This window comes from Flavobacterium sp., from assembly GCF_965277525.1.
Taxonomy (GTDB): Bacteria; Bacteroidota; Bacteroidia; order Flavobacteriales; family Flavobacteriaceae; genus Flavobacterium.
Map to the genome: position 1 here is coordinate 519045 of NZ_CBDIDC010000002.1, position 115343 is coordinate 634387.

Consider the following 115343-nt stretch of genomic DNA (forward strand, 5'->3'; position numbering starts at 1 on the left):
AAAAATTCTCTGGTTATTCTCCAGAACTTAATGGGAATGGTGACCCTTACGGAACACAAGGAATTGAGCTTGATGCTTATCCTACTTTAAGATCTTTCGTTATTGGTGCTAATTTAAAATTTTAATATTATGAAAAAGATATATATATCAATGTTTGCATTGTCAGCATTGTTTTTTACAGCTTGCCAGGACGACTTTTTAGATGTTAATCCAACACAGGCGATACCAACAACAGACGTTGAATTGTATAATAGTGACAATGGAGCAAAAACGTTTGTAACTGCAATTTATACTAAGTTTCTTGATTGGGATATGAGTTCATTTGGCTGGATAGGATTGGCCAGTATTACTTCGGATGATGCTGATAAAGGATCTTCACCGGGAGATGCAGGAACAGATAAAGATGTGTTGGATGCTTTAAGCTATAACTCATCAAACCCATCTGCAGAAAGTACTTTTATCGCACAGTACGACGGTATCAACAGATGTAATCAAGCCTTAATGATTATCCCAAAATTAGATAAAGCTGATCCTGCTTTAAGAGAAAGATTAATGGGAGAAGCTAAATTTTTAAGAGCTTTTATGTATTTCACTTTGGTAAAATGTTACGGTGGTGTACCAATTGTCGACCGTTTGCAAAACCCAACTTCTGAAGAAGATAAAGCAATGCTGCTTACCCGTAAACCAGTTGCTGAGGTATATGCTTTTATTGAGAAAGATTTGGCAGATGCAATCGCTGTATTACCACTAAAAGCGACTTATTCAGCAGATGAAAAAGAAAGAGCTTCAAAAGGTGCTGCTTATGCTTTATTGGCTAAAGTTAGTTTGTACCAAAAGAAATGGCAGCAAGTAGTTGACAATTGTAATTTGATCACCGGATATGCATTAAACCCAAGCTATGCTAAAATGTTTAGATTAGAAGGTGAAAATGACATTGAATCTATGTTCGAAATTAACGGGCATGGAGCAGTACCAACCAAAGGAATTATTGGATATTCTAACGTTCAGGGCGCTCGTGGAGCCGGTGGATGGGGATGGGGATTCAACACTCCGTCACAAAGTTTGCTAGATGCTTATGAAGCAGGTGATGTTAGAAAAGACGCTACTATTATTTTCAGAAACTCAACATTGTACGATGGAAGAGTGGTTCCGGCGACAGTAGAAAACGCAATGTACAACTTCAAAGCTTATTCTTCATCGTTTACTGATGCATGGGAAACAGATGCTAATATAAAATATTTAAGATATGGTGAAGTATTGTTGATGAAAGCGGAAGCTTTAAACGAATTAAACCAAACTTCTGCAGCAATTCCTTTATTAAACGAAATCAGACACAGGGCTGGTTTAGGAGATACTCCTGCAACTTCTCAGGCAGCAGTCAGAACTGCAATCTGGAAAGAAAGAAGAGTAGAGTTAGCTTTTGAATTTGACAGATTCTTTGATCTTGTTAGAACTGGACAAGCTAAAGCAGCTTTCGCAGCCGATAAAAATGAATTTTTCCCTAACGGAAGAACATTTACAGAAGGTAAAAATGAATTGTTCCCAATTCCGGCAACATTTATCATACAATCTAATGGTATGTCAACACAAAATCCTGGTTACTAATTTATAATTCCAAAATCACTCCTTTCGAAAGAGAGGAGTGATTTTTATTCATTGTTTTTAAATTTTTTATAATGGTTAGAATTTCAGTTTTATTATTAGCATTTAGTTTTTTTGGTTGTGGTTCAATTGGTGAAAAATCGAAAGAGAAAGTTGCCGAAAAAGCTGCTACGGTTAAATTAACAGATGATGAACTTTTAGCTACTGTTCAAAAACAAACTTTCAAATATTTCTGGGATTACGCAGAACCAAATTCGGGATTAGCAAGAGAACGTTATCATCCGGATGGATTTTATCCTGACAATGATCCTAACATTGTAACAACCGGAGGTTCAGGTTTTGGACTTATGGCGATTGTTTCAGGAATGTCTCAGGGATATATTACTAAAAAACAAGGAGTTGAAAGACTAAACAAAATTGCAGATTTTTTAGGTAAAGCAGATCGTTTTCACGGAGCATGGTCGCATTGGATAGACGGAAATACAGGAAAAGTAAAACCTTTTGGAACCAAGGATAATGGTGGAGACTTAGTCGAAACGTCATTTTTGGTTGCGGGAATGATTACGGTTCGCGAATATCTAAAAGACGGTTCTGAAAAAGACAAAGCTGTAGCTCAAAAATATGATGCACTTTGGAAAAGTGTTGACTGGCAATGGTACACAAACAATAAAAATGTATTGTACTGGCACTGGTCGCCAACATACGACTGGCAAATGAATTTTCCGCTTGAGGGGTATAATGAGTGTCTGATAACATATGTTATGGCAGCGTCTTCGCCAACACATTCAATTGATGCAAAGACATATCATGAAGGCTGGGCCAGAAGTGGTGGAATCGTTACTTCTAAAACAAAATATAATATTCCATTAATTTTAAAACATAATGGAGCTGAAGAATTTGGCGGACCATTGTTTTGGGCACATTATTCTTATGTAGGGCTTGATCCAAATCAATTAACAGATAAATATGCCAACTATTGGGATCTTAATGTAAATCAGGTTAAAATAGATTATGAGTATTGTGTTGAAAATCCAAAGAAATTTGAAGGTTACGGACCTGATTATTGGGGATTAACAGCATCCTATTCAAGGAATCCTGATGGATCAATTGGGTATAATGCACATTTTCCAACAAATGATGTTGGCGTTATATCACCAACAGGAGCCATAAGTTCAATTGTATACACTCCAAAAGAATCAATGGCCGTGATACGAAATCTTTATGAAAATCATAAAGACCAAACCTGGGGAGATGCTGGTTTCTATGATGCTCTTAGTTTACAAAATGATAATTGGGTAGCGAAACGTTACTTAGCAATCGATCAGGGACCTGAAGTGGTTATGATTGAAAATTACCGTACAGGTTTATTATGGAAATTATTCATGAATGCTCCGGAAGTGAAACAAGGATTAGTAAAACTGGGATTTAAATCCGGGAAATACGGTTTTTAATAACGTATAAAATGAAAAACAGTTTAACATTATTGATACTTCTTTTTTATGTAATGGGGTTTGCACAGAGTGAAACTACAGGAACAATTAAAACTGTAGTGATGGTGAAACATGAACTAGGTTATGCATTACACAAACCGGCCAATACAAAAGAAAAAAAGCCTTTAATAGTTTTTATTTCAGGGGACGGAGAAAAAGGTACAGACATTGAAAAAGTAAAAATTAATGGACCATTAAAATATCTTAAAACAAATCAATTAGATGCTTATGTTTTAGCACCACAATGTAAAGAAGATGAAAATTGGGACATAGAATCTATTAATGAATTGATTTTAAAAATTCAAAAAGAGAACAAAATAGATCCTAACAGAATATATGTTACAGGATTAAGTTCCGGAGGTTGGGCAGCATGGAATCTGGCACTTTCCTACCCGGATAAATTTGCGGCAATAGTGCCTATTTCAGGTTTTGTTGATTTGATTGCCCTGGAAAGTGCTTGTAAGATTGCCAATATTCCAACCAGAATTTTTCACGGATTATTAGATGATGTGGTAAAGGTAGATTACGCCATAACCATTTACAAAGAACTAAAAAAATGCAATGCACCAGATGTGCAACTAACCATTTTTGATGACGCTGGCCACGATAGCTGGACAAGAGTTTATGATAATCCTGAAATTTATGACTGGATGTTTAAACAGATAAAAACGAATACAAACAAATAAATACAATAGAATGAAATCGCTTTGATTCCAAATTATAAATCAAATGAAGAAAAACGATTCCATGCTCCGTTAAAAAACAAATATTAAATACACATGAAAAACAAATTAGTCTTACTATTTTTAGGATGTGCTGTTTTGGGTTACGCTCAAAAAAAGAATACTAAAAGTGCAGTAAAAATTAAACCAAGGTCAGAGTTTGTAGCTGAGTTACTGTCAAAAATGACATTAGATGAAAAATTAGGTCAGCTTAATTTACCAACTTCTGGAGATATTACTACAGGACAAGCAAACAGTTCTGATGTGGCTACAAAAATTGCTGAAGGTAAAGTAGGAGGTTTATTCAATATAAAATCTGTTCAAAAAATTAGAGAAGTACAAAAAATTGCTGTTGAAAAAAGCCGCTTGAAAATTCCATTGATTTTCGGAATGGATGTTATTCATGGTTACGAAACAACATTTCCAATTCCGTTAGGATTATCTTGTACCTGGGACATGGGGCTAATCGAAAGAAGTGCTCAAATTGCAGCTCAGGAAGCAAGTGCTGATGGTATCAACTGGACATTCTCTCCAATGGTTGATGTTTCTCGTGATCCACGTTGGGGAAGAGTTTCTGAAGGTTCGGGAGAAGATCCATACTTGGGAAGCCAAATTGCAAAAGCAATGGTAAACGGATACCAACAACACGATCTTTCAAAAAACAATTCGATCATGGCATGTGTAAAACATTTCGCTTTATATGGTGCTCCGGAAGGTGGTCGTGACTACAATACAGTTGATATGAGTCATATCAGAATGTTCAACGATTATTTCCCTCCTTACAAAGCAGCTGTAGATGCCGGAGTAGGATCTGTTATGGCTTCTTTTAATGAAGTTGACGGAATTCCTGCAACAGGAAACAAATGGTTAATGACAGATATTTTAAGAAAACAATGGGGCTTTAAAGGCTTCGTAGTAACTGATTTCACCGGAATTCCTGAAATGATCGAACACGGAATGGGAGATTTACAAGCGGTATCTGCTCAGTCTCTAAATGCAGGTGTTGAAATGGATATGGTGGGAGAAGGTTTCTTAACTACTTTGAAGAAGTCTTTAGACGAGAAAAAAGTAACTATCGAAACAATTGATAATGCTGTTAAACTTATTTTAGAGGCTAAATATGACTTGGGATTGTTCCAGGATCCATATAAATATTGTGATGCTAACAGAGCAAAAACTGAAATCTTTACGGCAGGCAGCAGAAAAGAAGCAAGATCAATTTCAGCTCAGTCATTGGTTTTATTAAAAAACCAAGGTCAGGTATTGCCTCTTAAAAAATCAGGAACTATTGCTTTAATCGGGCCACTGGCTGATGCTAAAGAAAATATGCCGGGAACCTGGAGTGTGGCTACAAAAATGGAAAATGCTATTTCGCTTTTAGCAGGAATCAAAGAAGTGGCAGGAAAATCTACGAAAGTATTATATGCTAAAGGAAGTAATTTAGATTACGATGAAACTTTTGAGACAAACGCAACAATGTTTGGTAAAACGTTACATCGTGATGCTCGTTCAAAAGAAGAATTATTAGCCGAAGCTTTAAAAGTAGCCAATCAATCAGATGTGATTGTTGCTGCTCTTGGAGAATCTGCAGAATTAAGCGGAGAATCTAGCAGCCGTACGAATTTAGAAATTCCACAAGCACAAAAAGATTTATTAAATGCATTGTTAAAAACAGGAAAACCGGTTGTTTTGGTTTTATTTGACGGACGTCCGTTAGTTATTAAAGAAGAAAACGAAACTGTTCCTGCAATTTTGAATGTGTGGTTTGCAGGTAGTGAAGCGGGTTATGCTATTGCTGATGTTTTATTTGGAGATGTAAATCCTTCAGGAAAATTAACATCAACTTTCCCAAGAAGTGTTGGTCAATTGCCAATTTATTACGCGCATAAAAATACAGGAAGACCACTTTCTAACACTGAAGGTAAATTCGAAAAATTCAGATCTAATTATATTGACGAAAGAAACGAACCATTATTCCCATTTGGTTTCGGTTTGAGTTATACTTCTTTTGAATATTCAAATGTCAAAATTTCATCTGATAAAATGAATGCTGACGGAAAATTAAAAGTTACTGTTGATGTTGCCAATACAGGAAACTATGACGGAAAAGAAACAGTTCAGTTATACATTAGAGATTTAGTTGGTTCAGTAACAAGACCCGTTAGAGAATTGAAAAATTTCCAAAAAATTACACTTAAAAAAGGGGAGAAAGAAACTGTGACTTTTGAGATCACAGTTGAAGACTTAAAATTTTATAATTCTGATTTACAATTTGTAGCAGAACCAGGGCAGTTTGATGTTTTTGTTGGAGGAAATTCAAATGCCGATAAGAAAGTTAGTTTCGAGTTAACTAAATAGTTGGTTTATTTATTATTGATCGGCCCTTCGTAGTTAGTTAACGAAGGGCTTTTTTTTAGCTTTTCAGTGTAGATTTTGTAAGTAAAATCTACAGTTGTTAACCTTTGAAATCTAAATTTTAATTCCTGAAAAAATGAATACAATAAAAGTACGTCCTGCATTTCTTTTGATGCTGACACTAATAATTTTGATTTCTTGCAATGCAACAAAAAACGGTATTGTCGCACATCGCGGAGCATGGAAAAAAAATAATTTGCCGGAAAATTCGATAGCTTCCCTCAGACACGCTATTGATTTGAAGCTTGCCGGTTCAGAATTTGACGTTTGGAGAACAGCAGATGATTCACTTATAATCAATCACGACGCGCATTATAATAAATTGCTTATTGAAGAAACAAATTATAGCGATTTAATAAAATTTAAGCTTTCAAACGGAGAAAAACTGCCCACTTTACACGAGTACATTACAGAAGGTAAAAGAAATAATAAACATACGCTTTTGGTATGCGAAATAAAACCTTCGGAAATAAGCAAAGAAAGAGGAAAGACAACTGCATTAAAAACAGTTGAAACAATCAAAAAGCTTAGAGCGGAAAAAATTACCGGCTATATTAGTTTTGATTACGAAATTTTAAAACAAATTCGACAAGTAGATCCAAAAACTTCTTTGCAATATCTGGAAGGGAATAAATCTCCAAAAGAAGTAAAATCAGATCATATTTCGGGTGTCGATTATCATTATTCCTTTTTTCAAAAACACCCTGAATGGATCAAAGAAGCAAAGGAAAATAAAATTACCCTCAATGTCTGGACCGTTAATGACGCTGATGTGATGGATTGGATTGTGGGAAATAATTTTGATTATATCACGACCAACGAACCTGAATTGTTGAATGAAAGATTAAAGAATAAGGAAGAAAGAGTAAGGAATAAAGAAGAAAGAATAAAGAAGAAAGAATAAAGAAGAAAGAATAAAGAAGAAAGAACAAAGAGTAAAGAACAAAGAGTAAAGATTCGCTTTTAAACGATGAAATCTAATTTTAAAAACAAAAAATAAAAGAAATGTATAAACTATCGTCTCTATCGCTTTTGTTGCTTTTGATAGGATTTAATACTAATATCTCGGCACAAAAATCCAGTATTCCGGGTAAAACAGAATGGTTTGATCCTAATAAACCAGCCACAACTTATTGTAATCCGATCAATATTGGGTACAATTATACTACCCATAATCATAATGGAATTCCGGAATCACGTCGTTCAAGTGCAGATCCTGTAATCATTACTTACAAAGGCGAGTATTATTTATTTGCTACGAATCAGGCAGGTTTCTTTTGGAGTAAGGATATGTCTGACTGGAATTTTGTGTACGGAAGTTTTCAAAGACAACCCGGGGACGATGATCAGTGTGCACCTGCAGCATGGGTTGTCAATGACACCTTATTTTATGTAGGTTCAACATGGAAAAGAGATCACCCGATTTGGAAAACAGCTGATCCAAAATCAGGAAAATGGACAAGACATGTAGACAAAGCAATGCTTCCAACCTGGGATCCTGCTATTTTTCAGGATGATGATAAAAAAGTATATATGTACTACGGTTCAAGTGGTAAATTACCTCTTGTTGGAGTAGAAGTGGATTATAAAACCTGGCTTCCAAAAGGGAACCAGGCAGATTATGCACAACTTTATAAAGCAACCGAAGTTGAAGACATTCAGCGTCCGTACGGAGAGATCAAAGAAGTAGTGGGGTTAGATCCTGCCTCACATGGTTGGGAACGTTTTGGTCCTAATAATGACATGGAGCCTGCACCTTGGGGTAATTTTATTGAAGGAGCCTGGATGACCAAACACAATGGTAAATATTATATGCAATACGGAGCACCTGCAACAGAGTTTAAAGGCTATGCAAATGGTGTTCATGTGGGTAATAGTCCGTTAGGACCTTTCGAATATCAAAAACACAATCCAATGTCATATAAACCAGGCGGATTTGTAATTGGAGCAGGGCACGGAAATACTTTTGCTGATAATTATGGCAATTACTGGAATACCGGAACTTGCAAAATTTCGATTAAAGATCGTTTTGAACGTCGTATCGATATGTTTCCGGCAGGTTTTGACAAAGATGATGTAATGTACTCGATAACTTCTTACGGTGATTTTCCAATTGTATTGCCAACACAACAACGTGATCAGACAAAAGGTGCTTCATCAGGATGGATGTTACTTTCTTATAAAAAACCCGTAACAGTATCTTCTTCTGAAGACTGCATGGAAGTCGAAACGCACAGAATGGATAATGGCGGTAAAAAAGTGTACGAAAAATTTTGTTACGGTGCAGAAAATTTAACCGATGAAAATATTCAAACCTATTGGTCTGCTAAAACAGGTGATCCGGGAGAATGGCTTCAAATGGATTTAGGCCGACAAATGGAAATTAACGCTTTGCAGATTAATTATGCAGATCATAAAGCAACTCAGTTTAATAAAGCAATGGATATTTATTATCAATATAAAATCTTCATGTCAGATGATGCTCAAAACTGGACTTTAGTAATAGATAAATCTAAAAATGACAAAGATGTTCCTCATGATTATGTAGCATTAACAAAAGCGATTAAAGCGCGTTATATTAAAATGGAAAATATTCACAATGCATCAGGATTGTTTGCGATCTCGGATTTCAGAGTATTTGGAAATGGATTGTCAGAAAAACCAAAAGCTGTTCATTCGTTTAAAGTAGATCGAAATAAAAAAGACTCCAGAAACGCTATGATTTCATGGAAAAAACAAGCTGATGCCATTGGTTATAATATTTATTACGGAATTACGCCTGATAAATTATATAATAGTATAATGGTGTATGGCGATAATTCGTATGATTTTAGAGGTTTAGACAAAGGAACAAAGTATTATTTTACTATTGAAGCTTTTAATGAAAACGGAATTGGAGCAAAGAATAAGAGTATTGAAGTAAAATAGTTTTATTTTATTAAAATGATAAAAACTCTAATTATAAACTAACAGGTTTGTAATTAGAGTTTTTTTTATGTGAATAGTTGATGAGAAACTCTGGCAGTTCTAAAGAATTTTGTTCCTTTGTAAAACAACCAAAAAAAACGCGATACAACCTATGAAAAAAACGATACTTTTAACTGCTTTAGTTTTAAGCGGATTTATATCTTTTGCACAATCAAATGATGAAAAGAATATTAAATTATTCTACAAAAAAGCTTTAACAGAAGCTAAATGTTATACCTGGTTAGAATATTTGTCTAATGATATAGGAAGCCGTTTATCAGGTTCTGCAACTGCTGAGGAAGCCGTGCAGTATACTAAAAGACAGTTGGAAACATTAGGCCTTGATAAAGTATATTTACAAGAAGTTATGGTTCCGCATTGGGTTCGTGGCGAAAAAGAAACTGCTTATATCTTAGACGGAAAAGTAAAAACAATTGTGCCAATTTGCGCTTTAGGCGGATCGATTGCAACTGCAAAAACAGGACTTACAGCAGAAATTATTGAGGTACAGGGTATTGATGAATTAAAAGCTTTAGGAGATAAAGTAAAAGGTAAAATTGTATTTTTCAACAGACCAATGAATCCCGAAAACATTGAAACCTTTGTTTCTTATGGAGCTTGTGTAGATCAAAGATTTGCAGGAGCAAAAGAAGCAGCTAAATTAGGTGCTGTCGGATCCATTGTGCGTTCGATGAATTTACGTTTAGATGATTTTCCGCATGCAGGAGCTCAAAGTTATGGTGATTTACCAAAAGAGCAATACATTCCAACGGCTGCCATTAGTACAAACGGAGCTGAATTATTGAGCAAATCGTTGAAAGTAAATCCAACATTAAAATTTTATTTCAAACAATCCTGTGAGACTTTGCCGGATGTTTTATCTTATAACGTAATTGGAGAATTGACAGGAACAGTTAACCCATCAAACATTATGGTTGTCGGAGGGCACTTAGATTCCTGGGATTTAGCCGATGGTTCTCACGATGACGGAGCAGGAGTAGTGCAAAGTATGGAAGTAATCAGAATTCTTAAAAACTTAAACTACAAACCTAAAAATACAATTCGTGTAGTATTGTTTATGAACGAAGAAAACGGAGGAAAAGGTGGTGCTAAGTATGAAGAAGTTTCGAAACAAAAGAACGAAAATCATATTTTTGCCCTGGAGAGCGATTCAGGAGGATTTAGTCCAAGAGGATTTTCTATAGAAGCCGATGATACGAATTATAAAAAAATAAAAGAGTACGCGCCTCTTTTTGAGCCTTATTTAGTACACAGTTTTACAATTGGTCATGCAGGTTCAGATATTGGACATTTAACGTCTAAGGCAATCGTTAAAGCAGGTTTAAAACCGGATTCCCAACGTTACTTTGATTATCATCATGCAGCAAACGATAAATTTGATGCTATAAACAAAAGAGAATTAGAGCTTGGGGCTGCGACAATGACCTCATTAATCTATTTAATGGATCAAAACGGAATTGTTCTGCCAACAGCAAACTAATTTTTTAAACAAATAGATTTACAAAAAAAGTGATGAGGATAAACTCATCGCTTTTTTGTTTATAAAGATCCGTGTCAAATCTGTTTTATCCGTAATATCAGTGGGCAATCATTTTAATACGTATCGATTACCGTTTTCAGTAAATCAGAATCTACCAAATCTGACGGTGCAACCACTTTTTCTTCAAGCGGAATGTCGTTTCCATATCTTTCTTTTAATACCTTTTTTACCCGTGCATCAGTCAAATTAAAGTCTTTTAATTGTTTTAATTTAGATAATTCGATACCAGCACCGTTTTTATAGATTTTCCAGATCAATTCAGAACAATAAATCCTGGTATCAGACCAATCAAAATACGCATCATATTCTTTGCCCATAAAACGCTGGCTGTAATCTTTCATTTTTTGTAGCGTGGCAGGATTTAGTACAATATCAGCATTTTTAAGCCTTTTAATTAGATATTTATGATCTTTTCCATGGTTGATCCATTCTTCCAGGCGAGTTAGTTTTACAGGCTGTACGGCTTCAAAAACAAACCAGTTCCCGTTTATTTTATAAATGATTCCGCAATGCGAAAATTTAGAATTGGTTGCAATTCGTACCGCTTCGCATTGACTTGATTCAGAAGTCTGAAAAATTAGATCACCATCCTGAATTTTATTCGTCAATGTAGTTTCTCCCTGAGTTTTTGTCTGAGAAAAAGGATTGTTCGGAAAAACCTTCATGGCAACAAATAAAGCACAACCAAAACTGAGTAAAAACGTAATGCCGACAAATAGATATTTTGATTTTTTCATCTTCTGATTTTAAGGTGTTTTAGTAGTAAGAGTTTTTAAGCTGTATCATGTGAACGTAAAGTTTTATTTCAGGCGGATCTTAAAGAAATTTAAACAGATGATGATGCATAACACATTCTTAAATTAAATCTGCAATAATTTGCTGAATCTGCGTGAACCAAAAAAAATTTGCGACTCCCTGACCTGCAACATTTTTGTATTTTATTAACCTTAGCAAATAAAAGGCAAAAAAAAATAGTTACCAAAATGATAACTATTTTTAAATATATTTTAAGAAATATTAGATTCTGAAGATTCCACCTACAGCGATAATTCTTTGCAAAAAGAAAAAGTCCTGCGAAGCTTTATCATCGTTACTTTGTGTAGTTCTAATATCCTGCATGTTGATGTAACCACCTTTTAGCTCACCCTGAATGTAGAAATATTTGAAGAAAGTAAAGTTAATTCCTGCTTTTGCAGATAAACCATAACCGGAAACATGAAAATCATCATGACGTTCTTTTCCTAAAACTGTTGCATTGGTTTTAGGATATAAAAGTCCGGCACCTAAACCTTCTGTTAAATTAATCTGAACTTTATCAGTATTATTGATACCAAATAATTTAGAGATATCATCATGTCTTGAAACCTCAGTATTAATATAGTTCAAACCATCTGTATGTTCGTACATTAAAAAAGCAGGGCCATTTGGGTTAGTAACACCTTTATCATAACCACCTTCAATAGCACCACCTTGAGACATATCTACTGGTGTATTATTATAAAGTCCGTTGTAAATAGATCCAGATTGATCAGCAGGTAAATTAATAGTACCGGTAACATTAGCCATTTGATTTTGGGTCATTACATATTTCATGTGGTCCCAACCAATAGAAACACTGTAATGATCGCTAAAGAAATATCCCATTCTAAAATTAGTCTGAGGAATTGTCATGTTTGCAGGATTTACATAGTCAAGATGCCACCCTTTTGGTTTATCATGAGCTTTCATGTCATTAACTGTAAAGTTGTAATCCTTACCTCTAAAGTTAACATCAGATTTAGTATAGCTATCTCTGTTACCTCCCCACGAAACGAAGAATTTTCCTTTATTATGAGCTGTATATCTTTGTACTGTGATTTCTTCCTGAGCAAAAGTGTTTAAAGAAACACACATCAGAAAGAAAAATAAAATTTTTGTTTTCAATGAAAATGGTATTAAAAAATTAAAATGAGTTAACTGTTTTTCTAATAGCAACTAACTTGGTCATTAAGCCTTCAAAATAATCTAAATGTAACATGTTGGCACCATCGCTTTTTGCGTTAGCAGGGTCAAAATGAGTTTCGATAAAAATACCGTCAACTCCAACAGCAATACCCGCTTTGGCAACAGTTTCAATCATATCAGGTCTTCCGCCCGTAACACCGGCAGTTTGGTTAGGTTGTTGCAACGAATGTGTTACATCAAGAACAGTAGATGCGTATTGTTGCATAGTAGGAATTCCTCTAAAATCAACAATCATGTCCTGGTAGCCAAACATAGTACCACGATCTGTAACCATTACATTTTCGTTATGGCAATCCAGTACTTTTTGTACCGCGTGTTTCATGCTTTCCGGACTCATAAATTGCCCTTTTTTCAGGTTCACCACTTTTCCGGTATTAGCTGCCGCAACAACAAGGTCAGTCTGACGAACTAAGAAGGCAGGAATTTGTAAAACATCTACATATTGCGCCGCCATTTCAGCATCTTCATTCGTATGAATATCTGTTACAGTTGGAACGTGAAAGGTTTCAGAAACTTTTCGTAAAATTTTTAATGCTTTTTCATCACCAATTCCGGAAAAACTATCAATTCTGGAACGGTTGGCTTTTTTAAATGATCCCTTAAATACATAAGGAATCTGGAGTTTGTCGGTAATACCAACTAATTTTTCGGCAATTCTAAGTGCCATTTCTTCTCCTTCGATAGCGCAAGGCCCCGCCAGTAAAAAGAAATTGCCACTTTCAGTATGCTTAATTTGTGGAATATGTTGTATGTTCATAGTATGATTTTTTGACAGTGCAAAGGTAGTTATGATTTATGAATACGAGATGAAGATTTAAGATTATTTTAAGAAGCTCGTCCTGCTCTCCGCTTCAATATTTTTCTCCAAACCCTTTTTTTCTTGGTCTGTGCAGGAGCTTCCTCCGGTCGCTCTGCAAAAACCAGAAAAAACAGGCTTTCTCAAAAAATGATTTTCGCTGCTATCAGGGCTAAGGGGCATTAGTAGAATTATAAGATTTAATAGGCAACTTAAACGGAATCATAATTTTGGCTTATAAAAAAAAACAATATTAAAGCATTGCAATAAACTGCTAAATGATAATTATCATGTTGCAAAACTCATGTTTTTCTACAAAGCTTGCGGATAAGAGCCAGAGATGATATTGTATAAAAAAAGACTTCAATATAATTATTGAAGTCTTTATAGTTTTTTTATGTTTTTTAGCGGAAAGTTACTACTCCTTCTTCAGGCTCAATCCCATCGGAACCATCAAAATCCCTTTTTCATAAATGTTTAAATAGAGTTTTATAGGTTTTTTTTGTCCATCCCATCTTAACTCATAAACATTCAAAAATCCTGCACCCATATCACTTCGCTTAGTAGGGAAAGGACAACAGGTTTCTAAGCGTGTATAAGTGATTTTTTCTCCGTTTGGGCCTGCTAAAGCGTTCAAAAAACGACTTTCGTTTAAGGCTTCATCTTTTGTATTTCTGAAAAAAATATTAACCGGATAATCTGGATCGTAACCGTATTTTTTATCGCTGCTAAAAAGAGTAATGACAAACGTATTATCTTTCTTCAAAACTAGATCAGGAGCATTATCATCCACATTTTTCAAAGTCGATCTTGTACTCACACAAGAAGTTACAGTGATTAACAAAATGATAAAAAGCGCTATTTTTTTCATGGTTCAAGGTATTGGTCATACAAATGTAAAAGTGTTTTTTCTTTTTGCCGCGAATTTCACGAATTTTTAATTTTTTTTGCCAAAGATTAAAAAATATAAAGATCTGTGCATTAAATCCGTGGGCTAATCGACTTTCTTTGTATTCAGTTTCAGAATACCCATTACGATCAGATATTGTGCCACAAGATAAGTCAGCATAATAAAAAACGAACTTTTTTCTATTGGTGTATGAAATTTGTTGATCGCCAGAGTACTATCTGAAACAACAAACGCAATTGCCCCTAAAAAGATGTATAATGCCCCGGGTTTCTTCCAAATCAGATAACCATTAAAAGCAAATAAAAGCATTGTCGAAATTACGGCGGCGTAAATAATTACAGGTATTTTTAGATCGCCCAGATTGGGCATCAAAACCAGAACAATCCCGATTAAGTAAAAAGCAATAGTAAGGCTTCCAATTCCAAAAAGAAATTTATTGATCTGTATTTCACCTGTGATTTGTTTATTAAAAAGCACACAATAAGCAAGATGGGCAATTAAGAAAGCAACTAATCCTAAAATAAAATAAATTTCTGCCATATCTGCAAAGAGCAATAAAACATCTCCAATCCAGGAAAAAATTATAGCAGTTAAAAGAATATTTCTGGAAGGAAATTTTCGATAAAAATAAACCCCAAATCCCAATAACGGAACCAAAACAGGTTTTAAGAATAGATCTAAATTTTCGTATCCTGAAAGTAAAATGAGCAGGTATAGAATGCTAAGCAGAATATAGATTTTGAAAAAAATGGCGTTTTTCATAAGCATTTTTTATGAATTTATGAATTGGTTGTGGTGGGTTTTAAAATCAATTGTCACAAAGTAAATTGTAATTAAAAAAGAGGTACACAAATAACTTAAAATAATAGAATTGCCCATAGAAAAAGTATGACTTAAGCCGAACCAATCTCCATAATACGTTATAATCCCTATGGCAAGAATAAAGCGCAGGCCTTCCCATAATATAGCATATTTGTTCTTGTCCATTAATTCAGAATAGCTGTAAATCGTGATCAGAATAAATAAACCGTAAATGAAGATATTAGGTAAACCAATTTTAGAAATGTTATCGAATAGGTAGGTCACAAACAAAAGAGTAACCAGGACTTGTGCCACTGACCAGTAGATTAACTTTTGCGAGTTTTGTGTACCATATTTCTCAAAGTCAAATACGTTATCAATTTTATCTACAGGATATTTCTCATCAAAATTTTCAGGCCTCCAACCAGTTGGTTTGAACCAAATGGAGAGCTTGTCTTTCCAGTTTTCAGCTCTCCAGGCATCTTTAATCAATAAACTCAAATGTTGAAAATTAATTCGGATTGGGTTCCAGGTATGTGCTGGCCTTGTAATACCAAAAACAGGTGGAACATCTTCTAATTCGGCTTGAAAAGTACCAAATAGTTTGTCCCAAAAAATAAAGATCTGCGAATGGTTCTTGTCTAAATATTCCGGATTGATCGCATGATGAACCCTATGGTGCGAGGGTGTTACCAAAACATATTCAAGAAATCCCATTTTTTTGATGTGCTTGGTATGGTACCAAAATTGTAAAAAAAGATGCAACGGTAAAGTAATTGCAATTACAGTTGCAGGAACGCCCAATAATGCGGCGGGAATCAATAAAAAAGTAAATAAATTAACCAAACTAGCGATAGGTTGACGCAAAGCGCAAGCAAGATTAAATTCTTCACTACTATGATGAATGGCATGTTTATTCCAAAGAAAGTTGATTTGATGGGCCCATCGATGGCTCCAATAGCCATAAAAATCGATAACAAAAAAGGCAATACAATAAGAAAGGATGTTGGCTTCTAGATGATAGATCGCAATTTTAGAGACCATCCATTCATAAGAGATGAAGGTAAGGCTCAATCCCAGAACATCTTTTACAGAATTGGTAATTCCGGAACTTATACTTGATACGCTGTCTATCAAAGGAGCGGTGTCGTCGTTTTTGTAAATGCCGTATATTTTTTCGATTATAATTAATACTAAAAAAATAGGCGTAGCGATAATCAATATCTTTCCGTATTCTTCCATAAAAAAAACATTCTATTTTATTCAAATATAGAATAAAATAGAATGTTTTTTCAATTATTTGCAATTAAACAATTTCGGCGCTTAATCCTGCTTCCAAAAGTTGTGTACATTGAGGTTTCAATTTGTCCATTGGCCCTGTCTTTACAGTGCATTTTCCGTTGTAATGCACAATTAAGGAACATTGCTCTGCTTGTTCGGGCGTGTGACTGCAAACACGCATTAAAGTGTCAATTACATGATCAAAAGTGTTTACATCGTCGTTATAAACAATGATCTCGTTATTAAAACCTGTCGCTTCCTTTTCGCGAACTCTTTCTCTTACTTTTTCTTTAGTACTCATTTTTTTACGTTTTTGTACTGTTGTAATTACTAATTTTCTTTGTCAAAGATTTACCATTAAAGTCGCTTTTAAAAAGCTAAGTCAGTGCAAATCTGTTTGCTCAGTTTAATTTGTGGGTTACTTAAATTTCAGATAATGAACTATCTAATTTACGTATTTTAATGAAACCCAGTTGTTTCTTTGAAATTTTTTAACATACGTTAACCCTTTTTCGGTGCAGGAAGCATCAATAAACGGAATGTCTTCTTCATAGAAACCGCTAAATAATATTATGCCATCTTTATTTAAACAATCCACATAACTTTGCATATCGTTCAACAAAATATTTCTATTGATGTTAGCAATAATCAAATCGTATTTTTTACCTGCTAATAAAGCCGCATCGCCCTCATAAACGGTAATATGTTGGCAATTATTGCGTTCTGCATTTTCGATAGAATTCAAATAGCACCAGTTGTCAATATCAATGGCGTCAATTGGCTGAGCACCTTTCATTTCAGCCAAAATAGCTAAAATTGCAGTTCCGCAACCCATATCAAGAGTTTTAAGACCTTTGACATCAATTTCTAGTAAATGCTGAATCATCATGTGTGTTGTTTCGTGATGACCCGTTCCAAAACTCATTTTTGGCTCTATTACAATATCAAATTCGGCATCAGTTTTTGGATGAAAAGGAGCACGAACATGGCATTTTCCGTCTACATCAATCGCTTCAAAATTCTTTTCCCATTCTTCGTTCCAGTTTACCTGATCGATTTCTTCAACTGTGTATTCAATTTTAAATTCTTCTGATTCTAAAATATAAATGTCATTCAGGATATTCTCATCCCATAAATCTTTCTTTACAAAAGCTGAAATACCGTTTTCAGTTTCTGTAAAAGTCTCAAACGCTTTTTCTCCCAATTCAGCAATTAAAATTTCTGAACCCGGTTCTTTTGGTTCAATCGTAAAATGGTATCCTAAATATATATTTGACATAAAAAAAATTTTTGCAAAGGTAAGAATCCAAAGCAGAAGTTGTTCATAAATAAATCATATTCTAATAATTATTAGTGTTAATTTTGAACGAAATTTGTAAGGATTTTTTGAATATGAAGAATATGATTTTTATTTTGCTCTTTGTGGTATTTAATGGAGCAACTTGTGAGAAGGAGAATGAGGTAGTGAGATCGTTTTGTTACTGGAAAACGAACCTGTATTTTGAAAACGAAGATGATTCTTTGATAAAGGATATGAATGTGCAACACATGTATGTTCGCTTTTTTGATGTCGATTGGAACCCCTATGCAAAAGAACCTTTGCCGGTAGCTACAATTTATGGCATTAGGTTTAATAAAAGCAATCCTGAAATTACCCCCAGTATTTTTATTACCAATGAAGTGGTTTTGCAAGCCAATGAAAAACAATTAGATAGCCTGGCTGTTAGAATTGCGCAACGTGTTCAACAAATTGGGGTAAAAATAAATGAAACAAAAGCGGATGATATTGCCAATTCAATTGTATACCCAAAAGATTACTACAAACAGGAAAACTATAAACGCATCAATTATGACTCTGTAAAATCGATTGAATTAGCAAAGCTAAAAGTTGATTTTAAAGAGATTCTAATCGACTGTGACTGGACAGAAAAATCGAAGGACAATTATTTTTACTTATTGAAACAGATCAAAAAAGGATTCCCAACAGCGCAAGTTTCGGCTACCATCCGGCTATGGCAATACAAATATGCGTCAAAAGCCGGAATTCCACCAGTTGATAAAGGTTTGCTCATGTGCTATAACCTGACAAAACCGGAGGATTTTACTAGCAAAAATTCGATAGGAACCAGTCAAGAATTGGCACAATATATTACACATGACAAGTATAAATTGAAACTTGATATTGCATTGCCGCTGTACAGTTGGGCTGTTGTTTTTAGGGGAAATCAGTTTAAAGGAATTTTATCAGATTATGATCAATTAAGAAATGATACGATTAAACTGAAGAAAGTATCAGACAGTAAATATATTTTGAAAGATGATGTTTTGGTAGGAGAAACGTATTTGCGAAATGGAGATGAAATCAGGATCGAGAAGATTTCAGACGAGGAGCTTGAAAAAATGATTTCGATTGTAAAAAGTAAAATCAAAATAGATAATCAAACGAAAGTGACGTTTTTTTCTTTTGATAAGAAATATATCAACGATTATGGAACCCAAAATATATCGAGCTATTATGAGAGTTTTTAGTAGTTTACTTTTAGTTTTATGCTTTCAGGTTTCTTTTGCCTGTGGTTGGAGCGTTTCGCCCGAAACCAGTCGGCTGGCTTTGTTTAAAGCGCAACGTGAAGGCTTTTTCAGACTCACTCCGTTTTATTATTCAGCAGATTATTACTATTCGACCAATACTATTTCTGCAGTAGATCAGGAGCTGAACTGTCTGGAATGGAAGAAAAAATTAGGCAATGCAATTGATACTAAAGATGTGCATACTATTTTGTATGAAACAGACGGAGAATTATTTGAAACTGCCTTTGAAAACAAAACTTTAAAAACAACATTCGAAAAAAATACTTTTATAGAGGCTTTGTTATTATCAAAAAACAAAGCATTTTTAAACTATATTTTATTTGCTAAAAGGTTGGAATACAATAGCAATACCGATGTAAAATGGGAATCCTGGAATCAGATAGGGTATAATAGCAAAGATCATCAACTAGCTGATATAGGCGATTTCGAAAAGAAAATAAAAACAGCCAAAGATGCTTTTTTAAAACAGCGATACGCTTTTTTAATCTTAAGGTATAGTTTTTATGCACAGAATAAAAATGAAGTCATTCGTTTATACGATACTTATTTTACCGAAAATAAAAATACGATTTTAGAGCCCTGGGCTTTGTATTATAAAGCTTTATGTATTGAAAACTTTTCTTTACAAAATTATTTACTGAGTAAAGTTTTTGCCACTTGCGAAGAAAAGTCATTCGCAGTTTTACAGCATTATAACTGGAAATTAACACAGGAAACTTTGGCTCTGGCTCAAAACGACGAAGAGCGAAGTGTAATTCTTGCTATTGAAAGTTTTCGTAACCCTGCTCCGGATTTAAAAACGATTGAAGAAGTTTATAAACTAAGTCCCAATAGTATTAATTTGAGTTTTTTAATAGGAAGGGAAGTCAACAAACTCGAAGACTGGATTTTTACTCCACAATACACCAACAGCGGAAGCCCATCAGTTGTATTTGATGGTGTAGACTGGTATGAAAATTATGCTAAAGCAAAAGAAGAAAATTTCAATAAAGATATTTTACATTTAAGAGCATTAGAATATTTTTTAATTTCGATAAGAGAACAAACTTCAGGCGAGCAAAAAGAGTACATCACGGCGGCAATTGCACAACTTTGTTTTATGGATGATGATATTGATTTGGGTAAAAAATATACCAATATGATCAGTGATAAAGCTAATGCATTCATACAAATGCAGAAAAATATTCAGTTGGCATTGGTTTCCTTAAAACAAGATGATTTAAAAAGCGGAAAAGTTCAAAACCAACTTTTTAAATACTTTGATTCAGTTGAAAATTTAGTCGAAACGGATTATGGATTGTTTAAAAACTTATACAGTTTATACCGAATTGCCAGCGATGACTTTGCAAAACAGGGCGATCGTGTTACAGCAGGCTTGTTAGCGATGAAATCCGATCTTAAAAACGAAGGAGAATATTCAGTATACAACAATCCTTATTTCTATAGTTATATTGGTTATTTTGACAGAACTGCAACAGTAGAAGATGTAGACCGTTTAATGGCATTACAGCAGAAAAAAGATAAAACATCCTTTGAAAAATACATTTGTTCCGGAACAATAGCGCCAAACATAAATTACTATAAAGACCTGAAAGGTACAATTGCTTTTAGAACCAATAATTTAGAATTAGCTTATGAAACCTTTTCGAGTATGCCAAAAGATTTCTGGGAGAAGAATTATGCCTTTAAAGATTATCTGAATGAAAATCCGTTTACACCGAAAATTCTGCAGAAGGATAAGGAACGAAAATTTGATTATCATTTCAATAAAGCAGATTTTATTGCTAAATTGATTGAGTTAAAGAAACAAAACACGGCAACAAGTAATTTGCAATTGGCACATGCGTATTTTAATGTTTCGTATTTAGGAAATTCCTGGATGATGGTGGCTTATGACTGGACATCAGGAGAATCGTATGTTGATTATGTGTATGGAGACAATTCAGAGAATGAAAAAACCTATCAAAAAGGCAATTATTACAATTTGACTATGGCCAAAATGTATTATGAAAAAGCCTTAAAAATGTCTAAAAACAATAACGAAAAAGCATTAGCCAGTTTAATGATTTTTGAATGTAATTATTACGGTCATTACGCCAATATAGTTTCAGCGGAAGAAGAGGAAAAGAATCCCTTTAAAGCAGGGCAGGAGCTGGTCAATTTTTATTCGGTTTACAAAACAACTCCAACATTTAAAAAATACAATTGCCCGTTATTGAAAGCATTTATAAACTAAAGTTTAGTAAAAAGTATATTGTGAAATGTAAAATGGAATTATAAAAAAAAGTGTTCGCTCTGCGAACACTTTTTTTTATAGTAAATCTAAAATCTAAAATCTAAAATCTAAAATCTAAAATCTAAAATCTAAAATCTAAAATCTAAAATCTAAAATCTAAAATCTAAAATCTAAAATCTAAAATCTAAAATCTAAAATCTAAAATCTAAAATCTAAAATCTAAAATCTAAAATCTAAAATCTAAAATCTAAAATCTAAAATCTAAAATCTAAAATCTAAAATCTAAAATCTAAAATCTAAAATCTAAATAGCAGTTACAATAGCTAAAAAGTCATCTGCCTTTAAAGCAGCACCTCCAATTAAACCACCGTCTACGTCTGGTTTAGAGAAGATTTCTTTAGCGTTGTCCGGTTTTACAGAACCACCGTATAAAATAGAAACTTCGTCAGCGATAGTAGCTCCAAAAGCTTTACGTACAGTTTCTCTGATGAATTCGTGCATATCTTGTGCTTGTTCCGGTGAAGCAGTTTCTCCTGTTCCAATAGCCCAAACTGGCTCGTAAGCTAAAACAATATTAGCCCATGATTCTTTTGCAATGTGGAATAATCCGTCACGCAATTGATTTTCAACAATATTGAAATGATTATCTGATTGACGGTCTTTTAATTCTTCTCCAAAACAGAAAATTACTGTCATATCATGTTTCAAGGCAGTATCTACTTTATTAGCGATCAATGCATCAGTTTCGTGAAAAATAGCACGACGCTCAGAGTGACCAAGAATTACGGTTTTTACACCAACGCTAGTCAGCATATCAGCAGAAATTTCTCCTGTAAAAGCTCCGCCCTCAGCTTGGTGAACGTTTTGAGCAGAAACTGCAATTGTTGTGTTTTTTAGTTTAATAACAGCAGCTTGTAAGTTTACAAATGTTGGAGCAACAATTACCTGAGCTGTAGTTTTTGCTGGTATTTTAGCAATTAATTCGTTTAATAATTCTTCAGTTTGTTCTGCGTTTTTATGCATTTTCCAGTTTCCTGCAACAATCTTTTTTTCTCATTTTGGTAGTTTTTATTTTATTCTTTTTTTGTTTTTATTTTGGTATTATAACAATATTGACATTGACATTGAATTTTGGAATTGTCATTGTTATTGTTATTGAAAATTATTTCAGGCTTTTCAAAGTTTCATTGATTTTTTCAAAATCCGTTTCAATAGCACGGTACAGTACGATTTTTCCGGTTTTGTCAATAATAATGTATCTCGGAATCCAGTCTAAATCTATTGCTTTACCAAAAACACCTTTCATGCCGTCGTTCATCATAAAGTGATCGCCTTTTAATTCGTGTTTCTCAATTCCTGCTTTCCATTTATCAGCCGTTTTATCAGCCGAAAGGAATAAGTAAGAAACGTCAGGATTGTTAGCCTGTAATTCTTTTAGCTTTGGCATTGCTTTTACACAATCTCCACACCATGAAGCCCAAACTTCGATAACTAAAGTTTTGCCTTTGTATTTTTTTAAGATGTTTTTGAAAGAAGTCTGACCTCCATCAATGGTTAATAATTTTTCAGATAATGCTTCTTTAGAAAAACTCGTTTTTTGAGCTTGTGAACATGAAAAAGTAATAAATGCAATTACGACAAGGGCTATTTGTTTCATAGGTAAATAATATTTGTTTTATGATTGGAATTTAATTTCGTCTTTCCTTACTAATTTTTATGATTTTAAATCATAACGTTTTCAAATAACAAAAGAGTCCCAACAAAGTTAAACAAACAAATCGAATGAGAAATGGAGATTAACAAAATTTGAGCAACCTTTGTTTTATCACAAAACGGGAAATTTAGGTTAAAAAAAAGTGAATGAAAACGTAATAGTAGTCTATGAAAATGATATTTTTTATAAATCTATTTTTGAAGAGCTAGAAAAGAGCATGTTTTTTTTATTTAGGAAGGAATTTTACAAGCAAAAAAACGTCAGATGTATATAAAAAAATAGGTAAATTATAATTGAATATAATTTACCTATTTTTATTTTTCTAAGCAGAAATTTTACAATTTCAAATCGTCAGTATCATTATAATGTACTTTTTGAATGATGGTTCCGTTTTGTACCACTACAATGCTTGGATTGGCTCTTTCAACAGTTTTCAAAGCTGTGGCATCACAGAAATAAAAATCGACATCTAGACCGTATTGTTTTTTTGCTTTTGCAATTTCATCAGCACCGGAAGCGGTCATTGCAATTACTTTGTATCCTTTTGCTTTGGCATTTTTACTTAAACCTTTTAGTTTTTTCATTCCTTCAAGATGAGATAAAGACAGATCATAAGTAACAAAAATCAGTAATTTTGGCTCTTTCAATAATTCTTCTTTATAATCAGAGTCGTCTTTTACCATTGTAAAATCGTGAATCGGCGGTACATAACCTTCAGTAATCACTTTATCTTTTCGGTCCACAAAGGTTGCGCCTTCCGGAATATTTGCCAGATCTTTTTCTGTAAATTCTTTGTCAACGCCATTTACTTTGTAGATAAAAGTCATTTCTACGACAGATTTTGGAGCACCTTCCGGAATTTCCATTCCTTTTTCGATGTTTGTTCCAACTTTATAAGGACGGAAATCTTTGATTGGATTATGATTTAGAACCCAAACTGCCATAAAAACGCATAAAACAACGCTTATCAAAGTAATACTATTCGTAACGGCATTTGAAAATAATGGTTTTACTAATTTTTTATTGACAAATAAAATCAGGATAAAGAAAAGTAAAACAATGTCTTTCGAGAAGGATTGCCATGGTGTTAAGTGCAAGGCGTCTCCAAAACAACCACAGTCTTTTACTACATCAAAATAGGCAGAGTAGAAAGTAAGGAACGTGAAGAAAACGATTAATAATAATAAAAACCAAATTGTCAATTTTGATTTGTAACCTACCAATAACATAACTCCCAAAACAACTTCTAAAATCACTAAAAAGATTGCTAATCCTAAAGCTAATGGCTCTAAAAAGGGCATATTAAAAACCGGCTCACTAAAATATTCAGCTAATTTATAAGAGAATCCAACGGGATCATTTAATTTGATTAATCCCGAAATAATAAATAATACGCCGACAAATAATCGGGAAAATTGGGTAATGATGTTTTTCATGGTTTGGTGTTTTTTTTGCCAGGAATTTCACTAATTATCACAAATTAATTGGTGCTCATTTGTAAAATTCGGGGCTAAATTTTTATTTCAATGGGTCGAGGATCAATGCAAAAACAGAATAATTAATCATATCCTGATAATTGGCGTCAATGCCTTCAGAAACTAAAGTTTTACCTTTATTGTCTTCGATTTGTTTTACACGAAGCAGTTTTTGCAAAATCAAATCAGTCAGAGAACTCACACGCATATCGCGCCAGGCTTCACCATAATCATGATTTTTGGCTAACATTAATTCTTTTGTCAGTTTCACTTTAGCGTCATATAATTCGGTTGCTTTTTCTACATCTAAATCAGGCTGATCAACAACGCCTAATTCTAACTGGATCAGAGCCATGATCGAATAGTTGATGATTGCTATGAATTCTCCTTTTTCATCTTCATCCACTTTGCGAACTTCGTTTTCTTGTAAACTCCTGATTCTTTGTGCTTTTATGAAAATTTGATCCGTTAGTGATGGCAATCTTAAAATGCGCCATGCACTACCATAATCTTTCATTTTATTGATAAATAAAGTACGGCAAACCGTAATTACATTATCATATTCAAGGGAAGTATTCTTCATTTATTGCTGTATATTTGCTAAAATTTCTTCAAAAATAGGGATAATATTAAAGAGTTTCAAGTTTCAGGTTTTCTTTGTTTCAAGTTTTTTCTTAACAAAGTGTTAATGCTGATAAACTTGAAACTGTAAAAAGTTTCAAGTTTCAGGTTTTCTTTGTTTCAAGTTCCGGAACTCACGCAATCTGAATCAACTTGAAACTTGAAACAAATAAAACTTGAAACAAAATAACAAGATGCAAATTAACTGCAAAGGCCAACTTATAGATTTGTCAATTCCTAAAGTAATGGGAATTTTGAATGTTACGCCAAACTCCTTTTTTGATGGCGGAAAATATAAAAACGAAGAGGAAATAATTTCTCAGGTTAGTAACATGTTAGGTGAAGGCGCTACATTTATCGATATTGGAGCTTATTCCAGTAAACCCAGTGCCGAATTTGTAACAGAACAAGAAGAGATTGAACGAATTGTTCCTGCAATAGAATTGATTTTAAAGCATTTTCCAGACACGTTATTATCAATCGATACATTTAGAGCTGAAGTTGCAAAAGCAAGTATAGAAAGTGGTGCAGCGATTATAAACGACATTGCAGCGGGAGAATTAGACGATAAAATGTTTGATGTCATTGCAGATTATAATGTTCCGTATATTATGATGCACATGCGCGGAAACCCGCAAACGATGCAAAGTATGACCCAATATGAGGATATTGTAAAAGAAATGTTGTTCTATTTTTCTGAAAAAGTAAAAAAAGCAAGAAGTCTCGGAATCAACGATTTGATTTTAGATCCCGGTTTCGGATTCGCCAAAACAACCGATCAGAATTATGAAGTTTTGCAAAAAATGGAACTTTTTAATTTATTAGAATTGCCTGTTTTAGCCGGAGTTTCTAGAAAATCAATGATTTATAAAACTCTAAATAATACAGCGCAAGAAGCTTTAAACGGAACAACAGTTCTCAATACAATTGCCTTGACAAAAGGAGCGAAGATATTACGTGTTCATGATGTAAAAGAAGCGGTGGAATGTGTTACGTTGTTTGGTAAAATGAGTTTATAATATGAAAGAACTTGATAGATTTGAAAGTGTAAATCATTTAATTTTTCCGTTAACTTATAAAAAATTCTATGAACAATGTGAAATTTCTCTTCCTCAGGTCTTTGTAGGGACAGATTTGTTTAATAGATATAAAGAGTTGAAAATTTGGGCGCTTGAGTTAATTAAAGAAGATAAATGTGATAATTTTTTAACTCAAACTGATTTTGTCTTTATGATGCATCAAGGTTATATGTTTTGGTATTTTAATGCTAATGGAGAAACAGATCCAGACGTATATTTTTATGAAGAAAGAATGATGAATCCGAGAAAAATTTCGTCATTAAATTATTTTCTTTTAAATTATCCTAAAATATAAATTGATTATTTTAAGCTTTATAATTTGAAAATGTAAAAAAAAAATAACATGAAATACTTTACTCTAATTATCGCTTTCCTTCTTTTTTCATGTGAAAAAAAAGAAGACGTTTTACTTCCAAAATCAAACGTAACAATTGTGAAAGATGTTCAGGATCATTCGCCAATTTACATCTTCTTTAAAACAGAAGGGAAAGATACCATTGCTGATGTAAACAGAAAGAACAGTATTATTTCGACCAATTGGATTTTGAATATAGACAAACGTTTACCTTTAAAATTGGTAATTCCGGAAGTCATAAAACTTCAGGAGAAAAAACGTGCTGATAGCGCCCACAAAAACGAAGATGCCGAAAATTATTATTCGTATGCAGATTCTATCGGGAAGAATTTAGCCTTTTTGCCTTTCACGAAAGTGTATTATAAAACAGAGAAACCTAAATCAGAAGGATTAACTCTATTTTTTAAGAAGAATCAAACGGTTGAAGTAAACCAACAAGTTCTTAAAAAAGAAGAATTACTAAACTACATTGCAAGTCTTGATTTTGCAGTTAAACCGAAAATGCAATTTTGTTTTGATAAAAATATGAGTTTTGATGCTTATATTCAGGATAAAATTTTAGTTCAAAAGCTAGAATCATTTGCAGAAGTGACAGAAGAATATATTTTCTAAAACTTGAAACTTGAAACCTGAAACTTGAAACCTGAAACTTGAAACCTGAAACAAAAGAAACAAAATCTTTATTGATGATGATAAGGCTCATTCCTTAAAATCGTAAAACCGCGATACAATTGTTCGATAAAAAACAATCGAACCATTTGGTGTGAAAACGTCATTAGTGAAAGCGAAATTTTCCCTTGTGCTTTACTGTAAACTGTATCAGAAAATCCGTAAGGACCGCCAATTACAAAAACAAGCGTTTTGATGCCGGAATTCATTTTCTTTTGTAATTCTTCAGAAAAACCAACGCTGGAGAAGTTCTTTCCGTTTTCATCCAATAAAATCAATTGATCGGTTGGCGTTAATTTTGCCAGAATCAATTCGCCTTCTTTTTCCTTTTGCTGGCTTTCAGATAAGTTTTTTACGTTTTTGATATCCGGAATAATCTCCAGATCAAATTTGATGTAAAACGACAAACGCTTGGTATAATCGTCAATCAAAGTTTGAAGCGATTTATTATCTGTTTTGCCTATGGCGATAAGTTTGATATTCATTTGTTTGTTTTTTTTGCCACAAATTGCACGAATTAGCACGAATTATTTTTTGCCACAGATTAAAAGGATTAAAAAGGATTTTTTTAGTTTGTATTTAAATTAATCTGTGAAAATCTTTTTAATCTGTGGCAAAATATTTTTTATTTTTTATTCTCAAAAACGGTTTCAAAATGTTCTACAACAGGAAACGGTTCGTAATAATGATGCAGTATCTTTTTCCATTCCAGATAAGCTTGAGAGTTTCTGAAACCTACAGTATGATCTTCAAGTGTGTTCCAGTCTACTAATAAAAGATACTTGTTTTCGACTTCAAGACATTTCTCTAAACGATGTCCTAAATATCCATCAATTGAGGATATGTATTGACTTGCTTTTGCGAAATCAGCTTCAAATTGAGTTGCTAAATTTGGTTTTACATAAAGATATGCGGCTTCTAGAATCATAGGTTAAAATTGTCAAACCTAACAGGTTTTTAAAACCTGTTAGGTTTTGTTAGTTTTTAGAAAATTTAGCTTCAAAAGTTTTAAATCTTGCATCCAAATCTTTCAGCAATTGTTTTTTTACAGCTGCATCCTGAATAAAACTATAATTGATGCTGTTGTAAACATATTGTTTTATTGTACCGTACGAAACATCAGGATATCTTTTGGTTAATAAAACATATTGTTCTGTCATATTGGTTCTTAAAATTCCCGCATCATCTGTACTGATTACGATTGGCACATTAAATTCTCTATAAAGTGTAAAAGGATGTCTGTTTTCTTTTACTTTCAGGATGAATTCATTGCTCGTTAAGTTGATCTCAATCGGAATATTGTTTTTTGCCATATAACGCAGTAAATCATAAGAATTTGCTTCGTATGCAATATCAACTCCGTGGCCAATTCTGTTAGCTCCGGCAACGTAAATCGCATCGTTTATGTGCCAGGTTAAATCTTCTGGTTGTACTAATCCTAAAGTCAATTCACCTGCATGAAGCGTATATTTTACGTCTGGATATTTAGAATGACAATATTTGAACATTACCATGTGCAACCAATAATCTTTCATCGAATTTTCGCCGTGTTCCGGAGAAACGATGTTGACACCCGCAATCAGTTTACTGTCGTTTGCAGAGATAAAAGCGATTGTCAGGTTTTTGAATAAATCTATCGGATCCATAAAACGAAGCACAAAGTTTTGGTAACGCATGGTAAAACGATCGTCATCAATTTTTAAGTCTTTATGTAGTTTTGCAATGAAATTAGTATTGAAATCTGAAGCATATTTTTTAGCATCTTTCTTCTCAATCGATTTATACAATTCATCTAAAAGTTTCAGAACTGCTTTTTCATCTCTTTGAGTTGCTGCCTGACGTAATTTCGTATTGAAATCGGTTAAATCAGAAACGTTCATATCGCACGGAATCGTTGATAATTGAGTTTCGATATAGCTTACATTTTCAGCAATGGCACGTTTTTTTAATTCGAGCATTCCTTCTGCAAAATGTCCCTGTATAGTAGGTTCGAATTTTTGAAAGGAATCGAAAAACTGATCATCAGAAGGAACAGAACCATTATAATCTTTAACCGACCAGGTCTGCATAATTTGCTGCTCGTAGTACTCTAGCTTTTCTTTTTCTTTAAGAGATGAAAATCTTTCCCAGTTTCCTTTTTCAGGTTTTGTTTTAGAAACCGCCATAGTTTCTAAATTCAAATAAAAATCTTCTGCAATCGCTCTTTCCAAAAGAGGTTCTGCATAAACTGATCCTGAAAAATGATGGTGTAAATCGCCGCCTTTTGGCATTTGTTGAAAGAAAGCTGTTAAGAGAGCTTCGTTATTTCTAATTTTATCTAAATAATTTTCAGCCGTTTGAGAAAAGCCGATTTGTGCTATGAAAAAACAGAAAAGTGTAATTATCCTCGTCATACTCTAAGTTTAAATTACATGCAAATATACAAGTTTTAGAGGAGATTTTAAAATTTTTGTTTTTAGGCACAAAGGTTCAAAGGAGCAAAGGGACAAAGCTTAAGAGAAATACATATTATAAAAAGCAAGAAAGACGCACAATCAGTGCGTCTCAGTTTTATAATGTAAGGCATTGAAACCTCTGAACCTTTGTTTCTTTACAACTTTAAACCTTTAAGAAAAAAGTACATCATGAATTTCTGCTACCTTATCAAAAACACTTTTTGCAAAAGGACAAAGCGGGATTATTTTTAGATTATTAGCTCTGGCATATTCTACGGCAGCCATAACCAGTTTTTTACCAACGCCTTTTCCGTTAAATTCTTCATTGACTTCAGTATGGTCGATGATGAATTTAGAATCTCCAGCCCAGGTATAAGTCATTTTTCCGGCTTGTTTTTCATCTTCTACAGCTTCAAAATAGCCTCTTCTTGTATCGTTTATTTGTTTGATTTCCATGATAAGTTATATTAATGTGGTTTTTATTTCTATTGAATGCGTTAAAATTTTATGTATTGGACAACTGTTGGCAATTGTTTCTAATCGTTGTCTTTGCGTTTGATCTATTTCGCCTATAATTTCTATTTTCCGGGTAAATAGCGATACGTTTTTTTCAGTATCTCGTTCAAAATTGACTTTGATGTTAATTTCAGAAACGTCCCATTCTTTGCGGTTGATATACATTCTAAGGGTAATCAATGTGCAGGAAGCTAAAGAAGAAGCCAAGAGTTCTGATGGACTAAATCCTAAATTTTTCCCACCCATTTCCTGAGGTTCATCCGCGATTACAATATTTCCGCTGGCTGATTTTATTTCCGTTCGATACAAGCGTGTATCTATTTGTGCTGATATTGTTTCCATATATTATTTGATTCTTGGTTCAGGTAAAGGTACAAACTCAGTTTCTCCGGGAACTTTAGGAAAAGTTTGTTCGGTCCAGTCTTTTTTGGCTTTTTCGATGAGGTTTTTATCTGAGGACACGAAATTCCAAAAGATAAAATGTTCTTCCGGAAACGGTGTTCCTCCAAAAATATAAACAGTAGTGTTTTCAGCTATTTCAAATTCACATAAAGTACTATCAGTGGTGATTAAAATTTGTTTCGGATCGTAGACATGCTCGCCACTTTTAATACTTCCTTCTAAAATATACAATCCGCTTTCACCAAATAAATCCTTACCGATATTTATTTTTTTAGCTTCGGTGCTTTTTATTTCTATAAAATATAACGGACTATAAACCGGAACTGGAGATTTTTTACCAAACGCTTCTCCGGCAATTAATTTATACGAAACACCCTCTTCTTCCCAAGCTGGAATACCATCTGCTTCAACATGGGTAAAATTGGGTTCCATTTGCTCTAATTCTTTGGGAAGCGCCACCCAAATTTGCAATCCGTGAAGCATTTTATCCGAATGCCTTAAATATTCAGGTGTTCTTTCAGAATGCACAATTCCTTTTCCGGCAGTCATCCAGTTTACAGCACCCGGTTTTATTTCTAATTCAGTTCCTAAACTGTCACGATGCATAATGCTTCCTTCAAACAAAAAGGTAAGAGTAGAAAGACCAATATGCGGATGAGGAGGAACATCCATATTTTCGTGATCACTTAAATGTGCAGGTCCCATATGATCAATAAATACAAAAGGCCCAACAGCTCTTTTTTCACGGAAAGGCAATAATCTGCCTACCATAAAATTGCCAATGTTTGCAGCACGTTCTTCGATAATTAAACTAATATTTGACATGGTTATTTTGATTTGATTTGAAAACAAAATTACAGCAGGAATAGAAATCTGTAACTTAATTTAGATTAAGAAAAGTTGTTTTTTTGTATTATTTATAAAAGTAAGGAAAATGTGGAATAATTCAAATTCATTTATTTGATGCAGTTCTGTTTGTCATTTCTATGATAAAACCATTTTTTTTCAGGAGCTAATCCCGCTATCCGTTTCAATCTTTTGTGGCGAACCCCGCCACAAAAGGATTTCCACTTCTATCGGGGCTAGGACAATCATTTTCATGACAATATTTTCGTGTAGTTTGTCATTTCGAGGAACGAGAAATCTCCGTGAGAAGCTCGACAAAGATTGGATTTTCGTTGCAGAGTTACTTGCGGAGATTTCTCGTTCCTCGAAATGACAAAACTGCGAGAATTCGTATTTAATCTACAAGTTCAAATTCCAGAGCCTCGCTTTCAGTACCGTTAATAATAATCGACAATTGATGTATTCCGGTATGAAAAACGCGAGTGGTAATAAGTTTGAAAGATTGGTTTCGATCAACTTTAGTTAATTGATTGGGCTGATAGATTTTTTCACTGATTTTAAAGACTTTTTTTGCTAAATGTCCTTTTGATTTCTTGTAATGAACGGCATATTCTAAACGAATGGTCTTGGTTTCTTTATTTTTGTTAATTAAATGAAATTGAAACTGAAGATAATCACCAATTTTTACAACAGGCGTTTTGATTTCAAAATCAGAAAGTTCAATATTTGTGCTTTCTAAACCATAATGACTTAGAACTTCGGGATGCCCTTGTTTTAATAAAGTTCGGCAGCCGTGTTTGATAATTCCGTCCGTTTCTTTGCTAAAACCTTTCCATTTTGAAGCTATTTCAAGCACAATTTGCGGATTATCTTTTGCAATATCATTTAGGTTATTAGCAACGCTTCGGCGGACATATTCTGAAGAATCATTTTTTAGGTTTTCTAAAATGGGAAGGATGGAAGCAGGGTCTTTTTTCAGGAACGGAATTGCCATTGCCCACGGTAATCTTGGTCGGCTCCCTTCACTGGATAATCTACGAACGTGATGATTTTCGTGCAACGACCATTTTGTCATTTCATCAATCATTTTTTCTTTATATTTTAAAATGAAAGGGCGAACGGCAAATTCGCAGCTTATAAATTGTGTGATGGAAACAAAGGCTTTCGCCGAAGTTTTAAAATCGTCCAAACCATACATTTCAATATAATCAGCAAAAAATATGTAGGCCAGATTTCCTTCTGTAAAGTTTTTTTTCAGATTCCCGATGATTTTATCAATTACAGCAACAGCTTCAGGGAAATTTTGCGGCATAAATTGATGAAAAACAACTGTAGTGTGTTTCATGCGGTCTTTCCATTCTTTTTGATTAAAATCACCTTCATAAATGGCTTTAATAAATTTTTGTTGATCAAAAGCCGGATGTACTTCGGCTACAGCCTGACCAAATTTTTCGTAAAAAGTAACCGAATAAATATCTTTAATTAATCCCATGATTTTGTTTGAATGAACCTCAAAGATATTTAATGTTTTCAATTAAAATTATAGATTTTACGTGAAATTTTAAACACATAGAAACATAGATTTTAAAATTATAGACAAAAGATGGTTTTTAAAAATCTAGATTTTTAGATATAGCTGAATGCATTTAGCTATGTGTATTAATGCTAACTGAAACGCCTTTGTTAAAGTATTAAATCTATGTTTCTATGTATTTAAAAAATAATCGTTTTCCTTATAATTAAGGTTAGTATTTTTAACTTTAATAATTTTTTCGTAGATAGTATACTTTCAAATCGACAAAATATGTCCTACTTTAGCATCTTATAAAACTTAATAAAAATGATTAGCGAAGTACAATTTCAAGCTGAATTACAACTATTGATTAGCAACGCAATCCGGGAAGATGTAGGCACGGGGGATTACAGTTCATTGGCGTGTATTCCTGAAACGGCACACGGGCAAGCTAAATTATTGGTAAAAGATCAGGGAATTATTGCAGGTGTTGCGCTTGCAAAAATGATCTTTGAATATGTAGATCCAAAATTAAAAATCAAGACTTATATAGAAGACGGAACGCATGTAGAATATGGTGATGTGGTTTTTGAAGTTTCAGGAAGTTCGCAATCTATTTTAAAGTCAGAAAGAGTGGTTTTGAATACTATGCAGCGTATGTCTGCAATTGCGACAAAGACAGATCAGTGTGTACAACTCTTAGCAGGAACCGGTGCTAAAATTTTAGATACCCGTAAGACAACTCCAAATTTCAGGGCTGCAGAAAAGTGGGCTGTAAAAATAGGAGGTGGTGAGAATCACCGTTATGCACTGTATGATATGGTCATGCTGAAAGACAATCATATTGATTTTGCCGGCGGAATTACTTTAGCCATCAAGAAAACGAAAGAGTATTTGAAAGCAAATCATTTAGATTTAAAAATTATTGTTGAAGCCAGAAATTTGGATGAGATTCGTGAGATTCTTTTAAATGACGGAGTTCACAGAATTCTGATAGACAACTTCAATTACGAAGATACTAAAACGGCAGTTCAGTTAATAGGAACAAAATGCCAAACAGAATCGTCTGGAAATATTAACGAAAAAACGATTCGCGAATACGGACTTTGCGGAGTAAATTATATTTCATCAGGCGCTTTGACGCATTCAGTTCATAACATGGATTTGAGTTTGAAAGCTTTCTAAGAAATTATAAGGTATGAATTGTCAATGATGAGTTTTAAAGAATCTAAAAATCTGTCCCGATAGCTATCGGGACAACAATCTAAAATCAAAAAAATATGTCTCAAGAGATAGAAGATCGGATTGAAAAGATTCCTGTAGTACGTTCTCTTGCCCGATTTTTGAAGAGAATAAAGCTACCATGGCTGGAAGGTTTTTCGTTATACGATTTACTCGAAATGTATACCATTGGCATTATCGATGGAGCATTTTCCTATCATGCGAGTGCAGTTTCGTTTAGTTTTTTCATGGCCTTGTTTCCCTTTGCCTTATTTATTTTAAACTTAATCCCTTTTATTCCTATAGAAAATTTTCAGGCAGATTTTTTGTTGTTTGTACAGCAAAGTGTTCCTCCAAATACGTATGATGCTATTAATAAAATCATCAGTGATATTTTAAATAATAGTCATTCTGGATTGTTGTCGTCAGGTTTTTTGCTTTCTATTTTTTTAATGGCAAATGGTATTAACGGGATTTTAAGCGGTTTTGAATCTTCTAAACATGTTTTTGACAAACGTGGTTTTTTTAATCAATATTTAGTAGCGTTGGCCATTTCGCTCGTGATGACTATTATATTATTTGTAACAGTAGCAACGATCGTTGTCTTTGAAGTATTTATTCAAAAGACGATCATTCAGGATGTGTTGAGTGATCGTATTCCGCTCATTATTTTAGGAAGATATTTGTTTGTGGTCTTAATGATTTTGATAACTTCTTCAATATTATTGCGTTATGGTACAAAACAATACAATAAAGTACCTTTTATTAGTATTGGATCAGTTTTTACAACCATCTTAATTGTTATATCTTCGTTCTTTTTTGGGATTTGGGTTATAAAATTCTCAAAATATAATGAACTTTATGGTTCAATTGGTACATTATTAATTCTAATGTTTTATATTTGGATAAACTGTATGATTCTGCTTTTGGGATTCGAACTGAATGCAACTATCAGAAAATTAAAACAAAAAAACAAATAATATTATGAAAAATTGGATGTTAACTATTGGTATTTTCTTTCTGACATTAGGTACAATTCACAGCCAAAGTGTTATTGGAAAATGGAAAACAATTGACGATGAAACCGGAGAAGCTAAATCTATTGTAGAGATTTATGAAAAGTCAGGAAAAGTATATGGTAAAGTGGTAGAGATACTTCGTGCCGATCATAAAAAGGATCTCTGCGTGAAATGTGATGGTGCAGATAAAAACAAACCCATTTTAGGCTTGAACATTATCAACGGACTTAAAAAAGATGGTGACGAATATAGCGGAGGAACTATTTTTGACCCTACAAACGGTAAAAAATACAAATGTTATATAACGCTTGAATCTGCCGATAAACTAAAACTTCGTGGTTATATTGGAATCTCTATTATGGGAAGAACTCAATACTGGACAAGGGTAAAAAATTAATTTTATAAAATAAAATGCGAAAATTAGCATCGATAATTTTATTCTTGGCCATGCTATCCAACAGTTTTGGACAATCTAAGAACTCGCCATTACAAATAAGTCATCTTACAGGTGACTTTTATGTTTATAAAACATTTCATGACTATAAAGGAACCTTGATTTCTGCAAATGCATTGTATCTTGTTACTAATAAAGGTGTTGTGTTGTTTGATGCGCCTTGGGATGAAACGCAGTTTCAGCCGCTATTAGATAGTATTAAGGCAAAGCACCGTAAAGAAGTTGTAATGCATTTTGCAACGCATTCGCATGAAGACAGGGCAGGAGGTTTAGATTTTTACAGAAAACAAGGAATTAAAACGTATACCATAAAATTAACGGATGAAATTCTTAAAAAAGAAAATAAAAAAAGAGCTGAGTTTGTGATTCCAAATGATACTACATTCACGGCAGGACAACATACTTTTGAAATTTATTATCCTGGCAAAGGTCATGCGCAAGATAATATTGTGGTTTGGTTTGCTAAAGAAAAAGTACTTTACGGAGGTTGTTTTATAAAAAGTGCAGACTCAAAAGATTTAGGATATCTGGGAGATGCTGATGTAAAAGAATGGGAGAAATCTATTAAAAAGGTACAGGCAAAATTTAAAAATCCTAAATATATTATTACTGGTCATGATGATTGGAAGAATCTTGGATCTTTAAATCATACTTTAAAATTAGTTGAGGAATATAATGCAGCAAAGGCTTTAGATAAAAAATAATCCCTTGAAATCTTAATAAAATATTTACATGTTTTTTGTCGAAGTTGTTCTACCGCTTTCTTTAGCGAAAACCTTTACCTATCGTATTTCTGAGGCTGAATTTCATTTTATTAAAAAAGGAATGCGCGTTGCGGTGCCTTTTGGTAAAAATAAAATCTATACAGCGCTGGTAATTGATATTCATCAAAACGAACCAAGCTTGTATGATGCCAAAGAAATCCATCAAATATTAGACGAAAAACCAATTGCAACCGAAATCCAGATTAAACACTGGCTTTGGGTGGCAACTTATTATATGTGTGGTATTGGCGATGTGTATCGGGGCGCTTTCCCAAGTGGACTATTACTGGAAAGTGAAACTATTATTTCGCATAAAACAGATGTTGAGGTAAATCAAGATGAGCTTTCTGATGAAGAATTTTTGGTTTACCAGGCTTTACAACAACAAAGCTCCCTGAAAGTTCAGGAGATTATTTCGATATTAAACAAGAAAAATATCTTTCCGGTTCTTCAAAAAATGATTTCCAAAAATATCATCGTTTTAGAAGAAGAAATTAAAGAAGGGTATAAAACTAAACTGATTCGATATGTAAAATTACATACCAAATATGAATCTGATAATGGCTTAGGAGAATTGCTGGAAGTATTGAAGAATGCCAATAAACAAAAAGAAATTGTTTTGGCTTATTTTCAAATTATGGCTACTGAAAAGAAGCCTGTTACTGTAAAAAAATTAGTCGAGGTTTCAAATTCATCTTCGGCAGTTGTGAAAGCTTTGATTGATAAAGAAATTTTTGAAGAATATCTTTTACAGCAGGACAGGGTTTCGTTTACCGGACAAGCGACTGAAAAACAATTATTATTAAGTGAGGCACAGGAAGCTGCTTTTACAGCAATTAAGGATAGTTTTTTAGAGAGAGAAGTTTGTTTGTTGCATGGTGTTACGTCAAGCGGAAAAACGGAGATTTACATCAAATTGATAGAGGAGTATTTAGTTACCGAAAAACAGGTTTTGTATTTGTTGCCGGAAATTGCACTTACAACACAATTGGTTTCGCGCTTGCGACTTCATTTTGGAGATAAAGTGGCGGTTTTTCATTCTAAATACAGTAATAATGAAAGAGTAGAGGTTTGGAAACAAACACTCGAAAATTCGCCAAAAGCGCAGATTGTAATAGGAGCGAGATCTGCTTTGTTTCTTCCTTTTAATAATTTAGGCTTGTTAATTGTTGATGAAGAACACGAGCAAACGTTTAAGCAAAGTGATCCTGCTCCACGTTATCATGCCAGAGACGCAGCTATTGTTCTGGCAAATTTTCATAATGCAAAAGTGCTTTTGGGATCTGCAACGCCAAGTATTGAAACTTATTTTAATACTCAAACGGATAAATATGGTTTAGTGACCCTTGCAGAACGTTATAATAATGTTCGAATGCCTGAAATTCTTTTGGTTGATTTGAAAGACAAACATTTCAGAAAAAGAATGACAGGACATTTTAGTGACCTTTTAATCGAAGAAATTGCAGAAGCGTTGTCTCTGGGTGAACAGGTGATTTTATTCCAAAACAGAAGAGGATATTCGCCTGTAATTGAATGTATGACCTGCGGACATGTCCCGCATTGTCAGCAATGCGACGTGAGTTTGACTTTTCATAAACATAAAAACCAATTGCGTTGCCATTATTGCGGTTATTCTATTGCTAAACCAACACATTGTCATAGCTGTTCAAGTATTGATCTCACCACTAAAGGATTCGGTACAGAACAAATCGAACAGGAATTAGTATCACTTTTCCCTAAGGCCAAAACAGGCAGAATGGATCAGGATACGACTCGTGGGAAATTTGGTTTCGAAAAAATAATAGATTCGTTTAAAAACCGCGAAATAGACATTTTAGTGGGAACACAAATGCTGGCAAAAGGTTTAGATTTTGATAATGTGAGCCTTGTTGGTATTATGAACGCTGATAATATGTTGCATCATCCTGATTTCAGGGCTTTTGAACGCAGTTTTCAGATGATGACACAAGTGGCAGGAAGAGCAGGAAGATCTGAAAAACAAGGTAAAGTGGTCATTCAGACCTATAATCCAAATCATAATACAATTCAGCAGGTTACCCATCATAATTATATGGGGATGTATAAGGAACAGTTGTATGATCGACAAATTTATAAATATCCGCCTTATTTCAGAATTATAAAGCTGACTTTGAAACACAGGGAATTTGATAAGCTGAAAGAAGGTTCTATGTGGTTGTATCAGGTTTTAAGTCAAAACTTAGGAATTCCGGTTTTAGGGCCTGAAGAACCGGCGATCAGCAGAATCAGGAATGAATATATCAGAACTATTTTGATTAAGATTCCGCAGAGTATGCCTTTGGGCGGAACGAAAAAAACTATTCAGAAAATGTTGAATAGTTTTGAGGCCGTTGCTCAGTACAGAGCTATAAAGGTAATTGTCAATGTCGATTTTTATTAAATTATGACGACGTTGACAATGCTTTTACTAAATCTTCTTTTTTATTTCGGCTAAGCGGAATTTTAGTAATTCCAATTTCGGCAAATTTACTATTGAAGCGTTCTACCTTATCAATATTAATGATATAAGATTTGTGCACACGAATAAACTTGTCTTTTGATAAATCATTCTCAAAAGATTTCATTGTTGAAAGTACCAGGTTGCTGTCATCTTCAGTAACTACTCGTACATAATCTCCAAAAGCTTCAATCCATTTGATTTTTGCGGTGAAAATTTTAAGTTTTTTAAGGTTACTCTTGATGAATATATGTTCGCCTTCCTCTTCTTTTACATCTTTTTTTAGCAAATGCATGTCGATGGCTCTTTTTACAGAAGCGTTAAAACGATCTACAGCAATAGGTTTCTGAAGGTAATCAGTAGCGTCATAATCAAAGGCTTTTAAAGCATATTCTGCTTTAGAAGTTATAAATATAATTTGCGGCTTAGATTTTAGGCCGTCCAGGAAGTCGAATCCATTTATGACAGGCATTTCTATATCAAGAAATATTAAATCGATATTATTTAGAGAAATACAGCTTTTTGCTTCTATTGCATTAGAAAAATCCCCGATTAAGTGCAAACCTGGGTGATTATTAACTAATTTTGCAATAATTGTCCTCTGTATAGAACTATCATCTACAACAACACAGTTTAGTTTCATAACATAAAAATTTAAAATAAATTCAGGATAGCAGTAGTAAATGTATTATAATTTTGTAAAAAAAACTAAAATCAGCCTGCATTTTTTACTTTATAACGAATAAAAGCAAAAAAGTGTTGTATATATAAATTTAATGGTTACTTTTGCACCCAATTTTAACAAATAAATATTGTATTTATGAATCATTATGAAACTGTTTTCATTTTAAATCCCGTTTTATCTGAGGTTCAGGTGAAGGAAACAGTAACGAAATTTGAAGAATTTCTTACTAGTAGAGGAGCTGAAATGGTATCAAAAGAGGATTGGGGTCTGAAAAAAATGGCTTACGAAATCCAAAACAAAAAAAGTGGTTTTTATCACTTATTCGAATTCAAAGTAGCTGGAGAAGTTCTAATTGCTTTTGAAACTGAATTTAGACGTGACGAAAGAGTTATGCGTTTCTTAACTGTAAGTTTAGACAAACATGCTATTTCATGGGCTGAAAGAAGAAGAGCCAAATTAAAATCTACTAAAGCTTAATTATTATGTCTACAATAGAGCAATCTGCAAAAGGAAAAAAAGACGGAGATATCAGATATTTAACGCCTTTAAACATTGAAACTAACAAAACTAAAAAGTACTGTCGTTTCAAAAAATCAGGAATCAAATATATCGATTATAAAGATGCTGATTTCTTATTGAAATTCGTGAATGAGCAAGGAAAAATTCTTCCTCGTCGTTTAACAGGAACTTCATTAAAATACCAAAGAAAAGTTTCTGTAGCTGTAAAAAGAGCTCGTCACTTAGCTTTAATGCCATACGTGGCGGATTTATTAAAATAATATTAAAAACAAAGTTGTTGGTTTCCGGTAAGATGGAACCTAACTTCTCAAATAAAGGACAACAACATGGAACTTATTTTAAAACAAGACGTACAGAATCTAGGATTTAAAGATGATGTAGTATCTGTAAAAGCAGGTTACGGTCGTAACTTTTTGATCCCTCAGGGTTTTGCTGCTTTAGCAACTCCTTCGGCTAAAAAAGTATTGGCTGAAAACCTAAAACAAAGAGCTCACAAAGAAGCTAAAGTTGTTGCTGATGCAAAAGCATTAGCTGAAACTTTGAAAGCAATTGAAATTAAACTTTTCGCAAAAGCAGGTGGTGAAAAATTATTCGGTTCAATCACGAATATTGATATCGCTGACGCTTTAGCTAAAGGTGGACAAGTAATTGATAGAAAATTCATCACTAGCGGTATCGTTAAACGTACTGGTAAATACACTGCAAATGTGCGTTTACACAGAGATGTAATCGTTGAATTACCATACGAAATTGTTGCTGAAAAGTAATCGTTTTATATACTATATAAAAATCCCGATGCGAATCGGGATTTTTTTGTTTAAAAGAAATAATAATTAATCAGACTTAAAGTTATTTGCGCAAAGCATCTTGCTTAAAGCTTATAGCGTAAGGCATAAAGCCTAAAAGAAAATGAAATACGCAAGATTAACAAAAGAGCAATTTGATGAATTGCACGCAGAATTTGCTAATTTTTTAGCTACACAAACGATTGATAAAGCAGAGTGGGACTCTCTTAAAATAAATAGGCCTGAAGTGGCAGAACAAGAGCTGGATGTTTTCTCAGATTTAATCTGGGAAGGTGTTTTATCAAGAGCTGAATTTTTAGAGCATTTTTCTAAAAACCACATTTTCTTGTTTAAATGTTTTGAGAAAGATGTGCAATCAATAGTTTTAAAGTCTTTAGTGCCTGAAACAGACTTTTTAACTAAAGATGGTTTACAATGGCTGAGTGATAATATGTTTACAGAAAACATAGAAATGAAAGTTGGTAAAAAAGTATTTACAGAAGATCGAAACGGCTCTATTTTTGAATTAATTCAACAAGGAGCATTCTTAAGCGATGGACAATTATTTACTCAAATTAATACTATTATTGAATCGTAATTTTTTCTTCAAATAAGTTTTTAAAAGTTAAGTGATTGATGTTAAATTATTTACCTTTTTTTATTTTTTTAACTTTTGTTTAAACTTTTTTGTTTTTTTTAATGCCTCTTCTTGTCTTTTTTTTAGAATAGTGTAAGAAAACGTTTTTTTAGGTTTTAAATGTAAGTTTTACTTTTCAATTACTCTTTTTTTTCCTTATCTAATCCTTTTTGTAGTATAAAATATAGTACTTTACTTACTTTTTTAATGTTTAACACAAAAAGGATTTTTTTTTTGTGACATTTATAACAGTTCCTTTTAGTTAAAAAGTGTAGGTTTTTCTGATATTTTAACGGTTTTGACAATTTTAGAGTTTTGGTAAAATTAAAAAAATAGGAATTTTATGCTTGTTTTGCATTTTTGTTTTTTCTAATTTTAGAATAGGAAAGTTAAACAAAGTGGTTTTTTGTACTTTTTTTAATACAATTTATTACAATATCAATTTGATTGTAGTTTTTGTGCCTTTCATTTGAATTTAAAATTGAAGATTTATATAATAACTTAATTAGTTCGCTTATGGAATTGACATTTACTTTATTTATCAAATTTGCATTAATTATTTCTATTATTTCAGTTTTACTTTTTATCTGTTTAAGAGTAATTAACTCTATTATCAAATTTGATCTTTTTTCAAGTGCAAACTTTTTTCAACAATTTTATAGTTATATCAGTTTTTTATTTTCAAAGTACAATCGGCGACTTTGTGAATGAAGAGCATTTTTGCGTTTAAATGATTTATTCAGAAAAATGCTGCTTAATAGAATAACGGATTCAATTTTTAGACTTTCATTCTAAATCAACAAAATTTACAGATTGCCTAATCAACTTTCTATAGATGTTGAATCCTTCTATATATTTGAGAATTCCCCCAGTTCTACTCAATTTAAATTTTCATTTATGAAAATTAATCCTATAACAAATCACTCCTTTATGGGAGATTGATTCAGATTAGTATTCCCTAAAAGTTCCGGGACATTTTATTATTCAAAATAATAATAAGTGTTCTTTAGTATACTTTGGTATACGCTATACAAAATGATTTTTTAAAGAAATGAAGTTTACATTCTTAGTATTCTAGTAATTTAAATTTCATATTAACTAGTTGATTATTAACGTTTTTAAAATTGCCTAAGCATACGTGCTTATCGCAACAGTCCTTTTATTGTCCATTTTCTAATCTTCCAAATTATGAAAAAAATTTTTACTTTTTGTGATCTCAATTTTCAAAAGAGATTATTCGGACTATTACTTTTATTCCTTTTATGTAGCAACGCCTTTGCGCAGACAGTTTGTAGACCTGTTTCTCAAACTAATAGCCAGGGGGGAGTTTTATGTGTAGGATTAAATGTAACGAATCCCGCGAGCGCATACGATAATGATGCGAGCTTAGCGACTTATGCAAGTCTGACGAATGCCGTCGGGGTAGGGTGTTTTGTTGAAGAAACATTAACCCTAAATCAAACTGCACGAGCAGGTGATCAAATTGTTATGTATTTGGGTACAGGCAATGGTGTACTCGATGTTGGATTACTATCCAATGTGTCTTTTCAGGCTAAGCTTTCGGGAGCTAATGTAGGATCAAGTGTGGCTTTAAATAATCCTGTTCTTAATGCGGGTTTACTTAATGGTAATACTATTGGAGTATTTAAATTTACTGTAACAGGCGATACCAATCAAATACAAATTCAGGTTGGTGGTCTTTTAAGTCTTCTTGTAAATTTAAGAATTTACGATGTTCGCTTAGATTTTGCAAAACCTACAATAACGGGAGGTTCGACGCAATCAATTTGTTCAGGAAGTTCAACTACATTAACTGCTGCTCCGGTAGCAGGAACAACCTTAGCGTGGTATGATTCACCAACATCTACTGTTGCTTTGTCTGCTACAAATACTTTTACAACTCCCAATTTAAATGCTAATACAACCTATTATATTGGAGTAACGAGAACTGCAGGCTGTGAAGGTAGTGAGCGCTTACCTGTAACGATAAATGTCTTAAATCCTGTTTTACCCATTATTAGTACTACAGGTACTGCAATTTGTTCCTCGGGGGCAACACAGGCAACGTCATTATCGGTTATAAATGTAGTACCGGGAACAGTTTATTCCTGGTATAGTGCACCAACCGGCGGTGTTGCTTTAGCTACCGGTACCACTTATATTCCAACGGTACCAACGGGTGTAACTAATTTTTATGTAGATGCATCCATTGGTGCGTGTGTCACCCCAACACGAACTCCTGTTAGTGTTACTTCAACTCCAGTTCCTGGAGTTGCCACTATTTTAACGCAGAGTGTATCAATATTATCGGGTCAAAATGCAACATTAAGTGCTTCAACAACTGAAGCAGGGGTTACATTGGATTGGTACGATGCCCCAACGGGAGGAACTAAATTATTAGCTAACTCTACGTCTTATACAACTCCAATTTTGACAGCTACAAAAACGTATTATGTAGAGTCGGTTAATCTTGCCGGAGGATGTGTGAGCGCAACAAGAGTTCCGGTAACGGTCACAGTAGCGGCTACTCCGTTAGGAGGTTGCTTAGAAGCTAATAGCCAACAAACTACTCAAAACGGACTTTGTTTACTTTGTTCTTCTACAACCCCAAACAATTCTGTTGATGGAAATATTACTACAGCTGCAAGACTGACTCTTCCGGTAGGTTTAGTAAACGGATGGATTCAGCAAACGTTACAATTTAATAATCCTGGTAAAGCGGGTGATATCGTAGATGTCTTATTAGCATTACCGGGAGGGATTGCTGATCTTTCATTATTAGGAACGGTTAGTCTGGCGACTTATAACGGTGCTACTTATAATAACGACAGGGTTTTTATCAATAATTCTTTGGTTACTTTGCAATTATTATCAGGAAATCAATTTAAAGCAAGTATTGTTGCCGGTGCGAATTTTGATCGTGTCGAAATTAGATTAGGAGGTGCGGTAACTGTTTTAACCAATTTAGATATCTATCAGGCAACTTACAGATATAAAGCACCAACTATTTCAGGAAATGCAACTATTTGTAGTGGACAAACCGCAACTCTAACTTCTAGTGCTGCTTTGGGTGAAACTATCAAATGGTATGATGCTTTAACTGGAGGAAATTTATTGAGCAGTACAGCAACTCTTACAACTCCAGCTTTAACAGCTAACACAACTTATTATGTTGAGGTTACTCGTAATGGATGTGTAAATAGTGAAAGAAATCCTGTTCTTGTTACGGTAAACAATCCTGTAGTGCCAAGTGCAATTAGTGTTGTTCCTTTAAATTTATGTAGTGGACAATCAACTACAATAACGATTCAATCCCCAGTTGCAGGCACCACTTATAGATGGTATGATGCTGCTAGCGCCGGAACTTTATTGTTTACAGGAACTTCTTATACAACACCAAATTTAAGCGCTTCAACAACTTATTACATTGAAGCGGGAATCGGAAGTTGTTCAAGTGCAACTCGTACACCTGTTGTTGTGAATGTGAGTGCGCGACCATCAGCACCTGTACCTGTTTCTTCAAATGTAATAATTCAGTCAGGTCAAAGTGTAACGTTAGCTGTTATAAGTCAGGCAGGTACCACTTATACCTGGTATGATGCTGCTTTAGGAGGAAATACTTTAGCACTCAATACGAGTACTTATACTCCTAGTCCGGTTCTAACTGCAAATAAAACATTTTATGTTGAAGCTACGACTTCAGCTTCAGACTGTACAAGTAGTACAAGAGCTGTAATTAATGTTATGATAACTAATACGGTTAGTAGCTGTTTACAACCAAATTTGCAGGTAACATCATTAGATCCAAGTATACCAATTTCACTTTGTATTGGATGTACTTCTACTAATCCAGATAATTCTGTAGATGGAAATATAAATACATTTGCGACTCTTTTTACTCCTGTTGCGGCTGCCGGAGCCTACATTCAACAACAGTTAACTTTTCCTTCAACCGGACAGGCAGGAGATATTATAGAGGTTGACTTAGAATTACCAGGAGGACTTGCTGATGTTTCATTGTTAGGGGGGGGAATTAGTTTAGCAACCTATAATGGAACAACTTATAATAATGACAGATTCTTGCTTACTAATAGTTTATTAAACTTACAGTTATTGTCAGGAAATAAATTTAAAGCCAGTTTTCCTGCATCAGCTGCATTTAATAAAGTTGAAGTTCGTATAGGAGGCGGAGTGGCTACTTTACTAACTACTCTTAATATTTATGAAGCTTCTTACAGATTTAAAGATGCCACAATAACTGGGGCAACAGCGCCAATTTGTGCGGGAGGAACAGCTACCTTGACAGCATCTTCTACGGCAGGAGATACATTTGCATGGTATGATGCTCCAACAGGAGGAAATTTAGTAAGCGTTAATCCAACTCTTCCATTAAACGGTACGACAATTTACTATTTAGAAGCTACTCGTGGAGGAACTTGTATTAATAGTGTTCGTCAGCCTGTTACCATTACTGTATTGCCTATTCCTACGGCTGCAGATATTGCAATTACAACTCCTTTAACGGCTTCTTGTGCGGGAGGAGTTATATTAGCTCCGACATCTGCTTTATCGGGAGCAATATTTAAATATTATACAGATCAAAATAAAACTCAGGAAATTATAACAGGATCTACTGTTGCTGCCCAACCGGGAGTAACTTTCTCTAAAGACCCTACTACTGGAGCACTTACGGTTAGTGGACTTAATTCTGCCAACGCTCCTTATAACTATTATGTGTCTGTTCTTAATGGAGGTACTTGCGAAAATGTAAATGGAACATTAAAACAAGTTACAGTAAATTATCCGGTTGGCGCAGCGTTGACAGTTGCACCTACTTTGGCTGGTTGTGCTACAGTAAGTCTAAAAGATGCTATTACAAATTTTGATACGTCAGGAAATACCACTTATACTTTCTTTGATGCTGCAAGCAATCCAATCACAGATCAGGTTGCTTCAAATATTACTGCAAGTGGTAATTATTTTATTCAGGCTCAAACGACTGGTGTTGACTGTTCTTCGGCTAAGTTGCCGGTTGCAGTAACAGTTAATCCGCTACCAACATTAACAGGGGTAACAAATTCAATAGCGGTTAATATAGGATCTTCAGTTGCATTAACTGCAACATCAAACGGAACGATAACCTGGTATAACCCACAAGGAAATATATTAGGATCAAATAGTACCGGACCTCTTAACACCGTTGGTGTTTTTACTTATACTGTAATTGCGACACTCGGATCTTGTACTACGAGTCAGACGGTAACGATCAGCGTTATTGATCCTGCTGCTTGTGATGTTTTATTAGAAAGAGAATATGCTAGTATTCAGTCATCTGCATCAGTTATTACCGGGTCAGTAACAGACGGGCCTCTGGCAGTCGATAATGATCCAAGCACGTACTCAACAATAACTACAGGTTTAGGCCTTTTAGGTATTGGTACTACATGGCAAAACTTACAATGGCCAACAACTATTTCTAAAGGAACTCCGGTAACTGTTAAACTAGGTTTACAAAATAGTTTAGTTGCAGTAGGACAAAGTATTTCAGTGATAGGAACTAAACGTGATGGATCTAACAATCCAATTGATATTGGAACTTTACAATCTGTATCAGGATCATTGTTGAACTTGCTACCGGGTCAAAATTCATTTGAATTTACATTTGTCCCTTCTAATACTTCTGGTGTCCAGGATTATGATGGTATTCGAGTACAACTTGGATCTGTTTTAAGCGTGGCACAAAACATTAATGTTTATGATGCTTATTATAAAAAACAAGTAACACAAATTACTTGTGGTCAGGGCGATATCGAAGATATTTTCTCTGGTGTAAAAGACTTGGGAGTCGGAGTACTAACAGCTACGGTAGGAGTATCTAACCCATGGAATGTAGCCGACGGTGATGTAGCTACTTATGCTACAATGTTTAGTGGAGCAGGGGTACTTGCTGCTGCTCAGCTAACAACAACTTTTAGAACACCATCTATGGTGGGAGATAGTTTAAGAATTACAATTTCAAAACCAGGAACAATTTTAAATCTTGGTTTGCTTACAGGATTTACTATCCAGCTTTATTCAGGAAATATTGCTGTTGGTACACCAATACAAAATACCAGTAATTTGTTGACTTTAAAACTGCTTTCCGGAGATACTATGGCGATGACAATCGTTGCTCCTCAAACACAACCGTATGACAAAGTAGTTATTACTTTTGGAGGTGTTGCCAGTGTTTTAGATCAGCTTAGAGTACATACTATTGATCGTGTAACTAATACTGAGGTTATAGGAGGTGATCTTAATAATTCAGTCACGGTCTGTCCCGGAACAGCTATTACGCTCCAGGTTCCGCCAAAATCTTGTGCCAATTATGCCTGGTATGATTCTCCAACTGGAGGGAACCTTTTAACGAGCGGTCAGATTTATACACTTCCGGCTACATTGGCCGCAGGTACTTATAAATATTATATTCAACCAATTCGTTATGGCTGTCCTGCGTTAGAAAGAGGAGAAGTAACAGTTGTCGTTAGAGCAACTACTCCTGCAAGCGCAATAGCGAATGTAACAATCAATGGTGGAAATGGTACTATAATTTGTTCTGAAACGGGCAGTGTAACATTAAATGCAATAAATGGAACACCTATACTTACCAATCCTGTATATCATTGGTATAGTTTTGATGGCACAACAAGCCAGTTAATTGCTGGTGAAACAACTGCTCAGTTAACACTAACTGGATTGCTTCCTGGTACTTACACGTATTATGTAGGAGTTAGCTCAGATGAATATTGTGAAACTGTAATAGCAGATAGAAAACAAGTGACATTCACTATTTTACCAACTTCTCTTGCAACAGACATTGTGGTAGACAATGCTTCTATTTGTCATGATACAGCTGCTACATTAACACCATCTAGCACTTTGTCAAATCCGGTTTTCTTTTGGTATTTGGACGTTAATAAAACTCAGCCTGTAACAAATGGCGCAGTAATTAATGGAGTAACTTATACTGTAAGTGGTACAGGAGCTTTAACAGCCACTGGTTTAACAACAGCAATGAGTCCTATTTCTTATTATGTAGCAGTTACTAGTGATACTACATGTCCGAATAAAAATGGAGAGCTTAAAGTTGCGACTGTAATGATTACCGATCCGGCAACACCTACAACTAATGCCGCAACACAAAACTTCTGTTTGATAAATGCACCAACATTTGCTGATATTCAGGTGAATGAAGCAAATGTAGTTTGGTATACTGCTGCCACGGGAGGAACAATTATTCCGTTGACTACCGCATTGACAACTGGAGTTTATTACGGAGCAATAAGTGATCCTGCAACAAATTGTGAAAGTAGTGTAAGATTGGCAGTAACTATAAATGTTACCGATCCTTTAACACCAACAACAAATGATACTACACAAGATTTTTGTTTAGTAAATAATCCAACTGTAGCAAACATTCAGGTAAATGAAACAGGTGTAGTTTGGTATAGTACAGCCACAGGCGGAGCAGCCCTTGCTTCGACTACAGCTTTAGTAAATGGATCTTATTATGCGGCACTTTTAGACGCAACTACAGGTTGCGAAAGTTCAGTTCGTTTATTGGTAACAGTAACAATTACCGATCCTGGCACACCAACCACGACTGCCGCAACACAAAACTTCTGTTTGGTAAATGCACCAACTTTTGCCAGTATTCAGGTAAATGAAGCCAATGTGGTTTGGTATAGCGCAGCAACAGGTGGAACAGCCATTGCTCCAGCGACTGCATTGACAACCGGAGTTTACTACGGAGCGATCCTCGATCCTGTAACAGGATGTGAAAGTAATACAAGATTAGAAGTAACAATAAATGTTACTGATCCTGGCACACCAACCACGACTGCCGCAACACAAAACTTCTGTTTGGTAAATGCACCAACCTTTGCCAGTATTCAGGTAAATGAAGCCAATGTAGTTTGGTACAATGCCGCAACAGGCGGAACAGCCATTGCTCCAGCGACTGCATTGACAACCGGAGTTTATTACGGAGCAATCCTTGATCCTGTAACAGGATGTGAAAGCAATACAAGATTAGAAGTAACAATAAATGTTACCGATCCTGGTACACCAACTACGACTGCCGCAATTCAAAACTTCTGTTTGGTAAATGCACCAACTTTTGCCAGTATTCAGGTAAATGAAGCCAATGTGGTTTGGTATAGCGCAGCAACAGGTGGAACAGCCATTGCTCCAGCGACCGCATTGACAACCGGAGTTTATTACGGAGCGATCCTTGATCCTGTAACAGGATGTGAAAGCAATACAAGATTAGAAGTAACAATAAATGTTACTGATCCTGGCACACCAACCACGACTGCTGCAACACAAAACTTCTGTTTGGTAAATGCACCAACCTTTGCCAGTATTCAGGTAAATGAAGCCAATGTAGTTTGGTATAATGCTGCAACAGGTGGAACAGCCATTGCTCCAGCGACTGCATTGACAACCGGAGTTTACTACGGAGCGATCCTTGATCCTGTAACAGGATGTGAAAGCAATACAAGATTAGAAGTAACAATAAATGTTACCGATCCTGGCACACCAACCACGACTGCTGCAACACAAAACTTCTGTTTGGTAAATGCACCAACCTTTGCCAGTATTCAGGTAAATGAAGCCAATATAGTTTGGTATAATGTTGCAACAGGTGGAACAGCCATTGCTCCAGCGACCGCATTGACAACCGGAGTTTACTACGGAGCAATCCTTGATCCTGTAACAGGTTGTGAAAGCAATACAAGATTAGAAGTAACAATAAATGTTACCGATCCTGGTACACCAACTACGACTGCCGCAATTCAAAACTTCTGTTTGGTAAATGCACCAACCTTTGCCAGTATTCAGGTAAATGAAGCCAATGTAGTTTGGTACAATGCTGCAACAGGCGGAACAGCCATTGCTCCAGCGACTGCATTGACAACCGGAGTTTATTACGGAGCGATCCTTGATCCTGTAACAGGTTGTGAAAGCAATACAAGATTAGAAGTAACAATAAATGTTACCGATCCTGGTACACCAACCACGACTGCCGCAATTCAAAACTTCTGTTTGGTAAATGCACCAACCTTTGCCAGTATTCAGGTAAATGAAGCCAATGTAGTTTGGTATAGCGTAGCAACAGGCGGAACAGCCATTGCTCCAGCGACCGCATTGACAACCGGAGTTTACTACGGAGCAATCCTTGATCCTGTAACAGGTTGTGAAAGTGTAGAGAGATTATCAGTAACGATTAATGTAACTGATCCTGGAACACCGACTTTGGTAACAGCAGGAACACAAAACTTCTGTTTGGCAAATACACCAACTTTTGCAAGCGTTCAGTTTAATCAGACAAATATCGTTTGGTACACCGCTTTAACAGGTGGAACCTTGATCCCATCAACTACAGCGTTGACAAGCGGAACGTATTATGCAGCGATACAAGATGCAACAACAGGTTGTGAAAGTGTAGAGAGATTATCGGTAACAATAAATGTTACTGATCCTGGAACACCGACTTTAGTAACAGCAGGAACACAAAACTTCTGTTTGGCAAATGCACCAACTTTTGCAAGTGTTCAGTTCAATCAGGCCAATATCGTTTGGTACACTGCTTTAACAGGCGGAACATTGATCCCATCAACTACAGCGTTGACAAGCGGAACGTATTATGCAGCGATACAGGATCCAACAACAGGTTGTGAAAGTTTAGAGAGATTATCAGTAACGATTAATGTTACTGATCCTGGAACACCAACCACGACTGCCGCAATTCAAAATTTCTGTTTGGCAAATGCACCAACTTTTGCCAGTATTCAGGTAAATGAAGCCAATGTAGTTTGGTATAGCGCAGCAACAGGTGGAACAGCCATTGCTCCAGCGACCGCATTGACAACCGGAGTTTACTATGGAGCAATCCTTGATCCTGTAACAGGATGTGAAAGCAATACAAGATTAGAAGTAACGATTAATGTAACTGATCCTGGAACACCAACTTTGTTAACAGCAGGAACTCAAAACTTCTGTTTGGCAAATGCACCAACCTTTGCAAGTGTTCAGTTCAATCAGGCCAATATCGTTTGGTACACTGCTTTAACAGGTGGAACATTGATCCCATCAACTACAGCGTTGACAAGCGGAACGTATTATGCAGCGATACAAGATGCAACAACAGGTTGTGAAAGTGTAGAGAGATTATCGGTAACAATAAATGTTACTGATCCTGGAACACCGACTTTAGTAACAGCAGGAACACAAAACTTCTGTTTGGCAAATGCACCAACTTTTGCAAGTGTTCAGTTCAATCAGGCCAATATCGTTTGGTACACTGCTTTAACAGGCGGAACATTGATCCCATCAACTACAGCGTTGACAAGCGGAACGTATTATGCAGCGATACAGGATCCAACAACAGGTTGTGAAAGTGTAGAGAGATTATCAGTAACGATTAATGTAACTGATCCTGGAACACCAACTTTGTTAACAGCAGGAACTCAAAACTTCTGTTTGGCAAATGCACCAACCTTTGCAAGTGTTCAGTTCAATCAGGCCAATATCGTTTGGTACACTGCTTTAACAGGTGGAACCTTGATCCCATCAACTACAGCGTTGACAAGCGGAACATATTATGCAGCATTAAAAGATGAAGCATCAGGTTGTGAAAGTGTAGAGAGATTATCAGTAACAATAAATGTTACCGATCCTGGAACACCAACTTTGGTAACAGCAGGAACACAAAACTTCTGTTTGGCAAATTCACCAACTTTTGCAAGCGTTCAGTTTAATCAGGCCAATATCGTTTGGTACACGGCTTTAACAGGTGGAACCTTGATCCCATCAACTACAGCGTTGACAAGCGGAACATATTATGCAGCATTAAAAGATGAAGCATCAGGTTGTGAAAGTGTAGAGAGATTATAACGATTAATGTAACTGATCCTGGAACACCAACTTTGGTAACAGCAGGAACTCAAAACTTCTGTTTGGCAAATGCACCAACCTTTGCAAGTGTTCAGTTCAATCAGGCCAATATCGTTTGGTACACGGCTTTAACAGGTGGAACATTAATTCCGTCAACTACAGCATTGACAAGCGGAACATATTATGCAGCGATACAAGATGCAACAACAGGTTGTGAAAGTGTAGAGAGATTATCAGTAACGATTAATGTAACTGATCCTGGAACACCAACTTTGTTAACAGCAGGAACTCAAAACTTCTGTTTGGCAAATGCACCAACCTTTGCAAGTGTTCAGTTCAATCAGGCCAATATCGTTTGGTACACTGCTTTAACAGGTGGAACCTTGATCCCATCAACTACAGCGTTGACAAGCGGAACATATTATGCAGCATTAAAAGATGAAGCATCAGGTTGTGAAAGTGTAGAGAGATTATCAGTAACAATAAATGTTACCGATCCTGGAACACCAACTTTGGTAACAGCAGGAACACAAAACTTCTGTTTGGCAAATGCACCAACTTTTGCAAGCGTTCAGTTTAATCAGGCCAATATCGTTTGGTACACGGCTTTAACAGGTGGAACCTTGATCCCATCAACTACAGCGTTGACAAGCGGAACATATTATGCAGCATTAAAAGATGAAGCATCAGGTTTGAAAGTGTAGAGAGATTATCAGTAACGATTAATGTAACTGATCCTGGAACACCAACTTTGGTAACAGCAGGAACTCAAAACTTCTGTTTGGCAAATGCACCAACCTTTGCAAGTGTTCAGTTCAATCAGGCCAATATCGTTTGGTACACGGCTTTAACAGGTGGAACATTAATTCCGTCAACTACAGCATTGACAAGCGGAACATATTATGCAGCGATACAAGATGCAACAACAGGTTGTGAAAGTGTAGAGAGATTATCAGTAACGATTAATGTAACTGATCCTGGAACACCAACTTTGTTAACAGCAGGAACTCAAAACTTCTGTTTGGCAAATGCACCAACCTTTGCAAGTGTTCAGTTCAATCAGGCCAATATCGTTTGGTACACTGCTTTAACAGGTGGAACCTTGATCCCATCAACTACAGCGTTGACAAGCGGAACATATTATGCAGCATTAAAAGATGAAGCATCAGGTTGTGAAAGTGTAGAGAGATTATCAGTAACAATAAATGTTACCGATCCTGGAACACCAACTTTGGTAACAGCAGGAACACAAAACTTCTGTTTGCAAATGCACCAACTTTTGCAAGCGTTCAGTTTAATCAGGCCAATATCGTTTGGTACACTGCTTTAACAGGTGGAATTGATCCCATCAACTACAGCGTTGACAAGCGGAACATATTATGCAGCATTAAAAGATGAAGCATCAGGATGTGAAAGTGGTACAAGATTATCGGTAACAATAAATGTTACTGATCCTGGAACACCAACTTTGGTAACAGCAGGAACACAAAACTTCTGTTTGGCAAATGCACCAACCTTTGCAAGTGTTCAGTTCAATCAGGCAAATATCGTTTGGTATAGTGCAGTAACTGGAGGATCGGTTATTCCATCAGCGACAGCATTAACCAGCGGAACATATTATGCAGCATTAAAAGATGCAGCATCAGGATGTGAAAGTGTAGAGAGATTATCAGTAACGATTAATGTTACTGATCCGGGAACTCCAACAACTGCATTAGCGGCTCAGGGATTCTGTTCCGGAAATAATCCAACTGTTGCGAATATTCAGGTAAATCAAAGTAACGTGGTTTGGTATAGTTCAGCAAATGGAGGAACAGCAATTGCTTCAACGACAGCTTTAGCAAATGGAGATTATTTTGCAGCTTTAAAAGATGCAACGACAGGTTGTGAAAGCAGTATTAGGCTAAAAATTACAGTTACTATCGGAAACTCAAATAATCCAACAACAAATAATGTAGCTCAGAACTTTTGTTCAACAAGTGCTCCAACATTTGCTAGTATTCAGGTAAACGAAAGTAATGTAAGTTGGTTTAGTAGTGCTACCGGCGGAACAGCAATTCCATCAGCTACAGCTTTAACTTCAGGTACTTATTATGGAGAAATTACAGATCCAACAACAGGATGTAAAAGTGCAACCCGTTTACAGGTTATGATTACTATTGTTAATCCAATGGCAACACCTACAACGAGTTCGGTTACCCAAAGCTTCTGTTCTATTAATGCACCGAAAGTTTCGAATATTCAGGTAAACGAAAGTAACGTAAGTTGGTTTAGTAGTGCTAGTGGCGGAACAGCCATTCCATCAACAACAGCTTTAATTAGTGGTACTTATTATGGTAGTATTTCCAGCGGTTCAGGTTGTGATAATCCGGTAAGATTAGCTGTTGTAGTAAATGTAAACACACCACTTTTAATTACCACGCCAAGAACAACACAAACATTCTGTTTATCAGCAGTTCCAACAATAGCAAGTATTTTTGTAAATGAGGCAAATGTAGTATGGTATGCCTCTGCAACAGGCGGAACACCATTAGCTGCAAATACGCCTCTGACCGCTACCACATATTATGGCGGAGCGTTTAATGACACGAATAATGGTTGTGCGGGAGCTTCAAGATTAGCTGTAACGATTAATTTTGAGAATGATGCTTTGGTTCCGATCACTACAACAGATGATACACCATGTGTTTTCCAGAAAGTTACCTACTCAGTTGCCAACGGAAAATCAGATTATGTTTGGTCAGTTACTAATGGTACAATTACTTCCGGTGGAGGAAATACAGACGGATCTGTTACAATTTCATGGTCTGATATAGGACCAGGTAGAGTTCAGGTTACGTATACAAATACTTGTAACGATACCACAACTAAAACATTAAATGTTACTGTAGCAACTTGTTCTGATCTAACGATAACTAACACAGTTAGTAATCCTACACCTAATTTTGGTGATCAGATAACATTTACTGTAACAGTAAATAATGTAGGACAAGGAAACTTTATTAACACGATAGTTAGCGAGTTGCTTCCAAGTGGATACAATTTAGTTAGTGCTAGTACAACTGCAGGAACATACGATTTACTAACAGAGCTTTGGACAATTCCAACATTAAATGCTGGACAAAGTGTAGTACTTACGGTTGTTGCGGAAGTATTGTCAAGTGGTAATTACTTAAACGTTGCAACTGTTGAAATTTCAACTCCTTTAGATGCTGATCCATCAAATAATTCGGCTTCAGTATCTGTTGAACCAGTTTGTTTGACAGTTTACAATGAGTTCACTCCAAATAATGACGGAACTAATGATGTTTTCAGAATTGATTGTCTCGAATCATATCCAAACAATGAGTTGAAAGTGTATAATAGATACGGTTCATTAGTATATAGTAAACAACATTATGAAAATGATTGGGACGGAACCGCCAATGTATCCGGAGTTATCAATAGAGGAGATATGTTGCCAACAGGTACTTATTTTTATGTGATAACCATTGGAGATGGAACGGTTAGAAAAGGATGGGTATCTATAATGAGATAAACACCCGGTATTAATCATCTAATTAATTAAACTTAATAAGTATCGTTATGAAACTATATATAAAATCATTAGAAACGTATTTCATTTTAATATGTTCTTTTATCACATTTTGTGCCAGTGCACAACAAGATCCGGAGTACACACAATATATGTATAATGCAATGTCGGTAAATCCAGCTTATGCTGGGTCTACCGGAACATTGGAAGCAACACTTTTGCACCGTTCCCAATGGGTTGGAATTGATGGAGCACCGGAGACACAATCGTTCTCTATTCATTCACCACTTCGAAACGAGAATATTGGTTTAGGATTAAGTGTTGTAAATGACAAGATTGGTCCGTCAAACGAATTATATCTTGATGGTAACTTTGCTTATTCTATTCCTTTGGGATATGACAAAAGACTGGCATTCGGTCTAAAAGCAGGTATGAGAATGCTAAATATAGATTGGTCTAAAGGGAGATATTACAATAATAATGATGTTTTGTTAAATCAAAATATTAATAATCAGATGAAGTTGGCTGTTGGAGCCGGAATCTACTATTACACTGATAAGTGGTATGTAGGTTTTTCAATTCCAAGTTTTATTCAAAATGATTATTATGACGACGTTCAGGAATCGATAGATTATGATCGTTTGCACTATTATTTAATGGGAGGTTATGTTTTTGATTTGAATCCGAATCTAAAGTTTAAGCCCGCATTTTTAGTAAAAGCTGTAAATGGAGCGCCACTTACTGCTGATATTTCTGCGAATTTCATGATTGTAGAGAAATTTGTAATTGGCGGATCCTATCGAACAGATGATTCTATAAGTGTGCTGGCGGGATTTCAGATCTCTAAAAGTTTTTATCTCGGATATGCTTTTGATTACACTGTAGGCGGATTGAACAAATACAACGACGGAACGCATGAATTTATCTTGCGTTATCAATTTACTAAAAACCAAAGTAAAATCAAATCTCCTAGATTCTTCTAAAATGTAAAAACCTATGAAAAAATTATATATCCTAAGTTTAGTGTTGAGTTTTACATTTGGTTTTGCTCAGACTAATTTAAAAAAGGCAGATGCTTTGTTTAAGAATTATTCTTATGCAGATGCTTCTAAAGCCTATGAAGAATGTTTACAAAATATCGAGAATCCATCGACTCAAACGATAAAGAATGCAGCAGATTCATATTATTTTATTTCGGATGCAAGAAATGCCCTTCGATGGTATAAAAAGTTATATGAAGTACAAGGCAATAATTTAACGGACATCTATTATCTGCGTTACATTCAATCTATGAAAGCAGTTAGGGATTACGATGATGCTGATCGAATTACGAAAGAATATCTAAATAAAAAAGGAGACCAGAAAGAGATCAGTCGATACGTTGCTCAAAAGAAGCAAATGGATAGTCTGGCTAAAACGAAGCCTCTTTATGAAATAAAAAATTTAGAGATAAATACCAGTAAATCTGATTTTGGAGCCACTTTTTATCAGGACCGAATTGTATTTACATCAGCAAGAGATACAACAAGGTTTGCAGAGAAATTGTATAACTGGAACAACCAGCCTTTTCTAAATTTATATGTTGCAGACAGAAATCCTGCAGACGGAAGTTTATTTAACGAAAGTCTCTTTATGCCTAATGTAATGACCAAGTATCACGAAGCAACAGCAAGTTTTGATGCCAGCGGAAAAACAATTTACTATTCGTCAAATATCATCAAGAAAAAGAAATTAGTGATAGATCAAAACAAGGTCAATAATTTTCAAATCCTTAAAGGTACATTAGTGGACGGAAAAGTAGAAAACCCACAAAAAGTTTTCTTTGATAATGATGATTATTCTGTTGGACACCCTAGTTTAAGTGATGACGGGCAATGGCTTTTCTTTGCATCTGATATGCCTGGAGGATATGGTGAAACGGATTTGTATGTAGTAAAAATTGCTGAAGACGGCACCATGAGTTCTCCTCAAAATCTGGGGCCAAAAATCAACACTATTGGTAATGATCTTTTTCCGTTTTTTCGTAACGGGGTACTTTATTTTTCTTCAGACGGACATTACGGATACGGAGATTTAGATGTATATGAAAGTAAATTTTTAGAGGATGGAACTTTTTCGACACCACGAAATTTGGGAGCTCCTATAAACAGTAATAAAGATGATTTTACTTTTGTAATTGACAAAACCGGTACGTACGGTTATGTATCTTCAAACAGAGCAGGAGGTAAAGGCGATGATGATATTTATTCTTTTACAAAAGGAGAACCCGTATGCAATCAGAATATTTCGGGTAAAGCAACAGATAGAAAATCAAAATTACCACTTACGGATGTTACGATTATCGCTTATAACTCGTTTAATGAAGTTTTGGCAGAAACAAAAACAAATTACGATGGTAACTATGCAGTAACAGTCCCTTGTAACAAAACAATTCGTTTAGTAGCGAGTAAAATGAACTACAGTAATGACGAAAAAACAGTTGAAACTACAAAAGAAAATGAAGGTGACATCACCAACGTTAATTTTGAACTAAGTAATTATGATGATTTGGTAGTTAAAAAAGAAGGAGTCGAAAAAGTAGCTGTTAACCCCATTTATTTTGACTATAATAAATACGATATAACACCCAAGGCCGTTGACGAATTGGCCAAAGTAGTTTTTCTGATGAGAAAATTTCCTAATATCCGTATCAAAATTGAATCGCATACAGATTCCCGGGGAAAAGATTCCTATAACTTAAAACTTTCTGATAACAGGGCAAAAGCAACTCGGGATTATATTGTTTCTCAAGGTATAGAGGCTTCAAGAATAGAAAGTGCAATAGGGTATGGTAAAACCCGATTAATAAATAAATGTAAAACAGGAGTAAAATGTACCGAAGAAGAACATTTATTAAACAGACGCTCAGATTTTATCATTATTCAAAAATAGTTTTATGTTTTATATTCTTATAATTAATATGTAAGATTAAAAATATAAAGTGAAGGAACCATTTGGAAGTTGGTTTTGTTTAATTCTTTTTAAGAATAATGGGCAAGAAGAAAATCAAGTTGCATCGTTTTGCAACTTGATTTTTGATTTTATAAAACTTTCGTTTTTTACTGTTTTTGAACAAAAATAATCCTAATTTTGATATTCAGTTATTATAAAACACAACCTTCAGTATTTTAATATTTTATGAGTATTCAAGAAACAATTCAGGCTTTACGAGACGAACTTAATCAGCACAATTACAATTATTATGTGTTAGATAATGCCACAATTTCTGATTATGATTTTGATATTAAACTAAAAGAACTTCAGGATTTAGAGAATAAGCATCCTGAATTTTTTGATGAAAATTCTCCAACACAGCGAGTGGGAGGTACAGTGACGAAAAATTTTAAAACAATCCCGCATCAATCCCGCATGTATTCTTTGGATAATTCTTATTCTAAAGAAGATTTACTGGATTGGGAAAATAGAATTCAGAAAGTTCTGGGAAATGTTGATTTACAATATACTTGCGAATTGAAGTATGATGGAGCGTCGATAAGTATTACGTATGAAAACGGAAAATTGGTACAAGCTTTAACCCGGGGAGATGGTTTTCAGGGAGATGAGGTGACCAATAACATCAAAACAATAAAATCGATTCCGTTAAAATTAAAAGGAAATTATCCTCAACGATTTGATATTCGCGGCGAAATTATTTTGCCATTTGCAGGTTTCGAAAAAATGAACCAGGAATTAATCGAAATAGGGGAAACACCTTATTCAAATCCGAGAAACACAGCCTCAGGAAGTTTAAAATTGCAAGATAGTGCTGAGGTTGCAAAGCGCCCTTTAGAATGTTTATTGTACTTTGTAACCGGAAATAATTTACCTTTTTCATCTCAGTTTGAAGGATTAGAATCTGCCCGAAAATGGGGATTTAAAGTCCCAGGCGAAGCAAAATTAGTAAATAATATGCAGGAAGTTTTTGATTTCATCGATTATTGGGATGTACACAGGCATACTTTACCTTATGAAACGGATGGAGTTGTTGTAAAAGTCAATAGCATCCATTATCAGGAAGAATTAGGATATACTGCAAAATCGCCACGTTGGGCAATTGCATATAAATTTAAATCGGAGCAAGTTTCGACTCAATTAAATTCAATTACCTATCAGGTTGGGCGTACCGGAGCCATAACGCCCGTAGCTAATTTAGCACCCGTACAATTGGCAGGAACCATTGTAAAAAGAGCTTCTTTGCACAATGCAGATCAAATAGAAAAATTAGATATCAGAATAAATGATACTGTTTTTGTTGAAAAAGGAGGAGAAATCATTCCTAAAATTATCGCTGTAGATCTATCAAAACGTCCTGAAGATTCAGAACCAACAAAATACATCACACATTGTCCCGAATGCCAAACCGAATTGGTTCGAAATGAAGGAGAAGCGAACCATTATTGTCCTAATTTTTACGGATGTCCTCCGCAAATTATAGGTAGAATCCAGCATTATATTTCAAGAAAAGCAATGGATATTGAAGGTCTGGGTGGCGAAACAGTGGCGCTGCTTTTTAAGAATGGCCTGGTTCATAATTACGCTGATTTATACGAATTAAAAGTAGAGGATATTTTGCACTTAGAAAGAATGGCAAAAAAATCTGCAGAAAATCTGGTAAATGGTGTCGAAAAATCAAAGGAAATTCCGTTTGAAAGTGTGCTTTTTGCGCTCGGGATTCGTTTTGTAGGAGAAACTGTCGCTAAAAAATTAGCCAAACATTATAAAAATATCGATGCATTAAGCAAAGCTTCTTTAATGGATTTAATTCTTGTAGATGAAATTGGAGAAAGAATTGCCAGAAGTGTGATTGAGTTTTTCGAAAATGAAGAAAACCAAAAAATAATTGAACGCCTAAAAAGCTACGGTGTTCAGTTTGAAATAGTAGAAAAAGTCAACCCGAATGCTACTGAAAAATTTATCGGAAAAACATTTGTTGTTTCTGGAGTTTTTACTCAATTTTCAAGAGATGAATTAAAGAAAACAATAGAAGATAACGGAGGAAAAGTAGGAAGTTCAATCTCTGCTAAAACTGATTTTGTGGTAGCCGGAGATAATATGGGACCTGCAAAATTAGAAAAGGCCGGTAAACTAAATATCCCTATCTTGTCAGAGGAAGATTTTATAACCAAATTAAATGAAAGCGAATAAACCGTCGTTGATTTTATTCTTTTTAGCCCTGCTATGTACAATCATTTTTGATTGTACGGAGCAGGATTTTTTTGCACTCTATGCCAAAGCAATTGTACTTCCTGCAATTTTTATTTACTATTTAATAAGTAGTGAGTTTAAAATTAGAAAAACAGAAGTATTAATTTTCCTATTCTGCTTTATAGGTCAGGTTTTTGATTTAATGGATATCGAAATTTCTGAAATAGGTGCAGTAATATGCTTTTTGCTAGTCTACCTCTTGCTATTGAAGATTTTTCTATTAGAACATGAAAAAATAAAACTAACCAAAAAGGATGTTTTGCCGGTAACTATAGTAATTATATTTATCGTTTATTTACTGGTTTCCGTGCTAGGCATGCAGTTTGACAGCATGAAAAAGTTCAGTCTTCTTTATGCTTTTTATGGAATTATACTGGGGGTTTTAAGTTATTTTTCGTTTGTAAGTTATATTACAAAAGGCACACATATTGCATTATTAATGTCTTTAATGGCCATCAGTTATATTTTTTCGGATATATTCTATATATTCAACGAATACTTTTCGCGTTCTATCGTCCTCGTTTTGATTCGTGATGTAACTCAAATTTTGGCTTATTTCTTTATGGTAGAATACTTTTTAGAAAAAGCCAAAATTCATAAAAAAAAATTACACTATAATTGATTTTCCCTGATGAGTGTGTGCTTTGTTCTTATCAAAATAAAAATCAATACGGCCTAAATTTATTCCGTAGCAACCTACCTGGTTCACCAATACATCTTGTCCTGCTTTATTTTTTACAATAGTTGGTTTATCTAAAAAGGTATGGGTGTGCCCACCAATAATCAAATCAATATCCTGCGTTTGTGCTGCAAATTTTAAATCAGAAATTTTAGATTCGTCGTCTTTGTATTTATAACCTAAATGCGAAAGGCAAATAACTAAGTCGCATTTTTCTTCCTTTTTTAACAATTGCGTCATATCCTGAGCAACTTCAACCGGATCATTATAAACAGTCTCCTTATACATTTGTTTGTCTACCAAGCCGGCAAGTTCAATTCCTACACCAAAAACCCCCACTTTAATTCCGTTTTTATTAAAGATTTTATACGGTTTTACAAGACCGTTCATGACTGTATTCTTAAAGTCATAATTAGAATTGATAAATTCAAAAGTAGCATGTGGCATTTGAGCATATAATCCGTCAAGACCATTATCAAAATCGTGATTTCCAATAGTCGATGCATCGTATTTCATCATGCTCATTAATTTGAATTCAAGTTCTCCTCCATAATAATTAAAGTAAGGAGTTCCCTGAAAAATATCTCCTGCATCTAATAAAAGAACATTTGGATTTTCCTGACGAATGGTTTCTATAAGAGCTGCTCTTCTGGAAACACCACCTTTGTTTGGGTTACGGGGATCATCAGCCGGAAAAGGATCGATATGGCTGTGAACATCATTAGTATGTAGAATCGTTAAGTGCTTAATATCGTTAGTTTCAAAACTGCTTAATGACAGACCTAAACTTAATAAGGCAGTACTTGCAGCTGTTTTTTCGATAAATTCTCTTCTTTTCATTTTGTATATTTTTTGCGGAAACGATATTTTTTTTGCTATTTTTTTTGCCAATTTCACGAATTCACACATTTAAAATTTGTGTAAATTCGTGAAATTCGTGGCGAACTTTTTATTCTTCTGTAATTCTGATATCTTTTGCTACCGGAATAGTATCAACTGATTTAAAATAATCAATCAATACGTTTCGAAGCTTATAATTCAAATCAAATTTTTGGACACCTTTAGCGAAAAAAGTCATGCTATCACCGCCATTCGCCAGATAGTCATTCGTAGCTACATAATAGATCTTGTTAACGTCAAGAGGTTTTCCCTGAATTAAAATATTCTTAGCGGTATTATCTTTTGCGATTGTAAAAGTCATTCCGGATAAAGGCTGTGGTTTTTTCTCCTTAATAATATAAGCAGCAATTTCAAGGATTTGATCTCCTTTTAATGCCACAACAACCAAATTGTTTTCAAAAGGCATAATTTCAAAAGCAGTTCTTGTAGTTACATTTCCTTTTGGTAAAATAGCACGAATTCCGCCATGGTTTAAGAGACATAAGTCAATGCTTTTTTTCTCACGTGCTTTAAAAACAAGATTTCCTCGTTCGACACAAGCATCAGCTAATAAATTACCAATACTGGTTTGCCATTTTCCGGTACTTTTGTCAAGAGTTTCCGGGCAATAGGCCAAAACACTGTCTAAATCCTTATTGATATGATCGCGATAAGGTTTAATAAAATTTTCCATTGCCGGAGTTTGTCCGTCCTTTTCAGTGATTGGAAGTTGTTTTCCTTCTATCTTCGTCAAATTGTAATTTTTCTGACTGCAAGAAGTTATAAAAAAAAGTGTTAAGAATATAACAAAAAGTTTTAAAAATCCGTTATACTTTTTTAGTTTTACCATCTTAAATGCGACTTAAATAATTAATTTTGTAATCTGGCAAAAGTACTATGTTTTTAAATTATATAAAGGAATTTTTTGTAAAAAAATCATTAAAAAATAACTTTAGTAATGTTAAAAACGAAGTCTTTACCAGTAATATACAAACAATTGGTTTACTGATTGATGAGAGCGATTTTAGGCATTCAAACGAACTGGTAAATGAACTGGTTTTGCAGGGGATTGCTCCTCAAAACATAAAAGTTGTGGTGTATAGAAGTAAATTTAAAGAGAAAGAAACGTATTCAATGCCTACTTTTGGTAATAAACATATCAATTGGAATGGCGAGATCACAGAAACTTTTTTGAATGAATTTATCGGGACAGAATTTGATCTTTTGATTAGTTATTATAACCTCGAAATAGCCATTTTGATGATGATAACCCATAAATCAAGAGCTAAATTTAAAGTGGGATTTGCATCCGTAGATAAAAAATTGAATCGCTGGATGATTAATACCACTATAGAGAATCATAAACTTTTCGTTCATGAATTGTTTAAATATTTAAAGAGTATAAAATAAAATATAAATTAGAATATGCAATCATTAATAGGAACTGGTGTTGCGCTTGTGACGCCATTTAAAAAAGACTTTTCAATAGATATCGACGCTTTGCAGCGTATCGTTAATTTTTCGATAGACGGAGGAGTTGAATATCTTGTGGTTATGGGAACAACAGCTGAAAATGCTACTCTTACACAAGCCGAAAAAGAATTGGTTATTACTACTGTAGTCGACATAAATAAAGGAAGATTGCCTTTGGTTCTTGGAGTTGGAGGTAATAATACAATGCAAATTGTGGAAGAATTAAAAACAAGAGATTTTTCTGCTTTTGAAGCAATTCTTTCTGTTTCTCCTTATTATAATAAGCCAACACAAGAAGGGATTTATCAGCATTTTAAAGCTATTGCAGAAGCGTGTCCAATTCCTGTAATTCTATATAATGTTCCGGGAAGAACATCTAGTAACATGTTGCCTTCTACAGTAATTCGCCTGGCAAATGATTTTAGTAATGTCATAGCGATAAAAGAAGCGGCCGGGGATATTGTGCAAGCGATGCAACTGATCAAAAATGCACCAAAAGATTTTCTTGTAATTTCAGGCGATGATATGATTGCTTTACCAATTGTTTTAGCAGGTGGGGCAGGTGTAATTTCGGTTATTGGACAAGGTTTTCCGAAAGAATTTTCAGAAATGATTCGTTTAGGATTAAATAAAAAGGTAAATGAAGCGTTTAAAACCCAATACATTTTATCGGATTGTATTGACATGATTTTTGAGCAGGGAAATCCTGCGGGAATCAAACAAGTCTTTCAAGCCCTTGGTATTGCTGAGAACACAGTGCGTTTGCCTTTGGTAACCGTTGATGATTCTTTGGCAAACAGATTGAATGAATTTGTAAAAAACAGCATAAAATAAGAGTAAGATTGCCGGTATTTTAATATACCAAAAAATATTTTGTAGTAGCTAAATTAATAACTAAATTTGCCACCGGAACTTCGGTGTGATTTTGCTTTGGCATAATTGTCTAAGAAATCATAATAAAAGTAAGAAAATGAAAAAAATAGTATCTCTATTAATTGTTGTTGTCCTTTTTTGTTCTTGTAGTGAATACCAAAAAGCATTAAAAAACGAAGATGTTGCGGCAAAATTTGAAGTGGCGACAAAAATGTATGATGCTGGAAAATATTCAAAAGCCATTCGTCTTTTTGAACAATTAGCCCCTTCTTACAGAGGAAAACCTCAGGCGGAGAAACTTTTTTATATGTTTTCACAATCTTATTATAAGTCAAAACAGTATTATTTAGCAGGTTATCAGTTCGAAAGTTTTGTTTCAGGATACCCTCGTAGTGAAAAAGTACAGGAAGCGGCATTTTTAGGAGCCTACAGTTATTCAAAATTAGCTCCTGTTTACAGCTTAGATCAGACAGATACAGTAAAAGCTTTAGAGAAATTACAGGCTTTTATCGATAATTATCCAAACTCAGAATACATTGCTCAGGCTAACGAAGCCGTGAAGGTTTTAAGTGGTAAGCTGGAGAAAAAAGCATACGAAAATGCGAAAGGGTATAACACAATTTCGGATTATAAGTCAGCATTGATTGCATTTGATAATTTTATTGCTGATTTTCCCGGAACACCTTTTAAAGAAGATGCACTGTTTTACAAATACGATTCAGCATATAAATTAGCAATAAACAGTATTCCTTCAAAAATGGAAGATCGTTTAAATGTTGCAAAAGTGGCTTACAACAACTTGATTAAGTTTAATAGCGCTACGAAATATAAAAAAGAAGCAGACGAAATGAATGCTAGGGTTGAAACTGATTTACAAAAATTTACTAAAATAAAATAAAGTCATGGATTTAAAAAAGACGAATGCTCCTGTAAATACAATAACTTATAATAAAACAGTTATTGAAGAGCCAACAGGAAATGTGTATGAAGCGATTACCATTATGGCTAAAAGAGCAAATCAAATTAATTCTGAAATTAAAAAAGAATTAACTGAGAAATTAGAAGAGTTTGCTACTTATAATGACAGTCTTGAAGAAGTTTTTGAAAATAAAGAACAAATTGAAGTTTCTAAATTTTATGAAAAATTACCTAAACCACACGCATTAGCGGTTCAGGAATGGTTAGACGGTAAAACTTACCACAGAAGCTCAAACAAATAATATAGTATAATGTCAGTTTTAAACGGGAAGAAAATTTTGCTGGGAGTTTCTGGTGGAATTGCAGCGTATAAAACAGCCTCATTAGTACGACTTTTTATAAAAGCAGGTGCACATGTCCAAGTGATAATGACACCTGCTTCTAAGGATTTTGTAACTCCACTTACGTTATCTACACTATCAAAAAATCCTGTTCATTCTAATTTCTTTAATCAGGATGATGAGGATGCTGTCTGGAACAACCATGTTGAATTGGCGCTTTGGGCTGATTTAATGTTAATTGCTCCTGCAACAGCCAATACGTTGTCTAAGATGGTAACGGGTAATTGTGATAATCTTTTAATTGCAACTTATTTATCAGCAAAATGTCCGGTTTATTTTGCTCCGGCAATGGATTTGGATATGTACAAACATCCCTCAACAGTATCTGGTTTTGCAGCCTTAAAACAGTTTGGCAATGTAATGATTCCTGCTGAAAATGGAGAATTGGCAAGTGGATTGTCTGGAGAAGGAAGAATGGCTGAGCCTGAAAATATAGTGGCTTTTCTTGAAGCTGATTTAGAAAGTAAATTACCGCTAAAAGGAAAAAAAATATTAATTACTGCCGGCCCCACATACGAAGCAATAGATCCTGTGCGTTTTATAGGAAATCATTCTTCCGGTAAAATGGGTTTTGATATTGCGAATGAAGCTGCTAATCTGGGCGCACAAGTTATTTTGGTTTCCGGTCCAACACATTATAAAGTAAAAAATACACTGGTTAAAGTAATTGATGTAATTTCGGCTCAGGATATGTATGAAGCCTGTCATTTATATTTTGATGATGTAGATGTTGCTATAGCAGCAGCAGCTGTAGCAGATTACAGGCCAAAAGTCGTAGCTTTACAGAAGATTAAAAAAGCATCAGAGGAGTTTTCGATTGAACTCGAAAAGACAAAAGATATTTTAGCATCCTTAGGAGCAATCAAAAAAAATCAGTTTTTAATTGGATTCGCTTTGGAGACCGAAAATGAAATTGAAAATGCGAAGTTGAAAATTCAGAAAAAAAACTTAGATTTGATTGTTTTAAATTCCTTACAAGATGAAGGGGCAGGTTTTAAAAAAGAAACCAATAAAGTAACTTTTATTGATCAGGATTTTAGAATTGAACCAATGGAATTGAAGTCAAAAGAATCTGTTGCAGTTGATATTTTAGATAAAGTGATTTCGCATTTCTCGAAATTATTATGATTTGAAATAAGTGTCAGGGACAATAGTTAAACTATCGTGTGCTAAACCAAATATTATCTTTCATATGAATAAAGTAGTTACTCTTTTAGTGTTTTTAATTTTTGGCTTTACACAAGCACAACAGTTGAATTGTACCGTAACTATTAATACTGAGAGATTGCCCAATCCCAATCAACAAGTTTTTAAAACACTTCAAACCTCATTATCTGAATTTGTAAATAAAACGGATTGGACGGGATCGATTATGAAACAAAATGAGCGAATCAATTGTTCTATGTATATTACATTGTCATCAAATAGCTCAGATCAGTTTACAGGAACAATTCAGGTGCAATCCTCCAGATTGATCTTTAATTCAACTTATTCGTCACCGGTGTTAAATTATAATGATAAAGATTTTAATTTTAGATATACGGAGTACGAGCCTTTGTTGTTTAATCCCACTACTTTTGAATCAAATTTGGTATCTGTAGTTTCTTTTTACAGTTATTTAATTTTAGGAATGGACGCGGATACTTTTCAGATGGGAGCCGGGGACCAATATCTTGAAACAGCTCAGAATATTGCAAATGTCGCACAGCAGGGAGGATTTAAAGGATGGAATCAATCTGATGGAGTTCAAAATCGTTACTATTTGATAAATGATATGGTTTCGCCTATGTTTAGTGACTTGCGTCAGGTCATGTATGCATATCATACCGGATTGGATGGCATGAGCTTAGACTTAAAAGCATCAAAAGAAAAAGTCAAGTCTGCATTGATGATTATTGGCAGATTTAATTCTGTTAAGCCAAATGCTTTTTTGACCAGAGTGTTTTTTGATGCAAAATCAGATGAAATCGTTTCTATCTTTTCAGGTGGCCCAAGTATTCCTGTTGGAGACTTAACGGATATGCTGAACAAAGTATCGCCTTTAAATTCTACTAAATGGTCTCAGATTAAATTTTAATTGACTTTTTCAATTACTTTCTTTACTAATTTTATACTTACACAATTCCCTTATGATAACGTCCTTGTCGATTAAAAACTATGCACTGATTGAAAAACTTACTATAGATTTTTCAAGAGGTTTTTCTATAATTACAGGTGAAACAGGCGCGGGTAAATCTATTATATTAGGAGCAATAGGATTGGTTTTAGGAAAAAGAGCCGACTTAACGTCCTTAAAAAACAAAGAAGAAAAATGTGTTATTGAAGCCCATTTTGAAATTTCTAAATACAATTTAAAAGAATTTTTTGAAACAAACGATCTTGACTATGAAGAGGATACAATCATTAGACGAGAGATTTTGCCTTCAGGAAAATCCCGTGCTTTTATTAATGATAGTCCCGTAAATCTTCAGGAATTGCAAGATTTAAGTTTGTTTTTAATTGATATTCATTCACAACAGCAAACTCAGGAGCTTTCAGACGAAAGTGTTCAGTTCAAAATAATTGATGCTATCGCAAACAATTTTGATACTATTCAGTTGTATCAAAAAGTGCTAAAAGCATATAAGGCAGATAAATCGAAGCTGAATGCTTTATTAAAAAAGCAAAGTGATTCAGGAAAAGAGCAGGAGTATAATACTTTTTTATTAAATGAACTGGTTACTGCTAAACTAAAATCAGGTGAGCAGGAAGAATTAGAAGCTGATTTTGAAAAATTAAACAATGTTGAAATTATAAAAGAGGCAATTGATAAATCTCTTGTAATTGCTAATGAAGAACAATTTGGAGTTTTTCATAATTTAAATGAAATTAAAACTTCTTTGCAGAAAATTGCACTTTTCGCTCCTGAATATCAAAATATATTTGAACGAATTACAAGTTTAGCTATTGAATTTGATGATGTTTCGAAGGAATTGCAAAATTCTTCAGAAAAATTATTGAATGATCCTGCACAATTAGAATTAGTAAGTCAAAAATTGCAATTGATTTATAATTTGCAAAAAAAGCATCAGGTAACTTCTGTAGATGAATTAATTGAAATTCAGGCTGTTTTAGGAAATGCATTACTTGAACTGGATAATATAGAAGAAGAAATAGCTGTTTTGTCAAAATCGATAGATCAGAAAGTGGTTGAGCTAGATGCCTTTTCTGTAACGATTCATCAAAACAGGCAGAATGCTATTCCTGTTTTGTCTCAAAAATTGATTTCAATTTTAGAAACTTTAGGAATGCCAAATGTTCGTTTCAATATGGAACTATTGCCATCGGAAACTTACTTTCAAAATGGAAAAGACGAACTTCAATTTTTATTTTCTGCCAATAAAGGAACTGATTTTGGCTTGCTTAAAAAAGTAGCGTCAGGAGGGGAGATGTCTCGTATTATGTTGGCTGTAAAAGCAATTTTAGCGCAATATTCAAAATTACCAACTTTAATTTTTGATGAAATTGATACTGGGGTTTCTGGAGAAATTGCGATCAGAATGGGAGAAATTATGAAAGAAATGAGTGCTACTATGCAGATTTTTGCTATTACGCATTTACCTCAAATTGCAGCAAAAGGAGACTCTCATTTTAAAGTTTTCAAATCTACGATAGGCGACGATACACAATCAGAACTTAAGCTATTGTCTCAGGACGAAAGAGTTATAGAAATTGCTCAAATGTTATCAGGAGCAGTTGTTTCTGATTCGGCTTTAAATCATGCTAAAGCCTTGTTGAACTAAAGAAATAATTTATATTTGTCAACTCAAAGCTAATTAAACAAACGTAAATAAGTTAGTTGTTTATCTTAAATGATAAGATTAACCAAATCAACGAATAAATAGAAAAATATGATTATAGAACCTAGAATGAGAGGATTTATTTGCTTGACTGCACACCCAAAAGGCAGCGAGCAAAATGTTAAAAATCAAATAGAATATATCAAATCAAAAGGTCCAATTGCTGGTGCTAAAAAAGTATTGGTTATTGGTGCTTCAACAGGTTTTGGATTAGCTTCAAGAATTACAAGTGCTTTTGGATCTGATGCTGCTACTATTGGAGTGTTTTTTGAAAAACCACCTGTTGAAGGTAAAACAGCTTCACCAGGTTGGTATAATTCTGCTGCATTTGAAACAGAAGCTCATAAAGCAGGTTTATATGCAAAAAGTATCAACGGAGATGCTTTTTCAAATGAAATAAAAAGACAAACTTTAGATTTAATCAAAGCTGATTTAGGCCAGGTTGATCTTATAATTTATAGTTTAGCTTCACCAGTTCGTCAACATCCGGTAACAGGAGTTTTGCACCGTTCAGTGTTAAAACCAATCGGGCAAACATTTACCAATAAAACAGTTGATTTTCATACAGGAAATGTTACTGAGGTTTCTATTGCTCCCGCAAATGAAGAAGATATCGCTAATACTGTAGCAGTAATGGGTGGTGAAGACTGGACCATGTGGATTGATGCTTTAAAAGCCGAAAATTTACTAGCTGAAGGTGCTACAACGGTTGCTTATTCTTATATCGGACCATCATTGACAGAAGCAGTGTACCGTAAAGGTACAATCGGTCGTGCAAAAGATGATTTAGAAGCTACAGCATTCTCGATCACAGACAGTTTGAAATCAATAGGAGGAAAAGCATATGTTTCTGTAAATAAAGCATTAGTAACACAAGCAAGTTCTGCAATTCCGGTAATTCCTTTATATATTTCACTTTTATATAAAATCATGAAAGAAGAAGGAATTCATGAAGGTTGTATTGAGCAAATCCAGCGCTTGTTTCAGGACAGATTATACAATGGATCTGATGTTCCTGTAGATGAAAAAGGCAGAATCAGAATTGATGATTGGGAAATGCGTGAAGATGTTCAGGCTAAAGTGGCTAAACTCTGGTTAGAGGCTACAACCGAAACATTGCCTGCAATTGGAGATTTGGCAGGATATAGAAACGATTTCTTAAATCTTTTTGGATTTGAATTTGCCGGAGTAGATTACACTGCTGATACAAATGAAGTTGTTGAAATTGAAAGCATCAAGTAAATAAAGAAATAAGTCTTATAAAATGAAAAACCATTCGCTGTAGCGAATGGTTTTTTTATTAATATAACATATCTTTGTTAAAATTTTGAAATTTAAAAATTGCCACTTTAATACCGCATATCCCGTTATGATTTTTTCTTTAATTATACCCGTGTATAATCGTCCGGACGAAGTTGATGAACTTTTAGAAAGTCTGTCTAAATCTGATTATAATGAAGCCTTTGAAATTGTTCTTGTTGAAGACGGATCATCGATACCCTGCAAAGATGTGGTCATGACCTATCAGGGAAAATTGAATATTTCGTATTATTTTAAAGAGAATTCAGGTCCTGGAGATTCAAGGAATTTTGGAATGCAAAAAGCACGAGGCGATTATTTTATCATTTTTGATTCGGACTGTATCATTCCGCCTGACTATTTAACAGAAGTTCGAAAAGCATTAAATCAAGATTATGTAGATTGTTTTGGAGGACCGGATAAAGCGTTAGATAGTTTTTCAGATATTCAAAAAGCAATTAATTTTGCAATGACTTCTTTTCTGACTACCGGAGGAATTCGTGGGGGATCTGAGAAGATTAATAAATTTCAACCCAGAAGTTTCAATATGGGGATTTCAAAAAAGGCATTTGAAGCATCAAAAGGCTTTGGGAATATTCATCCTGGTGAAGATCCGGACCTTTCAATCCGTTTATGGAATTTAGGATTCGAAACCAGATTGTTTCCATCCGCATACGTCTATCATAAACGTAGAATTGATTGGGAAAAATTTTCGGTTCAGGTCAATAAATTTGGAATCGCAAGACCTATTTTAAATAGTTGGTATCCAGAACATAATAAATTGACTTTCTTCTTTCCTTCGGTTTTTATACTGGGTTTGTTATTAGCTTTTTTACTATTAATTTTTAACATTGATATATTATTACAATTATATTTTGTATATTTCGTTATAATTTTTCTTACAGCCAGTGTACAGAATAAAAGCATTAAAATTGGATACTTATCTGCAATTGCAGTCTGGAAACAATTTTATGGTTATGGAACAGGATTTTTGAAATCTTTTGTAAAAATTATTATTTTAAAGAAAAAACCACAAGAGGCTTTTCCTCGTATGTTTTTTAAAGTATAGTATGACTAAAGTTATCGGTTTAACAGGTGGAATAGGGAGTGGTAAAACCACTATTGCAAACTATTTTGCAGCAATGGGCGTTCCTGTATACATTGCCGACGATGAAGCCAAAAAAGTAATGCAGTCTCAAAATATTATACAAGCAATAAAAACAACTTTTGGAGATTCTCTTTTTGAAAATGAAATTTTAAACAGAGCAAAATTAGCTGAAATTGTATTTAATAATGCGGATAAATTAGCAGCCTTAAATGCCATTGTACACCCAGCAGTAAAAAAAGATTTTGAATTGTGGCTGTTGGAAAATAAAAACCATAATTACGTAGTTTATGAAGCCGCAATTTTATTTGAAAGTGGTCGTTATAAAGATTGCGATGTTATTGTAACAGTTACCGCTCCTGAGGAAATAAGAATTGAAAGAGTCGTTAAGCGCGATAATACCACACGAGAACAAGTTTTGAGCAGAATGAAAATGCAGTGGAATGATGAAAAACGGATTTCTTTGAGCAATTTTGTAATAAATAACAGTAATCTTAAAATTGCTAAAGAAGAAGTTGTTAAAATTCTTAAAATTTTAAATATAAAACAAAATCAGTCTTAAATGTTAATATTTGGTTAATGTATTATTTAGTATATTGTTAAAATATTAATTTTGTTTCGATGAATAAATTATTTTTTAGAATACTTGTTTTACTGATGAGTTTGTCCCTGATAGGGATTATTCTGGTACAAGTTTATTGGTTCAATTCCTCGTTCAAAAACAATGATGAACAGTTTAAATACCACGTTACACAAGTAATTGGTAATGTCGCTGATAAACTGGAGCAACAAGAAGAATACAGTTTTTATGACAAGTACAATCGTATTAAAGACAGTACTGGTAAAACTCCAAAAAAAGAAGATTTGTTAGAGGTTCTTTATGTTCAGAGAAATACAAAAACAAATAAAACTATAGTATATTCTAATACGCTTACATCTGAAGATTACGATATAAACGGTTCACTTTTTAATAAAAAATTTAATAGTGAAAGATTTAAAAATTTTAGTTCTAAAAGAGTAACTGAAGTTTATAACAACAATAACGGAATCGATAATAATAGTTTAGGACAAAGTATTATTCCGGATCTTAAAATTGAAAAATCAGGTAGTTTAGACATTCTAAATAAAGTTCAGCAGCAAATTCAGTATAAAGATATTGCTTCTTTGACTCCTATAGAAGGGAGAATTACAAAAGATAAACTTCAAAAACTTTTAAAAAAGGAATTAGAAGAATATGGTGTAAATACCAAGTTTGAATTTGGCGTTCTCAACAGTGGACTTGCAACGAAGGTAAAATCTGATGGTTTTCATTATGATAAAGATGCAAGTTATCACATACCAATATATACTGATAATGAAGGAAATAGTAAATATGAATTATTCATTACTTTCCCTCATAAAAAGAAATTTTTATTGTCTGAGTTGTTGAGTATTACAATATTGTCAATAATTTTTACATTGATTATAATAGTGGCGTATACAAGTGCGTTGAATCAATTACTACGTCAAAAGCATATTTCTGAAATCAAGACAGATTTTATAAATAATATGACGCATGAGTTTAAGACTCCAATTGCAACCATAAATTTAGCACTTGATGCCATAAAAAATCCTAAAATTATTGAGGATAAAGAAAAAGTATTTCGATATCTGCAAATGATTAGGGATGAGAATAAAAGGATGCATGCTCAGGTTGAAAACGTTCTTCGTATTTCTAAATTAGAAAAAAGAGAGTTAGATATTACAAAAGAGCCAACTGCAATTCACGATATAATCGATGATGCAATTGAACACGTAAATTTAATTTTAGAAGATAAACACGGAACTGTTGTAAAGCATTATAATGCTGCAAGAACAACCTGTTTGATTAACGAAGTGCATTTTACAAACGTATTGGTTAATATTTTAGAAAATGCCATAAAATATTCGCCTGATATTCCTGAAATTGAAATTTTTACGGAAAATGTTAAAGACATGATTCTGATAAAAGTAAAAGATAATGGTCTTGGTATGAGTAAAGTGGCTCAAAAAAGAGTTTTTGAGAAATTTTACAGAGAGCACACCGGAGATTTACATAATGTAAAAGGACATGGTTTAGGCCTTGCTTATGTAAAAAGAATAGTAGAGGATCACAATGGTCAAGTATATGTTGAAAGCGAAAAAGGAAAAGGTAGCACCTTTATAATAAAAATACCATTAATAAATTAAAATATGGAAAATAATAACAAAAGAATACTTTTAGTAGAAGATGACCTTAATTTTGGGGCAGTTCTTAAAGATTATCTAATGTTAAATGACTTTGAAGTTACTTTAGCTAAAAACGGTATGGAAGGTTTCGAGAAGTTCAAGAAAGATGTGTATGATTTATGCATTCTTGACGTAATGATGCCTTATAAAGATGGTTATACTTTAGCCAAAGAAATTAGAGAAAAGAATAGCGAAGTGCCAATTATCTTCTTAACGGCGAAATCGATGAAAGAAGATGTGCTAAAAGGATACAAAGCCGGTGCTGATGATTATTTGAATAAACCTTTTGATTCAGAAGTTTTATTGATGAAAATCAAAGCTATTATTCAAAGAAAATCTGCGGATACAAAAGCGGAACAAGTTCAGTTTGAGTTTAACATTGGTAAATTCCACCTGAATTCTAAACTTAGATTTTTAACGTTCGAAAATGACGAGCCAATAAAATTATCTCCAAAAGAGAATGAATTGCTTAAAATGTTAATTCTTCATGAAAATGATTTAATGCCAAGAGAATTAGCTTTAACTAAAATCTGGAGAGATGACAACTACTTTACTTCAAGAAGTATGGATGTTTACATCGCTAAACTTAGAAAATACCTAAAAGCTGATGAAGATGTTGAAATCCTTAACATTCATGGTGAAGGTTTCAGATTAGTTGTTAAAAGCAAAGTTTCAGAATAAACAAAATTCACAAAAGAAAAGCATTAAGCTCTGAGAAATCAGGGCTTTTTTTATGCTTAAAAATCATTGCAAATCCGCTTAATTTGCAAAATCTTCGTACCATTAACAGCAAATAAGCCACAATCTTGTTATCTCGATCACAGGGAGAAATCACATGAGTAACTCAACAAAGATTGGAATTTGGAATTTAAAATGTTGGAAATTTAATTTGCTATAAGGTTTTAGTTTTCAGATAGATAATTCATTTTATAGCACTTACAAGATACGTGGATTATTTTTTACACGATTTTTCTTTAAAATAATTTGGAAAATCAAAAAAGTATTCTGAATATTTGCACACGAAAAAAGTAATAACCCTTTAATAAACGAAGAAAAATGTCTGTATTTACATTATCATCTCAAAGCTTCACATCAAATAAATTTGGTGCAGCGCTTCTTCGTGGCTTATTTCAATCTTAGAAATTCAATTTTTAGATATATAAAAAAGCCCGAAGACATTAGTTTCGGGCTTTTTTTATTCTAGACACTTCAAATTTTCCCGAATAATCGATTTTATTATTTATCCTCACGGATAAAATGTTATGGCCAGTTTGGCTATTAATTTAATGCACTATAATTTTTTATGGAAAATTATACAGCAGAGGAGTATGCTTTGTGCTCCCGCTTTAAAATAAAAGAGCAAAGAAAAGATTAGTAAAAGAAGATTTTGAAAAACAGTTAATTCAGTTAAGAAAGCTTGAAGTTGAACTCTGGAAAAAACGGCAAGAATTACCATTGGTTCCTTTAGCAGTTCCTTATCAAAAAGGCTGGCAACGCAATTTTGTATTACGAGAAGATATAGCAAGGTCAAACGAATCATCTTTTTACAAAGTATTGCTGGAAAAGATAAATACAGTGCAATTCTCTTCTGAAAAGTCTTTTAAGAAAAAGAAAAAACGAAAGAGAAAGCATGTATATGTTGAAAAGCTTCAGGCAGTAAAAGAGTTTTCTGAATCAGAGTGGAGAAGTCCAAAACTAACATTGACGGAAAAAGAAAAAACGCATTTTTATAAAAGAGAATGTTGGTGTCCTAATTGTAAACGCTATAAAATTCATTATGTATTTAATGAACCCTGGCGTTATGTAATGCGCGTTAGGCCCAATATGATAACGCATACGAAAATGGTTGATGCAGTTTTGGAAAGTGAAATTCAGATTTTGGACAATTACATTACTAATCTTAATCTACGATATAAAATAAACAAATTAGTAGATGGTTTTTCATATCGTAACCGGTATTATCAAAATGAAAATCCGAGAGAGAGAAACCCAATTAAAAATAAAAATCTGCATATGTTGTATCAACAATATGTAGACGAAACGATATAGATCATGGGAAATAAATTATCCGGAAAGGACTTAATTAAATTAGGCTTTCCAAAAAATAATTCAATAAATATTGCCTTAGGGCAAATAAACAGATACAGAAAAAGAGAGAAAAAAGACTCTATTCTAACAGAAGCGAAAGACGTTTTACTTCATCCGGAAAAGTTTGAAGGACACGGAACCTGGGGAAAAGTCGCTGAAGGATTGATAAAACCAGTTCAGGTCAGAATGCACCAACTGAAAACAACAAGGGTTCCTTTTACCATTTTTGGAGAAAACGAAATTGACGAACAAGCAAAGTTTCAATTGTATGATTCTTTAAAATTACCAATTTCAGTTGCCGGAGCTTTAATGCCAGATGCGCATTCAGGTTATGGTTTGCCCATTGGGGGCGTTTTAGCAACAGATAATGCCGTTATTCCGTATGGAGTTGGTGTTGATATTGGTTGCCGAATGAGTTTGTCGATTTTCGACTTACCAGCTTCGCATTTTAAAGGGAAAGAACATCAATTACAGGCAATTTTAAAGGATAATACCAAATTCGGAATGAATGAAACACATGCAACGAAAGCCGATCATGACGTTTTTTATAAAAGCGAGTTTCAGGATATTCCACTATTAAAAAATCTTCTGCCAAAAGCCTATAAACAATTAGGAAGTTCCGGTGGAGGAAACCATTTTGTAGAATTTGGTGTCGCAAAAATTGACAATCCGGAAAATGAATGGAAGTTAGGAGTTGGGGAGTATTTTGCCGTTTTATCGCACAGTGGTTCTCGTGGTTTGGGTGCAAATATAGCCAAACACTATACGTATCTCGCAACTAAGCAATGTCCGCTGCCTAAAAACGTTCAGCATTTGGCTTGGTTAGATCTAAATACGCACGATGGTCAGGAATATTGGTTAGCGATGAATCTGGCTGGAGAATATGCAAAAGCCTGTCACGATGATATTCACAGAAGAATTTCCAAAGCGATAGGAAAGAGAGTAGTGGTAACAATTGAAAATCACCACAATTTTGCCTGGAAAGAAATGGTAAACGGACAAGAATGTATAGTGCATAGAAAAGGTGCAACTCCTGCTGCTGAAGGTCAATTGGGAATCATTCCGGGTTCAATGACAGCTCCGGGATATATAGTGAAAGGAAAAGGAAATGCAGCGAGTTTAAACTCGGCTTCACATGGGGCGGGACGTTTATTTTCAAGAGCGAAATGCAAAGCTACTTTTACGCAAAGTGAAATCAAAAAAGTATTAAAAGCGAATGATGTAACCTTAATTGGCGGCAATATTGATGAAGCACCAATGGCGTACAAAGACATTACAAAAGTAATGGGAAATCAAACGGATTTGGTTGAAGTTCTGGGAACTTTTACTCCAAAAATTGTTAGAATGGACCGATAAAAAAGTAAGATTATGAAAAGGTTTCAGGATGAAAATAAATTTTTAGGAAGTTATGATTACGAGATTTTGGTAAAATGCCCAAAATGTGAATCCAAATCATCGGTAAAAAGACAATTTGATAAGGATTGTAAATGTGGTAAATGTACCATACAGGTTTTTGAATGCAAAAAATGCTTTCATAAATTAGAAGAGCTGGTGAGTCAATATGTCGCTTATGGAAAACCATATTGTAATAAGTGTTTTAAAAAATTTGAATTCGAATCTCAAGTATTAAAAGAGATACCGGAAAAATATAAAACTAAATGTCCACATTGTAATTTTCAGGAAGAATGGAAACCGAAAATTCGTGAAATTCTGCAGAAACCAAAAGATGATGGATTAAAGAAGGATAGATGGTTCAATTTGACACTTTGGTTTCAAAAAGAAGTCAGCGGAAATATTTTCTGGGCTTATAATGTAGATCATATTCAATATTTAGAAAGATATATTGAAGCAGGTTTGCGAGAACGTAATTCGAAAATAAATTTTTCAGCAAGTTTAGTGGCTCGTTTACCAAAGTTTGTAAAAGCAGCAAAGAATAGAGAAAAGCTGTTAAAAATAGTAGAAAAATGGAAAGAATAATTCAGATAACAGCGGGTCGGGGACCTGCGGAATGTACTTGGGTGGTTGCCCAGGTACTTAAAAAAGTACTAGACGAAGCACAGGATCAAGGTTTAGAAACTATGTTGCTCCAAAGAGAGGTTGGTCATGAAAACGGAACGATAGAAACGGCAACAATTGCTGTAAAAGGGCAAAATGCCGTGACATTTGCTAATTCCTGGATTGGAACCGTTCAATGGATTGGCCAGAGTCAGTTTAGGAAAATGCACAAACGTAAAAATTGGTTTATTGGCATATTTGAGATTAAACCGCAAAAAAATACGTCGATTTCAGAAAGTGATATTCAGTATCAGGCAATGCGGAGTTCCGGTGCTGGCGGACAACATGTTAATAAAGTGAGTTCGGCAATTAGAGCTACACACATTCCAACCGGAATTGCAGTTGTTGCCATGGATAGCCGTTCGCAACACCAAAACAAAAAACTGGCAACAGAAAGATTACTAAAAAAATTAGAAGACGAAACACTTCAGCAACTTAAAAACCATGTTAGTGAACAATGGGAAAATCAACTGAATATTCAGCGTGGAAATCCTATTCGGGTTTTTAGCGGATCTGACTTTAAAAAGAATAAAGTCGAGAAAAGTTACAAAGGAACACGTCAGAAATTAAAAACAGATTTACGAAATGAAAACAATTGATAAATACTTATTTCAGGCTTTGGATAATTATCCATATTCGCTTGAAGAAACAATAGAATCCTTAGATTATGCATTTTCTTATGATGCAAAAAATACCATGGTTTTGTGTTTATACGGAAGAATTCAGGCAGAACAATTGTGGAATTACGAAGAGGCAAAGTCTTATTTTCAGGAAGCTTTGGCTATAAATATTCATGCGCTTGAAGTATATCCGTATTACATTCAGACTTTAATATTAAATGAAGATTATAATGAAGCTCAAAAACTGATTGATTTTGCTCTAACCATAAAAGGAATTAATAAATCTGAAATTTATGTAAAGAAGGCAATTCTCTTTGAAGTGAAGCAGGAATTTAAAAATGCATTGGCGGCAATTAAAGAAGCAAAACTTTGTACTTTACAGTTCACTTTTGATTCTGATATTACTGAAGTCGAGAAAAGAATTAAAGGCAAAATTGATTTGATTGAAAAGAAAAAGAAACCTAAAAAATCTGAAAAAGATTCAAATAAAAAATCAAAATAATTTTGATATGAAACAAAAACGATGCAAAATTGCATCGTTTTTTTTTTTTTTTGCCACGAATTGCACGAATTAGCTCGAATTTTTATAAAGTAACATTTAGTTATTTCTGTCCGTTTGATCTTTGGATAAATTACATTTTTTCAGCTAATTCAAAAAAAATCTTAATCTGACTCGTGTAGTCCCTACGGGACATTTTACCAGACTATCTTAATTTTTGCTACCGACATTTAACTCCTAACGGAGTATCAAATATAGATTTTATAAGGGTATCTCGTAGAGATTATATGTCAGTAGCGTTTTATCAATACAATAGAATATGTCCCATACGGACAACACACAATATTTAATAATTATTTCCAGTGTAATTCTAAAGCAAAACAAGTTTTTTCGCCTTTTGTAATACTAAATCTGGTTGTGTTTTGACCATCTTCACTTTCATGAATGACAACTTTATCTTTCAAAGATAATTCTTTCATGAAATTCATTTCAAAGCTTTTTACTTCTTGTTTCAGGATTCTTTTTTCATCCACATGATCCAGACACCATTCCAGATACTTGACATTATTCACATGATTTACAATATCTAAATCTGATAAATAAACTGTTTTTTCGAAAATGGCTTCTTTTTCGTGATTAATGTTGATTTTTGAAAACCCTTCGTTTGTAGCCCTGTTATGAGGATACAATTCAAAATGTTTGTAGGGTAAAGCCAAAGGTTCCGGACGACGTGATTGCGTATTAAAAACGGCCCAATAGGTTTCGCAGCCTACGATCTTTTTTCCGTTCACATACATTTCAAGGGCACGGACAGAACGGGAATTTTCTAAACTATTGATCCATGTTTTTACCGTTACTACATCTTGCCATTTTGGTAACGCGGTAACTTCAACACGCATGCGGCTTAAAACCCACGCCTGATGAAACTCCTGCATGTCAAAAAAACTAATGCCGCCAACTTCAGAATGTGCTGCAGCGGTTAATTGTAAAATATTACATAAATCTGTATATTTTAAAAAGCCATTAGGCGTGCATTGCGTGAAATTTATTTCCCAGTCTTTGCTTAAAACTGATGTAAAATTGGGTGATATAGGCATTGGCAATATTAGATTTTAGATTAATTTAGAAAATAGAAAATAGAAAATAGAGTTTTATTTTAGTGAATTTTCGACATAAGCTATGATTTCTTTTCTATTCGTTGCGTAATCAAACCATTTGGTGGCTTCATTTCTTTTGAACCAGGTAAGTTGTCTTTTGGAAAAACGGCGGGTATTTTTCTTGATTTCCTCTATAGCAAAAGGCAATGAGAAATCTCCTTCAAAATAACTAAATAATTCTCTATAACCCACAGTTTGGAGCGCATTTAACACTTTGTTAGGATAGAGTATCTTAGCTTCTTCCAGTAAACCTTCATTCATCATACTATCGACACGCTGATTGATTCTGTCGTAAATGATTTGTCTTTCAGCTTCCAAACCAATTAAAACAGGATTGAAATTTCGATTGTTTTTCTTTTGATTTAAAAAAGAAGAATAGGGTTTTTGAGTTCCGATACAAACTTCGACAAAACGCATCATTCTTTGAGGATTTTGAAGCGTTTGAGGATTCTCTAAGGCTATTTTCTGATAATAATCGGGATCTAGTTTTGTTAATTGCTCTTGCAGATATTCAATTCCAAGTTTTTCATAGTTCGCATGTACTGCAGAACGTACTTCAGGGTCGATTTCTGGAAATTCATCAAATCCTTTTAAAATGGCATCAACATACAAACCTGAACCGCCAATAAGAATAGCAAAATCATTGTTTTCAAATAATTCTTCTAATTTGTTTAATGCTTCTTTTTCGTAATCGCCAACAGTATAATTTTCGAAAATAGATTTATTTTGAATAAAATGATGTGTTGCTGCTTGTAATTCTTCCTGATTGGGAACTGCGGTACCAATGGTCATCTCCTTAAAAAACTGACGGCTGTCACAAGATATTATTTCGCATTTAAAATGTTGGGCCAGAGCAATACTCAAGGCTGTTTTGCCTATAGCTGTTGGTCCGACGATGGTGATTAAGTGTTTCATATTTTTTAGCCCGGATGGGAGTGAAAACCCCTGACTTATATTGGTTAGTTTTTTGGGATGAAAGAGCGACTTTAGAAGCTTCTTTTATGCCATTAAAAAACAACAAATATTAAGGAGGAGTTGGAATGTACAGCCGGAAATAGCTCCTTAAATTAATTATTAGATAATTCGCTTCCGCATTCATGACAGTATTTTGCGCTGTCAAAATGTACTTGCGAATTGCACTTTTTACATGTTTTTCGGGTACTTACAGCACCTCCTTTTAGACTGCTTTTGGCAAATTCTGCCGTAACGATTCCTGTTGGTACAGCAATAATTCCGTAACCTAAAATCATTACCAGCGCTGCGATAAATTGCCCTTGTGGTGTTTGTGGAGAAATATCTCCATAACCAACAGTAGTTAATGTAACGATGGTCCAGTAAATGCCCATTGGAATACTGGTGAATCCTGATTCTTTACCTTCTACCAGATACATAATTGAGCCTATAATTATGGTACTTATAAGAACAAAATAAATGAAAACGAGAATTTTTTCTTTACTGGCTTCAATAGCTTCCCGAAGTTGTGCAGATTGATGGGATATTTGTGGAATATGTAGAATTTTGAATAATCGGAAGAATCGTAATGCTCTTACAATAGATAATATGCTTGCTCCCGGAAAAAATATAGACAAATACATAGGTAAAACAGCCAGTAAATCAATGATTCCGTAGAAACTAAAAACATATTTTACTGGTTTTTGAATCGAGATTATCCTTAAGATATATTCGATTGTAAAAAATACGGTGATGACCCACTCGCAAATTATTAGCTGTGAATGATATTTTTGATTGATTCCCTGAACGGTTTCCATCATAATCAAAATGACGCTCAGTAGTATTAGTCCCAATAAAACTAAATCAAACATTCGTCCTAATATGGTGTTGGTACCATAAAGAATGATTTTGACCTGTTCTCTGAAGATTTGGTATTTTGATTTCATTTTTTTCATATTCACGAAGATAATGAAAGTTTTCGTTTGTTAAAAATGAAGAATTTTAAGGGATTTGCTTTTGCGAATATAATTCTGAATTATGTTTTTTACATCGCGATTGTGCGGCATAGGAATTAAGATATTTTTTAAAATATCAATATTGGTAATCTGATAATTTAGATCATAAAATGCATATCCTTTGTAAATCCCTTCTTCAATTAGTATGGCGCTTCTTTCGTTGATATTTCGACCTTTATCAATTAGAATCATACTTTTATTATCGAAACTGTTTTCAGTTATAAATTGTTGCACTCTGGCATTGTATACTTCAGGAGTGATTTCTCCGATACAAGCACCGTCGCATTCTTTTATTTTATATTGAAAACACTCTTTTTTACTTTGATACAATCCTGTTAGCTTTTGGCACAAATGGTATTTTGTTGTGAATCTGAAAAGCGCATTTTTACCTTCCTGCAAAGTGGCGAAGGATGTAATTTCTTTTTTACGACCGTCTGCTTTTTCAAGCTTTAGGTTTATATATCCGTTAGCATCTTTTTCAGCATATAAAGCATATTGAAAAATCGTTTTTCGTCCGGAACGATTGTATCGTGGTCGGTTTATTTTTATTTCTTCGCTTTCTTTCAGTAAGGCTATTAATTCACTTCCCGTTTCATCATAAGTAATGGTAAAAACTTCGGTCTGAATTTTTTTGCTTTTCGTTGTAATTCCGGTAAAATGCTGATTGACTCTTTTTTTTATATTTTGGCTTTTACCAATATAAATTAGTGTACCACCTTCATTATAGATATAATAAACACCAGTTTTGGCAGGCATTTGGGATAAAAGATCTAAAAATTTTGGAGCAATTCCTTTCTCTACCTCTAATTTTATAAAGTCTTTTACAATGGTTTTTTCTAAGTCTTTTTCCAAAAGCATTTTGAACAACTTTGTTGTTGCCATTGCATCGCCACTGGCACGATGTCTGTCTGCCATTGGAATTCCGAGTGCACGCACCAATTTTCCTAAGCTATAAGATGGTTGTTCGGGAATCAGCTTCTTTGCAAGTTCTACGGTACAAAGAGTTCTGGCTTCAAAGTCATACCCTAAACGTCTGAATTCTGTACGTAATATTCTGTAGTCAAAAGAGGCATTATGTGCTACAATAATGCAATCAGAAGTGATTTCGATAATTCGTTTGGCAACTTCGAAAAATTTAGGAGCGGAACGCAACATAGCATTATTGATTCCGGTTAATTTCACCACAAAAGGCTGAATCGGAATTTCGGGATTGACAAGGCTAATGAATTGGTCAATTACTTCATGGCCATCAAATTTATAAATAGCGATTTCAGTAATTCCTTCTTCGTTAAACTGGCCTCCAGTAGTTTCTATGTCTAGTATTGCGTACAAATTCAGTATTCAGTCTCAGTTTTTAGTATTCAGTTGTTTGTTGAGACGCACGGCAGTGTGTCTAACTATATTTGGTTTTGAAAATTAACGGCCTCCAAAGATGCTGCTTCCAATGCGAACCATTGTACTTCCGCATTCAATTGCTAATTGATAATCGCCAGACATTCCCATAGAAATAGTTTTCAGATCGCAGTTTTCAGTTTTCAGCTCTTTAATCGAATCAAAAATTGATTTTAAATGTGTAAATTCTTTTTTAATCTGGTTTTGGTCTTCTGTAAATGTTGCCATTCCCATTAATCCTAAGATACGAATGTTTTTCAATTCTTTGAACTCTGGAGAAGATAATAATTCATTTAATTCGTTTTCGTCTAAACCAAATTTAGATTCTTCTTCGGCAATATATATTTGAAGCAAACAATCAATAATTCGATTGTTTTTTAAAGCATGCTTGTTGATTTCCTGTAATAATTTCAAACTATCAACACCATGAATTAAACTCACAAATGGTGCCATAAATTTTACTTTATTCGATTGTACATGACCAATCATGTGCCATTGAATGTCTTTTGGCATTTCTTCGTACTTATCAGTCATTTCCTGGATTTTATTTTCTCCAAAAATGCGTTGACCGGCTTCATAAGCTTCCATTAAATCAGAAACAGGTTTTGTTTTAGAAACCGCGACGAGAGTTACATTTTCCGGTAAACCAGCTTTAATTGTATTTAAATTCGATTGTATCGACATGGTATCTCCTTTTTATGAAAGAATAAATTGCTTAGAGATTTTCTCCGCTTTTTTACTTTCACTATAATCATAAAAGCCTTCACCGGATTTTACTCCTAATTTTCCGGCCCTAACCATATTTACTAAAAGTGGGCAAGGAGCATATTTTGGGTTTTTAAAACCTTCATACATTACATTTAGAATAGCTAAACATACATCAAGGCCAATAAAATCAGCTAATTGAAGCGGCCCCATTGGGTGTCCCATTCCTAATTTCATTACAGTGTCGATTTCATAAACGCCGGCTACTTTATTGTATAACGTTTCGATGGCTTCATTTAGCATAGGCATCAAAATTCTATTGGCTACAAAACCAGGATAATCGTTTACTTCAACAGGAGTTTTTCCTAATTTTTCAGATAAATCCATGATGATTTTAGTGACTTCATCGCTGGTGTTGTATCCGCGAATGATTTCGACCAATTTCATAATTGGCACCGGATTCATAAAGTGCATTCCGATGACACGTTCAGGATGTGCCACTACGGCTCCTATTTGCGTAATAGATATGGAAGAAGTATTGGTTGCTAAAATGGTATTATGAGAACAAGCTTCGTTTAATTGTTTAAAGATATTGAGTTTTAGTTCCACATTTTCTGTAGCCGCTTCGACAACTAAATCAACACCAACAACGCCATCCTTTATGTCAGTATATGTAATAATATTGGTGATCGTTTTTGCCACGTCTTCCTGAGTAATGGTGCCTTTAGATAACATTCGGTCTAGGTTTGCAGCAATAGTTGCCATTCCTTTGTCTAATGATTTCTCAGAAACATCAATAAGTTTTACAGTAAAACCACTTTGTGCAAATGTATGAGCAATTCCGTTACCCATTGTTCCTGCACCAATTACAGCTATAGTTTTCATTTAATTTTGTATTTGTATTTTAAAAGTTAAGGTTTAAAGTTACCTCGAAGTATACTTTAAACCTTAAAAATAATGAGTTTATTTTTTTGTTATTTATCAAAACAATCTATAATCTGATAAGCTACTCTTAATGCATCTGTAGCTTGTTCAAGCGTTACAACCGGAATAGTGTCTGTGTTAATTGCGTTTGCAAAAGATTCTAATTCGTCCAGAATGGCATTGTTTTGCTCTACATCAGGATTGGTAAAATAGATTTGTTTTTTTACACCTTCGGCATTTTGCAGGATCATATCAAAATCTCCTGGAATTTCAGGAGCATCTTTCATGCGAACCACTTCACATTTTTTTTCCAGAAAGTCAACTGAAATATAAGCATCTTTTTGAAAGAAGCGTGTTTTACGCATGTTTTTCATTGAAATTCTACTGGCGGTTAAATTCGCCACACATCCATTTTCGAATTCAATTCGTGCATTGGCAATATCGGGAGTATCACTGATTACTGAGACCCCACTGGCATGAATATCTTTTACTTTTGAATTTACAACACTTAGAATAGCATCAATATCGTGAATCATCAAATCCAGAACTACTGGAACATCTGTTCCACGCGGATTAAATTCAGCTAATCGATGTGTTTCTATAAACATTGGATTTTCGATCATGTTTTTCGTAGCAATAAACGCGGGGTTAAAGCGTTCTACATGACCTACCTGACCTTTTACATTGTGCTCTTTGGCTAAAGCAATAATTTCTTCTGCTTCATCAACAGTATTGGCAATTGGTTTTTCTATAAAGATATGTTTTCCGGATTTGATAGCCACTTTAGCGCATTTATAGTGCGAAAGTGTTGGAGTTACAATATCAATGACATCCACAGCGTGGATTAATTTTGCAATAGTACTGAAGTTTTTATAACCGAATTCTTTTGAAATTCTTTCGGCATTTTCTTGATTTTCGTCGTAAAATCCAACTAATTCGTATTGGTCAGATTGTTGTAATAAGCGTAAATGTATTTTACCAAGATGACCAGCACCTAAAACTCCTACTTTTAACATGAGAATGTATTTTAAACAAAAATATAATTTATTTGTTGAAAGTAAAAGTGAATGCAATAAAGATTTAGCGATTTAATAATTAAAAATCAATATTTGATTTCCTATTTACTTTCTTATTTTTGCCAAAATAAAATCTACCCATTTTGAAAGACACTGCCAAACATCAAGGACTTCGTAATCAATTAGTAAGCACTTTAGAGCAAAAAGGAATTACCGATAGAGCAGTTTTGGATGCGATAAAAAAAATCCCAAGACATCTTTTTTTGAATTCTAGTTTTGAAGATTATGCTTATCAGGATAAGGCTTTTCCTATAGGAGCTGGTCAAACAATATCACAGCCGTATACCGTTGCTTTTCAATCGCAATTATTAGAAGTTAAAAAAGAGCATAAAATTTTGGAGATTGGTACCGGTTCAGGTTATCAAACTGCCGTTTTATGTATGTTGGGGGCTAAAGTATTTAGTGTGGAAAGACAAAATGAATTGTTTAAAACAACATCTAATTTGTTTCCAAAATTAAATATTCGTCCTAAACATTTATCTTTTGGCGATGGTTACAAAGGGTTGCCAAGTTATGCACCGTTTGATAGTATTATTGTTACTGCAGGTGCCCCCTTTATTCCTCAGCCCTTAATGGCACAATTAAAAATAGGAGGAAGGCTGGTTATTCCGTTAGGAGAAGATGTTCAGATTATGACCTTGTTAATTCGTAAGAACGAAACACAGTTCGAAAAACATGAGTTTGGAGAATTTAGATTTGTTCCTTTGTTAGAAGATAAAAATTAAAATGAAAGCCCATTGAGTTGGGCTTTTTTATTTTGAAACCAATTCGATTGCCCGCATGAGGTTTTCCTTTTCAATGCGAAGAATGTAATTGATAAAAATAGATTTATCGTTTGTGTTTTGAAATTGTTCTAAAACGAACCTATATTCATGTATGCTTTCTTCATTTGCTTGTATTGTTGCAAATACGTAGCCATTTTGGAGTAAAATCCAATTCATTAAAACATTAGCTATTTGTACATTTCCATTTTCAAACGGACTAAGAGTTATGATTTTCAGATGTGCTTCAGAGGCCAACAGTATCGGATGCAGGCTATTTTTATTGGCTTCAAACCAATTAAAAAATAAATTCATTTCCCGAATTATTATTGGGTCATTTTTGTATTTTCCTGAATTTTCTGGTTGTATTCTTTTAAGGATTAAATTATGAATAAGGAGAAAATCCTTTTCTGTAAGAGGTACTTTCTTTTGATTTATATCTTTAATATAGGCTATGGTTTCCTGAAGGTTAACCGCTTCAAGGTGTTCTTGCATGCTTTTTCCGGGAATAGTTAATCCTTCATTGATTACCGATTTAGTTTCCTGAAACGTCAATGAATTTCCGTTAAGACGATTGCTTTCAGAAATGAATTCCAATTCTAATATCTTAGAAATTCGATGCAGGTCAAAATGTTCAAAACTTTGAATTTGTTTTTTTAAAATTTCAATTTCATCTAAGATAACTTGAATGGTCGATAAAACGGAGGAACTTATTGTTTTTGTATTGTTTTGAATTTCTTGTTCAGCAAGAAGCAATGCTTTTAAAGCAAATTCTTCATTGCCAATTTCATATAATACTTTTTCTTTAAGCCAAGTGATCATTAATGTTTCAAAATCAATTTCCAAAAGCTGAGAAAGTTTTGAAATCTGATCTCGGGTTGGTTTTCTGGTTCCACTTTCAAATTTGCTTATTAATGCCTGATCAATACCAAGAATTTGAGCCACTTCACGGGTCTTTAATCCTTTTTGTTCTCTTGCATTTTTAAGAAGTATTTTCATTATTGAAGTTATTTAATGTCTTGACAAATTTAGTCATAGAATTATAAGTAAAAAAAGCAATATCCAAAATATTGCTTTTTAAATTATATTTTGCTTTTTGGAGGAAGCGAACCATCTTTTCTCATTTCCTCAACAACAGTTTGCATAATCGCATCTACCGTTTGACCTAAATCGGTCACATAATCTGATTTTGTAGTCCCTGTCCAGATTAATTTGTTTTCTTTTAATGAAAAAACATTAGTTTCTACCATGTAGGAAGTTGTTTCCTGATAATAACCGGGATCGTAGAAGTTAGGCGAGTACATTCCGTACCAGTTTCCAAAACCATAGCCATACATGCCGGTATATAACCCATCAAAGCCACCATAATACATTCCTGTATAAGTTCCGGGAACATAAGTTGTTTCTTTCTCTGTACTTACTAAGCGCAATGTAATAACTCCATCAAAATCTTCATCTTGCAATATTTTTAATTTTTGCTCTTGAGTCAGATTCTTGGTTGTTTCGTTTAAGTATTCGTAAGAAGTTTTAAAAATAGGATTACTCGCGGCAATTCTGTTTTCCGTAACTCTTCTTGAAGCTTCGTCTTTTAATAAAGCGACCACTAAAACTTTCTTGAAATTTTCCTGAGCAACTGTTATTTTTGGATCTCTCCAGCTATTAACTATGGTAGTATTGCTACCGCAACCCGCAAGTACTAAAGCGAAAATACATAAGGTTAAGTATTTCTTCATATTACAATTTTTTAATTATTTGTAGTAAAAATACGTAGAAAAGATTAACAAATGTCTCTTGTAGTTAAAATAACTTTAGTTGTAAGCTTTTTTTATTCGGTCCAGGTCACGTTTTGTGTCTTGCTCTTTAAGAGATTCACGTTTGTCGTAGTTTTTCTTTCCTTTACAAAGGCCAATTTGTAGTTTAGCCAATCCCTTTTCATTGGTGAATAATTTTAAAGGAACAATTGTAAGTCCTTTTGCCTGAACGCTTTTATGAAGGCTTTTTAATTCCTTTTTATTCAAGAGCAGTTTTCTTTCACTTCTGGATTTGTGATTGAATTGATTTCCGAACGCATATTCTTCGATATAAGTATTAATTGCAAAAAGTTCGAGATTGCTAAATTCGCAAAAACTTTCGGTAATATTTGCTTTTCCTAATCGAATAGATTTAATCTCAGTTCCGGATAAAACAATTCCGGCAGTATAGGTATCGATTATCTCATAATCAAATCGCGCTCTTTTATTAAGTATATTGACAGTTTTTAACATAGGATGACAAATTTAGTAACAAATAAATGAAAGAGCAATTGTTTTTGCATAAATGATATAAATTTGCAGTATGGAAAAAGAAAAATCAAAAGATCCTTTACACGGAATCACTCTTCAAAAAATAGTAGAAGCATTAGTAAATCATTATGGTTTTGATACACTGGCAGAATTAATTCCGATAAAATGTTTTACTACAAATCCAAGTATAAAATCAAGTTTAACTTTTTTAAGAAAAACCGATTGGGCCCGAAAAAAAGTAGAAGATTTATATGTAAAGTCTCTTTCTAAGTTTGCGAAATAATTATAATTTATAAGAAATCATAACGCCTCCACGGTAAGGAAGCCATTCGCCACTTTTGTTCCAGTTTGGGGCTTTTTCGTATCTGCCAGGAGTTCCGTCATTATAATATCCATGATAAAAACCTTGATGCCACCCAGCTCCTGCAAAAAAATCAAGCAAAAATTTATCACTTAATTTAAGATTGTATCCAACAGTAACACCTAAACGGTAACCAAAACCATGTTCATATTTGTTAGTGTCCCAGTAATTCCATTTTTGTATTTTATATAAATCAGGTCCTGCATGACCTCCCACATAAAAGCCATTGTATTTCTCTTTAAAATGATATCGCACTTCTGGAGTTAGGGTATAAAATTCCATAGGACTATGACCATTAAAAGACTGCCAAAAAGAAGCCATTACATCAACACTAAAAGTCAGTTTTTCTCCGATACTGGTTTCAATACCAACATTAGGTATTGCAACTAAAGCCGTTGCAGCATTAAACTTAATAAAAGTTTGGCTTTGAGATTGAATCGAAAAGAAAAGAACAATTAGAATTAAATACTTTTTCATAAAAATGGTTTTTCGTGGTATTAGAATAAGGCTTCATCGCTTATTTCGCGTGCAAATATAACGTAAACCATTAATTACTATTATGCAAATGTTTTAATTTAACAGGAATGTTTTTTTGAATCAGGTAAGTAAAATCACTTAGATTCTAATAATGAATAGATTACACTGTCGTAGAAATGTCCCTCAAAATATTCGACCTCTTTAAAATGACCTTCTTTTACAAAATTAAGTTTTTGTAAGACTCTTTCCGAAGCATAATTATCAGGGTCAATAACGGCTTCTATTGAGTGTAGTTTCATTTTGTTAAACCCGTAATCAATAAGTGTTTTTAATGCTTCCGGAATAATTCCTTTTCCATGAAATTCAGGCAATAACATATAGCCAATTTCTGCGCGATGATGTTCCGGCTGTAATCTGTAAAATCCGATAATACCAAGAAGTTTTGGATTGTCTTTTAGTGTTATTCCCCAATTGATCCCAACGTTTGTTTCGATCTTATCTTCGATCATGGCAATATGTTCCAGAGCATTTTCGGTATTTTTGAGTAATGGGCGTGGAATATATTTCATGGTTTCGGGATTCGAACGTAATTCGAAAACCTCATTGACGTCGTCGTTTGTAATTCTTCTTAAAAGCAAGCGTTCTGTTTCTATTACAGGAAATGGTGTAAAGTTAAATTCTAACATTTCTCTAGTTTTATAATATTTGTATACTGAATTTTGAATCAAATGTCTGATTTGCCTCTAAGACTAAAATCCCTTCCTTTTCAAATAAATCCCCAGAATTTTCATCGGTATCAGAATAGCCCTGCCAAGGTTCAATACAAATAAAATGTGCCTGATCTTTAGTCCAGATTCCTAAACTCGGAAAATCTTCAAAATCAACTTTTATATAAGGTTTAGAGTTTTCCAGGATAGTAAGGGAATTTGATTCTAAGGTTTTAAAAATCAAAGCATCATTTGCGAATAACTTATAATCTAAAGGAACCAAATTATGAGTAGTTTCTAATACCCGGGTATTGTTAGAAATTAAATCATTCTCTAGAAGATAGTATTTTAAATTTTCATCTTTTTCAAACTTTAAAGTATAATTTTCAAACTTTTCAGGCAAAGCTATCGCCGGATGGGCTCCTATTGAAAAAGGCATTTTTACAGCAGCTTTATTAATTATTTTGTATTCAATATGCATTGAAGCTTCTTCAAGAGTATAAATAAGCTGAAGTTCAAATTCAAAAGGATACTTTTTTAATGTTTCTTCATTGGATTGTAACGAAAAAGTAGCGCTACTTTCAGTTTTAGCAATTAATTCAAATTCCATATCGCGTGCAAATCCATGTCTGGTTAAGTGATATTCTTTCCCGTCAATTGTATAAGTGTTATTTTTTAAAGTTCCCCACAATTGGAAAAAGTACAGGTGAATGTTTTCCCCAGAAATCAGGATTTCCTTCCCAGATGTATTCTTTGTTTTGATTGTCTTGTAATGAAAATAATTCAGCTCCGGAATGGTTTATAGTGGCGGTTAATGCTGAATTTGAAATAGTTGTGTTCAAAATGTTTAAGATTGTAATGGGTTAATTTTAGATTGATGTAAATATATTTGATAATTTTTAGTTTTTTAAGAAAATCCTTCAAAATATTTTTTTGATAAAATTCAATTTATGATTCTTGTTTTCTCTCTAAATAGCTTTTTTTTTCATTAATTTGCTACATAAACAGCTAAAAAATATGAAAATACAATCCTCAAGAGCCTTATTAACCATGGCTTTGTTTGTTGGAATTTCTTCTGTTTGGGCGCAGGAAAAGCCTGCAACAACAGCAGTAAATCCAGTCAATAATTATAATTACCACGATGCATTTGGTCCTAATTTTTACACAAAGAACGGAACGCCAACGCGGTCAGCCAGCGGTCAGCCTGGAGTTGAATACTGGCAAAACAGAGCTGATTATCAGATAACAGCAAAGTTAAACGGAACTACAAATGAAATTATTGGTACAGATGAAATAACCTATACCAATAACAGTCCGGATAAAATGTCATTTGTCTGGCTGAATCTGGATCAAAATTTATTTAAAGAAGATTCCAGAGGAAATTCAGTTGTACCTTTAACAGGAAGCCGTAATGGTGCTCAGGGGCAGGTTTTTGATGGAGGAAATAAGATAAAATCGGTAAAAGTAATTACCATTGGAAAGAAAACGACTGAGGTTGAAGCGAAATATGTTATTACAGATACCAGAATGCAGATATTTCTTCCCGAAGTATTAGCATCAAAAGGAGGAGCAGTAAAAATCAAAATAGAATTTTCATTCATAGCTCCTTTAGAAGGATCTGACAGAATGGGAGTTTTAGAAACCAAAAATGGAAAAATTTTCACTATTGCACAGTGGTATCCGCGTATGTGTGTGTATGATGATGTAAAAGGATGGAATACAGTGCCTTATTTAGGGGCTTCTGAGTTTTACTTAGAATACGGTAATTTTGATGTAAAACTTACAGTTCCTGCCAATCATTTTGTTGTGGGTTCAGGAGAATTGTTAAATGGGGCAGAAGTGCTGCCGGCGGAACAGTTTAAACGTTATAAAGAAGCTTCTTTAAATGATAAAACGGTATCGATACGTTCTGCCGAAGAAGTTGCTGCTACTGCAAACGCAAATGCTTCAGGACAAAAAACATGGCATTATCAGATAAAAAATGCACGTGATTTTTCGTGGGCATCATCACCTGCTTTTATTTTAGACGGAGCAAAGATTAATTTGCCAAGTGGAAAAAAAGCGCTGGCTTTATCAGCTTATCCTGTAGAAAGTGCGGGACAGGGTGCTTACGGACGTTCTACTGAATATGTAAAAGCGGCAATTGAAAATTATTCTAAAAGATGGTTTGAATATCCTTATCCGGTAGCCACAAATGTTGCCGGAAACGAGGGAGGAATGGAATATCCGGGAATTGTTTTTTGCGGATGGGAATCAAAAGGGCAAGATTTATGGGGAGTTACAGATCATGAATTTGGCCATATCTGGTTTCCTATGATTGTGGGATCAAATGAAAGGTTGTTTGGATGGATGGATGAAGGGTTTAATACTTTTATCAATTCATTAAGCACTGCTGAATTTAATAAAGGGGAATATGTAGAAGCTCCAACAGATTTACATAAAGGAGCTGAGTCATTTACAAGACCTGATTTAGAGACCGTAATGAGTTCTCCTGACAATATGAAGGAAGCCAATATTGGTATGTTGTGCTATTTTAAACCAAGCTCAGCTTTGATAATTTTTGAGAGAGCAGGTATTAGGGAAAGAGCGTTTTGATACTGCTTTCCGTACTTACATAGAGCGTTGGGCTTATAAGCATCCACAACCGGATGATTTCTTTAGATCTATGGAAAATGTTGCGGGTGAGGATTTAAGCTGGTTTTGGAGAAGTTGGTTTGTAAACAACTGGCGTTTTGATCAGGGAATTAATTCAATTAAATACATCAAAATGATCCAGCAAAAGGAGTAGCTATCACTATTGAAAATTTTGATAAAATGCCAATGCCGGTTATTGTAGAAATAAAAACTAAAAGCGGAAAAGTTTCCAGAGTTAATCTTCCTGTAGAAGTTTGGCAACGTAATAATGTTTGGACTTTTAAACATAATTCTACTGAAGAGATTGAAAGCATAACACTTGATCCTGATCACTTATTTCCGGACAATAATGAAGCAAATAATATTTGGAAAGCGGGAAACGGTAAGATAGAGAAAGATGTAATTTTAGATGGTTATTTAGGAACTTATTCTACTTCAAAAGCGCCATTGAAAATTGATTTTACAGAAAAAAACAGTACACTCAATGTAGAAATCACTAATTTTCCTAAGTTTTCAGTAGTTCCTGTTGAGAACGAAAAAGATACATTTCAGTCTAAAAGTGCCGGATTAAAATTTAAATTTAATGATGCAAAAACAGGATTTGATATGATTATTTTAGAAAACGGACAAACTATTCCGTTTACGAAGAATTAACAAGCTTCATTACAGATTGTTTAAAGCCCGATAGTTAGCAGTAACGATCGGGCTTTCTGTTTTTTAAAAATAACATTTTATTAAAATAATGTTAGATTTTTATTTTTTTGTTTTGTAAATAAAAAAATAGTGTACTTTTGCACCGATGAATAAAATAAGTTTACATATAACTTCTTTGTCACGGACAAACTCACCTGTTACTTCTCCCGAAGTACGGATGCTATCTCTATAGTATTCACAGAGTTTTTCGCCGCGTATTTATTTATATTCATTTTTCATTTTGAAATCACAAATTTTGTCCATTGGACAAACATATCCTAAAAGCACATATAGTTTTCTGAATTTTTTAAATCAAGTTTTTGATTTTGAGAATGTTACTTCTATTATGTCTATTTTTATTGGATTGAATTCAGGATTTCAAACTAAACAGTACGTTTTAATTTTTAACTCTAACTTCAACTATTGAAATGAAAATCTCTATTGTTGTTACTCAGGAAGAACACTTCAAATTCGCACAGGAAATTTGCGATACAATAGAATCATCTGCCTTGTTAAGAGGTACAGGGATTGCTAAAAGAACTCCTGAATACATTCAGAAAAAAATGTCGAACGGTGATGCGATGATTGCTCTGGCAGACGGAAAATTTGCAGGTTTTTGTTATATCGAAAGTTGGCAGCACGGAAAATTCGTGGCACATTCGGGTTTAATTGTACATCCGGATTACAGAAGTTTAGGTTTGGCAAAAAAAATCAAATCAAAAGTCTTTGATTATTCCCTAAAAAGATACCCTGACGCTAAGATATTTGGAATTACAACCGGTTTGGCTGTAATGAAAATCAACTCTGATTTAGGATATAAACCGGTACCATTCTCTGAACTTACAACCGATCCAAGTTTTTGGTCAGGGTGTAAAACCTGTACCAATTACGAAATTCTAAAAAGCAAAGAAAACAAAATGTGTCTTTGTACCGGAATGTTGTACGACCCGAAAGAAAAACAAAAAGATCCGCCAAGACATCCTTTTAACGAAGCTGTTTTAAGCAGATTAAAAAAAATAAAACAAGCTTTATTCTTGGGTAAAATATTGTCTTTTGGCTTTTTATCTTAAGAATAATCAATTAAAAAGAAATCTCAAACTTGCTACATACGAAAGTATTAGCCTAAATTATAAAAAATGAAAAAAGTTGTATTAGCTTATAGTGGAGGATTAGATACCTCGTATTGTTTGAAATATTTAAAAAATGAAAAAGGATACGAAGTTCACACCGTACTTGTAGATACAGGAGGATTTGATGCTGAAGAATTATCAGCAATCGAAAAAAGAGCCTACGAATTAGGAAGCGCACAACACGCTAATCTGACAATCGTAGATAAATATTATGATAAAGCGATTAAATATTTGATTTTTGGAAACGTATTAAAAAACAATACCTATCCATTATCAGTAAGTGCAGAGCGTGTTTTTCAGGCAATTGAAGCCATTAAATATGCTAAAAAAGTGGGTGCAAGCGCCATTGCACACGGAAGTACAGGTGCAGGAAACGATCAGATTCGTTTTGATTTGATTTTCCAAACCATCGCTCCGGAAATTGAAATTATTACTCCAATTAGAGATTTAAAACTTTCCAGACAAGAAGAAGTGGATTATTTGGCTCAAAACGGCGTTCACTATTCTTGGGAAAAAGCGCAATATTCGATTAATAAAGGACTTTGGGGAACAAGTGTTGGAGGAAAAGAAACCTTAACTTCAAGCCAGCCTTTGCCAGGTGACGCTTATCCTTCGCAATTGAAAAAAGAAGGAGAGGAAAAAGTAAGACTGCATTTTGAGCAAGGTGAATTAGTTGGAATAAACGGTCAGTTAGACAAACCATCAAATAATATTGTTGCACTTGAAAAATTAGCCAATGCTTACGCAATTGGTAGAGATATTCACGTAGGTGATACGATTATCGGAATTAAAGGAAGAGTTGGTTTTGAAGCCGCTGCACCATTAATCATTATCAAAGCGCACCATTTATTAGAGAAACATACACTTGGTAAATGGCAGCAATATTGGAAAGAGCAATTAGGAAACTGGTACGGAATGTTATTTCACGAAGGTCAGTTTTTAGATCCGGTTATGAGAAATATTGAAACATTTTTGCAGGACACGCAAAAAACAGTAAATGGTGTTGTAACCGTTTCTCTAAAACCATATCATTTTTCGCTGGACGGAATTGAATCAGATAATGATTTGATGAACACCGGTTTTGGTCAATACGGAGAAATGAACAATGCCTGGACGTCTGACGATGCAAAAGGATTTATTAAGATTTTAGGAAATGCCCAAAACATATTTTCATCTGTAAACCATTTAGATCATGATTAATTAAGCCTTTGGGTTTATTAATAAAAAATATGATTATGAAAACAAAAGTATTTTTTTTACTTCCAATGTTTCTACTATTTCTTGGTTGTTCAAGTGATAACGATACGCCGGAAAAGGAAACTTTAAAACCGGTTACTTATGAAGTTTTATTATTTGAATTTACAGCTGACACAGGTAATAATTCATCTCGATTACATTATGAAATAAAATATACTAATCCCAATGAGGTTGCTGTAAAAGGAACATCAAGCGTAACTGCGAATTATAACGGATTGATATTAACTCCTATTAAAAGAGTTCCTCCATATATTGAAATTGGTGCAAATTCTACTTATACAGAAGTTTATAATGTTGAATCTCCACATGACACACAATCATTAAGTCCTGAGCAGATAAAGACATATTACATAAAGTTTGTATCCGCAGAATTTGTTTTTGCTATTGATTAAAAAAAACTAGGAGATTAGACAACTTTTTAAAATTTTCTAATCTAAAACACAAAAGATATTAAGAATCGAATTCGATTTAACAATATATCTAAAAAAATAAAAATTATGATTAATATCGGAATAATTGGTGGTTCGGGTTATACAGCCGGAGAACTTATCAGAATATTAATGTATCACCCTAATGTAAACATCGATTTTGTTTACAGTACGACCAATTCGGGTAAACCGCTTTCGGTAGCGCACCATGATTTGATGGGCGATATCGAAATGAACTTTACTGATGTGGTGAATCCGAATGTAAATGTTGTTTTTTTATGTCTGGGTCACGGAAAATCTATTTCGTTTCTTCAAGAAAATCAATTCGCAAGCCATACAAAAATCATCGATTTAGGAAATGATTTCAGATTGACTAAAGATGCTAATTTCGACGGAAAAGAATTCGTTTACGGTTTGCCTGAATTGAATAAATCAGCCATTAAAAAAGCAAATTTCATTGCAAATCCGGGTTGTTTTGCTACAGCAATTCAATTGGCTTTATTACCTTTAGCGAAAAACAATCTGCTTAAAAATGATGTTCATATTAATGCTACAACAGGAAGTACAGGCGCGGGCGTAAGTCTTGCCGAAACTTCACATTTTAGCTGGAGAAACAATAATATGTCGCATTATAAAGCTTTTGAACACCAGCATTTGGGAGAAATCAACCAAAGCGTGAATCAATTGCAGGCGGATTATTCAGATGAATTAATTTTTGTTCCGAATAGAGGCGATTTCACAAGAGGAATTTTTGCAACATTATATACAGATTCTGATGAAAGTTTAGAAAATTTAGTTGCCAAATACGAAGATTTCTATAAAAATGAACCTTTTGTAACCGTTACAACGACAAATATCAATATGAAACAAGTCGTTCAAACCAACAAATGTATCATCAGTTTATTGAAAAAAGGAAACCGGATTTTAATCACTTCAATCATTGATAACTTAACCAAAGGTGCTTCAGGACAAGCCATTCAAAACATGAATTTAATGTTCGGATTAGAAGAAACCACCGGTTTACATTTGAAACCAAGCGGATTTTAGTAGAAAGTAAAATGTTAGAAGTTAGATGTTAAACGTCTTTACTTAAACTTCTCACATTTTACAAATAACATTTAAATTGGTTAAAAGTTAAAGATTAGATGTAAAACGTTTGCATCATAACTTCTAACATTTAACAAATAACATTTAACTTAAAAGAAATGAATTTATTTAACGTATACCCACTTTATGACATTACACCTGTAAAAGCGCTAGATTGCACGATTACAGACAAGAACGGAGTGGAATATTTAGACTTATATAGCGGACATGGTGTAATTTCGATTGGCCATACGCAACCTGATTATGTAGAAAAACTAAAAAATCAATTAGATCATTTAGGATTTTATTCGAATGCAATTCAGAATCCTTTACAGGTTGAATTGGCTCAAAAATTAGGAAAACTTTCAGGATTAGAAGAGTATGAATTGTTTTTATGCAGTTCTGGTGCTGAAGCAAATGAAAATGCTTTGAAATTAGCTTCTTTCCATAACGGAAAATCAAGAGTTGTGGCTTTTCATAATTCTTTCCACGGAAGAACCTCTGCAGCCGTTGCGGTTACAGATAATAAGAAAATCGTAGCACCAATCAATGCACAACAGGTAGTTACTTTTTTGCCTTTAAACCAAATTGATTTAGTTGAAGCTGAATTGGCTAAAGGAGATGTTTCTGCTGTAATTATCGAAGGAATTCAGGGAGTTGGAGGATTAGATCAGGGAACAACAGAATTTTTTCAGGCTTTAGAAAAAGCATGTAAAAAATACGATGCGGTTTTGATTTTAGACGAAGTACAATCAGGATACGGAAGAAGCGGGAAATTCTTCGCTTTTCAACATCACGGAATCAATGCTGATATTATTTCAGTAGCAAAAGGAATGGGGAATGGTTTTCCGGTTGGAGCGATTTTAATTTCACCAAAATTTGAAGCAAGTTTCGGATTATTAGGAACTACTTTCGGCGGAAGCCACTTATCTTGTGCCGCAGGAATTGCAGTTTTGGATGTTATCGAAAAACTAGATTTGCAGAAAAATGTAAACGAAGTTTATGAATATTTCTTAGAACAAATCAAACAAGTTCCCGGAATCAAGCAAGTAAAAGGAAAAGGCTTAATGCTGGGGGTTGAATTCGATTTTGATGTAGCTGCTTTAAGAAAAAAGCTAATCATCGAAAAACACATTTTTACAGGAAGTGCGAATAATAAAAATCTACTGAGAATTTTGCCGCCACTTACCGTTAAGAAATCAGATATTGATACTTTTATTGTAGCTTTAAAAGAAAGTTTAGAAGAGCTTCAAAACTAAGTTTATCTATAACTGTTAATTCGTTTAACTGGTTAACCGATTAAACGAATTAACGATTAACCAATTAAACCAAAAAAAATGAATCCATTATCAATTGAAAAACGAAATTTGGTTTTGCACTCCATGGCAAGGCTTGTCGGGCAGGAGCGGAGTCAGATTATCTTAACCAATCAGGAAGATTTACTCGGTTACAATGGCTCAGATTTAGCAATGGAAGAGCGCTTAAAAGTAGATGATAAAAAAGTCGACGAGATGATTTTATCCTTAAATCAACTAGCTTCGCAAGAAGATCCGGTGGGAGTAGAGCGTTTTCATTTTGTTCATGATAATGGAATAAAAGTGGTGAATAAAACAGCTGCTTTTGGTACGATATTAATTATATATGAATCCCGTCCAGACGTTACAATTGAAGCGGGAGGAATTGCCTTTAAATCCGGAAATAAAATTTTATTAAAAGGAGGAAAAGAAGCTTTAAGATCCAATTTGAAAATTGTTGATCTATGGCATCAGGCTTTAGAAGAAAATGGAATTTCGAAAGACTGGGTAGAGTATTTGAATTATAATCGTGCAGAAACTCAGGCTTTTTTAGAAAAACCGACTCAAAAAGTAGATTTAATTGTTCCGAGAGGAGGAGAGAAATTAATTGAGTTTGTCAAACAACACGCCACTTGCCCGGTGATTGTAAGCGGACGCGGAAACAATTTTGTTTACGTTCATAAAGATGCAGATACAGACTTGGCTTTAAAAGTAATTTTAAACGCCAAAACATCAAAAATCTCAGCTTGTAATGCGGTTGATAAAGTTTTAATAGATTCTAAATTACCCAATTTTGAAGGTTTTACCGCTATTTTAATAGAAGCGTTAAAAGAATCTAATGTAGAAGTAATTGTTGATGAATCTTTAAAAAGTTTTGAAGATACGGAAACACTTCAAAACGAAGATATCTGGTACGAAGAGTTTTTAGATTATAAAATTGTCATCGGAACCATTGATTCTGAAGAAAATGCTATCGATAAAATCAATAAATATTGTGGCGGACATTCGGCGGTAATTATTACGAGAGATGACAAAGCAGCACAAAAATTTATGGATGCCGTAGATACCGCTGCCGTTTATCAAAATGCTTCAACGCGTTTTACCGATGGAGGCCAATTTGGTTTAGGCGGAGAATTAGCGATAAGTACAGATAAATTGCATCAAAGGGGACCAATCGGTTTACAACATCTCGTAACCAACAAATGGTACGTTTACGGAGATGGGCAAATTAGATAATTGAGATAATGTGTCAATTAGTTAATTAGAATTTATTGTAGACAAAGCTTTACGAACTTAGCGTTTGTAAACACAAACAGCATAAAAAAACCTTGCGCCCTTTGCGGTAAAAAAAATACAGCATGTCAAAAAAGAGGATTTTATTAAAAATAGGAAGTAATACTTTAACCAAAGAAACCAATCATATTTCGCGGGGAAAGATTGAAGACATTGGTATGCAAATCGCTGCTCTCAATAAAGATTACGAATTTGTAATCGTAAGTTCAGGAGCAATCGCCGCAGCCAAACAATTTGTAAAACTTGAAAGTAAAGGAAAAGAAATTGCGTTAAAACAAGCTTTAGCCTCGATTGGACAACCCCATTTAATGCGAATTTTCCATGAAAATTTCAGTGATTTAGGATTATTGACTTCTCAATGTTTATTATCGTATTCTGATTTTGAAAAAGACCAGTCGAAAGTAAATATTGTCAATACGATAAACGTTCTGGTAGAGAATAATTATATTCCAATTATCAATGAAAATGATACCGTTGCCACAGATGAGATTCGGTTTGGAGATAATGATAAGTTAGCAGCTTTAACAGCAGTGTTGCTAAATGTTGACATTTTGATTATTGCAACCAATACAAACGGAATTTATACAAAAGATTCCATTTACGATGAAAATCCTGAAACCATTAAATTAGTAAATGATTTAAAAGTATTAGAAAAAGAAATCGGCGAATCAAAATCATCACACGGAACAGGCGGAATGCAATCCAAAATCGAAGCTGCCGGAATCGCAAAAGCCGCCAACATCGAAACCTGGATCGTTAACGGATTAAATGATAATTTTATTTTAAAGGCATTAGAAGGAGAAATTCCTTTTACAAAGATTGTATAATATAGAACGCGGATGACACGGATTCGCTATCGCGAAGACGCAGATTAACGCGGATTTTTATATTTATTTTTAATGTAGTGTATTTCATTCAAATTTAGACAAGAAATGAAATTATTACATCAAGAGTTAACCGATGTTATCATTAAAACTTTTTACGAAGTATATAATGAATTAAGGCATGGATTTTTAGAGAGAGTTTATCAGAATTCATTATACTTAGAATTAAAGAGGTTTAACGTTGAAGCTCAGAAGAAAATTAAGTTTATTATAAAGGAATCGAAGTAGGAGAATATTATGCCGATTTGATTGTGGAAGATTTAATAATATTAGAATTAAAAGCAGCTGAATGTATACTGGCAGCATTTGAAAATCAAATTTTGAATTATTTAAAAGGAACAAATTGCGAAGTAGGTTTACTTTTAAATTTTGGAACAAAACCAGAATTTAGACGAAAAATATTTGAGAATAATAGAAAATTAAGAATATAAAAATCCGTTTTATCAGCGGCTTCGCGAAGCGAATCAGTTTAATCCGCGTCTAATTTTAGACAATAAATAAAAAACAAAAACAATGAATTATATTTCAATAAAAGACATCGACTCATTATCAAAATGGGTAAAAAGTGCGTTAAAAATCAAAAAGAACCCACTTAAAAACCAGGAACTAGGAAAGAATAAAACCTTAGGAATGTTATTCTTTAACCCGAGTTTAAGAACGCGTTTGAGTACTCAAAAAGCGGCTATAAATTTAGGAATGAACGTTATGGTGATGAATTTTACCAACGAAGGCTGGACATTAGAATTCGAAGACGGGGCTATCATGAATTCAGGAGCTTCAGAACATATCAAAGAAGCGGCCGAAGTAGTGTCTCAATATTGTGATATTATTGCTATTCGTGCTTTTGCGGGATTGGTTGACAAAGAAAAAGATTATGCTGAAACGGTAATTTCAGGATTTTTGAAACATGCAACAGTGCCAATCGTAAACATGGAAAGTGCCGTTCGTCATCCAATGCAATCTTTGGCGGATGCCATTACAATGGAAGAATACAAAACGAAACATAAACCAAAAGTAGTGCTATCGTGGGCTCCACATCCAAAAGCGTTGCCTCAGGCAGTTGCCAATTCATTCGTAGAAATGATGCAAATGCAAAAAGACATGGATTTTGTAATCACACATCCGGAAGGTTACGAACTAAGCCCGGAAATCACTAAAGATTGCAAAATAGAATACGATCAAAATAAAGCGTTCGAAAATGCCGATTTCGTTTACGTGAAAAACTGGAGTAATTTCAACGATTACGGAAAAGTAACCAACATCGATCCAAGTTGGACAGTTAATGCAGAAAAAATGGCATTAACCAACAACGGAAAATTCATGCATTGCCTTCCGGTTCGTCGTAATGTAATTGTGACAGACGAAGTAATCGACAGCGAGAATTCAATCGTAATTCAGCAAGCGAATAACAGAACCTATTCGGCACAATTAGTTTTACAAAAGATTTTGAAGAAATTGTAATTTTATAGGCGCAAAGGCACAAAGTTACAAAGGTTCAGAGGTTTTACAATCTGAATCTAAACTTTGTCCCTTTGTTCCTCTGAACCTTTGAACCTCATGAAAAAAGTTACCGTAATAAAAATTGGTGGAAACATTATCGACAACCCAACCGAATTAGAACAATTCTTAACCGATTTTTCTAAAATCGAAGGCTATAAAGTTTTAGTGCACGGTGGCGGAAAATCGGCTACAAAAATGGCACAAAGTATTGGCTTGGTTCCACAAATGATCGACGGACGCCGAATCACCGATGCTCCAATGCTTGACGTTGTAGTAATGATTTACGCCGGACAAATCAACAAACATATTGTAGCGCAATTGCAGGCCAAAAATAACAATGCAATTGGTTTTTCAGGAGCTGACGGAAACTTGATTCAATCGACAAAACGAAATCATCCAACGATTGATTACGGATTTGTAGGCGATGTAAAACAAGTCAATACAAGTTTGCTAAAAACATTGCTTGAAGCCGGAATCGTTCCAGTATTCTGCGCCATTACACACGATAAAAACGGACAATTATTAAACACAAATGCCGATACCATTGCAAGTGAATTATCCATTGCTTTGTCTGAAGTTTTTGATGTTACGCTAACGTACTGTTTTGAAAAACAAGGCGTTTTGCAGGATTCAGAAGACGATTCATCTGTAATTACGGAGATCAACGAAGAACTTTATAACAAACTAAAAGCTGAAAAAGTTATCCATTCCGGAATGATTCCAAAACTGGATAATTGCTTCAACAGTTTATCACGAGGCGTTCAGAAAATTAAAATTGGGCATCACAAAATGCTTCAGAATCCAGATATTTTGCACACAACGATTACATTATAAAAAAGGTTACCACGAATTACACGAATTTTCACGAATTAAAAATTAAAAAAAAATTAGCGAAAATTTGTGCAATTCGTGGCAAAAAAATAAAGCTACGCTACGCATTTTAAATATTAATTTAAGAAATTTGCGCAAATTAAAAATGTCACAGATTTAATTAAAACTTTGTGCCTTCGTGCCTTCGTGGCAAAGAAACCATAACTATGAAAAATATTGCAACGCTTACCCGAGAAGCAATTAGTTTATTAAAAAATTTGATTGAGACCCCTTCATTTTCAAGTGAAGAAGATCAAACAGCTCTTTTAATAGAGAATTGGTTCAATCAAAACGAAATTCCCTTAAAAAGAGAAAATAATAATGTGTGGGCTTTCAATAAATATTTCGATGAAAATAAACCAACACTTTTACTGAATTCACACCACGATACTGTAAAACCAAATCAGGCGTATACCAACGATCCGTTTAAAGCCATCGAAAAAGACGGTAAATTATTTGGATTAGGAAGTAATGATGCCGGAGGATGCTTAGTTTCGTTATTGGCTACTTTTGTACACTTTTATGAGAATCAGAATTTATCACATAATCTTGTAATTGTAGCTTCGGCAGAAGAAGAAAGCAGCGGAAAAAATGGTTTAAACAGCGTTTTAAAACATTTACCGGAATTGGATTGCGCCATTGTTGGCGAACCTACTTTAATGCAATTGGCGGTGGCTGAAAAAGGATTATTGGTTCTTGACGTAAAAGTGAAAGGAACTGCTAGTCATGCCGCACATCAAAACGATGATAACTCATTATACAAATCAATTCCGGTAATGGAATGGTTTAAAAACTATAAATTCGACAAAATATCAGAGGTTTTAGGTCCTGTAAAAATGACAGTAACACAAATCAGTGCCGGAAAACAACATAACGTTGTGCCATCAGAATGTGATTTGGTTGTCGATATTCGTGTAACTGATTGCTATTCGAATACCGAAATTTTGGAAGTGGTAAAAGCAAATATAAATGCCGAAGTAACACCAAGATCCATGCATTTAAACGCATCGTCTATTCCCGTTGCGCACGGTTTAGTGCAAGCCGGAATTGCTTTAGGAAGAACCACTTATGGCTCGCCAACGCTTTCAGATCAATCCGTCTTGAGCTGTCAGTCTTTAAAACTGGGACCAGGAGAAACATTGCGTTCGCATTCAGCTGACGAATTTATTTTTATTAACGAAATCGAAGAAGGAATCGACTTGTATATCAGGATACTAACCGATTTCTTTAAATTATAATATTAATTAGGAGCTATTTCCCGCTATCCGTTCCAATCTTTTGTGCTGAACCCCAGCAAAAAAGGATTTCCACTGCTATCGGGGCTAGAAACACCAACAGTATAAACACCAATATTAGAATAAATTAGAAAATAAGATCCAACAATCTAAAAATCTAACAATCTAAGAAGTCTAAAAATCTACCTATGAAACTTTGGGAAAAAGGAATTGCAACAGACAAACAAATCGAACACTTCACAGTAGGAAACGATCGTGAACTGGATTTGGTTCTCGCAAAATACGATGCTTTAGGTTCTATTGCACACGCGAAAATGCTTGGGCAAATTGGTTTATTAACTCAGGAAGAAACTACTTCTTTGGTTGATGCCTTAAATGAAATCATTGCTGACGTTGCAAAAGGAAACTTTGAAATCGAAGACAGTTTTGAAGACGTACATTCCAAAATTGAATATTTACTGACGGTGAAACTAGGCGATGCCGGAAAGAAGATCCATACGGCGCGTTCTCGTAACGATCAGGTTTTAGTAGATGTTCATTTGTATTTAAAAGATGAATTAAAAGCATTAAAAGAGCAAGTTAAAACTTTGTTTGATTTGCTAATGGAATCGGCAGAGAAACACCAAAATGTTTTATTGCCGGGTTATACACATTTGCAAATTGCAATGCCATCCTCATTCGGAATGTGGTTTTCTGCTTATGCAGAGAGTTTAATCGATGATGTTACAATGTTAAACGCAGCTTCAAAAATTGTAGACCAAAATCCATTAGGTTCTGCAGCAGGTTACGGAAGTTCATTTCCAATCAACAGAACCTTTACTACTGAGGAATTAGGTTTCGAAACCCTAAAATTCAATGCTGTTGCAGCACAAATGAGCCGCGGAAAAGCAGAGAAAACTGTTGCTTTTGCAATGGCAAGTGTAGCAGGGACTTTATCAAAATTCGCAATGGACGTTTGTTTGTATATGAGTCAAAATTTTGATTTTATCGGTTTACCTGCACATCTTACTACGGGATCGAGTATTATGCCACACAAAAAAAATCCGGATGTATTTGAATTAATCAGAGGAAAATGCAATAAGATTCAAGCACTTCCTTACGAAATCACTTTAATTACCAATAATTTACCAAGCGGTTATCACAGAGATTTACAGCTTTTAAAAGAAGGGTTATTTCCTGCAATTCAAACTTTAAAAGCTTGTTTGGACATTGCCATTTTCTCAGTGAAAGATATCACGGTAAAAGACAATATCCTAAAAGATAAAAAATACGATTATTTGTTTACCGTTGATACTTTAAATGAAATGGTGGTTGCCGGAATGCCTTTTAGAGATGCATATAAAGCTGTTGCTGAACAATTAGAATCGGGAACATATCAATCTCCAAAAGAAACAAAACATACACATGAAGGAAGTATCAATAATTTGTGCCTGAATGCTATAAAAGATAAAATGAAAGCAGCGCTTTAAAAATATTTCAAAATAAAATAAAAACCCGATTTGTATCCGGCACAAATCGGGTTTTTTATGCACAAAATTAAGTTGTAATTAGATTTTGTTACTGCAATTTACAGATACAACACCAGTTGAGCTTACCTGAAGCGTAGCACCTGCACCACAGAATTTATTGGTTACATATTCTTCTACTTTTCCAAGAGGTATGGTAGTGTAAGCATAAGAAGGTTTGTTTACTGTTGTACCAAAATCCATTGGAGCTTTACGACAATTTGAAAAAGCAATTCCAACTGTTCCTCCGTCTGTGCTGATGTATTCTTTAAATACCTTTTCGACTTTGGCAAAATCAGTACCTTCTACATAACAAGTTGCGTTTTTTGCACCTCCGCCTAAACCAATTGCCAAAGAACCGGATTCTGATGTACTGTAATAACAATTTAAAATGTGAATTTCAGCATTTCTGGCGCGAGGCATTCTTTGTTTACACCCTTGGGCCCAATAACAATTTTTAAAAGTGATACTGTAATGCCCATCATCAGGGAAGTCATTTTTGCCGGAACCAATTAAATTACTAAAACTATGATCATCAGCTCCTCCCAAACCTCCTGATTTTGGCGCTTTTAAATAAGTAAATTTGCACCATGATATGGTAACATTATCTGTTTTTCCTTTATTATCAAAATTGCCATCCTGACCGTCCTGAAATTCGCAGTGATCTACCCAAAGATTAGTACAATCAGCAGTCAGATTATCCTGACCATCAATGTCGTAAGAACCAGGGCCAACAAAAACAAGGTTTCTGATAATCACATTGTCAGAACCGGATTTTAAATACAAAATTCCGGCTCCGGGATTCGATTGGTTTTCGTTGATAAGTTTTGCACCGGGTAATCCAATAATAGATTTGTTTGAAACTACTTGTTGTATGGGCTTGCCGGCAGGAATCGTAATTGTGCCCGATACTAAAATAACTTCAGGAGTTGGCAGTTTAATTTTTGCCAGCAAGTCATCATATGAACTTACGGTTACAGGATTTGCAGTTCCGCCTCCGGTGGTTGCAGCACCAAATCCTTCCGGAGATACTAAATAATAATTTTGTGCAAAAAGATTCGATATGCTCAATGCAAAGAAGAAGAGTAAAAAAAGATTTTTTTTCATTTTTATGGGTTAGTTTTGTGGTTTCTGATTGATATAGTTTTAATGTAATCGATTACACGAATTTAGTTTAATAAAGTGTATAAACAATTATTTTCCCAAAATATTATAGAGACTTTCCGCTTAAAGAAAAATAAAGCAGTTGTTTAGTAAGTAATTTTCTACTATCTAAAGTTTTATTGAAGCAAATAATGACTATTTTTGATTTGTACGTTTATAAATGTAAAATATGAATAAGTTTGACGACCAAGCTACTAAGGCACTTCTGGAGAGAAATCTTATAACTGAAAATCAATATAAGGAAATAACTTCTTATCGCAGTCTGAATATTTTCTCGCTAAATGCAGAATTGAAATTGTTTCTTTATTTATCTGTTTTGTTATTTACGTCCGGAATCGGAATTTTAATCTATAACAATATTGATACTATTGGACATATTGCAATTCTGTCATTATTACTAATTGTTATTGGAGTTTGTTTTTATTTCTGTTTTAAAAATTCAAAAGGGTTTCAAAAACAGGAAACAACTTTTGAACATCCGGTTCTCGAATATCTTGTTTTAGCAGCAAGTATTTTGACTTGTATTTTTATAGGATATTTACAATTTCAGTATAAACCATTCGGGACACATTACGGATTGGCAACTTTAATTCCAACCGTTGTTAGTTTCTTTTGTGCCTATTATTTCGATAATAAAAGTGTTTTGACGATTGCTATTACTGGTTTGGCGGCTTATGTCGGGCTTTCGGTAACACCTCAGGATTTATTCAATAATAATAATTTTTATTCAACTCAAAGTTTAAGCTATTCTGCCATAGCGCTTGGTATTTTACTCATTTTATGGACGATTTATAGTTCTAGAGTTCAATTGAAAACACATTTTAATATTATTTACCTAACATTTGCTTTGCATATTATTAGCATTGCAGCAATAAGTAATTTAATAAATGATGATTATGGTATTTGGATTCTTTTTACATTGATATTGGCAGGTTCTTCCTATTATTTCTATAAAATTAGCTACCAACTTAAGGCGATTTCATTGTATGTATTTATGATAATCTATGGTTATATTGGTTTAAATATATTCCTGGTCAGGATTTTCGACAAAATTAATTTTTCAGATGTTTGGGAATTATTCATTTTAATTCTTCCGGTCTATTTTATCGGTTCGATAGTAATATTCATAAAATTGATTAAAACTTTCAATAAAGAGATTGCAGTATGATAGTATATGATAAAAATTTATTAGACAATTTGGCTTTAGTTGATGAAGCTAAGTCTTTAGCATCAGCCGGATTTATTACTAAGGAACAAAAAGATCTCATTAAAAAAGAGTTACCTGCTTTTAAAAGGCAAAGTAATATTTTGGTACGATTAGCATTCTTCTTGTTAGGAGCCCTTTCTTATTTGTCTATTTGTGGCGTAATTGCATTACTTGGATTGACCAGTTCTGATTTTGAACATTCTTTTTTAAATATTTGCTGTTATATTTTTGCCGTTGTTGGTTTTACAGGAGCAGAATTTTTGGCCAGTCAAAAATATTACGGACATGGATTAGATGATGCTTTTATTTTGGGAGCCATTTTAAATGTTGGATTTGCTGTTTCTATAACTACTGAAGGTTATGAATTAGAGATTGCCTTTTTTGTTGCTGTAGCCTCTTTTTTGATGTACAGAAGATATTTGCATTTGTTATCTTTATTAGTCTTTTGTCTCGCATCTTCTGCCGTTTTATTTTACGGAATGTTTGAGCTTGGGACCACTGGAAAAACAATTTTGCCATTTGCTGGCATGCTGGTTTCGGCTGCATTTTATTTTTTTACTAAAAAAATGATGAAGAATCTAAAGGTAACTTATTACTATAACGGACTTTTATTGGCAAATAGTTTCTGCTTAATACTCTTTTATCTTTCCTGTAATTATTTGGTAGTACGGGAACTTTCGGCAGCGTTTTTAGGAAATGAAATTCTCCCGGGCAATGATATTCCGTTTGCTGTTTTCTTTTATGCTTTTACTTTTATTGTTCCCGTTTTATATTTGATCCAGGCTTTAAAAACAAGAGATAGGATCATGCTTTGGATAAGCTTTTTAGCCATCGGATTTTCTATTTACACAATTCGATTCTATTATTCAGTTTTACCAATAGAAGTAGCACTAACGCTTGGTGGATTAGTTTTATTTGCTATCGCGTATTTTTCGATAAAAAAATTAAAAGATAATGAAGTTGGTTTGACATTTAAGCCGGACAGAATCAATAATTCAAACGCTATTTTAAATGCAGAAGCTTTAATTATCGCCTCTGCTTATGGTATGAAACCAGAGGCCAAAGCTCCAGATTCCCCAATGGATTTTGGAGGTGGCGGTTTCAGCGGAGGAGGTTCAGAAGGAAATTTTTAAATTAAAGTTGCCCACAGATTAAACGATCAGTTCAGATTGAAAAAAAATAAGTCTGAAATCATTTTAATCTGTGGGAAAAATATTATACCTTAGCTTTTAGTGCTATAGCATCGATATCACTATGCGAAACATCATAAACAGCTTTTCCATTTTTAATTAGTATAAGTTGCGGTGATTCGTGATATACATTAAATCGATTCGCAATTTCATTTGAAATATCCCGATGCGCAATCAGGTCTAAAAAATAAGCATCAACTACGTTTTCCAAATCAAATTCGCGTTCAAATTGTTTCAAAGCCATGCGGCTAATGCTACATCTTGTGCTGTGCTTAAAAATGACTACCGGTTTTTCATCTGAAATAGCTTCAATTTCCATTAATTGTGCTATATCTGTTAATTCGGTCCAATTTACATTGCTTTTTGGAGATTCTGTATTTTCTGAATTTCCGAAGATTGAATTTAAAAAACTCATATTTTGACGTGTTTAATGACTTTTTGGCGTTAAAAATGAGTTAAATACCTATTTTTAATGTCATTTTGTCTGTTTTTTTAGTATGGAATATAATTTGAATGTTCTGAAGCAAAGTTATATCATTTTAAGTTAAAAATTTAACCCAATAAATCGTAATTTTAATGGTATTGCTATAATAACTGATAATCAACCATAAATCGTATACATATGAACATAAATAAATTTACAACCAAGTCGCAGGAAGCCATTCAGCTATCACAGCAATTGGCGCAACGCAACGGACAACAACAAATAGAAAACGAACACATTTTTAAAGCTATTTTTGAAGTAGATGAAAATGTTGCTCCTTTTATTTTGAAAAAACTCAATGTAAATGTTCCGTTATTTTTACAAATATTAGACAGTACAATTGAAAGTTTTCCAAAAGTTTCCGGAGGTGATATCTTGCTTTCGAGAGATGCTAACAAAGCATTGAATGAAGCGGAGATCATTGCACAAAAAATGAACGATGAATATGTTTCTATCGAACATTTAATTTTGGCAATTTTTGATTCAAAAAGCAAAGTTTCTCAGATTTTAAAAGATCAGGGAGTTACGGGAAAAGGTCTTAAAGCTGCTATTGAAGAACTTCGTAAGGGAGAAAGAGTAACATCGGCTTCAGCGGAAGAAAACTATAATTCATTAAATAAATATGCTAAAAATCTAAACGAATTAGCACGTAACGGAAAACTCGACCCGGTTATTGGCCGTGATGAAGAAATCCGCCGTGTGTTACAGATCTTAACGCGCAGAACAAAAAACAACCCGATGTTAATAGGTGAGCCGGGAGTAGGTAAAACCGCTATTGCTGAGGGATTGGCACATAGAATTGTTGATGGTGATGTGCCTGAAAACTTAAAAGATAAAATCGTTTTCTCTCTTGATATGGGAGCGCTGATTGCAGGTGCTAAATTTAAAGGAGAATTCGAAGAAAGATTAAAAGCGGTTGTAAAAGAAGTTACAGCTGCAGAAGGTGATATTGTCTTATTTATTGATGAAATTCACACACTTGTAGGTGCCGGTGGAGGAGAAGGCGCTATGGATGCGGCTAATATCTTAAAACCTGCTTTGGCTCGTGGTGAATTAAGAGCCATTGGGGCAACGACTTTAGATGAATATCAAAAATATTTTGAGAAAGATAAAGCGCTGGAACGTCGTTTCCAAAAGATTTTAATTGATGAACCGGATACTGAAAGTGCTATTTCGATTTTACGCGGAATCAAAGAAAAGTACGAGACACACCATAAAGTTCAGATAAAAGACGAAGCTATTATTGCTGCTGTCGAACTGTCACAACGTTATATCACAAATCGTTTCTTACCGGATAAGGCGATCGATTTAATGGACGAGGCAGCTTCTAAACTGCGTATGGAAATCAATTCAAAACCAGAAGAGTTAGATGTTTTGGATCGTAAAATAATGCAGCTGGAAATCGAAATAGAGGCTATTAAACGTGAAAAAGAAGAAAGCAAACTGAAAATTCTTCGAATGGATTTGGCGAATCTGAAAGAAGAACGCAATGAAATTTATGCAAAATGGAAATCGGAAAAAGACGTTGTTGACGGAATTCAGGCTGTAAAATTAGAAATTGAAGATTTTAAGTATGAAGCAGAACGTGCAGAACGTGATGGTGATTACGGAAAAGTAGCCGAGATTCGTTACGGAAAAATCAAAGAAGCACAAGAACGTCTTGAGGTTTTACAAAAACAATTACAAGAATATCAATTAGGAACTTCTTTGATCAAGGAAGAAGTAACACGTGAAGATATTGCAGAAGTCGTGGCAAAATGGACAGGAATTCCTGTTATGAAAATGCTTCAGACAGAACGCGAAAAATTATTGCACCTTGAAGATGAATTGCATAAACGTGTTGTGGGGCAGGAAGAAGCGATTGAAGCTGTCAGCGATGCCGTTCGCAGAAGTCGTGCAGGTTTGCAGGACATGAAAAAACCAGTGGGAACGTTCCTATTTTTAGGAACAACCGGAGTTGGTAAAACGGAGCTGGCAAAAGCCTTGGCTGAATATCTTTTTGATGATGAAAATGCTATGACGCGTATCGATATGAGTGAATATCAGGAACGCCACAGTGTGAGTCGTTTGGTTGGTGCACCTCCAGGATATGTAGGTTATGACGAAGGTGGTCAGTTGACGGAAGCCGTACGTAGAAAACCGTATTCTGTGATCTTGTTAGACGAGATCGAAAAAGCACACCCTGATACCTTTAACATCTTGTTGCAAGTACTGGATGAAGGTCGTTTGACCGATAACAAAGGTCGTCTGGCTGATTTTAAAAATACAATTATTATCATGACATCCAATATGGGAAGTCAGATTATACAAGAGAAATTTGAGAATTTAAAAGGAGGTATTGAAGCTGCAACAGAAGCTGCAAAAGCTGAAGTTTTGGGATTGTTGAAACAAACAGTTCGTCCGGAATTTATAAATCGTATCGACGAAATCGTAATGTTTACACCTTTAACAGTTGAGAATATTTCTAAAATTGTTAGCTTACAGCTTAAGAGTGTTACAAAAATGCTGGCCTTACAAGGCATTGCGATGGATGCAACACCAGAAGCTATCAAATATTTATCAGATAAGGGATACGATCCGCAGTTTGGTGCGAGACCTGTAAAACGTGTTGTTCAGAGAGAAGTGCTGAATCAATTGTCTAAAGAAATTTTGGCAGGAAACATCACTACGGACAGTATTATTTTATTAGATGCTTTCGATGGGCAATTGGTTTTCAGAAACCAAACTCATAGTGAACAATAATTTTTTAAGTTTTAATATTTAAAAGACATCAGTCGAAAGACTGGTGTCTTTTTTTTTGTAAAAACTTTAAAATCCGTAAATGATGAAACTTTTATTCAAAGTCTTATAAAAATATTTATGCCTAACTTCTGATCTTTACAAATAAATTATTAAAATCAATAAATAACCTAAAGAGAAAACATTATGAACAATATTTTTAGAGGATTACTAGCAGGTTACGGTGCTAAAAAATTAGGAGGAGGGTGTTTTGGTACCATCTTCGTTTTTATAATTATCTGGGTTCTTTTGGGGCAATGCAGTTAGTTTTTGATGCAAAAAATTAATAAAAAAGCATTAGATTAGCGCAGATAAATAATCAAACTGGTACATGAATCCGGATGCTCAAATCCAGTGAATTAGACAGTTTTTAAAAACAAATAAAGTATAATGGCATCAGGTTTTTTCGTACTATTAGATGATATCGCAGCAATTATGGATGATGTTGCAGTAATGAGTAAAATTGCAGCAAAAAAAACAGCCGGAATTTTAGGCGATGATTTAGCTGTAAATGCAGAGAAAGCATCAGGCTTTGCATCCTCCAGAGAACTTCCGGTTTTGTGGGCAATTAGTAAAGGTTCGCTTCTGAATAAAATAATTATTTTACCAATAGCTTTTTTATTAAGTGCATTTTTGCCAGTCGCAATTAT

The 115343-nt window shown here is 34.1% G+C and carries 102 protein-coding genes and 2 pseudogenes (2 of these 104 cut by a window edge); 66 read left to right on the forward strand and 38 right to left on the reverse strand.

The window, feature by feature from the left end:
• From ACQY44_RS04335 to ACQY44_RS04370, 8 genes are all read left to right on the forward strand, one after another.
• Positions 1 to 125: the end of a SusC/RagA family TonB-linked outer membrane protein gene (locus ACQY44_RS04335; RefSeq protein ID WP_428229179.1), read on the forward strand. It extends 2905 nt beyond the left edge of the window; only the last 125 of its 3030 coding nucleotides appear in the window; the start codon falls outside the window, past its left edge; the stop codon is at positions 123 to 125.
• Between the two features lie 4 nt (positions 126 to 129).
• Complete coding sequence (locus ACQY44_RS04340) at positions 130 to 1605, forward strand: RagB/SusD family nutrient uptake outer membrane protein (RefSeq protein WP_428229180.1); 1476 nt, start codon at positions 130 to 132, stop codon at positions 1603 to 1605.
• Positions 1606 to 1676: 71 nt separating this feature from the next.
• Entirely contained in the window at positions 1677 to 3053 is a 1377-nt protein-coding gene (locus ACQY44_RS04345) for a glucoamylase family protein (RefSeq protein ID WP_428229181.1), read from the forward strand.
• Between the two features lie 11 nt (positions 3054 to 3064).
• Positions 3065 to 3778 carry a prolyl oligopeptidase family serine peptidase gene (locus ACQY44_RS04350; protein ID WP_428229182.1) on the forward strand — a complete coding sequence of 238 codons (714 nt, stop codon included), beginning with the start codon at positions 3065 to 3067 and terminating at the stop codon, positions 3776 to 3778.
• 93 nt (positions 3779 to 3871) lie between these two features.
• The gene (bglX, locus tag ACQY44_RS04355) at positions 3872 to 6172 is read left to right on the forward strand and encodes a beta-glucosidase BglX (RefSeq protein WP_428229183.1); all 2301 of its coding nucleotides are present in this window, start codon (positions 3872 to 3874) and stop codon (positions 6170 to 6172) included.
• 133 nt (positions 6173 to 6305) lie between these two features.
• The gene (locus ACQY44_RS04360) at positions 6306 to 7133 is read left to right on the forward strand and encodes a glycerophosphodiester phosphodiesterase family protein (RefSeq protein WP_428229184.1); all 828 of its coding nucleotides are present in this window, start codon (positions 6306 to 6308) and stop codon (positions 7131 to 7133) included.
• Positions 7134 to 7234: 101 nt separating this feature from the next.
• Positions 7235 to 9157 carry a family 43 glycosylhydrolase gene (locus ACQY44_RS04365; protein WP_428229185.1) on the forward strand — a complete coding sequence of 641 codons (1923 nt, stop codon included), beginning with the start codon at positions 7235 to 7237 and terminating at the stop codon, positions 9155 to 9157.
• A gap of 151 nt (positions 9158 to 9308) precedes the next feature.
• Entirely contained in the window at positions 9309 to 10697 is a 1389-nt protein-coding gene (locus tag ACQY44_RS04370; RefSeq protein ID WP_428229186.1) for a M20/M25/M40 family metallo-hydrolase, read from the forward strand.
• A 113-nt stretch (positions 10698 to 10810) separates the two neighbouring features.
• On the opposite strand, the gene ACQY44_RS04375 is transcribed toward ACQY44_RS04370, so the two are convergent.
• The 8 genes from ACQY44_RS04375 to prmA all read right to left on the reverse strand — a co-directional run bounded on the left by ACQY44_RS04375 (position 10811) and on the right by prmA (position 17828).
• Positions 10811 to 11494 (reverse strand): YiiX family permuted papain-like enzyme, encoded by a 684-nt coding sequence (locus ACQY44_RS04375; protein WP_428229187.1) that lies wholly within the window; start codon positions 11492 to 11494, stop codon positions 10811 to 10813.
• A gap of 280 nt (positions 11495 to 11774) precedes the next feature.
• The gene (locus ACQY44_RS04380) at positions 11775 to 12680 is read right to left on the reverse strand and encodes a hypothetical protein (protein ID WP_428229188.1); all 906 of its coding nucleotides are present in this window, start codon (positions 12678 to 12680) and stop codon (positions 11775 to 11777) included.
• A gap of 19 nt (positions 12681 to 12699) precedes the next feature.
• Positions 12700 to 13518, reverse strand: a complete 819-nt coding sequence (kdsA, locus tag ACQY44_RS04385) for a 3-deoxy-8-phosphooctulonate synthase (RefSeq protein ID WP_271335365.1) — start codon at positions 13516 to 13518, stop codon at positions 12700 to 12702.
• A gap of 457 nt (positions 13519 to 13975) precedes the next feature.
• A complete protein-coding gene (locus ACQY44_RS04390) occupies positions 13976 to 14428 on the reverse strand; it encodes a 2-dehydro-3-deoxyphosphooctonate aldolase (RefSeq protein WP_428229189.1) in 453 nt (150 codons plus the stop codon).
• A 123-nt stretch (positions 14429 to 14551) separates the two neighbouring features.
• Positions 14552 to 15229 carry a lysoplasmalogenase gene (locus tag ACQY44_RS04395; RefSeq protein WP_428229190.1) on the reverse strand — a complete coding sequence of 226 codons (678 nt, stop codon included), beginning with the start codon at positions 15227 to 15229 and terminating at the stop codon, positions 14552 to 14554.
• Positions 15230 to 15238: 9 nt separating this feature from the next.
• Positions 15239 to 16510, reverse strand: a complete 1272-nt coding sequence (locus ACQY44_RS04400) for a sterol desaturase family protein (protein WP_428229191.1) — start codon at positions 16508 to 16510, stop codon at positions 15239 to 15241.
• A 64-nt stretch (positions 16511 to 16574) separates the two neighbouring features.
• Positions 16575 to 16850, reverse strand: a complete 276-nt coding sequence (locus tag ACQY44_RS04405; RefSeq protein WP_095381901.1) for an ATP-dependent Clp protease adaptor ClpS — start codon at positions 16848 to 16850, stop codon at positions 16575 to 16577.
• A gap of 144 nt (positions 16851 to 16994) precedes the next feature.
• Positions 16995 to 17828, reverse strand: coding sequence for a 50S ribosomal protein L11 methyltransferase (gene prmA / locus ACQY44_RS04410; RefSeq protein WP_428229192.1), 834 nt, complete (start codon positions 17826 to 17828; stop codon positions 16995 to 16997).
• A 113-nt stretch (positions 17829 to 17941) separates the two neighbouring features.
• Here prmA and ACQY44_RS04415 point away from each other — a divergent pair, with 113 nt between their 5' ends.
• Positions 17942 to 19078 carry a hypothetical protein gene (locus ACQY44_RS04415; protein ID WP_428229193.1) on the forward strand — a complete coding sequence of 379 codons (1137 nt, stop codon included), beginning with the start codon at positions 17942 to 17944 and terminating at the stop codon, positions 19076 to 19078.
• On the forward strand, positions 19065 to 21374 hold the full coding sequence (locus tag ACQY44_RS04420; RefSeq protein WP_428229194.1) for a hypothetical protein: 2310 nt from the start codon (positions 19065 to 19067) through the stop codon (positions 21372 to 21374). The genes ACQY44_RS04415 and ACQY44_RS04420 overlap by 14 nt, the downstream gene beginning before the upstream one ends.
• Positions 21375 to 21677: 303 nt before the next feature.
• Here ACQY44_RS04420 and tpiA read toward each other — a convergent pair whose 3' ends face one another.
• The 4 genes from tpiA to ACQY44_RS04440 form a co-directional block, all read right to left on the reverse strand.
• Entirely contained in the window at positions 21678 to 22418 is a 741-nt protein-coding gene (tpiA, locus tag ACQY44_RS04425) for a triose-phosphate isomerase (RefSeq protein WP_428229613.1), read from the reverse strand.
• A gap of 118 nt (positions 22419 to 22536) precedes the next feature.
• Positions 22537 to 23031: a TlpA family protein disulfide reductase gene (locus ACQY44_RS04430; protein WP_428229195.1), complete on the reverse strand. Its 495-nt coding sequence runs from the start codon at positions 23029 to 23031 to the stop codon at positions 22537 to 22539.
• A gap of 392 nt (positions 23032 to 23423) precedes the next feature.
• Complete coding sequence (locus ACQY44_RS04435; protein WP_428229196.1) at positions 23424 to 24524, reverse strand: BT_3928 family protein; 1101 nt, start codon at positions 24522 to 24524, stop codon at positions 23424 to 23426.
• Between the two features lie 82 nt (positions 24525 to 24606).
• On the reverse strand, positions 24607 to 25146 hold the full coding sequence (locus ACQY44_RS04440; RefSeq protein ID WP_428229197.1) for a DUF1599 domain-containing protein: 540 nt from the start codon (positions 25144 to 25146) through the stop codon (positions 24607 to 24609).
• A gap of 232 nt (positions 25147 to 25378) precedes the next feature.
• On the opposite strand from ACQY44_RS04440, the gene folP reads away from it, so the two are divergent.
• From folP to ACQY44_RS04455, 3 genes are read left to right on the forward strand one after another with little or no spacing between them, the layout of a single operon-like run.
• Positions 25379 to 26203, forward strand: coding sequence for a dihydropteroate synthase (gene folP, locus ACQY44_RS04445; RefSeq protein WP_428229198.1), 825 nt, complete (start codon positions 25379 to 25381; stop codon positions 26201 to 26203).
• Position 26204: 1 nt separating this feature from the next.
• On the forward strand, positions 26205 to 26558 hold the full coding sequence (locus ACQY44_RS04450) for a hypothetical protein (RefSeq protein ID WP_428229199.1): 354 nt from the start codon (positions 26205 to 26207) through the stop codon (positions 26556 to 26558).
• Positions 26559 to 26606: 48 nt separating this feature from the next.
• Complete coding sequence (locus tag ACQY44_RS04455) at positions 26607 to 27230, forward strand: hypothetical protein (RefSeq protein WP_428229200.1); 624 nt, start codon at positions 26607 to 26609, stop codon at positions 27228 to 27230.
• Positions 27231 to 27298: 68 nt separating this feature from the next.
• Here ACQY44_RS04455 and rlmH read toward each other — a convergent pair whose 3' ends face one another.
• The 7 genes from rlmH to ACQY44_RS04490 form a co-directional block, all read right to left on the reverse strand.
• The gene (gene rlmH / locus ACQY44_RS04460) at positions 27299 to 27772 is read right to left on the reverse strand and encodes a 23S rRNA (pseudouridine(1915)-N(3))-methyltransferase RlmH (RefSeq protein WP_035628752.1); all 474 of its coding nucleotides are present in this window, start codon (positions 27770 to 27772) and stop codon (positions 27299 to 27301) included.
• Between the two features lie 140 nt (positions 27773 to 27912).
• Positions 27913 to 28215 (reverse strand): antibiotic biosynthesis monooxygenase family protein, encoded by a 303-nt coding sequence (locus ACQY44_RS04465; RefSeq protein WP_428229201.1) that lies wholly within the window; start codon positions 28213 to 28215, stop codon positions 27913 to 27915.
• Positions 28216 to 28264: 49 nt separating this feature from the next.
• Positions 28265 to 29680: an adenosine deaminase gene (locus ACQY44_RS04470; RefSeq protein WP_428229202.1), complete on the reverse strand. Its 1416-nt coding sequence runs from the start codon at positions 29678 to 29680 to the stop codon at positions 28265 to 28267.
• Between the two features lie 213 nt (positions 29681 to 29893).
• Complete coding sequence (locus tag ACQY44_RS04475; RefSeq protein WP_428229203.1) at positions 29894 to 30178, reverse strand: GNAT family N-acetyltransferase; 285 nt, start codon at positions 30176 to 30178, stop codon at positions 29894 to 29896.
• A gap of 6 nt (positions 30179 to 30184) precedes the next feature.
• Positions 30185 to 30580, reverse strand: a complete 396-nt coding sequence (locus tag ACQY44_RS04480; protein WP_428229204.1) for an OsmC family protein — start codon at positions 30578 to 30580, stop codon at positions 30185 to 30187.
• Positions 30581 to 30583: 3 nt separating this feature from the next.
• Entirely contained in the window at positions 30584 to 31465 is an 882-nt protein-coding gene (locus ACQY44_RS04485; RefSeq protein WP_428229205.1) for a pirin family protein, read from the reverse strand.
• A gap of 415 nt (positions 31466 to 31880) precedes the next feature.
• The gene (locus ACQY44_RS04490) at positions 31881 to 32978 is read right to left on the reverse strand and encodes a DNA alkylation repair protein (RefSeq protein WP_428229206.1); all 1098 of its coding nucleotides are present in this window, start codon (positions 32976 to 32978) and stop codon (positions 31881 to 31883) included.
• 348 nt (positions 32979 to 33326) lie between these two features.
• Here ACQY44_RS04490 and nadC point away from each other — a divergent pair, with 348 nt between their 5' ends.
• The 5 genes from nadC to priA all read left to right on the forward strand — a co-directional run bounded on the left by nadC (position 33327) and on the right by priA (position 38876).
• Entirely contained in the window at positions 33327 to 34184 is an 858-nt protein-coding gene (gene nadC, locus ACQY44_RS04495) for a carboxylating nicotinate-nucleotide diphosphorylase (protein ID WP_428229207.1), read from the forward strand.
• A 95-nt stretch (positions 34185 to 34279) separates the two neighbouring features.
• Positions 34280 to 35200 carry a YihY/virulence factor BrkB family protein gene (locus ACQY44_RS04500; protein WP_428229208.1) on the forward strand — a complete coding sequence of 307 codons (921 nt, stop codon included), beginning with the start codon at positions 34280 to 34282 and terminating at the stop codon, positions 35198 to 35200.
• 4 nt (positions 35201 to 35204) lie between these two features.
• Entirely contained in the window at positions 35205 to 35636 is a 432-nt protein-coding gene (locus ACQY44_RS04505) for a DUF2147 domain-containing protein (RefSeq protein WP_428229209.1), read from the forward strand.
• 14 nt (positions 35637 to 35650) lie between these two features.
• A complete protein-coding gene (gene bla-B1-FLAV, locus ACQY44_RS04510; protein ID WP_428229210.1) occupies positions 35651 to 36397 on the forward strand; it encodes a subclass B1 metallo-beta-lactamase in 747 nt (248 codons plus the stop codon).
• A 28-nt stretch (positions 36398 to 36425) separates the two neighbouring features.
• Positions 36426 to 38876: a replication restart helicase PriA gene (gene priA / locus ACQY44_RS04515; RefSeq protein ID WP_428229211.1), complete on the forward strand. Its 2451-nt coding sequence runs from the start codon at positions 36426 to 36428 to the stop codon at positions 38874 to 38876.
• Position 38877: 1 nt separating this feature from the next.
• On the opposite strand, the gene ACQY44_RS04520 is transcribed toward priA, so the two are convergent.
• Positions 38878 to 39576, reverse strand: a complete 699-nt coding sequence (locus ACQY44_RS04520) for a LytR/AlgR family response regulator transcription factor (RefSeq protein ID WP_065449575.1) — start codon at positions 39574 to 39576, stop codon at positions 38878 to 38880.
• Positions 39577 to 39753: 177 nt separating this feature from the next.
• Between ACQY44_RS04520 and rpsF the strand changes: the two genes are divergently transcribed.
• From rpsF to ACQY44_RS04580, 12 genes are all read left to right on the forward strand, one after another.
• On the forward strand, positions 39754 to 40095 hold the full coding sequence (gene rpsF, locus ACQY44_RS04525) for a 30S ribosomal protein S6 (RefSeq protein WP_007810575.1): 342 nt from the start codon (positions 39754 to 39756) through the stop codon (positions 40093 to 40095).
• A gap of 5 nt (positions 40096 to 40100) precedes the next feature.
• Positions 40101 to 40397 carry a 30S ribosomal protein S18 gene (gene rpsR / locus ACQY44_RS04530; protein ID WP_002987043.1) on the forward strand — a complete coding sequence of 99 codons (297 nt, stop codon included), beginning with the start codon at positions 40101 to 40103 and terminating at the stop codon, positions 40395 to 40397.
• Between the two features lie 66 nt (positions 40398 to 40463).
• Positions 40464 to 40904, forward strand: a complete 441-nt coding sequence (rplI, locus tag ACQY44_RS04535; RefSeq protein ID WP_428229212.1) for a 50S ribosomal protein L9 — start codon at positions 40464 to 40466, stop codon at positions 40902 to 40904.
• A 142-nt stretch (positions 40905 to 41046) separates the two neighbouring features.
• A complete protein-coding gene (locus ACQY44_RS04540) occupies positions 41047 to 41520 on the forward strand; it encodes a DUF6495 family protein (protein ID WP_428229213.1) in 474 nt (157 codons plus the stop codon).
• Positions 41521 to 42747: 1227 nt separating this feature from the next.
• The gene (locus tag ACQY44_RS04545; RefSeq protein ID WP_428229214.1) at positions 42748 to 52497 is read left to right on the forward strand and encodes a hypothetical protein; all 9750 of its coding nucleotides are present in this window, start codon (positions 42748 to 42750) and stop codon (positions 52495 to 52497) included.
• 32 nt (positions 52498 to 52529) lie between these two features.
• Positions 52530 to 53201, forward strand: coding sequence for a hypothetical protein (locus ACQY44_RS04550; RefSeq protein ID WP_428229215.1), 672 nt, complete (start codon positions 52530 to 52532; stop codon positions 53199 to 53201).
• Between the two features lie 47 nt (positions 53202 to 53248).
• Positions 53249 to 53827 (forward strand): hypothetical protein, encoded by a 579-nt coding sequence (locus tag ACQY44_RS04555; protein WP_428229216.1) that lies wholly within the window; start codon positions 53249 to 53251, stop codon positions 53825 to 53827.
• Positions 53828 to 53836: 9 nt separating this feature from the next.
• Complete coding sequence (locus ACQY44_RS04560) at positions 53837 to 56035, forward strand: gliding motility-associated C-terminal domain-containing protein (RefSeq protein WP_428229217.1); 2199 nt, start codon at positions 53837 to 53839, stop codon at positions 56033 to 56035.
• 47 nt (positions 56036 to 56082) lie between these two features.
• The gene (locus ACQY44_RS04565) at positions 56083 to 57015 is read left to right on the forward strand and encodes a PorP/SprF family type IX secretion system membrane protein (protein ID WP_428229218.1); all 933 of its coding nucleotides are present in this window, start codon (positions 56083 to 56085) and stop codon (positions 57013 to 57015) included.
• Positions 57016 to 57028: 13 nt separating this feature from the next.
• Positions 57029 to 58963 carry an OmpA family protein gene (locus tag ACQY44_RS04570; protein ID WP_428229219.1) on the forward strand — a complete coding sequence of 645 codons (1935 nt, stop codon included), beginning with the start codon at positions 57029 to 57031 and terminating at the stop codon, positions 58961 to 58963.
• A gap of 246 nt (positions 58964 to 59209) precedes the next feature.
• On the forward strand, positions 59210 to 61216 hold the full coding sequence (ligA, locus tag ACQY44_RS04575; protein WP_428229220.1) for an NAD-dependent DNA ligase LigA: 2007 nt from the start codon (positions 59210 to 59212) through the stop codon (positions 61214 to 61216).
• Positions 61203 to 61898 (forward strand): hypothetical protein, encoded by a 696-nt coding sequence (locus tag ACQY44_RS04580; RefSeq protein ID WP_428229221.1) that lies wholly within the window; start codon positions 61203 to 61205, stop codon positions 61896 to 61898. The genes ligA and ACQY44_RS04580 overlap by 14 nt, the downstream gene beginning before the upstream one ends.
• Here ACQY44_RS04580 and ACQY44_RS04585 read toward each other — a convergent pair.
• Together ACQY44_RS04585 and ACQY44_RS04590 are read right to left on the reverse strand one after the other, a co-directional pair.
• The gene (locus tag ACQY44_RS04585) at positions 61884 to 62795 is read right to left on the reverse strand and encodes a bifunctional metallophosphatase/5'-nucleotidase (RefSeq protein ID WP_428229222.1); all 912 of its coding nucleotides are present in this window, start codon (positions 62793 to 62795) and stop codon (positions 61884 to 61886) included. The genes ACQY44_RS04580 and ACQY44_RS04585 overlap by 15 nt on opposite strands.
• A 109-nt stretch (positions 62796 to 62904) precedes the next feature.
• Positions 62905 to 63684 (reverse strand): 5'-nucleotidase C-terminal domain-containing protein, encoded by a 780-nt coding sequence (locus ACQY44_RS04590; RefSeq protein ID WP_428229223.1) that lies wholly within the window; start codon positions 63682 to 63684, stop codon positions 62905 to 62907.
• Positions 63685 to 63731: 47 nt separating this feature from the next.
• Here ACQY44_RS04590 and ACQY44_RS04595 point away from each other — a divergent pair, with 47 nt between their 5' ends.
• From ACQY44_RS04595 to ACQY44_RS04675, 17 genes are all read left to right on the forward strand, one after another.
• Positions 63732 to 64244 (forward strand): DUF6913 domain-containing protein, encoded by a 513-nt coding sequence (locus ACQY44_RS04595; protein ID WP_428229224.1) that lies wholly within the window; start codon positions 63732 to 63734, stop codon positions 64242 to 64244.
• A gap of 15 nt (positions 64245 to 64259) precedes the next feature.
• Entirely contained in the window at positions 64260 to 65141 is an 882-nt protein-coding gene (dapA, locus tag ACQY44_RS04600) for a 4-hydroxy-tetrahydrodipicolinate synthase (RefSeq protein ID WP_428229225.1), read from the forward strand.
• A gap of 136 nt (positions 65142 to 65277) precedes the next feature.
• Positions 65278 to 66078 carry an outer membrane protein assembly factor BamD gene (locus ACQY44_RS04605; RefSeq protein ID WP_428229226.1) on the forward strand — a complete coding sequence of 267 codons (801 nt, stop codon included), beginning with the start codon at positions 65278 to 65280 and terminating at the stop codon, positions 66076 to 66078.
• A gap of 4 nt (positions 66079 to 66082) precedes the next feature.
• The gene (locus tag ACQY44_RS04610) at positions 66083 to 66400 is read left to right on the forward strand and encodes a DNA-directed RNA polymerase subunit omega (protein WP_008463064.1); all 318 of its coding nucleotides are present in this window, start codon (positions 66083 to 66085) and stop codon (positions 66398 to 66400) included.
• A gap of 9 nt (positions 66401 to 66409) precedes the next feature.
• The gene (gene coaBC, locus ACQY44_RS04615) at positions 66410 to 67627 is read left to right on the forward strand and encodes a bifunctional phosphopantothenoylcysteine decarboxylase/phosphopantothenate--cysteine ligase CoaBC (protein ID WP_428229227.1); all 1218 of its coding nucleotides are present in this window, start codon (positions 66410 to 66412) and stop codon (positions 67625 to 67627) included.
• Positions 67628 to 67691: 64 nt separating this feature from the next.
• Positions 67692 to 68576 carry a DUF4835 family protein gene (locus ACQY44_RS04620; RefSeq protein WP_428229228.1) on the forward strand — a complete coding sequence of 295 codons (885 nt, stop codon included), beginning with the start codon at positions 67692 to 67694 and terminating at the stop codon, positions 68574 to 68576.
• 52 nt (positions 68577 to 68628) lie between these two features.
• A complete protein-coding gene (gene recN, locus ACQY44_RS04625) occupies positions 68629 to 70281 on the forward strand; it encodes a DNA repair protein RecN (RefSeq protein ID WP_428229229.1) in 1653 nt (550 codons plus the stop codon).
• Positions 70282 to 70389: 108 nt separating this feature from the next.
• Positions 70390 to 71580 carry an enoyl-ACP reductase FabV gene (gene fabV / locus ACQY44_RS04630; RefSeq protein WP_428229230.1) on the forward strand — a complete coding sequence of 397 codons (1191 nt, stop codon included), beginning with the start codon at positions 70390 to 70392 and terminating at the stop codon, positions 71578 to 71580.
• Between the two features lie 127 nt (positions 71581 to 71707).
• Positions 71708 to 72706 (forward strand): glycosyltransferase, encoded by a 999-nt coding sequence (locus tag ACQY44_RS04635; RefSeq protein ID WP_428229231.1) that lies wholly within the window; start codon positions 71708 to 71710, stop codon positions 72704 to 72706.
• Position 72707: 1 nt separating this feature from the next.
• A complete protein-coding gene (coaE, locus tag ACQY44_RS04640; protein ID WP_428229232.1) occupies positions 72708 to 73304 on the forward strand; it encodes a dephospho-CoA kinase in 597 nt (198 codons plus the stop codon).
• 59 nt (positions 73305 to 73363) lie between these two features.
• Positions 73364 to 74950 carry a sensor histidine kinase gene (locus tag ACQY44_RS04645; RefSeq protein WP_428229233.1) on the forward strand — a complete coding sequence of 529 codons (1587 nt, stop codon included), beginning with the start codon at positions 73364 to 73366 and terminating at the stop codon, positions 74948 to 74950.
• A gap of 3 nt (positions 74951 to 74953) precedes the next feature.
• Entirely contained in the window at positions 74954 to 75670 is a 717-nt protein-coding gene (locus ACQY44_RS04650; RefSeq protein ID WP_428229234.1) for a response regulator transcription factor, read from the forward strand.
• Between the two features lie 774 nt (positions 75671 to 76444).
• A complete protein-coding gene (locus ACQY44_RS04655; protein ID WP_428229235.1) occupies positions 76445 to 77038 on the forward strand; it encodes a hypothetical protein in 594 nt (197 codons plus the stop codon).
• A gap of 3 nt (positions 77039 to 77041) precedes the next feature.
• Positions 77042 to 78433, forward strand: a complete 1392-nt coding sequence (locus ACQY44_RS04660) for an RtcB family protein (protein ID WP_428229236.1) — start codon at positions 77042 to 77044, stop codon at positions 78431 to 78433.
• Positions 78434 to 78445: 12 nt separating this feature from the next.
• On the forward strand, positions 78446 to 79054 hold the full coding sequence (locus tag ACQY44_RS04665) for a hypothetical protein (protein WP_428229237.1): 609 nt from the start codon (positions 78446 to 78448) through the stop codon (positions 79052 to 79054).
• Positions 79042 to 79731 carry a peptide chain release factor H gene (gene prfH / locus ACQY44_RS04670; protein WP_428229238.1) on the forward strand — a complete coding sequence of 230 codons (690 nt, stop codon included), beginning with the start codon at positions 79042 to 79044 and terminating at the stop codon, positions 79729 to 79731. Before ACQY44_RS04665 ends, prfH begins: the two co-directional genes overlap by 13 nt.
• Positions 79718 to 80254 carry a tetratricopeptide repeat protein gene (locus ACQY44_RS04675; protein WP_428229239.1) on the forward strand — a complete coding sequence of 179 codons (537 nt, stop codon included), beginning with the start codon at positions 79718 to 79720 and terminating at the stop codon, positions 80252 to 80254. Before prfH ends, ACQY44_RS04675 begins: the two co-directional genes overlap by 14 nt.
• Before the next feature lie 350 nt (positions 80255 to 80604).
• On the opposite strand, the gene ACQY44_RS04680 is transcribed toward ACQY44_RS04675, so the two are convergent.
• The 7 genes from ACQY44_RS04680 to ACQY44_RS04710 all read right to left on the reverse strand — a co-directional run bounded on the left by ACQY44_RS04680 (position 80605) and on the right by ACQY44_RS04710 (position 87412).
• Positions 80605 to 81348, reverse strand: coding sequence for an acyl-[acyl-carrier-protein] thioesterase (locus ACQY44_RS04680; protein ID WP_428229240.1), 744 nt, complete (start codon positions 81346 to 81348; stop codon positions 80605 to 80607).
• A 54-nt stretch (positions 81349 to 81402) separates the two neighbouring features.
• Positions 81403 to 82323: a tRNA (adenosine(37)-N6)-dimethylallyltransferase MiaA gene (gene miaA, locus ACQY44_RS04685; RefSeq protein ID WP_428229241.1), complete on the reverse strand. Its 921-nt coding sequence runs from the start codon at positions 82321 to 82323 to the stop codon at positions 81403 to 81405.
• Between the two features lie 152 nt (positions 82324 to 82475).
• On the reverse strand, positions 82476 to 83315 hold the full coding sequence (locus tag ACQY44_RS04690) for an ion transporter (protein ID WP_428229242.1): 840 nt from the start codon (positions 83313 to 83315) through the stop codon (positions 82476 to 82478).
• Between the two features lie 30 nt (positions 83316 to 83345).
• On the reverse strand, positions 83346 to 84707 hold the full coding sequence (locus ACQY44_RS04695; protein ID WP_428229243.1) for an exonuclease domain-containing protein: 1362 nt from the start codon (positions 84705 to 84707) through the stop codon (positions 83346 to 83348).
• An 84-nt stretch (positions 84708 to 84791) separates the two neighbouring features.
• On the reverse strand, positions 84792 to 85451 hold the full coding sequence (locus ACQY44_RS04700; protein ID WP_428229244.1) for a YggS family pyridoxal phosphate-dependent enzyme: 660 nt from the start codon (positions 85449 to 85451) through the stop codon (positions 84792 to 84794).
• Positions 85452 to 85463: 12 nt separating this feature from the next.
• Positions 85464 to 86357 carry a 3-hydroxyacyl-CoA dehydrogenase family protein gene (locus tag ACQY44_RS04705; protein WP_173973183.1) on the reverse strand — a complete coding sequence of 298 codons (894 nt, stop codon included), beginning with the start codon at positions 86355 to 86357 and terminating at the stop codon, positions 85464 to 85466.
• An 89-nt stretch (positions 86358 to 86446) separates the two neighbouring features.
• A complete protein-coding gene (locus ACQY44_RS04710; protein ID WP_428229245.1) occupies positions 86447 to 87412 on the reverse strand; it encodes a Gfo/Idh/MocA family protein in 966 nt (321 codons plus the stop codon).
• Between the two features lie 143 nt (positions 87413 to 87555).
• On the opposite strand from ACQY44_RS04710, the gene ACQY44_RS04715 reads away from it, so the two are divergent.
• Complete coding sequence (locus ACQY44_RS04715) at positions 87556 to 88197, forward strand: protein-L-isoaspartate(D-aspartate) O-methyltransferase (RefSeq protein WP_041518722.1); 642 nt, start codon at positions 87556 to 87558, stop codon at positions 88195 to 88197.
• Between the two features lie 27 nt (positions 88198 to 88224).
• Here the strand turns inward: ACQY44_RS04715 and ACQY44_RS04720 are convergent, their stop codons facing one another.
• From ACQY44_RS04720 to smpB, 3 genes are all read right to left on the reverse strand, one after another.
• The gene (locus ACQY44_RS04720) at positions 88225 to 89232 is read right to left on the reverse strand and encodes a helix-turn-helix domain-containing protein (RefSeq protein WP_428229246.1); all 1008 of its coding nucleotides are present in this window, start codon (positions 89230 to 89232) and stop codon (positions 88225 to 88227) included.
• A gap of 83 nt (positions 89233 to 89315) precedes the next feature.
• Positions 89316 to 89966 (reverse strand): hypothetical protein, encoded by a 651-nt coding sequence (locus ACQY44_RS04725; protein ID WP_428229247.1) that lies wholly within the window; start codon positions 89964 to 89966, stop codon positions 89316 to 89318.
• 75 nt (positions 89967 to 90041) lie between these two features.
• Positions 90042 to 90497 carry an SsrA-binding protein SmpB gene (gene smpB, locus ACQY44_RS04730; RefSeq protein WP_428229248.1) on the reverse strand — a complete coding sequence of 152 codons (456 nt, stop codon included), beginning with the start codon at positions 90495 to 90497 and terminating at the stop codon, positions 90042 to 90044.
• A 70-nt stretch (positions 90498 to 90567) separates the two neighbouring features.
• Here smpB and ACQY44_RS04735 point away from each other — a divergent pair, with 70 nt between their 5' ends.
• On the forward strand, positions 90568 to 90798 hold the full coding sequence (locus ACQY44_RS04735; protein ID WP_428229249.1) for a VF530 family DNA-binding protein: 231 nt from the start codon (positions 90568 to 90570) through the stop codon (positions 90796 to 90798).
• Here ACQY44_RS04735 and ACQY44_RS04740 read toward each other — a convergent pair whose 3' ends face one another.
• The 4 genes from ACQY44_RS04740 to ACQY44_RS04755 all read right to left on the reverse strand — a co-directional run bounded on the left by ACQY44_RS04740 (position 90799) and on the right by ACQY44_RS04755 (position 92902).
• Positions 90799 to 91353: a DUF3575 domain-containing protein gene (locus ACQY44_RS04740; protein WP_428229250.1), complete on the reverse strand. Its 555-nt coding sequence runs from the start codon at positions 91351 to 91353 to the stop codon at positions 90799 to 90801.
• A gap of 134 nt (positions 91354 to 91487) precedes the next feature.
• On the reverse strand, positions 91488 to 92039 hold the full coding sequence (locus tag ACQY44_RS04745; protein WP_428229251.1) for a GNAT family N-acetyltransferase: 552 nt from the start codon (positions 92037 to 92039) through the stop codon (positions 91488 to 91490).
• A gap of 10 nt (positions 92040 to 92049) precedes the next feature.
• On the reverse strand, positions 92050 to 92751 hold the full coding sequence (locus ACQY44_RS04750) for an aldose 1-epimerase family protein (RefSeq protein ID WP_428229252.1): 702 nt from the start codon (positions 92749 to 92751) through the stop codon (positions 92050 to 92052).
• A complete protein-coding gene (locus tag ACQY44_RS04755; RefSeq protein ID WP_428229253.1) occupies positions 92729 to 92902 on the reverse strand; it encodes a hypothetical protein in 174 nt (57 codons plus the stop codon). Before ACQY44_RS04755 ends, ACQY44_RS04750 begins: the two co-directional genes overlap by 23 nt.
• A 175-nt stretch (positions 92903 to 93077) precedes the next feature.
• Between ACQY44_RS04755 and ACQY44_RS04760 the strand changes: the two are divergent.
• The 13 genes and pseudogenes from ACQY44_RS04760 (at position 93078) to argH (ending at position 107834) form a co-directional block, all read left to right on the forward strand.
• Positions 93078 to 95348: pseudogene (locus ACQY44_RS04760) on the forward strand (M1 family metallopeptidase).
• A gap of 467 nt (positions 95349 to 95815) precedes the next feature.
• Positions 95816 to 96457, forward strand: a complete 642-nt coding sequence (locus ACQY44_RS04765; RefSeq protein ID WP_428229254.1) for a GNAT family N-acetyltransferase — start codon at positions 95816 to 95818, stop codon at positions 96455 to 96457.
• Positions 96458 to 96523: 66 nt separating this feature from the next.
• Positions 96524 to 97717, forward strand: coding sequence for an argininosuccinate synthase (locus tag ACQY44_RS04770; protein ID WP_428229255.1), 1194 nt, complete (start codon positions 96524 to 96526; stop codon positions 97715 to 97717).
• A gap of 35 nt (positions 97718 to 97752) precedes the next feature.
• A complete protein-coding gene (locus tag ACQY44_RS04775) occupies positions 97753 to 98166 on the forward strand; it encodes a hypothetical protein (RefSeq protein ID WP_428229256.1) in 414 nt (137 codons plus the stop codon).
• Positions 98167 to 98271: 105 nt separating this feature from the next.
• On the forward strand, positions 98272 to 99249 hold the full coding sequence (gene argC, locus ACQY44_RS04780; RefSeq protein ID WP_428229257.1) for an N-acetyl-gamma-glutamyl-phosphate reductase: 978 nt from the start codon (positions 98272 to 98274) through the stop codon (positions 99247 to 99249).
• Positions 99250 to 99407: 158 nt separating this feature from the next.
• Positions 99408 to 100547 carry an aspartate aminotransferase family protein gene (locus tag ACQY44_RS04785; protein WP_428229258.1) on the forward strand — a complete coding sequence of 380 codons (1140 nt, stop codon included), beginning with the start codon at positions 99408 to 99410 and terminating at the stop codon, positions 100545 to 100547.
• A 78-nt stretch (positions 100548 to 100625) separates the two neighbouring features.
• Positions 100626 to 101819 (forward strand): glutamate-5-semialdehyde dehydrogenase, encoded by a 1194-nt coding sequence (locus tag ACQY44_RS04790; RefSeq protein WP_428229259.1) that lies wholly within the window; start codon positions 100626 to 100628, stop codon positions 101817 to 101819.
• Between the two features lie 122 nt (positions 101820 to 101941).
• The gene (proB, locus tag ACQY44_RS04795; protein ID WP_428229260.1) at positions 101942 to 102703 is read left to right on the forward strand and encodes a glutamate 5-kinase; all 762 of its coding nucleotides are present in this window, start codon (positions 101942 to 101944) and stop codon (positions 102701 to 102703) included.
• A gap of 105 nt (positions 102704 to 102808) precedes the next feature.
• Positions 102809 to 103191, forward strand: a pseudogene (locus ACQY44_RS04800) (GxxExxY protein).
• Positions 103192 to 103273: 82 nt separating this feature from the next.
• Entirely contained in the window at positions 103274 to 104221 is a 948-nt protein-coding gene (locus ACQY44_RS04805) for an N-acetylornithine carbamoyltransferase (protein ID WP_428229261.1), read from the forward strand.
• A 96-nt stretch (positions 104222 to 104317) separates the two neighbouring features.
• Complete coding sequence (argB, locus tag ACQY44_RS04810) at positions 104318 to 105094, forward strand: acetylglutamate kinase (RefSeq protein ID WP_428229262.1); 777 nt, start codon at positions 104318 to 104320, stop codon at positions 105092 to 105094.
• Positions 105095 to 105297: 203 nt separating this feature from the next.
• The gene (locus ACQY44_RS04815; protein WP_428229263.1) at positions 105298 to 106368 is read left to right on the forward strand and encodes a M20 family metallo-hydrolase; all 1071 of its coding nucleotides are present in this window, start codon (positions 105298 to 105300) and stop codon (positions 106366 to 106368) included.
• Between the two features lie 185 nt (positions 106369 to 106553).
• Positions 106554 to 107834, forward strand: a complete 1281-nt coding sequence (gene argH / locus ACQY44_RS04820; RefSeq protein ID WP_428229264.1) for an argininosuccinate lyase — start codon at positions 106554 to 106556, stop codon at positions 107832 to 107834.
• Between the two features lie 78 nt (positions 107835 to 107912).
• Here argH and ACQY44_RS04825 read toward each other — a convergent pair whose 3' ends face one another.
• A complete protein-coding gene (locus tag ACQY44_RS04825; protein ID WP_428229265.1) occupies positions 107913 to 108977 on the reverse strand; it encodes a pectate lyase family protein in 1065 nt (354 codons plus the stop codon).
• A 226-nt stretch (positions 108978 to 109203) separates the two neighbouring features.
• On the opposite strand from ACQY44_RS04825, the gene ACQY44_RS04830 reads away from it, so the two are divergent.
• Together ACQY44_RS04830 and ACQY44_RS04835 are read left to right on the forward strand one after the other, a co-directional pair.
• Positions 109204 to 110202, forward strand: a complete 999-nt coding sequence (locus ACQY44_RS04830) for a DUF2157 domain-containing protein (protein ID WP_428229266.1) — start codon at positions 109204 to 109206, stop codon at positions 110200 to 110202.
• Positions 110199 to 111374, forward strand: coding sequence for a hypothetical protein (locus ACQY44_RS04835; RefSeq protein ID WP_428229267.1), 1176 nt, complete (start codon positions 110199 to 110201; stop codon positions 111372 to 111374). The genes ACQY44_RS04830 and ACQY44_RS04835 overlap by 4 nt, the downstream gene beginning before the upstream one ends.
• A gap of 82 nt (positions 111375 to 111456) precedes the next feature.
• On the opposite strand, the gene ytxJ is transcribed toward ACQY44_RS04835, so the two are convergent.
• Positions 111457 to 111846 carry a bacillithiol system redox-active protein YtxJ gene (ytxJ, locus tag ACQY44_RS04840; protein WP_428229268.1) on the reverse strand — a complete coding sequence of 130 codons (390 nt, stop codon included), beginning with the start codon at positions 111844 to 111846 and terminating at the stop codon, positions 111457 to 111459.
• 207 nt (positions 111847 to 112053) lie between these two features.
• Here ytxJ and clpB point away from each other — a divergent pair, with 207 nt between their 5' ends.
• Both clpB and ACQY44_RS04850 read left to right on the forward strand, forming a co-directional pair.
• Positions 112054 to 114657 (forward strand): ATP-dependent chaperone ClpB, encoded by a 2604-nt coding sequence (gene clpB, locus ACQY44_RS04845; protein WP_428229269.1) that lies wholly within the window; start codon positions 112054 to 112056, stop codon positions 114655 to 114657.
• 426 nt (positions 114658 to 115083) lie between these two features.
• Positions 115084 to 115343 carry the start of a DUF808 domain-containing protein gene (locus tag ACQY44_RS04850; RefSeq protein WP_428229270.1) on the forward strand. Its footprint extends 628 nt past the window's final position, so the window shows 260 of its 888 coding nt (coding positions 1-260); it begins with the start codon at positions 115084 to 115086; its stop codon lies beyond the right edge, outside the window.

Bases quoted from the DNA above. Each gene is read 5' to 3' on its own strand.
- folP (WP_428229198.1), top strand. From the start codon at position 25,379: ATGCAAATTAACTGCAAAGGCCAACTTATAGATTTGTCAATTCCTAAA.
- ACQY44_RS04725 (WP_428229247.1), bottom strand. From the start codon at position 89,966: ATGAAGAAATACTTAACCTTATGTATTTTCGCTTTAGTACTTGCGGGT.
- ACQY44_RS04720 (WP_428229246.1), bottom strand. From the start codon at position 89,232: ATGAAAATACTTCTTAAAAATGCAAGAGAACAAAAAGGATTAAAGACC.
- prfH (WP_428229238.1), top strand. From the start codon at position 79,042: ATGGAAAGAATAATTCAGATAACAGCGGGTCGGGGACCTGCGGAATGT.
- ACQY44_RS04590 (WP_428229223.1), bottom strand. From the start codon at position 63,684: ATGGTAAAACTAAAAAAGTATAACGGATTTTTAAAACTTTTTGTTATA.
- ACQY44_RS04740 (WP_428229250.1), bottom strand. From the start codon at position 91,353: ATGAAAAAGTATTTAATTCTAATTGTTCTTTTCTTTTCGATTCAATCT.
- smpB (WP_428229248.1), bottom strand. From the start codon at position 90,497: ATGTTAAAAACTGTCAATATACTTAATAAAAGAGCGCGATTTGATTAT.
- ACQY44_RS04735 (WP_428229249.1), top strand. From the start codon at position 90,568: ATGGAAAAAGAAAAATCAAAAGATCCTTTACACGGAATCACTCTTCAA.
- prmA (WP_428229192.1), bottom strand. From the start codon at position 17,828: ATGTCAAATATATATTTAGGATACCATTTTACGATTGAACCAAAAGAA.
- coaBC (WP_428229227.1), top strand. From the start codon at position 66,410: ATGTCAGTTTTAAACGGGAAGAAAATTTTGCTGGGAGTTTCTGGTGGA.
- ACQY44_RS04390 (WP_428229189.1), bottom strand. From the start codon at position 14,428: ATGAAAAAAATAGCGCTTTTTATCATTTTGTTAATCACTGTAACTTCT.
- ACQY44_RS04370 (WP_428229186.1), top strand. From the start codon at position 9,309: ATGAAAAAAACGATACTTTTAACTGCTTTAGTTTTAAGCGGATTTATA.
- proB (WP_428229260.1), top strand. From the start codon at position 101,942: ATGTCAAAAAAGAGGATTTTATTAAAAATAGGAAGTAATACTTTAACC.
- ACQY44_RS04350 (WP_428229182.1), top strand. From the start codon at position 3,065: ATGAAAAACAGTTTAACATTATTGATACTTCTTTTTTATGTAATGGGG.
- ACQY44_RS04835 (WP_428229267.1), top strand. From the start codon at position 110,199: ATGATAGTATATGATAAAAATTTATTAGACAATTTGGCTTTAGTTGAT.
- priA (WP_428229211.1), top strand. From the start codon at position 36,426: ATGTTTTTTGTCGAAGTTGTTCTACCGCTTTCTTTAGCGAAAACCTTT.
- ACQY44_RS04690 (WP_428229242.1), bottom strand. From the start codon at position 83,315: ATGAAAAAAATGAAATCAAAATACCAAATCTTCAGAGAACAGGTCAAA.
- ACQY44_RS04480 (WP_428229204.1), bottom strand. From the start codon at position 30,580: ATGGAAACAATATCAGCACAAATAGATACACGCTTGTATCGAACGGAA.
- ACQY44_RS04570 (WP_428229219.1), top strand. From the start codon at position 57,029: ATGAAAAAATTATATATCCTAAGTTTAGTGTTGAGTTTTACATTTGGT.
- ytxJ (WP_428229268.1), bottom strand. From the start codon at position 111,846: ATGAGTTTTTTAAATTCAATCTTCGGAAATTCAGAAAATACAGAATCT.
- ACQY44_RS04435 (WP_428229196.1), bottom strand. From the start codon at position 24,524: ATGAAAAACATCATTACCCAATTTTCCCGATTATTTGTCGGCGTATTA.
- ACQY44_RS04520 (WP_065449575.1), bottom strand. From the start codon at position 39,576: ATGAAACTAAACTGTGTTGTTGTAGATGATAGTTCTATACAGAGGACA.
- rplI (WP_428229212.1), top strand. From the start codon at position 40,464: ATGGAACTTATTTTAAAACAAGACGTACAGAATCTAGGATTTAAAGAT.
- ACQY44_RS04785 (WP_428229258.1), top strand. From the start codon at position 99,408: ATGAATTTATTTAACGTATACCCACTTTATGACATTACACCTGTAAAA.
- bla-B1-FLAV (WP_428229210.1), top strand. From the start codon at position 35,651: ATGCGAAAATTAGCATCGATAATTTTATTCTTGGCCATGCTATCCAAC.
- rpsR (WP_002987043.1), top strand. From the start codon at position 40,101: ATGTCTACAATAGAGCAATCTGCAAAAGGAAAAAAAGACGGAGATATC.
- ACQY44_RS04705 (WP_173973183.1), bottom strand. From the start codon at position 86,357: ATGAAAACTATAGCTGTAATTGGTGCAGGAACAATGGGTAACGGAATT.
- ACQY44_RS04395 (WP_428229190.1), bottom strand. From the start codon at position 15,229: ATGAAAAACGCCATTTTTTTCAAAATCTATATTCTGCTTAGCATTCTA.
- ACQY44_RS04830 (WP_428229266.1), top strand. From the start codon at position 109,204: ATGAATAAGTTTGACGACCAAGCTACTAAGGCACTTCTGGAGAGAAAT.
- ACQY44_RS04765 (WP_428229254.1), top strand. From the start codon at position 95,816: ATGAAAATCTCTATTGTTGTTACTCAGGAAGAACACTTCAAATTCGCA.
- ACQY44_RS04825 (WP_428229265.1), bottom strand. From the start codon at position 108,977: ATGAAAAAAAATCTTTTTTTACTCTTCTTCTTTGCATTGAGCATATCG.
- coaE (WP_428229232.1), top strand. From the start codon at position 72,708: ATGACTAAAGTTATCGGTTTAACAGGTGGAATAGGGAGTGGTAAAACC.
- ACQY44_RS04360 (WP_428229184.1), top strand. From the start codon at position 6,306: ATGAATACAATAAAAGTACGTCCTGCATTTCTTTTGATGCTGACACTA.
- ACQY44_RS04545 (WP_428229214.1), top strand. From the start codon at position 42,748: ATGAAAAAAATTTTTACTTTTTGTGATCTCAATTTTCAAAAGAGATTA.
- miaA (WP_428229241.1), bottom strand. From the start codon at position 82,323: ATGAAACACTTAATCACCATCGTCGGACCAACAGCTATAGGCAAAACA.
- ACQY44_RS04455 (WP_428229200.1), top strand. From the start codon at position 26,607: ATGAAATACTTTACTCTAATTATCGCTTTCCTTCTTTTTTCATGTGAA.
- ACQY44_RS04585 (WP_428229222.1), bottom strand. From the start codon at position 62,795: ATGAAAAGAAGAGAATTTATCGAAAAAACAGCTGCAAGTACTGCCTTA.
- ACQY44_RS04440 (WP_428229197.1), bottom strand. From the start codon at position 25,146: ATGAAGAATACTTCCCTTGAATATGATAATGTAATTACGGTTTGCCGT.
- ACQY44_RS04605 (WP_428229226.1), top strand. From the start codon at position 65,278: ATGAAAAAAATAGTATCTCTATTAATTGTTGTTGTCCTTTTTTGTTCT.
- ACQY44_RS04415 (WP_428229193.1), top strand. From the start codon at position 17,942: ATGAAGAATATGATTTTTATTTTGCTCTTTGTGGTATTTAATGGAGCA.
- ACQY44_RS04680 (WP_428229240.1), bottom strand. From the start codon at position 81,348: ATGCCTATATCACCCAATTTTACATCAGTTTTAAGCAAAGACTGGGAA.
- ligA (WP_428229220.1), top strand. From the start codon at position 59,210: ATGAGTATTCAAGAAACAATTCAGGCTTTACGAGACGAACTTAATCAG.
- ACQY44_RS04660 (WP_428229236.1), top strand. From the start codon at position 77,042: ATGGGAAATAAATTATCCGGAAAGGACTTAATTAAATTAGGCTTTCCA.
- recN (WP_428229229.1), top strand. From the start codon at position 68,629: ATGATAACGTCCTTGTCGATTAAAAACTATGCACTGATTGAAAAACTT.
- ACQY44_RS04775 (WP_428229256.1), top strand. From the start codon at position 97,753: ATGAAAACAAAAGTATTTTTTTTACTTCCAATGTTTCTACTATTTCTT.
- ACQY44_RS04595 (WP_428229224.1), top strand. From the start codon at position 63,732: ATGTTTTTAAATTATATAAAGGAATTTTTTGTAAAAAAATCATTAAAA.
- ACQY44_RS04450 (WP_428229199.1), top strand. From the start codon at position 26,205: ATGAAAGAACTTGATAGATTTGAAAGTGTAAATCATTTAATTTTTCCG.
- ACQY44_RS04635 (WP_428229231.1), top strand. From the start codon at position 71,708: ATGATTTTTTCTTTAATTATACCCGTGTATAATCGTCCGGACGAAGTT.
- ACQY44_RS04475 (WP_428229203.1), bottom strand. From the start codon at position 30,178: ATGGAAATCAAACAAATAAACGATACAAGAAGAGGCTATTTTGAAGCT.
- ACQY44_RS04405 (WP_095381901.1), bottom strand. From the start codon at position 16,850: ATGAGTACTAAAGAAAAAGTAAGAGAAAGAGTTCGCGAAAAGGAAGCG.
- rpsF (WP_007810575.1), top strand. From the start codon at position 39,754: ATGAATCATTATGAAACTGTTTTCATTTTAAATCCCGTTTTATCTGAG.
- fabV (WP_428229230.1), top strand. From the start codon at position 70,390: ATGATTATAGAACCTAGAATGAGAGGATTTATTTGCTTGACTGCACAC.
- bglX (WP_428229183.1), top strand. From the start codon at position 3,872: ATGAAAAACAAATTAGTCTTACTATTTTTAGGATGTGCTGTTTTGGGT.
- ACQY44_RS04650 (WP_428229234.1), top strand. From the start codon at position 74,954: ATGGAAAATAATAACAAAAGAATACTTTTAGTAGAAGATGACCTTAAT.
- argB (WP_428229262.1), top strand. From the start codon at position 104,318: ATGAAAAAAGTTACCGTAATAAAAATTGGTGGAAACATTATCGACAAC.
- ACQY44_RS04790 (WP_428229259.1), top strand. From the start codon at position 100,626: ATGAATCCATTATCAATTGAAAAACGAAATTTGGTTTTGCACTCCATG.
- ACQY44_RS04470 (WP_428229202.1), bottom strand. From the start codon at position 29,680: ATGACGAGGATAATTACACTTTTCTGTTTTTTCATAGCACAAATCGGC.
- clpB (WP_428229269.1), top strand. From the start codon at position 112,054: ATGAACATAAATAAATTTACAACCAAGTCGCAGGAAGCCATTCAGCTA.
- ACQY44_RS04485 (WP_428229205.1), bottom strand. From the start codon at position 31,465: ATGTCAAATATTAGTTTAATTATCGAAGAACGTGCTGCAAACATTGGC.
- ACQY44_RS04340 (WP_428229180.1), top strand. From the start codon at position 130: ATGAAAAAGATATATATATCAATGTTTGCATTGTCAGCATTGTTTTTT.
- argC (WP_428229257.1), top strand. From the start codon at position 98,272: ATGATTAATATCGGAATAATTGGTGGTTCGGGTTATACAGCCGGAGAA.
- rlmH (WP_035628752.1), bottom strand. From the start codon at position 27,772: ATGAATATCAAACTTATCGCCATAGGCAAAACAGATAATAAATCGCTT.
- ACQY44_RS04565 (WP_428229218.1), top strand. From the start codon at position 56,083: ATGAAACTATATATAAAATCATTAGAAACGTATTTCATTTTAATATGT.
- ACQY44_RS04665 (WP_428229237.1), top strand. From the start codon at position 78,446: ATGAAAAGGTTTCAGGATGAAAATAAATTTTTAGGAAGTTATGATTAC.
- ACQY44_RS04540 (WP_428229213.1), top strand. From the start codon at position 41,047: ATGAAATACGCAAGATTAACAAAAGAGCAATTTGATGAATTGCACGCA.
- argH (WP_428229264.1), top strand. From the start codon at position 106,554: ATGAAACTTTGGGAAAAAGGAATTGCAACAGACAAACAAATCGAACAC.
- kdsA (WP_271335365.1), bottom strand. From the start codon at position 13,518: ATGAACATACAACATATTCCACAAATTAAGCATACTGAAAGTGGCAAT.
- ACQY44_RS04500 (WP_428229208.1), top strand. From the start codon at position 34,280: ATGTCTCAAGAGATAGAAGATCGGATTGAAAAGATTCCTGTAGTACGT.
- ACQY44_RS04580 (WP_428229221.1), top strand. From the start codon at position 61,203: ATGAAAGCGAATAAACCGTCGTTGATTTTATTCTTTTTAGCCCTGCTA.
- ACQY44_RS04345 (WP_428229181.1), top strand. From the start codon at position 1,677: ATGGTTAGAATTTCAGTTTTATTATTAGCATTTAGTTTTTTTGGTTGT.
- ACQY44_RS04700 (WP_428229244.1), bottom strand. From the start codon at position 85,451: ATGTCGATACAATCGAATTTAAATACAATTAAAGCTGGTTTACCGGAA.
- ACQY44_RS04645 (WP_428229233.1), top strand. From the start codon at position 73,364: ATGAATAAATTATTTTTTAGAATACTTGTTTTACTGATGAGTTTGTCC.
- ACQY44_RS04375 (WP_428229187.1), bottom strand. From the start codon at position 11,494: ATGAAAAAATCAAAATATCTATTTGTCGGCATTACGTTTTTACTCAGT.
- ACQY44_RS04745 (WP_428229251.1), bottom strand. From the start codon at position 92,039: ATGTTAGAATTTAACTTTACACCATTTCCTGTAATAGAAACAGAACGC.
- ACQY44_RS04465 (WP_428229201.1), bottom strand. From the start codon at position 28,215: ATGATTCTAGAAGCCGCATATCTTTATGTAAAACCAAATTTAGCAACT.
- ACQY44_RS04420 (WP_428229194.1), top strand. From the start codon at position 19,065: ATGAGAGTTTTTAGTAGTTTACTTTTAGTTTTATGCTTTCAGGTTTCT.
- nadC (WP_428229207.1), top strand. From the start codon at position 33,327: ATGATTAGCGAAGTACAATTTCAAGCTGAATTACAACTATTGATTAGC.
- dapA (WP_428229225.1), top strand. From the start codon at position 64,260: ATGCAATCATTAATAGGAACTGGTGTTGCGCTTGTGACGCCATTTAAA.
- ACQY44_RS04610 (WP_008463064.1), top strand. From the start codon at position 66,083: ATGGATTTAAAAAAGACGAATGCTCCTGTAAATACAATAACTTATAAT.
- ACQY44_RS04710 (WP_428229245.1), bottom strand. From the start codon at position 87,412: ATGTTAAAAGTAGGAGTTTTAGGTGCTGGTCATCTTGGTAAAATACAT.
- ACQY44_RS04430 (WP_428229195.1), bottom strand. From the start codon at position 23,031: ATGAAACAAATAGCCCTTGTCGTAATTGCATTTATTACTTTTTCATGT.
- ACQY44_RS04770 (WP_428229255.1), top strand. From the start codon at position 96,524: ATGAAAAAAGTTGTATTAGCTTATAGTGGAGGATTAGATACCTCGTAT.
- ACQY44_RS04505 (WP_428229209.1), top strand. From the start codon at position 35,205: ATGAAAAATTGGATGTTAACTATTGGTATTTTCTTTCTGACATTAGGT.
- ACQY44_RS04675 (WP_428229239.1), top strand. From the start codon at position 79,718: ATGAAAACAATTGATAAATACTTATTTCAGGCTTTGGATAATTATCCA.
- ACQY44_RS04620 (WP_428229228.1), top strand. From the start codon at position 67,692: ATGAATAAAGTAGTTACTCTTTTAGTGTTTTTAATTTTTGGCTTTACA.
- ACQY44_RS04365 (WP_428229185.1), top strand. From the start codon at position 7,235: ATGTATAAACTATCGTCTCTATCGCTTTTGTTGCTTTTGATAGGATTT.
- ACQY44_RS04400 (WP_428229191.1), bottom strand. From the start codon at position 16,510: ATGGAAGAATACGGAAAGATATTGATTATCGCTACGCCTATTTTTTTA.
- ACQY44_RS04815 (WP_428229263.1), top strand. From the start codon at position 105,298: ATGAAAAATATTGCAACGCTTACCCGAGAAGCAATTAGTTTATTAAAA.
- ACQY44_RS04805 (WP_428229261.1), top strand. From the start codon at position 103,274: ATGAATTATATTTCAATAAAAGACATCGACTCATTATCAAAATGGGTA.
- ACQY44_RS04490 (WP_428229206.1), bottom strand. From the start codon at position 32,978: ATGGGATTAATTAAAGATATTTATTCGGTTACTTTTTACGAAAAATTT.